General features: G+C 60.6%; 99 protein-coding genes and 2 pseudogenes (1 of these 101 running past the window's edge). 28 read left to right on the top strand and 73 right to left on the bottom strand.

What is annotated here, in order from left to right; genetic code table 11:
• The 4 genes in view from ureC to ureG are tightly spaced (at most 14 nt apart) and all read left to right on the top strand, a layout consistent with a single transcriptional unit that may run on beyond the window.
• Window positions 1-1,408, top strand: the 3' portion of a protein-coding gene (gene ureC / locus U5A52_RS23510; protein WP_321936452.1) for an urease subunit alpha. It extends 311 nt beyond the left edge of the window; 1,408 of the gene's 1,719 nt are visible here — the last part of the coding sequence; its start codon lies off the left edge, out of view; it ends in the stop codon at window positions 1,406-1,408.
• Window positions 1,409-1,418: 10 nt separating this feature from the next.
• Entirely contained in the window at window positions 1,419-2,072 is a 654-nt protein-coding gene (gene ureE, locus U5A52_RS23505) for an urease accessory protein UreE (RefSeq protein ID WP_321912809.1), read from the top strand.
• Complete coding sequence (locus tag U5A52_RS23500) at window positions 2,059-2,739, top strand: urease accessory protein UreF (protein WP_321936451.1); 681 nt, start codon at window positions 2,059-2,061, stop codon at window positions 2,737-2,739. The genes ureE and U5A52_RS23500 overlap by 14 nt, the downstream gene beginning before the upstream one ends.
• A 14-nt stretch (window positions 2,740-2,753) precedes the next feature.
• Window positions 2,754-3,395, top strand: coding sequence for an urease accessory protein UreG (gene ureG / locus U5A52_RS23495; RefSeq protein ID WP_321936450.1), 642 nt, complete (start codon window positions 2,754-2,756; stop codon window positions 3,393-3,395).
• 26 nt (window positions 3,396-3,421) lie between these two features.
• Here the strand turns inward: ureG and U5A52_RS23490 are convergent, their stop codons facing one another.
• The 18 genes from U5A52_RS23490 to U5A52_RS23405 form a co-directional block, all read right to left on the bottom strand.
• Entirely contained in the window at window positions 3,422-5,425 is a 2,004-nt protein-coding gene (locus U5A52_RS23490; RefSeq protein WP_321936449.1) for an acyltransferase family protein, read from the bottom strand.
• 716 nt (window positions 5,426-6,141) lie between these two features.
• On the bottom strand, window positions 6,142-7,233 hold the full coding sequence (locus U5A52_RS23485; RefSeq protein WP_321936448.1) for a glycosyltransferase family protein: 1,092 nt from the start codon (window positions 7,231-7,233) through the stop codon (window positions 6,142-6,144).
• 13 nt (window positions 7,234-7,246) lie between these two features.
• Entirely contained in the window at window positions 7,247-8,554 is a 1,308-nt protein-coding gene (gene waaA / locus U5A52_RS23480) for a lipid IV(A) 3-deoxy-D-manno-octulosonic acid transferase (RefSeq protein WP_321936447.1), read from the bottom strand.
• Window positions 8,555-8,663: 109 nt separating this feature from the next.
• Window positions 8,664-9,548: a Kdo hydroxylase family protein gene (locus tag U5A52_RS23475; protein WP_321936446.1), complete on the bottom strand. Its 885-nt coding sequence runs from the start codon at window positions 9,546-9,548 to the stop codon at window positions 8,664-8,666.
• Window positions 9,549-9,780: 232 nt separating this feature from the next.
• Window positions 9,781-10,782 (bottom strand): lipopolysaccharide heptosyltransferase I, encoded by a 1,002-nt coding sequence (waaC, locus tag U5A52_RS23470; RefSeq protein WP_321936445.1) that lies wholly within the window; start codon window positions 10,780-10,782, stop codon window positions 9,781-9,783.
• Between the two features lie 196 nt (window positions 10,783-10,978).
• Entirely contained in the window at window positions 10,979-12,061 is a 1,083-nt protein-coding gene (locus tag U5A52_RS23465; protein ID WP_321936444.1) for a pilus assembly protein TadG-related protein, read from the bottom strand.
• 47 nt (window positions 12,062-12,108) lie between these two features.
• On the bottom strand, window positions 12,109-12,486 hold the full coding sequence (locus U5A52_RS23460) for a TadE family protein (RefSeq protein ID WP_321912823.1): 378 nt from the start codon (window positions 12,484-12,486) through the stop codon (window positions 12,109-12,111).
• 183 nt (window positions 12,487-12,669) lie between these two features.
• On the bottom strand, window positions 12,670-13,638 hold the full coding sequence (locus tag U5A52_RS23455) for a type II secretion system F family protein (RefSeq protein ID WP_321936443.1): 969 nt from the start codon (window positions 13,636-13,638) through the stop codon (window positions 12,670-12,672).
• Between the two features lie 45 nt (window positions 13,639-13,683).
• On the bottom strand, window positions 13,684-14,661 hold the full coding sequence (locus U5A52_RS23450; RefSeq protein WP_321912827.1) for a type II secretion system F family protein: 978 nt from the start codon (window positions 14,659-14,661) through the stop codon (window positions 13,684-13,686).
• A 31-nt stretch (window positions 14,662-14,692) separates the two neighbouring features.
• Entirely contained in the window at window positions 14,693-16,084 is a 1,392-nt protein-coding gene (locus U5A52_RS23445; protein ID WP_321936442.1) for a CpaF family protein, read from the bottom strand.
• Window positions 16,085-16,096: 12 nt separating this feature from the next.
• Window positions 16,097-17,305: an AAA family ATPase gene (locus tag U5A52_RS23440; protein WP_321912831.1), complete on the bottom strand. Its 1,209-nt coding sequence runs from the start codon at window positions 17,303-17,305 to the stop codon at window positions 16,097-16,099.
• Window positions 17,306-17,353: 48 nt separating this feature from the next.
• Window positions 17,354-17,653, bottom strand: a complete 300-nt coding sequence (locus tag U5A52_RS23435) for a hypothetical protein (RefSeq protein WP_321912833.1) — start codon at window positions 17,651-17,653, stop codon at window positions 17,354-17,356.
• 21 nt (window positions 17,654-17,674) lie between these two features.
• Complete coding sequence (locus U5A52_RS23430) at window positions 17,675-19,534, bottom strand: type II and III secretion system protein family protein (RefSeq protein ID WP_321936441.1); 1,860 nt, start codon at window positions 19,532-19,534, stop codon at window positions 17,675-17,677.
• A 105-nt stretch (window positions 19,535-19,639) separates the two neighbouring features.
• Entirely contained in the window at window positions 19,640-20,476 is an 837-nt protein-coding gene (gene cpaB, locus U5A52_RS23425) for a Flp pilus assembly protein CpaB (RefSeq protein ID WP_321936440.1), read from the bottom strand.
• Between the two features lie 83 nt (window positions 20,477-20,559).
• Complete coding sequence (locus U5A52_RS23420) at window positions 20,560-21,102, bottom strand: prepilin peptidase (RefSeq protein ID WP_321912999.1); 543 nt, start codon at window positions 21,100-21,102, stop codon at window positions 20,560-20,562.
• A gap of 72 nt (window positions 21,103-21,174) precedes the next feature.
• A complete protein-coding gene (locus U5A52_RS23415; RefSeq protein ID WP_321936439.1) occupies window positions 21,175-21,345 on the bottom strand; it encodes a Flp family type IVb pilin in 171 nt (56 codons plus the stop codon).
• Window positions 21,346-21,419: 74 nt separating this feature from the next.
• Window positions 21,420-21,590 (bottom strand): Flp family type IVb pilin, encoded by a 171-nt coding sequence (locus tag U5A52_RS23410; protein ID WP_321912838.1) that lies wholly within the window; start codon window positions 21,588-21,590, stop codon window positions 21,420-21,422.
• Between the two features lie 156 nt (window positions 21,591-21,746).
• Window positions 21,747-21,917 (bottom strand): Flp family type IVb pilin, encoded by a 171-nt coding sequence (locus U5A52_RS23405; RefSeq protein WP_321936438.1) that lies wholly within the window; start codon window positions 21,915-21,917, stop codon window positions 21,747-21,749.
• Between the two features lie 753 nt (window positions 21,918-22,670).
• On the opposite strand from U5A52_RS23405, the gene U5A52_RS23400 reads away from it, so the two are divergent.
• Genes U5A52_RS23400 through U5A52_RS23385 form a run of 4 tightly spaced genes read left to right on the top strand, consistent with a single transcriptional unit; the run spans window position 22,671 to window position 27,589 of the window.
• Window positions 22,671-23,906 carry a glycosyltransferase family 87 protein gene (locus U5A52_RS23400; protein WP_321936437.1) on the top strand — a complete coding sequence of 412 codons (1,236 nt, stop codon included), beginning with the start codon at window positions 22,671-22,673 and terminating at the stop codon, window positions 23,904-23,906.
• 15 nt (window positions 23,907-23,921) lie between these two features.
• Complete coding sequence (locus U5A52_RS23395; protein ID WP_321936436.1) at window positions 23,922-25,193, top strand: glycosyltransferase family 87 protein; 1,272 nt, start codon at window positions 23,922-23,924, stop codon at window positions 25,191-25,193.
• A gap of 21 nt (window positions 25,194-25,214) precedes the next feature.
• On the top strand, window positions 25,215-26,300 hold the full coding sequence (locus tag U5A52_RS23390; protein WP_321936494.1) for a glycosyltransferase family 2 protein: 1,086 nt from the start codon (window positions 25,215-25,217) through the stop codon (window positions 26,298-26,300).
• A 2-nt stretch (window positions 26,301-26,302) separates the two neighbouring features.
• Window positions 26,303-27,589 carry a glycosyltransferase family 87 protein gene (locus tag U5A52_RS23385; protein WP_321936435.1) on the top strand — a complete coding sequence of 429 codons (1,287 nt, stop codon included), beginning with the start codon at window positions 26,303-26,305 and terminating at the stop codon, window positions 27,587-27,589.
• 245 nt (window positions 27,590-27,834) lie between these two features.
• Here U5A52_RS23385 and U5A52_RS23380 read toward each other — a convergent pair whose 3' ends face one another.
• The 3 genes from U5A52_RS23380 to U5A52_RS23370 form a co-directional block, all read right to left on the bottom strand.
• Window positions 27,835-28,128: a superinfection immunity protein gene (locus tag U5A52_RS23380; RefSeq protein WP_321936434.1), complete on the bottom strand. Its 294-nt coding sequence runs from the start codon at window positions 28,126-28,128 to the stop codon at window positions 27,835-27,837.
• Between the two features lie 206 nt (window positions 28,129-28,334).
• Window positions 28,335-29,591, bottom strand: coding sequence for a glycosyltransferase family 87 protein (locus tag U5A52_RS23375; protein WP_321936433.1), 1,257 nt, complete (start codon window positions 29,589-29,591; stop codon window positions 28,335-28,337).
• A 577-nt stretch (window positions 29,592-30,168) separates the two neighbouring features.
• Entirely contained in the window at window positions 30,169-31,563 is a 1,395-nt protein-coding gene (locus U5A52_RS23370; protein ID WP_321936432.1) for a phosphomannomutase/phosphoglucomutase, read from the bottom strand.
• Between the two features lie 248 nt (window positions 31,564-31,811).
• Between U5A52_RS23370 and U5A52_RS23365 the strand changes: the two genes are divergently transcribed.
• The 8 genes from U5A52_RS23365 to U5A52_RS23330 all read left to right on the top strand — a co-directional run bounded on the left by U5A52_RS23365 (window position 31,812) and on the right by U5A52_RS23330 (window position 40,636).
• Window positions 31,812-33,083, top strand: coding sequence for an oligosaccharide flippase family protein (locus U5A52_RS23365; RefSeq protein ID WP_321936431.1), 1,272 nt, complete (start codon window positions 31,812-31,814; stop codon window positions 33,081-33,083).
• Entirely contained in the window at window positions 33,083-33,919 is an 837-nt protein-coding gene (locus U5A52_RS23360; protein WP_321936493.1) for a glycosyltransferase, read from the top strand. Before U5A52_RS23365 ends, U5A52_RS23360 begins: the two co-directional genes overlap by 1 nt.
• A gap of 521 nt (window positions 33,920-34,440) precedes the next feature.
• Window positions 34,441-34,833 (top strand): hypothetical protein, encoded by a 393-nt coding sequence (locus U5A52_RS23355; RefSeq protein ID WP_321936430.1) that lies wholly within the window; start codon window positions 34,441-34,443, stop codon window positions 34,831-34,833.
• 151 nt (window positions 34,834-34,984) lie between these two features.
• On the top strand, window positions 34,985-35,410 hold the full coding sequence (locus U5A52_RS23350) for a hypothetical protein (RefSeq protein WP_321936429.1): 426 nt from the start codon (window positions 34,985-34,987) through the stop codon (window positions 35,408-35,410).
• A 1,895-nt stretch (window positions 35,411-37,305) separates the two neighbouring features.
• On the top strand, window positions 37,306-38,352 hold the full coding sequence (locus U5A52_RS23345) for an integrase domain-containing protein (protein WP_321936428.1): 1,047 nt from the start codon (window positions 37,306-37,308) through the stop codon (window positions 38,350-38,352).
• A 55-nt stretch (window positions 38,353-38,407) separates the two neighbouring features.
• A complete protein-coding gene (locus U5A52_RS23340) occupies window positions 38,408-38,863 on the top strand; it encodes a hypothetical protein (RefSeq protein ID WP_321936427.1) in 456 nt (151 codons plus the stop codon).
• 54 nt (window positions 38,864-38,917) lie between these two features.
• Complete coding sequence (locus tag U5A52_RS23335) at window positions 38,918-39,721, top strand: hypothetical protein (RefSeq protein WP_321936426.1); 804 nt, start codon at window positions 38,918-38,920, stop codon at window positions 39,719-39,721.
• Window positions 39,722-39,946: 225 nt separating this feature from the next.
• Window positions 39,947-40,636 (top strand): hypothetical protein, encoded by a 690-nt coding sequence (locus U5A52_RS23330; RefSeq protein ID WP_321936425.1) that lies wholly within the window; start codon window positions 39,947-39,949, stop codon window positions 40,634-40,636.
• Between the two features lie 308 nt (window positions 40,637-40,944).
• Here the strand turns inward: U5A52_RS23330 and U5A52_RS23325 are convergent, their stop codons facing one another.
• Together U5A52_RS23325 and U5A52_RS23320 are read right to left on the bottom strand one after the other, a co-directional pair.
• On the bottom strand, window positions 40,945-41,409 hold the full coding sequence (locus U5A52_RS23325) for a hypothetical protein (RefSeq protein ID WP_321936424.1): 465 nt from the start codon (window positions 41,407-41,409) through the stop codon (window positions 40,945-40,947).
• 218 nt (window positions 41,410-41,627) lie between these two features.
• Window positions 41,628-41,972 (bottom strand): annotated as a pseudogene (locus U5A52_RS23320) (citrate/2-methylcitrate synthase); the annotation flags it as partial.
• Window positions 41,973-42,212: 240 nt separating this feature from the next.
• On the opposite strand from U5A52_RS23320, the gene U5A52_RS23315 reads away from it, so the two are divergent.
• A complete protein-coding gene (locus U5A52_RS23315) occupies window positions 42,213-43,658 on the top strand; it encodes an acetate kinase (RefSeq protein WP_321936423.1) in 1,446 nt (481 codons plus the stop codon).
• 45 nt (window positions 43,659-43,703) lie between these two features.
• Here U5A52_RS23315 and U5A52_RS23310 read toward each other — a convergent pair whose 3' ends face one another.
• The 10 genes from U5A52_RS23310 to U5A52_RS23265 all read right to left on the bottom strand — a co-directional run bounded on the left by U5A52_RS23310 (window position 43,704) and on the right by U5A52_RS23265 (window position 53,717).
• On the bottom strand, window positions 43,704-44,363 hold the full coding sequence (locus U5A52_RS23310) for a hypothetical protein (protein WP_321936422.1): 660 nt from the start codon (window positions 44,361-44,363) through the stop codon (window positions 43,704-43,706).
• Between the two features lie 62 nt (window positions 44,364-44,425).
• Complete coding sequence (locus tag U5A52_RS23305) at window positions 44,426-45,112, bottom strand: C39 family peptidase (protein WP_321912863.1); 687 nt, start codon at window positions 45,110-45,112, stop codon at window positions 44,426-44,428.
• A 3-nt stretch (window positions 45,113-45,115) separates the two neighbouring features.
• Entirely contained in the window at window positions 45,116-45,613 is a 498-nt protein-coding gene (locus tag U5A52_RS23300) for a hypothetical protein (protein WP_321936421.1), read from the bottom strand.
• A gap of 201 nt (window positions 45,614-45,814) precedes the next feature.
• Window positions 45,815-47,074: a hypothetical protein gene (locus tag U5A52_RS23295; protein ID WP_321912865.1), complete on the bottom strand. Its 1,260-nt coding sequence runs from the start codon at window positions 47,072-47,074 to the stop codon at window positions 45,815-45,817.
• A gap of 1,767 nt (window positions 47,075-48,841) precedes the next feature.
• On the bottom strand, window positions 48,842-48,970 hold the full coding sequence (locus tag U5A52_RS23290) for a hypothetical protein (RefSeq protein ID WP_321936420.1): 129 nt from the start codon (window positions 48,968-48,970) through the stop codon (window positions 48,842-48,844).
• 1,260 nt (window positions 48,971-50,230) lie between these two features.
• Window positions 50,231-50,458, bottom strand: a complete 228-nt coding sequence (locus U5A52_RS23285; RefSeq protein ID WP_321936419.1) for a hypothetical protein — start codon at window positions 50,456-50,458, stop codon at window positions 50,231-50,233.
• 35 nt (window positions 50,459-50,493) lie between these two features.
• Window positions 50,494-50,826 (bottom strand): hypothetical protein, encoded by a 333-nt coding sequence (locus U5A52_RS23280; RefSeq protein WP_321912868.1) that lies wholly within the window; start codon window positions 50,824-50,826, stop codon window positions 50,494-50,496.
• Window positions 50,823-51,326: a hypothetical protein gene (locus U5A52_RS23275; RefSeq protein WP_321936418.1), complete on the bottom strand. Its 504-nt coding sequence runs from the start codon at window positions 51,324-51,326 to the stop codon at window positions 50,823-50,825. The genes U5A52_RS23280 and U5A52_RS23275 overlap by 4 nt, the downstream gene beginning before the upstream one ends.
• A gap of 1,279 nt (window positions 51,327-52,605) precedes the next feature.
• Window positions 52,606-53,349 carry an LrgB family protein gene (locus tag U5A52_RS23270; RefSeq protein ID WP_321936417.1) on the bottom strand — a complete coding sequence of 248 codons (744 nt, stop codon included), beginning with the start codon at window positions 53,347-53,349 and terminating at the stop codon, window positions 52,606-52,608.
• Window positions 53,346-53,717, bottom strand: coding sequence for a CidA/LrgA family protein (locus U5A52_RS23265; protein WP_321936416.1), 372 nt, complete (start codon window positions 53,715-53,717; stop codon window positions 53,346-53,348). The genes U5A52_RS23270 and U5A52_RS23265 overlap by 4 nt, the downstream gene beginning before the upstream one ends.
• Before the next feature lie 334 nt (window positions 53,718-54,051).
• Between U5A52_RS23265 and U5A52_RS23260 the strand changes: the two genes are divergently transcribed.
• The 5 genes from U5A52_RS23260 to U5A52_RS23240 all read left to right on the top strand — a co-directional run bounded on the left by U5A52_RS23260 (window position 54,052) and on the right by U5A52_RS23240 (window position 59,621).
• Window positions 54,052-55,332, top strand: a complete 1,281-nt coding sequence (locus tag U5A52_RS23260) for an O-antigen ligase family protein (RefSeq protein ID WP_321936415.1) — start codon at window positions 54,052-54,054, stop codon at window positions 55,330-55,332.
• A gap of 174 nt (window positions 55,333-55,506) precedes the next feature.
• Window positions 55,507-56,625 (top strand): glycosyltransferase family 4 protein, encoded by a 1,119-nt coding sequence (locus U5A52_RS23255; RefSeq protein WP_321936492.1) that lies wholly within the window; start codon window positions 55,507-55,509, stop codon window positions 56,623-56,625.
• Between the two features lie 32 nt (window positions 56,626-56,657).
• Window positions 56,658-57,689, top strand: a complete 1,032-nt coding sequence (gene galE, locus U5A52_RS23250; RefSeq protein ID WP_321936414.1) for a UDP-glucose 4-epimerase GalE — start codon at window positions 56,658-56,660, stop codon at window positions 57,687-57,689.
• 124 nt (window positions 57,690-57,813) lie between these two features.
• Window positions 57,814-58,431, top strand: a complete 618-nt coding sequence (cysC, locus tag U5A52_RS23245; protein WP_321936413.1) for an adenylyl-sulfate kinase — start codon at window positions 57,814-57,816, stop codon at window positions 58,429-58,431.
• Window positions 58,386-59,621 (top strand): hypothetical protein, encoded by a 1,236-nt coding sequence (locus U5A52_RS23240; RefSeq protein ID WP_321936412.1) that lies wholly within the window; start codon window positions 58,386-58,388, stop codon window positions 59,619-59,621. Before cysC ends, U5A52_RS23240 begins: the two co-directional genes overlap by 46 nt.
• 13 nt (window positions 59,622-59,634) lie before the next feature.
• On the opposite strand, the gene U5A52_RS23235 is transcribed toward U5A52_RS23240, so the two are convergent.
• From U5A52_RS23235 to U5A52_RS23195, 9 genes are all read right to left on the bottom strand, one after another.
• Entirely contained in the window at window positions 59,635-61,518 is a 1,884-nt protein-coding gene (locus U5A52_RS23235; protein ID WP_321936411.1) for a nucleoside-diphosphate sugar epimerase/dehydratase, read from the bottom strand.
• Entirely contained in the window at window positions 61,505-62,548 is a 1,044-nt protein-coding gene (locus U5A52_RS23230) for a glycosyltransferase family 4 protein (protein ID WP_321936491.1), read from the bottom strand. The genes U5A52_RS23235 and U5A52_RS23230 overlap by 14 nt, the downstream gene beginning before the upstream one ends.
• Window positions 62,549-62,568: 20 nt before the next feature.
• A complete protein-coding gene (locus U5A52_RS23225; protein WP_321936410.1) occupies window positions 62,569-63,534 on the bottom strand; it encodes an NAD-dependent epimerase/dehydratase family protein in 966 nt (321 codons plus the stop codon).
• Window positions 63,531-64,376, bottom strand: a complete 846-nt coding sequence (locus tag U5A52_RS23220; RefSeq protein WP_415774045.1) for a glycosyltransferase family 2 protein — start codon at window positions 64,374-64,376, stop codon at window positions 63,531-63,533. The genes U5A52_RS23225 and U5A52_RS23220 overlap by 4 nt, the downstream gene beginning before the upstream one ends.
• Window positions 64,377-65,116: 740 nt before the next feature.
• A complete protein-coding gene (locus U5A52_RS23215) occupies window positions 65,117-65,965 on the bottom strand; it encodes a sulfotransferase (RefSeq protein ID WP_321936408.1) in 849 nt (282 codons plus the stop codon).
• 248 nt (window positions 65,966-66,213) lie between these two features.
• Window positions 66,214-70,731, bottom strand: a complete 4,518-nt coding sequence (locus tag U5A52_RS23210) for a glycosyltransferase (RefSeq protein WP_321936407.1) — start codon at window positions 70,729-70,731, stop codon at window positions 66,214-66,216.
• 24 nt (window positions 70,732-70,755) lie between these two features.
• Window positions 70,756-71,556 (bottom strand): hypothetical protein, encoded by an 801-nt coding sequence (locus tag U5A52_RS23205; protein ID WP_321936406.1) that lies wholly within the window; start codon window positions 71,554-71,556, stop codon window positions 70,756-70,758.
• Window positions 71,549-74,779 (bottom strand): glycosyltransferase, encoded by a 3,231-nt coding sequence (locus tag U5A52_RS23200; RefSeq protein ID WP_321936405.1) that lies wholly within the window; start codon window positions 74,777-74,779, stop codon window positions 71,549-71,551. Before U5A52_RS23200 ends, U5A52_RS23205 begins: the two co-directional genes overlap by 8 nt.
• 24 nt (window positions 74,780-74,803) lie before the next feature.
• On the bottom strand, window positions 74,804-75,547 hold the full coding sequence (locus U5A52_RS23195; RefSeq protein WP_321936404.1) for a hypothetical protein: 744 nt from the start codon (window positions 75,545-75,547) through the stop codon (window positions 74,804-74,806).
• Between the two features lie 316 nt (window positions 75,548-75,863).
• Here U5A52_RS23195 and U5A52_RS23190 point away from each other — a divergent pair, with 316 nt between their 5' ends.
• Complete coding sequence (locus tag U5A52_RS23190; protein ID WP_321936403.1) at window positions 75,864-76,709, top strand: NAD(P)-dependent oxidoreductase; 846 nt, start codon at window positions 75,864-75,866, stop codon at window positions 76,707-76,709.
• A 70-nt stretch (window positions 76,710-76,779) separates the two neighbouring features.
• Here U5A52_RS23190 and U5A52_RS23185 read toward each other — a convergent pair whose 3' ends face one another.
• From U5A52_RS23185 to rfbB, 19 genes are all read right to left on the bottom strand, one after another.
• Complete coding sequence (locus tag U5A52_RS23185) at window positions 76,780-78,003, bottom strand: class I SAM-dependent methyltransferase (protein ID WP_321936402.1); 1,224 nt, start codon at window positions 78,001-78,003, stop codon at window positions 76,780-76,782.
• Window positions 78,000-78,551, bottom strand: a complete 552-nt coding sequence (gene rfbC / locus U5A52_RS23180) for a dTDP-4-dehydrorhamnose 3,5-epimerase (protein ID WP_321936401.1) — start codon at window positions 78,549-78,551, stop codon at window positions 78,000-78,002. Before rfbC (U5A52_RS23180) ends, U5A52_RS23185 begins: the two co-directional genes overlap by 4 nt.
• A complete protein-coding gene (rfbG, locus tag U5A52_RS23175) occupies window positions 78,548-79,627 on the bottom strand; it encodes a CDP-glucose 4,6-dehydratase (RefSeq protein WP_321936400.1) in 1,080 nt (359 codons plus the stop codon). Before rfbG ends, rfbC (U5A52_RS23180) begins: the two co-directional genes overlap by 4 nt.
• Window positions 79,624-80,391 carry a glucose-1-phosphate cytidylyltransferase gene (gene rfbF / locus U5A52_RS23170; protein ID WP_321936399.1) on the bottom strand — a complete coding sequence of 256 codons (768 nt, stop codon included), beginning with the start codon at window positions 80,389-80,391 and terminating at the stop codon, window positions 79,624-79,626. Before rfbF ends, rfbG begins: the two co-directional genes overlap by 4 nt.
• A 758-nt stretch (window positions 80,392-81,149) precedes the next feature.
• Complete coding sequence (locus U5A52_RS23165; protein ID WP_321936398.1) at window positions 81,150-84,335, bottom strand: hypothetical protein; 3,186 nt, start codon at window positions 84,333-84,335, stop codon at window positions 81,150-81,152.
• 83 nt (window positions 84,336-84,418) lie between these two features.
• Window positions 84,419-85,228 (bottom strand): glycosyltransferase family 2 protein, encoded by an 810-nt coding sequence (locus U5A52_RS23160; protein ID WP_321936397.1) that lies wholly within the window; start codon window positions 85,226-85,228, stop codon window positions 84,419-84,421.
• A gap of 24 nt (window positions 85,229-85,252) precedes the next feature.
• On the bottom strand, window positions 85,253-85,609 hold the full coding sequence (locus tag U5A52_RS23155; protein WP_321936396.1) for a multidrug transporter: 357 nt from the start codon (window positions 85,607-85,609) through the stop codon (window positions 85,253-85,255).
• Entirely contained in the window at window positions 85,606-86,439 is an 834-nt protein-coding gene (locus tag U5A52_RS23150) for a sugar phosphate isomerase/epimerase family protein (RefSeq protein WP_321936395.1), read from the bottom strand. The genes U5A52_RS23155 and U5A52_RS23150 overlap by 4 nt, the downstream gene beginning before the upstream one ends.
• Window positions 86,436-87,230: a pyridine nucleotide transhydrogenase gene (locus U5A52_RS23145; RefSeq protein WP_321936394.1), complete on the bottom strand. Its 795-nt coding sequence runs from the start codon at window positions 87,228-87,230 to the stop codon at window positions 86,436-86,438. Before U5A52_RS23145 ends, U5A52_RS23150 begins: the two co-directional genes overlap by 4 nt.
• Complete coding sequence (locus tag U5A52_RS23140; RefSeq protein WP_321936393.1) at window positions 87,227-88,366, bottom strand: FAD-dependent oxidoreductase; 1,140 nt, start codon at window positions 88,364-88,366, stop codon at window positions 87,227-87,229. The genes U5A52_RS23145 and U5A52_RS23140 overlap by 4 nt, the downstream gene beginning before the upstream one ends.
• 19 nt (window positions 88,367-88,385) lie before the next feature.
• Window positions 88,386-89,399, bottom strand: coding sequence for a glycosyltransferase (locus U5A52_RS23135; RefSeq protein ID WP_321936392.1), 1,014 nt, complete (start codon window positions 89,397-89,399; stop codon window positions 88,386-88,388).
• Between the two features lie 580 nt (window positions 89,400-89,979).
• On the bottom strand, window positions 89,980-91,851 hold the full coding sequence (locus U5A52_RS23130; RefSeq protein WP_415774044.1) for a glycosyltransferase family 2 protein: 1,872 nt from the start codon (window positions 91,849-91,851) through the stop codon (window positions 89,980-89,982).
• A gap of 1,332 nt (window positions 91,852-93,183) precedes the next feature.
• Window positions 93,184-93,933, bottom strand: coding sequence for an ABC transporter ATP-binding protein (locus U5A52_RS23125; protein WP_321936391.1), 750 nt, complete (start codon window positions 93,931-93,933; stop codon window positions 93,184-93,186).
• Between the two features lie 10 nt (window positions 93,934-93,943).
• The gene (locus U5A52_RS23120; RefSeq protein WP_321936390.1) at window positions 93,944-94,726 is read right to left on the bottom strand and encodes an ABC transporter permease; all 783 of its coding nucleotides are present in this window, start codon (window positions 94,724-94,726) and stop codon (window positions 93,944-93,946) included.
• A gap of 59 nt (window positions 94,727-94,785) precedes the next feature.
• On the bottom strand, window positions 94,786-95,694 hold the full coding sequence (locus tag U5A52_RS23115; RefSeq protein WP_321936389.1) for a glycosyltransferase family 2 protein: 909 nt from the start codon (window positions 95,692-95,694) through the stop codon (window positions 94,786-94,788).
• Entirely contained in the window at window positions 95,694-96,602 is a 909-nt protein-coding gene (rfbD, locus tag U5A52_RS23110; RefSeq protein ID WP_321936388.1) for a dTDP-4-dehydrorhamnose reductase, read from the bottom strand. Before rfbD ends, U5A52_RS23115 begins: the two co-directional genes overlap by 1 nt.
• On the bottom strand, window positions 96,595-97,146 hold the full coding sequence (rfbC, locus tag U5A52_RS23105) for a dTDP-4-dehydrorhamnose 3,5-epimerase (RefSeq protein WP_321936387.1): 552 nt from the start codon (window positions 97,144-97,146) through the stop codon (window positions 96,595-96,597). The genes rfbD and rfbC (U5A52_RS23105) overlap by 8 nt, the downstream gene beginning before the upstream one ends.
• Complete coding sequence (gene rfbA / locus U5A52_RS23100; protein WP_321936386.1) at window positions 97,131-98,024, bottom strand: glucose-1-phosphate thymidylyltransferase RfbA; 894 nt, start codon at window positions 98,022-98,024, stop codon at window positions 97,131-97,133. The genes rfbC (U5A52_RS23105) and rfbA overlap by 16 nt, the downstream gene beginning before the upstream one ends.
• Before the next feature lie 11 nt (window positions 98,025-98,035).
• Complete coding sequence (gene rfbB, locus U5A52_RS23095) at window positions 98,036-99,097, bottom strand: dTDP-glucose 4,6-dehydratase (protein WP_321936385.1); 1,062 nt, start codon at window positions 99,095-99,097, stop codon at window positions 98,036-98,038.
• A gap of 424 nt (window positions 99,098-99,521) precedes the next feature.
• On the opposite strand from rfbB, the gene U5A52_RS23090 reads away from it, so the two are divergent.
• Window positions 99,522-100,367 (top strand): symmetrical bis(5'-nucleosyl)-tetraphosphatase, encoded by an 846-nt coding sequence (locus U5A52_RS23090; protein WP_321936489.1) that lies wholly within the window; start codon window positions 99,522-99,524, stop codon window positions 100,365-100,367.
• A gap of 21 nt (window positions 100,368-100,388) precedes the next feature.
• On the opposite strand, the gene U5A52_RS23085 is transcribed toward U5A52_RS23090, so the two are convergent.
• The 10 genes and pseudogenes from U5A52_RS23085 to U5A52_RS23040 form a co-directional block, all read right to left on the bottom strand.
• A complete protein-coding gene (locus U5A52_RS23085; RefSeq protein ID WP_321936384.1) occupies window positions 100,389-101,204 on the bottom strand; it encodes a 2OG-Fe(II) oxygenase in 816 nt (271 codons plus the stop codon).
• A gap of 49 nt (window positions 101,205-101,253) precedes the next feature.
• On the bottom strand, window positions 101,254-102,030 hold the full coding sequence (locus U5A52_RS23080) for a lysophospholipid acyltransferase family protein (protein ID WP_321936383.1): 777 nt from the start codon (window positions 102,028-102,030) through the stop codon (window positions 101,254-101,256).
• A gap of 55 nt (window positions 102,031-102,085) precedes the next feature.
• Window positions 102,086-103,363, bottom strand: coding sequence for a dihydroorotase (locus U5A52_RS23075; protein ID WP_321936382.1), 1,278 nt, complete (start codon window positions 103,361-103,363; stop codon window positions 102,086-102,088).
• A 26-nt stretch (window positions 103,364-103,389) separates the two neighbouring features.
• The gene (locus U5A52_RS23070) at window positions 103,390-104,409 is read right to left on the bottom strand and encodes an aspartate carbamoyltransferase catalytic subunit (RefSeq protein WP_321936381.1); all 1,020 of its coding nucleotides are present in this window, start codon (window positions 104,407-104,409) and stop codon (window positions 103,390-103,392) included.
• Window positions 104,410-104,503: 94 nt separating this feature from the next.
• Window positions 104,504-105,025 carry a bifunctional pyr operon transcriptional regulator/uracil phosphoribosyltransferase PyrR gene (gene pyrR / locus U5A52_RS23065; protein WP_321936380.1) on the bottom strand — a complete coding sequence of 174 codons (522 nt, stop codon included), beginning with the start codon at window positions 105,023-105,025 and terminating at the stop codon, window positions 104,504-104,506.
• A gap of 20 nt (window positions 105,026-105,045) precedes the next feature.
• The gene (gene ruvX, locus U5A52_RS23060) at window positions 105,046-105,480 is read right to left on the bottom strand and encodes a Holliday junction resolvase RuvX (protein ID WP_321936379.1); all 435 of its coding nucleotides are present in this window, start codon (window positions 105,478-105,480) and stop codon (window positions 105,046-105,048) included.
• Window positions 105,477-106,055 carry a YqgE/AlgH family protein gene (locus U5A52_RS23055; protein WP_158757151.1) on the bottom strand — a complete coding sequence of 193 codons (579 nt, stop codon included), beginning with the start codon at window positions 106,053-106,055 and terminating at the stop codon, window positions 105,477-105,479. Before U5A52_RS23055 ends, ruvX begins: the two co-directional genes overlap by 4 nt.
• A gap of 237 nt (window positions 106,056-106,292) precedes the next feature.
• Window positions 106,293-107,798 (bottom strand): hypothetical protein, encoded by a 1,506-nt coding sequence (locus U5A52_RS23050; RefSeq protein WP_321936378.1) that lies wholly within the window; start codon window positions 107,796-107,798, stop codon window positions 106,293-106,295.
• Window positions 107,799-108,050: 252 nt separating this feature from the next.
• The gene (locus tag U5A52_RS23045; RefSeq protein WP_008342674.1) at window positions 108,051-108,221 is read right to left on the bottom strand and encodes a rubredoxin; all 171 of its coding nucleotides are present in this window, start codon (window positions 108,219-108,221) and stop codon (window positions 108,051-108,053) included.
• Window positions 108,222-108,372: 151 nt separating this feature from the next.
• Window positions 108,373-109,596: pseudogene (locus U5A52_RS23040) on the bottom strand (RNA-guided endonuclease InsQ/TnpB family protein).
• Window positions 109,597-109,645: 49 nt separating this feature from the next.
• On the opposite strand from U5A52_RS23040, the gene tnpA reads away from it, so the two are divergent.
• Together tnpA and U5A52_RS23030 are read left to right on the top strand one after the other, a co-directional pair.
• Window positions 109,646-110,074, top strand: coding sequence for an IS200/IS605 family transposase (tnpA, locus tag U5A52_RS23035; protein ID WP_321936488.1), 429 nt, complete (start codon window positions 109,646-109,648; stop codon window positions 110,072-110,074).
• Window positions 110,075-110,267: 193 nt separating this feature from the next.
• Entirely contained in the window at window positions 110,268-111,113 is an 846-nt protein-coding gene (locus U5A52_RS23030) for a hydroxymethylpyrimidine/phosphomethylpyrimidine kinase (RefSeq protein ID WP_321912986.1), read from the top strand.
• Window positions 111,114-111,262: 149 nt separating this feature from the next.
• Here U5A52_RS23030 and groL read toward each other — a convergent pair whose 3' ends face one another.
• Both groL and groES read right to left on the bottom strand, forming a co-directional pair.
• Complete coding sequence (gene groL / locus U5A52_RS23025) at window positions 111,263-112,903, bottom strand: chaperonin GroEL (RefSeq protein ID WP_321912987.1); 1,641 nt, start codon at window positions 112,901-112,903, stop codon at window positions 111,263-111,265.
• 44 nt (window positions 112,904-112,947) lie between these two features.
• Window positions 112,948-113,238 (bottom strand): co-chaperone GroES, encoded by a 291-nt coding sequence (gene groES, locus U5A52_RS23020; RefSeq protein WP_028202123.1) that lies wholly within the window; start codon window positions 113,236-113,238, stop codon window positions 112,948-112,950.
• Between the two features lie 877 nt (window positions 113,239-114,115).
• Between groES and U5A52_RS23015 the strand changes: the two genes are divergently transcribed.
• Entirely contained in the window at window positions 114,116-114,979 is an 864-nt protein-coding gene (locus tag U5A52_RS23015; RefSeq protein ID WP_321936377.1) for a hypothetical protein, read from the top strand.
• A 58-nt stretch (window positions 114,980-115,037) separates the two neighbouring features.
• A partial coding sequence (locus U5A52_RS23010) for a TAXI family TRAP transporter solute-binding subunit (RefSeq protein WP_321936376.1) occupies window positions 115,038-115,343 on the top strand: 306 nt, incomplete at its 3' end.

The raw sequence follows: 115,343 nt of genomic DNA, 5'->3' as shown, positions 1-115,343 counted from the left end.
CGTGCAGCCGGGCGTGACGATTCCCATCGGCGCTTCGACTGAAGTGATCGCCGGTGAAGGCCAGATCGTCACCGCGGGCGGCATCGACACGCATATTCACTTCATCAGCCCGCAGCAGATCGACGAAGCGCTCGCCTCGGGCGTGACGACCATGCTCGGCGGCGGCACCGGCCCCGCCACGGGCACCAACGCGACCACCTGCACGCCGGGCCCGTGGCATATGGAGCGCATGCTCCAGGCCGCGGACGGCTGGCCGATCAACCTCGGCTTTCTCGGCAAGGGCAACGTGAGCTTGCCCAAACCCGCCGAAGAGCAGATCGCCGCGGGCGCGATTGGCCTCAAGCTGCACGAGGACTGGGGCTCGACGCCCGCCGCCATCGACAATTGCTTGAGCGTTGCGGACGCAACGGATACGCAGGTGGCCATTCACACCGACACGCTCAACGAGTCGGGCTTCGTGGAAGCGACCGTGGCCGCCTTCAAGGGCCGCACGATCCACACGTACCACACCGAAGGCGCGGGCGGCGGCCACGCGCCCGACATCATCAAGGTGTGCGGAGAAGCGAACGTCCTGCCCTCCTCGACGAACCCCACGCGCCCGTACACGATCAACACGCTCGACGAGCATCTCGACATGCTGATGGTGTGCCATCACCTCGACCCGTCCATTGCCGAAGACATTGCGTTCGCCGAGTCGCGCATCCGCCGCGAGACCATCGCCGCCGAGGACATCCTGCACGATCTCGGCGCACTGTCGATGCTTTCTTCGGATTCCCAGGCAATGGGCCGGGTTGGCGAGGTCATCATCCGCACGTGGCAGACCGCGCACAAGATGAAGGTGCAGCGCGGCACCCTGCCCGGCGACGGGGGTGCCACCAGCGCGCGCCACGACAACTTCCGCGTGAAGCGCTATGTGGCGAAGTACACGATCAACCCTGCGCTCACGCATGGCATTGCGCATGAAGTAGGGTCGCTCGAGCCAGGCAAATGGGCCGACCTCGTGTTCTGGGAGCCGGCGTTCTTCGGCATCAAGCCTTCGCTCATCCTCAAGGGCGGCATGATCGCGCTCGCGCAGATGGGCGACCCGAACGCCTCGATTCCCACGCCGCAGCCCGTGCATTACCGCGAGATGTTCGCCACGCGCGGGCGGGCGCTCGCGCAAACGTCGCTCACCTTCGTATCGCAGCTCTCGCTCGACAAGCGCATTCCCGAGCGCTATGGTCTGCAAAAGCGCGTGGTGGCGGTCCGCAACTGCCGCAGCGTGACGAAGGCCGACATGATTCACAATGCCTGGCAGCCCACGATCAGCGTCGATCCCGAAACGTACCAGGTCGTCGCCGACGGCCAGTTGCTCACCTGCGAGCCCGCCACGGTGCTGCCGATGGCACAGCGTTACTTCCTGTTCTAAAGTTTTAGCCATGCGCACGATCGACAAACGACTCAACGCGAAGCTCGCGCCGGTGCTCAGGCAGCGCGCGCCCACGCTCACGCTGCCTTATGACGCGCGCTGCAAGAGCCGCTTCGCGGCCACGCTCGACACCGGCGAGGAAGTCGGCGTGGTCATGCCGCGCGGCACCGTGCTGCGCGACGGCGACATGCTCGTGGCCGACGACGGCGGCCTCGTGCGCGTGATCGCGGCGGCCGAGAGCGTGCTGCGTGTACGCGCGCCCGATCGCCTCACGCTCACGCGCGCTGCGTATCACCTCGGCAATCGTCATACCCCGGTGGAAGTCGGCGCGGAGGAACTCAAGCTCGAAGCGGACCCCGTGCTCGAAGACATGCTCAAGCGCCTCGGCGCGCAAGTCGAGCGCGTGCAATTGCCGTTCCAGCCCGAATCGGGCGCGTACGGCGGCGGCCACCGCCACGGCCACGACGAAACCTTCGCCGACGACTACGCTCTTGCGCAACGCGTGTACGACGAACATCACGGACACGCGCATTCTCACGACCATTCGCAGGGTCACGCGCACCATCACGCTCATGGCGATGATCACGCGCACGACCACGAATGCGGACACGATCACGGTCATTGCGACGGCCACGCGCACGACCACAGCCATGAACATCGCTGAACTCACTGCCCTGCTGCATCTGGCTTCGCCGGCACTGCCCATTGGCGCGTTCAGCTACTCGCAGGGCCTCGAAGCCGCAATCGATGCGCAACTCGTCAAGGACGGCGACGACGCCGCGCATTGGATAGCGGGTGGCCTCGCGAACGTGCTCGCCTGCGGCGAGCTGCCCTTTTTGGCGCACCAGATGGAACGCTGGCGCACACATGACGCGCACGCGCTCATCGTGGCGAACGACGAATTCGTCGCGAGCCGCGAGTCGGCGGAACTGCGGCGCGAAACCGCGCAGATGGGCTGGTCGCTGCGTCAGCTCTGCGCACAGCTCGAATGGGGCGACGCAGAGCGGCGCGCCACGCTGGAGCGGATGACGCCCATTGCGCAACCCACGGCCTTCGCATTCGCGGCGTGGGCGCACGAGGCCGCGCCCGAAGCCACGCTCGCCGCTTACGCGTTTAGTTGGATCGAAAACCAGACGGCCGCCGCCCTCAAGGCCGTGCCGCTCGGGCAGTTTGCGGGGCAGCGCATTATCGTCGCGCTGCGGCCCGAAATCGAAAAAGCCGTGGCGCGCGCGCTCGCCACGCCGCCCGAGGCGCTCAACACGTTTGCGCCGCAACTCGGCGTGCTCTCCGCGCGCCATGAATCGCAATACTCGCGGCTTTTCCGCTCCTGAACCTGATACCAATCATGAATTCGCACGCATCCAGCAAACGAACGAAGAAACTGCCGCCGCTGCGCGTCGGCGTGGGCGGCCCCGTTGGCTCCGGCAAGACGACCTTGCTCGAAATGCTCTGCAAGGCCATGCGCGAACGCTACGACCTCGTCGCCATTACCAACGACATCTATACAAAGGAGGACCAGCGCCTCCTGACCGTTGCGGGCGCGCTGCCCGCCGAGCGCATCATGGGCGTCGAAACCGGCGGCTGCCCGCACACGGCGATCCGCGAAGACGCGTCGATCAACCTCGAAGCCGTCGACCAGATGCTCACGCGCTTTCCCGATGCGGACATCGTCTTCATCGAATCGGGCGGCGACAATCTCGCGGCGACCTTCAGCCCCGAGCTTTCTGACCTCACGATCTACGTGATCGACGTGGCGGGCGGCGAAAAGATCCCGCGCAAGGGCGGCCCCGGCATCACGAAGTCGGACCTGCTCGTCATCAACAAGACCGACCTCGCGCCGCTCGTGGGCGCAAATCTCGACATCATGGCCTCCGACGCGAAGAAAATGCGCGGCGAGCGGCCCTTCGTGATGTGCAACCTGAAGGCGCTCGACGGACTCGATCAGGTGATCGCGTTTATTGAAAAGCACGGCCTCCTGGTCGCATAAAACGCTAACGCAACACCGCCGGTCTCTCAGAGCGACGGGTCGATGTAGGCGGCGTTCTTTACGATCCAGTCCGGGTTCAGGTGTGACCTGTCCTCATAGAGTGCCGACCATTTTCCCGTCACGCGGATGCACGCCTCATCCACACACAGGTCTGCGTCGGGGTCGATGATCAAGGCGTGATCGCGCTTGGCGAGCGCGATCAGTTCCTTGCGAACGCTCTGTTGCAGACCGTCTATTTTTACCCGTTGCTCAGCCTGGCTTGGGTCGAAACGCCCGATTCTCGCCAGGAATACATGTGGGTCAAACGGGTCACCTATCGGATTGTCGAGCAACACGTAGACCCGCTTGTGCTGCGCCTGCAACTCCCTGATTTCCCGATCAAGCTCGGCGAATGCTGCCGCCCTTCCCTCAGGCGTAGCCAGACTCACTTCCCTCCGGCCGCTCACCACGTAGTAAGCCGCGGTGTTGAAGTAGTAACTCCAATACCCGCCGATCACAACCGTCGTAATCCGGCTATTCGCGGCTTGCTCCAGCGCCTCGCGCCGGACCGACCAGCATTCCGAATCAGCCGGTAAATCGTGATTGAAAACATGCGCAATGGGCGGGCAAGCGGCTGCAACGGCAAAGATGGCGCCGTTTCGCGAAGCGTTGCGCGCTTCATCGTCGTAGATTCGCTCGGCATACTGAGCGACATGCGAATCGCCGAGAAAAAGCGTTGTGGACTTTCGGTCGTCGTGCAACGCATAGATGCCGTCTCGAACCTGTCCATCGGGTGTCCGCGACGCGAGGAAGTCCCAACCCGTGCGCGTTGCAAGGTTGACAGCGTCGATGCGGGGTTGGATGAGCGCGTTCTTGATCGCCACGCCGCTAGCCAGCATCAGCGCGAGGCCGAGGGACAAGAGAAGCGCCACTCGATTCGCAGAGCGATGCCAGCGAATTGTCCTCTCGACATAACGGTGCGTGAGCCAGGCCAGCAAGACTGAAACCAACACCACCGCAATCTTCGTGAGGTGGCCATTATCCGGCCAGACCAGATGCGCAAACGACAACAATGGCCAATGCCACAAATAAAGCGGGTAGCTAATCAGACCGCAAGTCACGAAGGGTCGGCTCGATAGCAGCGTGCGATTGATCCACGCGCCTGAGCCCGCTGCAATGACGAGGAAAGTGCCCATCGTCGGCAGCAATGCCCAAAATCCCGGGAACGGGCGCTCGTGATTGATCAGCAGGAAGCCCGACAGCAAGAGACCCGCTCCGAGCGCACAGAGCACGTTGCCGTGCCGGGCGATCAGTTCCGGGCGACGCAAAGCGATATAGGCAAGCGAGCCCCCGACCATGAGTTCCCAGAAGCGGGAAAGCGGTGAGTAGAAGGCAGCAACCGGATCCCGCGAGGCAAGCCATACGCTAATGCCAAAGGACATTGCAATGATCACGCCATTCACGACCGTGAATCGCCAGCGATGCGTCCATGCGTAACTCAAAAGCAGGGGCCAGAATATGTAGTATTGCTCTTCGACCGCAAGACTCCAGAGGTGCAACAAGGGTTTTGCCTCGTGGCCGCTATCGAAGTAACCGCTCTCGCCCCACAAGACAAAGTTCTGGACGAAGGACGTCCCACCGACAAGGTGTTTCCCGAGTTGCCGGTATTCGTCACGCAAGAGCACAAGCCAACCAGCAGACGCACAGAAGAGCAACACAACAAGCAGTGCCGGGAAAATTCGACGAATTCGTTTCCCGTAAAACTCTGCAATGCTAAATTTTTCTCGCTCGAGATTGGACAGGATGATGGTGGTAATGAGATATCCGGATATGACGAAGAAAATATCAACCCCGATAAAACCGCCTGCCATTCGGCTTGGAAACGCATGAAAGAGAATCACTCCTATCACTGCGATCGCTCGCAATCCGTCGACGTGGGGACGATATTCATGCGCCGCTGCGCTGCGGATCACGGCTCGATCCGGCGATCTGTCGACGATCTCCGTCGCGGACGGAACCGGCAGCACTTGCGGGGTAGTCGTCGGTGACATGAGCTGTCCTTCGATGACTGCATATCGGCGAGTCGAACACCAATGACACCGATATTGAGCAACGCGTTCCTTACGCACACGTGGCTCGAACGCAAATCAACCACGTGAACCCAGTACACCTGCGCTCAGGATTGAGCGTATGTGCGCACGCGTACGCATCGTTTCGTATCAAGCAACGCAAAGGCGCGACCCTTTCATGTGCCCATACATCGCCCTTCATGCGTCTATAAATTGCCCTTCACGCAGGCACGTTTGACTCTTTCAAAAAGCGAACTTTCAGATAACAGACAAACGCCCTACGATGAAAATGAAGGTGATTTTTCCGGTGGCAGGAGCGATCGTCTACGCGGTCAAGCCCCGTATTTAGCGCTGCTGCCCGAAGTTCGCATCGGTGGGGCCTCTGTGGAGTCGTCCCAGCCGCCCGCTCTTTCCCATTGGCACTGCGATGCTCTCCCTCATTCAACGATCACGGTTAAATAGTTAGTTTTCCTACCAGATACGGTGAACGTGAATCGTCGCGACTGCGATCGTTGTCGGTTTGGTCGCAGCCGCGTCTCACACTCGCGAAGTTCGCGCGAGCGAGTCTGGAGGAAAGAAGTCGTATTGAGCGGGGCACCTACGATTCCTGACGACGCCTCAAGAACGACGTCTCAGGTAATGAGTACCCTGCTTCGTGCAATAAACGGCAGCGAGCGTCTTAACAAACGCCCAACCAGTCAACGCAACGCGCTGAACGCTGCGAGCAACGTCTGCACCCGGTGGTCGCAGGTGTGGTGCTGCGTGACTTCCCGAAAACCGTTCGCACTGATCCGCAGACGCTCGTCCTCGTTGTCGAGAAGCCATCGCAGCTTGCGCTGCATGTCCTCGAGATCCTGATAGACGCACAAATGCTCGTTGTCTGTGAAGTACGTGTGTAGATCGAGTGCGTTATCCGTCAGCAGGCACGATCGGCTGGCGAGCACTTCGAAATACCGCATGTTCAGGCCGAGCCTGACTGTGCGGTCGGCGTTGAGGACCACGCGCGCCTTGTTGTGAAGCGCGTTCAGAGGCGCACCGAGTATCAGGTCGCCCTTGTGGATGCGGCGCAGCATATCGCGTGGCAGCCGGCTTTTCTTGAGCCACGAATGCCCATATAGCGCGATGTCCTGGGTCACCTCGAACGCGCTCGCAATGACCTGATCGCGCCACGGACTCCATGCCCCGACAAATACGAGGTCGATTTCCCTGGCACTGCCAGCAATCGGATAATGCTGACGAACGTTTGCGCCGTGCGGCAAGTAGCGGGCTTCTCGCCCGTGCGACTGGATCGCGTCGACGACAGCAGGTGCGAACGCAAAGTAGAGGTCGAAATCGCGCGTGGCCGCTTCCAGGTCAGACCAATTGTTGTTCTGCTCGACCCACCAGCCTGCCTTCACGGCTTTCGATTCCCGCAGCTGGAAAATTTCGGCGCGTTTGCCATGAATGCAAAGCACGGCATCGGGCTGATAGTCGGCCACTTCTTCGCCGAGTCGGGTCGCCAGATGGTTTGCCTCGCCCAGTCGGTGCTTGCGGAACAGATCCGTCCCCCTCGGGACAAGGCGGAGCGTACGGGCGAGCTTGTTGATTCTGCGAAAGACGTAGCGTGATACCCAGTGGACCTGATCCTCGATGATGAAGGCCTTTGCCTCCACCCCTGCCCTCTCGAAAGCGTCGACGTAGTCGTCAGCCAACGGCGGAAAGCGGGGATGCGCGATGAGGATTCGCGAGATCGTCTTCGTCATAAGGCCTTTTCCAGCAGCGTCCATGTTGTCGTTGAGCGGCTTGCCCATGCGCTACGCGAAGTCATACATCCGAGACGAGCGCCTGGATAACGTCCACCGTGCGCGCCGTCGCGCCGCGGTGGCGCGACGCAAACGCGGCCGCAGCCGCGCCCATGGCGACCCGGCGCGGTTTGTCGCTGAAGAGTTCGCGCAAGGCGCGCGCGAGATCGGCGGGGTCCTGAATCTGCAGGGCTGCGCCCGCGGCCGTAGCGTCGGCGGTGGCCTGAGTGAAGTTGAACACGTGCGGCCCGATCAGCACCGGCACGCCCACGGCGCACGCTTCGATCAGGTTCTGCCCGCCGAGCGGCAACAGACTGCCGCCGATAAATGCAAGGTCGGAGGCAGCGTAGTAAGCGCCCATCTCCCCCATCGAGTCGCCGAGCAGCACGCTCACGTCCTGTGGCAACACACGCACGCCCTCATGCGCCGAGGCCGCGGCCGCTGCGGCCGGCGCCCAGCGCGAGCGCCGCTCGAGCTTGAAGTTCTTGCGCTCCACGAGCGCCGCCACTTCGTCGAAACGCTGCGGATGGCGCGGCACGAGGATCAGCAGCGCGTCCGGTACGTTCAGTGCAGCGAAAGCCTGCAGCACGAGTTCCTCTTCGCCTTCACGCGTGCTCGCCGCGACCCACACCGGCCGCTCGCCTATCGCGCGCCGCCATTCGCGGCCGCGCGCGATCAGCGCCGGCGGGCTCGCCATGTCGAACTTGAGGTTGCCGAGCACCGCCACATTGCGCGCGCCAAGTGCGGTGAGGCGCTCCGCGTCGGAAGGGCTTTGCGCAAGCACGCGCGTAAAGCCGCCGAACACCTCGCGCGCGCCCGCACCGAACTTCGCCGCGCGCTTGAACGAGCGCGCCGACATGCGCGCGTTGGTGAGCACGAGCGGCACGTCGGCACGCTTGCATTCGTCGATGAGCGTGGGCCAGACCTCGGTTTCCATCACGAGACCGAGTGACGGCCGCCATGCGCGCAGAAAGCGGCGCACCGCGTGCGGCATGTCGTACGGCAGGTAGCAGCGCAGCACGCGATCACCGAAGAGCTGCTCGCCGGTGGCGCGGCCGCCCGGCGTCATATACGTAAGCAGAACGCGCGCGTCGGGGCGCGCCGCCAGCAGCGCGTCGACGAGCGGCTGCGCCGCGCGGGTCTCGCCCACGGAGACGGCATGCACCCAGATGAGCGGCGCGTCGTCTTCGGGCAAGCGCCCCGCCGAATAGCCGAAACGCTCGCCGATATGCTCGCGATAGCCGCGCTCGCGGCGCGAGCGAATCAATAGCCGCAGCACCGCGAGCGGTGCAATGAGCCACCAGGCCGCGCGATAAATCGCTCTTAGCATCGGGCCTCCGCGACGGCCAGGGTCATGCGAAACGCCGCGGCCGCGCGGCTGGAGGCGTCGGTTGGCACGTTGGTCGGCACGTCGATCTGCAGGCTCATCGCGTGTGGATTCAAACCAGTTCCTTGCCCTTGAGGCGTTCGAGGATGCCGAGCGGCGCCCATTCGGGATGCACCATGTCCTTCACCGGCAGGAAAAAGGTCTGCTCCATCATGAATTGACCGGACATCACGGCATGCGAAGTGTGATCGGAGAAGCACACCCACACGCTGCCCGGCGGAAAGCCGATGGTCTCCTGCGGGCACGCCTTCTGATAGTCGAGATCGGCCTTCATGCCGTCGTGGAGGTTGAGCATCAGATGGTCGTACTCGCTGCGCGGCGATTTCGTGATGTGCAGCAGGTTCTGCAGCCACGCCGAGCCCGGAAACTGCGGCTTGATGTTCGGCAGGAAGCGCTTGGCCATGTCCTCGAACGGCTCGCCCACGCGCCACACGCGCGGCACGCCGTCCGGATTGACGTTGGTGAACACGCGCAGTATGCGCTCGCCGTAGTTCGGGCGCGAGGGAAACGCATCCACGTGCAGGCGCGAATCGTCCTTGCGCCACGAGGTCTCACGCGTTTCCACCTGATGCAGGCGCAGGCTCGTCGGCGCCACGCGCAGCTTGCCGGTGTACTCGGGAAAGAGGCCGTCCACCAGCGTGCGGGCGCAGGTCTGGTAACGCGCGATCAACGCGCGCACCGCCGACTGCGTGACGGCGTCACCGAGCACGCCGTGCAGCGCGCCGCCTTTCGGGTCGAGGCTGATGTTCTTGCGGTTGGGATCGGCGATCGCGGGGTCGAGCAGCGCACGCTCGCCGCCTTCGATCGCAAAGGCCAGGTTCGGGAAATACAGCACCTTGCCCTGCTCGACGGCGTCGAGCAGCGTCTCGCGCGGTTGCGAGAGCTGCTGGCCGTGCCAATCGGCGGAAGTGATTTCGATGATCTGGGATTCGTTCATTGTCGCCCCTGGAAGCGATGGATCTGACTGCCTGCCGGTGTGGCGCGGTGCGGGCGCGGTGTGCCCTCTTGCCCGCTTTATTGCCTTCTCGCGCGGCTCATGCCGGTCAAGCCCTGGCGCGCTTGTGCACATTCGTGCACCCTCGTGCGCGCCGATTCTTATACCCGCAGCATCCGAGGCGCGCCTTGACGCGCCGCAGCCCGTCCCTTGCCCGCGATGCGGCGGCGCGCCGCTACAGCAACCCAAAGGCCGCCAGCGCGCCCTTCACCTGCGCGAGCGTTGGCGGCTGGCCTGCCGTGCCCAGATTGACGACGTTCGGCGACCAGTAGCCGCCCGTGCGCCAGGCGGTCGCGAAATTGTACAACTCGACGGTCGGGCGCTTCAGCGCGGCCGCGATGTGCACGAGACCCGTGTCCACGCCCACCGTGGCCGCCGCGCCGTCGATCAGGCCGACCACGGCAGGCAGCGACAGTTTGGGCGGCACGATCGCCGCTTCGCCGAATTCGCGCGCAAGTCGCTCGCTGGTGGCGCGCTCCGCCTCGCTGCCCCAAGGCAGCACGAGCGACGCACCACGCCGCACGAGCGCCTGTCCCAGCTCGATCCAGTGCTGGTCAGGCCACTGCTTGTCGGCACGCGACGTGGCGTGCACGAACACCACATAGGGCACCGGCAGATTCAGCCCCACTTCCGCGAGCGCCTGGGCGGCGCGGTAGGTGTCGAGGCCGAAGTCGATGTCGTCGGTGCTCGAGGGCGGCGCGAGATCGAGCGCGCCCGCAACCAGTTGGCGCGTGCGCTCGACCACGTGGGTGCGCGGCTCGATGCGGATCGAGCGGTCGTAGAAGAAACGCACGGGCCATTCGTAGCCCGCGCCATCGGTGCGGTTGCCGAGGCCGACTAGCGGCCCGCGCGCCCAGCTCGCGACCCAGGCCGTCTTGATGAGCCCCTGGCAGTCGATCACGAGGTCGTACTTCTCGGCCGCGAGTGCGCGCCGGAACGCGCCGATCTCGCGCCAGTTGGCGCTCGAGAAGAGCCCCTTGCGCCAACGGCGCAGCGAGAACGGAATCGCGCGGCGCACGCCCTCCACGAGCTCGACGAGCGACTGGAAGCTCTCTTCGACGAGCCAGTCGATCTGCGCGTCGGGATACCGCCGCCGGATATCGGCGATGGCGGGCATGTTGTGGACGACGTCGCCAAGCGACGACACGCGCACGATGAGGATCTTTTGCACGCTCAAGGCAATTTGTGCGGACGAATGAAAAAGGTCCGCAATTTTAGCGCGCCGGGCGAAGATAAGCGAAAAAGGGGGGAGAAAGCGCGGGCATGTGCGCCACTCCCCCAAAGGCCTCGGGGCCCATAGAAGCCGCCGCCGCGCAAACCGGTATCGAGGCGCAAGCGGCGCGCCGCTTGCGCTCTGTGGTGGCAGACCTTTCTTACTGGACCAGTCTTGGCGGCGTGTACGCCCCGTAACTTGGCCCAACCCCTCCCGAATTCGCTGTCTCGCAATGGCTCATGTCGTTGGACATCTGTGCCAGCACATAGGGCGTAGAGCCGTTACTCGCATCAAGAATGTGGAGACAGGCAAATGCCAGAACCGGCTGAAAGCCGCTCGTCTGCGGATCGTTCACGACAACCACCGTCGCCCACGCGCATTGCCCATTGCCCGCAGCGCTGCAAGCGGCTGTGTCCTTGAAGATCGAGTTTTTCTCGCCGGTCTGAATCCACGTTCCCGGCGACCCACCCACAGAGAACGTCGTGCTGTTGCCATTCGTCAACAGGCTACTGGCATAGCTGGCACTGTTGTCGTTGACGTTAAACGTCGTCCACTGGCCGGATTGACAGGTTCCGTATTGATAGCTGGATCCGATCTGAAAAATGTACGGCTGTCCTGCAACCTGAGGCGTCGAGAAGCCGGACACGGTGCCAGTGGTCGGCGAGAGCTTCGGCGAATTGGTCGACGAATTCCAGTAGTTGTTGTACAGGCACTGCGACATCGCCATGGGAAAGAGCCCGCCAGGCCCCACGTTGCCGGGTGAGGACAGCACGGCCGTCGCCACCGCACTGGCTTTGAGGATAGTGACGCCGAACACGCTGCTCAGAAAGCCCCTGACCGAGCCGTTCGTGTTTGAGCCGTCTTTGCGGATGGTCACCTGTACGGCAGCCAGGTCGTTCGCTCCCGGTGTGAACGGCAGTGCCTCGAGACCATACGGCGTTCCCGTAGCGTTCCAGTATCCGGTCGCCACGGTACTCGCCTGCACATACGCGCCCTGGACCCGGTTGGTCGCGTTTGACGTCGAGAACGTCGACGCTGTCGCTGACGCCGTCGTGAAATCGGGCTGGGTAGCGGAGCTGTTGCCGCACTCGGTGCGCGGTTTCAGACAACCCGCACCGGCCAGCGCGGCCGCATCAGCCGCATTCTGGAGTTCGCTTCGAGCGACCATCAGATTGCCGATGTCGATGGCCAGCGCCGCGGTTCCCAACAGAAAGACCATGAACACCGCAACCGTGATGGCCACCGCCCCTTTCTGCTTCCGTCTGCTCCCCGTGCGCATGATTGTCCCCTTTATTCGTTGTTCATGACGGTCGTGGCGGACAGCGTAAGTGCACCCGTGATGGGGGCCACCATTCGTCCGAGCGCCAATCCGTTGTACGTATAGGAGACGGTCACCGAAAGCGGTTGACCGAAATTGCCGCCGGCGCCAGTCGTCACGACCGTAGGCGTATTCTGCGTTCCGAACGTCAGCAGGTAGCTCGACGTGTAATTCGTCACGACCGTCTGGACGTCGCTGGCCGTTGGCTTCGGACTCTTCAGCACGACTCCGGCGCGGGCGCCTTCCCGGCTGGCGTTGGTAATCACCGCCTTGTCGTAAAGGAACAAGCCCATTTCGATGATGCCGAACAGCAAGATCAGCAGCACCGGCAGCACGAGAGCAAATTCCACTGCAGCCACGCCGCGCTGGCCGCGCCTGCCGCGCCTGCGCCGCGGGCTCGCTGGGCCCCTATTTCCCCGTCCCGGGCCTAACGGAAGTGACAGCGCGCCGGTCTTTGCAGTTTTCATAACATCCCCCGATTGAATCGCCCCTGCAGGGCTTGCTCTATTCATGTCGCGCGTTCCAGCCCACTACTAGCCACCGTTCATGGTCGGCAGCATCGTCCGATAGATATGCAGCATCGCCGGCCCCATCAGCACCACCATCAGCGCCGGAAAGATGCAGAACATCAGCGGAAACAGCAGCTTGAGCGCGATTTTTGCGGCCTTTTCTTCTGCAAGCATGCGACGGCGCGTGCGCAGCGTATCCGAGAGCACGCGCAGCGAGTCGCCGATGCTGGTGCCGAAACGCTCGGCCTGGATCAGCATCGTGCTGAAGGAGTCGACGTCTTCCACACCCGTGCGCATGGCGAGGTTGCGCAACGCCTTTTCCTTCGAATAGCCCGAGCGCATCTCCAGAAGCGTGAGGTCCAGTTCGTCGGCGACCACTGCGCTGCGCAACCTGATCTCCTCCGCTACGCGCATCATTGCGGCATCGAGACCGAGGCCTGCTTCGACGCAGACCGTCAGCAGATCGATGGCGTCGGGGAAGTCCTCGAAGATCGCGCGCTTGCGTTGCGCGACGAAGCGCGCGAGCGCAAGCCCCGGCAAGTAGTAGCCGAACACCACAAGCGACACGAGAACGACTGCGAAGCGCGTAACCGAACTGGCCGCCCCGCCGCCGCTAATCATCCACATGGCCGCAAGCGTGGGCAACAACAGTGCCAACACGGTGCGAGTGCCGAAAAAAATCGCCACGGCACCCGGCGAGCGCCAGCCCGCGTTCATCAGGCGTACGCGCAGCGCCGAAACTTCCCAGCCCTCCTTGGGCGTCGAGAGCCGGGAAAGCGGCTCGGAAATCTGCACGAGCTTTTCGTACCAGGCCTCGTTGGTGGCATCCGGCTGCATACCAGGAACAGGTGAGCCGCGAGCGCCGCCCACTTGTTCAATGCGCCGCCTCATGGTCCTCGGTGCAAGGACATACATGCCGGCCAGAGACAGGCCGAATACGCAGGCAAACAGACAGATCAGCAACAACAACCGCGTCGAATCGATCGCTAACATGACTCCCCCCTTCGAATTTTGTGGATGGCGCGAAACGCGGCGTCTTCAGACGCGTATGCGTACGATGCGCCGCCCCCAGAACATGCCGGCCAGCAGCAGCGCGGTGCCGGCTTCGAGCATCATCACGCCCGCCGGGTCCTGCCATAGCACTTCTAGAAAGTCAGGATTCACGAAGGAAATGGCGCCGCCCGTGACCACCGGCAGCAAACCCAGCACCCGCGCCGAGAGGACCCCTTCCGCGGAAAGCACGCGCACCTTGTCGAACAGTTTGAAGCGCTCCCGCACGAGGCTCGCAATGCCGTCCAGCAGCTCGGCCAGGTTGCCGCCCGTCTCGCGCTGGATCAGCACGGCGATGACGAGGTAACGCAGATCCCCCACCGGCATGCGCTGCGCGAGCGCCGTCAATGCCTCGTTGAGCGACACGCCATAGTTGATCTCGTCGAACGTGGTGCGAAACTCGGCGCCCATCGGGTCGGCGAACTCGGTGCCGACGAGGTCGATCGCACCCGTGAGCGCATGCCCAGAGCGCAATGCGCGCGCCAGCATGTCGCAGGCATCCGGCAACTGCTTCTGGAAGCGCTGCATCCGCTTCGTGCGCCGATAACGCACGTACATCAACGGCAGCAGCGTAGAGACCGCCGCACCCGACGCCAGCATGACGAGCGGTACATGGATGAACATCGCCGCTACGGTCGCGAGAACCGGCATGAGCGCGCACATTGCGATAACGCGTGAAGCCGTCCAGCTGATGCCCGACTGCTGCACCCACGCCTCGAACGAGCGAATGCCCGGCGTGAGCAGCAGCATGCGATCGACCAACTTCGACCCATCGAGCTTGCGCGCCTTGAGGATCGACATCGCCTCTTTGCGCCCGAGTCCGCCCGTCGCCACGGCCTCGATGCGCGACTCGAGGCGGCGCGCAACGGCGCCGTGCCGGCTGTTCCACCATTCCCACGCGCCCTGGCTGGCAAGCACCACGGCTACGAAGAGCAGCAGAATTGCCAGAATGAAGGTTGTACTCATGCCATGCTCCCCCGGATGAACGTCGTGAATATCAGACCGTGTCGTAGCGCCGGCCCGGATCGAAAATCTGCTCCGGCAGGTTCACGCCAAACGCCGCGAACCGCTCGCAGAATTTCGGCCGCACACCGGTCGCACAAAAATGGCCACGCACGTTGCCGTTCGAATCCATGCCGGTGCGCTTGAACGTAAAGATTTCCTGCATGTTGATGATGTCGCCTTCCATGCCGGTCAGCTCCGAAATGCTCACGATCTTGCGGCGGCCATCGGTCAGGCGTGCGGCCTGCACGACCACCGAGATCGCAGACGAGATCTGATGGCGCATCGTGCGCGGCGGCAACGCGAGGCCGCCGAGGCTGATCATGTTTTCGAGACGCGTGAGCGCATCGCGCGGCGTGTTGGCGTGGATCGTCGCGAGCGAGCCTTCGTGGCCGGTGTTCATCGCGTTGAGCATGTCGAGCGCTTCCGCGCCGCGCACTTCGCCGAGGATGATGCGGTCCGGGCGCATACGCAGCGCGTTGCGAACGAGCGCGCGCTGAGTGATCTCGCCTTTGCCTTCGATGTTCGGCGGACGCGTCTCCAGGCGCAGCACGTGATCCTGGCGCAGTTGAAGTTCGGCCGCGTCCTCGATCGTCACGATGCGTTCGTCGTTCGGAATGAAGCCCGAGAGCACGTTGAGCATGGTCGTCTTGCCGCTGCCGGTGCCGCCCGAAACGAGAATATTGACCTTGGCGCGCGCGAGACCCTCGAGCACCTGGGCCATCGGCGGCGTGAGCGTTTGCAGTTCGATCAGATCCGAGACCAGCAGCGGCTTGACTGCAAAGCGCCGGATCGACACGAGCGGCCCGTCGACAGCCGAAGGCGGGATGATGGCGTTCACGCGCGAGCCATCGGGCAGGCGCGCGTCCACCATCGGGCTCGATTCATCGATACGCCGCCCCACCCGCGAGACGATCTTCTCGATCACCTTCATGAGATGGGCGTCGTCGTAGAAGTTGACGTCGGTGAGTTCGAGCTTGCCGCGGCGCTCCACGTAAGTCTGGCACCACGTGTTCACGAGAATGTCCGAGACAGTGGGGTCGCGCAGCAACGGCTCGAGCGGACCGAAGCCGAACATCTCGTCGTACACGTCGACGGCCAGCTGCTTGCGCTCGAGGTCGTTCGCAAGCGCCTTCTGCTCTTCGAGGATGCGGCCCACGAGCGCGTTGATTTCGCTACGGATCTGCTCCTGGGGCATGCGTGAGAGACGCTCGAGTTCCACGCGTTCGAGCACCGCATGATGCGTGTCGTACTTCAGCTTCTGGTACGCCTCGGTCTTCGCCCGGGACGGCGGCGCGGAGGCTACGGCGGCCGCGCCGCCCGTATCGGTGCGCTCGACGATCGTCGGCTCGAGGCGCTGTGCAAAGATCTGCTCGCGAAGGGACATGACCTTTCTCCTTTACATCAAACCGAGTTTGGCTGGCGCCTGGCGGCCGAGCATGCGCGCGAACAGGGATTCGCCCTTGCCTCGCGTGCTCGCGCCTGTCGCGTTCGGGAGCGCAACGCTGGACGCCAGCGTACGCAGGCTGCGCGTCACGGCGCTGCCGGGCGCTGCCACGGCAATCGGCACCCCCTGATTGACCGCTTCGGCAACGGCGCGCGTATCGTCGGGAATGACGAGGAACGGCTTCATGGCGAGCACGGCGTCGGCGGCCTCGCGCACGCGCTCGCCGTGACGCGTCTGCCGGTTCAGAAGCAGTCGCATGCGCTCCGGCCCGTAACCGAGCGACTGCAATATCTCCTGTAGCCGGCGTCCCGCCTGAAGATGCGGCATGCTCGCCTGCAAGACGATGTGGATCTCGTCACTGCGATCGAGCGCGAGCATGGAAAGCGGATTGATCGTCTGGCCGAGATCGAGGATCACGCAGTCGTAACGGGGCGCGGCAACGCCGAGCACCCATTCGAGCCTGTCCTGGCGCATCTCGCCCGCCTTGATCGGATCGCCCGCGCCCGCCAGGATGTCGAAGTTCCCGGCGGCGTGCATCACACTCGCTTCAAAAAGCGCCACGTCCATGCGGTCGACTTCGGCGCACAACTGCGGAAGCGTCGAGGGCGGCGTCTCCGCTGTCACGAGAAACGCCGCGTCCGCGTAGAGCTGGTTCAGGTCGATCAGCAGCACGCGACGGTCGTGCGACTGGGAGACGATATGCGCGACGTTCGCCGCGATGAAGCTCGTTCCCACGCCGCCCTTGCACGACATGAACGAGACGATGCGCGACGTACGCGCGCTCCCGTGCGCACGCTGGCCGATTGCGCGCTGCAGCGCCTCGCCTATCGTGCGGCCGTCAGGCTGCCCAGTGACGACGTCGCGAAAGCCCGCGCGCATTGCCGCGATGAGTTCGTCTGGCGACGCATCGGGAGTCAGCAGAATGCACGTGAGCCGTTCGCAACGACGGCACAGCTCGCTCACGGAAGGCAACTGTGCCTCCTGCAGCCCTCGCGCGTCGACGATCAGGACATCGAACGCGTCGAGCGTGTCGCCGCGCTCGACGAGATCGAACGGTGTGCCTACGCTACGCGTCGTGCGGTACGGGCCGCATCCCGCGATCGTGCGCATGATCTGCGCAAGCCGCTCCGCGTCCGTCGAGGTAATGAGTATGTCGATCATGATCGTATGTCCCCGCTGTTGTTCCGTTCTCTGGCCGAAGCACACCGCTTACTGGCTACCGCCGCCACCGCTCACGCCTATCGTGTAGGGGTTCGCAGATGCCGTCGGATGCTGGAACGACTTGTCGTAGTTGTCCATCGCCGATGCCGCCGACTTGCCGTCCACACCCGGCTGCGATGCGTGCTGGCCCGCGTCCGGGTCGATGATTTGCGCCTGCATCGAGTGGCGCACGGCTTGCCCGAAGTGCGCGTCCCAGATCGGCGTGCTGGTCATGCAGCCGCCGAGCGCTGCGCCGAGCGGCGCGATCAGCAGGAACCGGCGAACAAATGCAAAGTTTTCGAGTTTCATTTTGGCCTCCTGATCGCCTGGTCAATGAGCGGTAGTTTCGTTCGAGGCGATGCGTGCCGCCTCGCGCTCGATTCGCTGCGCACGTGCCGCGCTGTCGTCGCCTGGCGAAGGCACGAGGGCCTGTGCAGCGACCTGCTGCGTGGGTACGGATTGCGCCAGCGCTTCAGCGGGCGGCGCTGCCGGCAGCGGCGATTCCTCGCGTCTGGAAGAGACCTGCGGCGCGGGCAGCGCGGCCGGCGTTTGCGGTGCGGCCGGGACCGGCGGCGTCGAGCCAGGTGCGGGCTCACCCGGTGCGGCCTGCGTGCCAGCGGGCGCGGGCGGCGCAAAACGACCCTGGTTGCGATGGGCGCGGCCTTCCATGTTGCCCGTTGCGTACACGTCGGCTTCGTGGACCGGCGAGAAGCTGTCCGTGGGCATCTGGAGTTGCGCGATATCCGCCACCGGCTTCACGAGGTGCGGCGTGACGATGAAGATCAGCTCCGAGCGGTCCTGCTGGAACGACGTGCTCCTGAGCAACGCGCCCAGTACCGGCACCTCACCGAGGCCCGGCACGGCCTTCAGTGAGCCGGTAATGTTGTTGCTGATGAGCCCACCGATCGCGAACGACTCGCCATCGTGCATCTGGACCGTGGTGGAAGCGCGGCGCGTCGTGATGAGCGGCAGGATGCTCACGCCGCTGACGTTCGACGCGCTGAGCGTGACGCCCGTGGGCGACAGTTCCGAGACCTCCGGCGCCACCTTCAGGTTGATGCGCCCGCCGTTGAGCACCGTAGGCGTGAACTTGAGCCCCACGCCGAACTCCTCTTCCTGCAGCGTGATCGCTGTGGCGGACGTGCCGCCGCCGCTTTGCGGCACAGGGATGAAGATTTTGCCGCCGGCGAGGAAGGTGGCTTCCTGACCGCTGATGGTGACGAGGTTAGGCTCGGCCAGGATCTTCACGAGGTTGTCGGTTTTCTGCGCGTCGATGGCGAACTTGAGCGGATTGTTGTTCGCCTTCGAGAAGCCGAATGCGCTTGACACGCCAGCGAGCAGATTGCTCACCAGCGCCCCCGTCCAGGAGCCGAAGCCGCCCTGGATATTGACGGCTGAGCCGAGCTGGTCGATCAGCGTCTTGTCGACTTCGGCGACCTTCACTTCGAGCATGACCTGCTGCGGCGAGTCGACGCTCAACATGTTGATCACGCCGCCCGTGTGCGCGCCGTTGTTGCTCTGACCGCTCACGCCGAACACCTGGGCGATTTCCGCGGCCTGCTGGGCGGCCTGCGCGCTCGATACATGGCCGGCGAGCACGATGTTGTCGGCCGCCGTCGAAACGCGGATGTCGCGCTCTTGCGGCATCAGTTGCGCAAGTGCCGCCTGAAGGCCGCCGGAGTCGGCGCTCACGATCACATCGATCACCTGGCATGCGCCGCTCTTGCCCTGGACGATCATGTTGGTCGTCCCGACCGCCTGGCCTACGATGTAGAGGGTTTGCGGCGACACCATGGTCGCCTGGGCGACCTCCGGATTGCCGAGCGTGCGGTTGCGCACGGGTTCGTCGATCGGTACGAGCGTCGACTTGCCAAGTGGCACGACTACGTTGCTTTCGTTGCGAATGGCCCCGACGCAGTTCGGTCCGCGCAGCGGTCCGGCCACGGCTTTGGGCGGCGCGCTGCTGCCTTGCTGCGGCCCCATGCTGATGGTCATCTGCATGGGACCCTTGCCCATGGGAACCGCAGCGCTTGCGGCCGGCTTCTCCTGCCCTGCGTTGCCGTTCGACTGCTGTGCCCAGCCCGGAGTCGAAGTCATCAACCCGGCGCAAACCCAGGCAAGCGTTGCGACACGCCACGGACGAACGCCGTTGCGGGCCCCCGTGGACCCCACGTTTACTTTGGTATCCATATCGTTATACCCCGTACTTACCTGCGTTTTAATGGCGGCTTTACCGCTCACTCGCCCTCTACCCGGATGGTCATCGCCGGAATCAGGCAGCCGTCCTGCTTTCTTTCAGAAACACTCCTGACTGCCGGTCACGCCCGAAAGCACGCCGATACAGTTACGCTTGACTGGCGCACGCTCGGCGTACTTCACACGCACCGGGTGTGCCGGTTCCGGCAGCGGCGCGGGCGGCGGCAGCGGGCCACCCAGCAAAGTCTGTTTGGTCGCGCCGTCGGTCATGAGCTTGTTGTCGTCCACCTGGTTGCGCAGGACGAGCGAGAGCGTGCCCACGCTGCGCGCCAGATCGAGCTTCTCCGCCTGCTCGGGCGTCACCTCCAGGGTCACCGCGTTCACAACCTTGGGTGCGGTATCGTCGCGATTGACCTGCTGCGCAACCGCCAGCACCAGAATTTTTTCGAGCACGATCTTCGAGATGCTCTGCTGCTGCGTATCGGCTTTTTTCTCCGGCTCCTGCGTGTTGACGATTACGTCGACGTAGTTGCCCGGCAACGCGAAGCCCGCGACGCCAACGACGTCGTTCACGCGGACCGTGATCGCGCGATGTCCGTCGCCAATCACCGCCGATAGTCCGCCTTTCGTGCCCACGGGCGCGAGCTTCGACTCGAGCACCGGCTCACCGCGCGTGAGGCTTGCGCGCACCACCCGCCCGTCGAGATCCTTCGGTAGTGCGAAGGTTCCAGGCGGGAGACTGTCCTTTGGCCAGCTGACCGTTCGGATCATCGTTTCATTGATCGGCTGACCGAGATTGATGTCGTCCGATGCGACGGCAACCGGCACCGTGGCCCCCGACGACGTTTGAAGCAACCATTTGGAAGCGAACACCACTGCGGCCAGTCCGGCCAGCAGAGCAATCGCGAGCATGACAAACGCGCGGCTGTTTTTCATGACATCCCCCGTAAGCATTCCATAACATTAGTAACCAACGAACCGACAATTCGGCCCTTGTCCCGCGGGCACCGGCCAGCGCTTTAGCTCACCATCGTGAATAGCGCTGCAACGGTTCCCCCGGCGATCGCGACACCATACGGAATCGATCCGACCGATTCGCGTACCGTACCTGGCGATACGCCCGCCATGCGCGCGGCGCGGCCCGCTCCCGCAAGCAACGCTGCAACATTTCCCGTCAGGCGGCCCAGTTGTCCCCGCATCAGGGCAATCCCTAACGACCATACCCCGCCGATGATGAAAGTGTTCACTGCGATATCGACGGTCGCCGCCGCTCCGAGCCACGCACCCAGCATCATCAGCAACTTGACGTCGCCGGCCGCCATGCCGCGAAGCACATAGAACGGCAGCAGAAGTGCGAATCCGGTCGCCGCGCCACCCAGCCAGATCGCGCAGCCCGGAACGACTCCGCGCAGCGCGATCTGCACCGCGAGCGCCGAGACAAGACCGACCACGATCAGCAGGTTCGGAATCCGGCGGCTAACGATGTCCGTGCTGGCCGCAAGAATCGCCAACGCGATCACACACAGCGGAACCGGCTGCGGCGGCAAGGAGACAGAAAGCATCGTGAATTCCATTTGTGCGCTCCCGGGTTAGACCTGCTTTGCCATGACCAACCTCGCTCGCCAGCGCTCGGGTTAGAGCGTATTGACGATGTCGGAAAAGACGTTTTGAAGCGTCGATCCGATTGAAGCGATGCTGGCCATGATCAGCACCGTGATCAGGGCCGCGAGCATCCCGTACTCGAGCGCTGTTATGCCGTTTTCGTCACGAACGAAGTGCTTGGCCTGAGCGATGATCTTTTGCATGTCTGGTCTCCAGTGAGAAGTGAGGTATGGGGCGAATGCGGTTTTCGTTGCCTATGCACTCGCCCGCATAGCGGTCAGATCGCGTTAGCGACGTCGGAGAAGACGTTCTTCAGCGTCGAGCCGATCGATGCCACGCTTGCGATGATCAGCACCGTGATCAGACCGGCGAGCATCCCGTATTCGAGTGCCGTGATGCCGTTTTCGTCACGTGCGAAGGTCTTTGCTTGAGCGATGAACTTTTGCATTTTGGTCTCCGGTTACAAAGGATTCTGGTTGGCCCCGATCCGGGTGAAGTCTGAGTCTGGTTTCAGCCCCACCTCTTCCAACCCATAAACTTGGCATGACTGACTATCAGCGGGCGAGTGTGGCTCGTGTTGCAGACCCACTCGCCCACGCAACGGTCAGATCGCGTTAGCAACGTCGGAAAACACGTTTTTCAGCGTCGACCCGATCGATGCCACGCTTGCGATGATCAGCACCGTGATCAAACCAGCGAGCATTCCGTACTCGAGCGCCGTGATGCCGTTTTCGTCACGAACGAAGCCCTTTGCCTGAGCGATGATCTTTTGCATTTTTGATCTCCAGATGGATGTGTACATGGTTAACCCCCGTTCCATGTGGTTTTGAGGGTGCGTGGACTACGTCACTGGGTCAGTGCAGCAGTCACAGGACGCAGTTCTACGCGCCACGAATCGATAACTACGTACGGTTGGTCACATCCGCAATAATTTCCTACAGCGGACTACACGAAATCGGCAAAATTGACACGCCACATGTGGCCCATCCCGCGTAATTCGACGATGAAGCATCGGCTGTAAACATGCTTTATCCACTACTTTCCGACCACCTCCGAACGTCATCACTTGCTCGATGTCTCACTTGCTTTTCACTTTATGGCTTTATTTTCGCCTCTTTTCCTGACACATGGAAACGCTTCCATCTTTATCGCATGAGATGAATTCTCATTTGCAGTTGATATGTCAACTACTTTTTTCGCCTTGATGACGATCGTTAAGGATGTGCTTATACCAAAACCGGCGACGCACACCGCTGCGAAAATTTAGTAGTTACTCAATACGAACAACGTATTCGGCGCTCTTCTACGCGCATTTACTTCAGAAGTGTTTCACCGAGGCTGGACTCGAGCACAAGAGTGTTCGTTTGCGAACGCCGCGGACTCACTCGCCATTGCTCCCGACACGCTCGCCTCACAATAATCGGAGCAACACACAGGGACTGCCACGCATCGCAGCTCCTGTGCGTACGGGGAACGAGAAATAGGCGGCAGCGCCGCCAACAGAAAATATTCAACGGGGACGACAAAAATGGGACCACTTGAGCGCAATCGCTCGCGCTTACATTCGGCGGCGTTCGCCTGGCTCTCGCGCGAGAGGCTCATTGCCTACAGCACCGCCATGCTCGTCATCGGTGTCGGCTTCGTAGCACTCTGGGCAATCGTGACTCACGGCTTTTCGGAGACTCGCGGTTGGCGCCCGGGGTCAGATCTGATCGTGTTCTGGTCGGCCAGTCACGCAGTCCTGCACGGGCAAGCCTCCACGGTCTTCGATTACTCGGCGTTTTCCCGGATCGTGGCCGCGGCAACCGGCGGCTTGCCCAAAAGCGCGTTTATTCCCTGGCTTTATCCCCCCACCTTCCTGTTGTTCGTCGCACCGCTCGCGTTGTTGCCGCTTCCGATTGCCTACGGCTTCTTCCTGGTCGCGAGTGTGTCCGCTTTCGTCTGCGCGACGGTTCGCGTTTCCGGACTCGCGCACGGCCCGCTTGGCATTGCGGCGGCGCGCTACGTCGTGCTCGCCATGCCATGTGTGATGGTATGCGCGATCTTCGGGCAGAACGCGCTGATTACCGCGGCACTCGCCGCGTTTGCCATTGCGTCGATCGAACGGCGCCCCGTTATCGCCGGAATATGTATCGGCCTGCTGGTGATCAAACCGCAACTGGGCATCCTGTTCCCCGTTGTTCTGATCGCGGCACGGGCATGGAAAGTGTTCGGATGTGCTGCCGTGACGGCCGCGCTCTTTTCCCTGGCCAGCGTGGCGCTCTGCGGGACCGCTTCGCTTCGGCAGTTCGCCGGGAACATCGCGATGGCGCGTGAGCTGATCCTCGAGCACGACGTCCGCTTCTGGCTCGCTTCGCCATCCGTGTTCGCTTCGCTGCGGCTGCTTGGCGCGTCGCTGATCGCAGCAGGCCTAATGCATGCAGCGATTGGAATCATCGCCGCGTGCGGTGCGTGGAAAATCTGGCGCACGACGCGCGATTGCGCCCTGCGCGCCGCCGCGCTCGCGACCGCCACGCTGATTGTCACGCCCTATGTCTGGCACTACGAACTAACGTGGGTCGGACTCTCTTGTGCGGGCCTGCTCGCGAGCGGATTGCGTCGCGGATGGCTGGCCGGTGAGCAGCCCGTGCTACTCCTCGTCTGGCTCCTGCCGATCTTCGAATTCATCAATCAGATCCTGAGACTGCCGCAAACCGGACCCGTGATCCTGTTGCTCATGTTGCTCGCGCTGCTGCGCCGCGCTCGCATCGAGCCCATCCTTTAAGCAAGGCACCACGCCATGAGCCAGAGAACGTACCGCGATTACATGGATACCGCCAAGCTCGAGCCAGCCCAGCCCCTCGGCACTCGACAGCACGTCTCTCACTGGTTGAGCGGCCAACGCCTGTGGATCTATCCGCTCGCCGCGCTTGCTTACTATCTCGGCGTGGCGCTCGCTTACGTGTATCACCTGGTCTGGCTCAAGGATCCCCAGCTGAGCGTGCTTGCCGTAGACTGCCTGCCGTTCTGGAGCGCCTCGCATCTTGCCCTGCAAGGACATGCGGTGGACGCCTATAACTTTGGCATCCTGAAGCCCATCGAGGAATATGCTGCCGGCCGGCCCGTCGGTACCCTTCCGTGGCTCTACCCGCCAACGTTTCTGCTATTCCTTTATCCGCTGGCATTGCTGCCGTTCACGCTTTCCGCACCCATCTTCCTGTTCGGTACCCTCGCCTTGTTCGTCGCGGTGGTCAAGACGATCGCTCCCCACCCGCGCACGGCGCTCCTCGCCATCGCCTTCCCGGGTTCAGCGCTCGTGCTGACCGCCGGCCAGAACGGATTGCTCACGGCTTCGCTGGTGGGGCTCGGACTGGTCCTGCTGCGCCGCCGTCCGATACTCGCAGGGCTATGTTTTTCGCTCGTCGCCATGAAGCCACAGTTGTGCGTGCTGATTCCCCTCGCGCTGCTCGCTTCGCGCTCGTGGCGTGCACTGGGCGCGATGATCGCGGGCATGGCGATATCGCTGGTACTTGCTGTACTGGCGTTCGGTGGCGCAACGCTCGTCGCGTTCGTTCATAACATGGGCCTCGCCAACAGCTTTGTCGAGAGCGGACGAGCGCTGCTGTTTCGTGTGCCCACCCTGTTCGCGGCCCTCAAGCTGCTTCACGCGCCAACCGTCGTCGCCGGCGCGGTGCAAGCGCTATCGGCTCTTTGCGCCGCGGCGGCCGTGTGCTACGCATGGAGGCGCCCCAGCGCTTTCGGGCTGCGCGCCGCCGTGCTCGTATGCGCCAGCATGCTCGTGAGTCCGTATCTCTACGACTACGATCTGACATGGTATGGAATCCTGATCGCATGGGTGGTCTATCACGCGAGAGAGCACGGCTTTCAGCGCGGACAGCGCGAATGGCTGGCCGTACTCTGGCTCGCTCCCGTCGCCGGGCTCACGCTCGTTTCGCATCTGCACATTCCGTTCACGCCGCTCATCTCGATTGCCACGCTCTGGATGCTCATTGCGCAGATCGCGCGCGAGCGGAAAGCGCGGGCAATGACCAACAGCGCTGCCTCGTTGTAGAAGGGAGAAGACATCATGAATATGCCTGTCGGTGTGGAAGCGCGCCGCGTTGCAGCCGCGTTCGAGCCTCCCCTTATCTCTATCGTTGCGCCGTTCTATAACGAGGAGGACAGTGTTGGCGCGTTCTTCTCGCAGATCGTCGCGACCATGGAGGCGATCGAGTCAATCCGCTTCGAGATCGTCTGCGTCAACGACGGCAGCAGCGACGCCACGCTTGAGAGGCTGATCTTCGCGAGCCAGCGCGAACCGCGCATCAAGGTCATCGACCTTACGCGCAATTTCGGCAAGGAGGCAGCGCTGACAGCGGGTCTCGACGAAGCGCGCGGCGACGCGGTCGTCGTTATCGATGCGGACCTGCAGGATCCCCCCTCGCTGATTCCCGAGATGATCCAGCGTTGGCGCGACGGCGCCGAAGTCGTGCTCGCCCGGCGCGCCAGCCGTGCCTGCGACTCCTTCCTCAAGCGCACGACTGCTGCGCTGTTCTATCGCGTGCACAACGCACTTTCGCCGTTGAAGATCCCTGAGAACGTGGGTGACTTCAGACTCATGGATCGCAAGGTGGTTAGCGCGCTAAGCCGCCTTCCGGAACGGCATCGGTTCATGAAGGGACTCTTTGCGTGGGTCGGATTCAAGTCAGTGACGATCGATTATGAGCGCACGCCACGCAGCGCGGGCACCACCAAGTTTTCGGGCTGGCGCTTGTGGAATTTCGCTCTTGAAGGCATCACGAGCTTCAGTACCGTGCCCTTGCGCAGCTGGACGTACATTGGCGGCGCGATAGCCGCGCTGGCGTTTTGTCACGGGGGCATCATTGTCTGCCGCACGTTGCTGTTCGGCAATCCGGTGCCCGGATACGCTTCGCTGATTGCCGTCTTGCTGTTCTTGAGCGGTATCCAGCTGGCCGGTATCGGTGTCATCGGCGAATACGTCGGGCGCATTTATGACGAATCGAAAGAGCGGCCCATTTATCTCGTCCGCCGCCGTTACGAGTCGCGCTCCCGGACCGGCGCGCTGCCAGTTGAACATGAGGACGCCCACAGCCATCACGAGGCCCTGGAGCGGGTTCACAGGTGCGATCCGCCATGGTTGCGCGCGAGCGGACACTGACCATGCGCCATCCGAAAGCCGCTGTCGAGGCAAACGCCCCGGCAGCGTGCACGGCTGGCTACGCCAACCGTGAGAGAGGCACCGCTGGACGCAAGACGTGGCTGACCCGGGAGCGGCTTGCGCTGTATAGCGCGTCGTTATTGATTGTTCAGGCCGTGTTCATCGGAATCTGGGCGGTCGCATATTGGGGAGTGCACCAAGCGGGCATCCCACTGCCCGGCTCGGATTTCCGGGTGTTCTGGTGTGCCTCCGACGTCTCGCTGCACAGCGGCGCAGCAGCGGCGTTCGATCAACAGCGGCTGCTCGCCTGCGAGGCGTCCCTGCAAGCCGGCGCGCCTTTGGCAAACATGTTCGGTCCGTGGATCTATCCACCGACTTTTCATCTGCTCGTCTATCCGCTGGCGTTGCTGCCCTACGCGGCATCGTATGCACTCTTCATGGGTATCGGCATTGCGGCCTGCCTGATTGGCTGCCTGCCGGCGATGAGAAAGCGCGCTTTGCCATGGATAACGGTCGCCGCGTTTCCCGGGATATGGGTCACGATGGTCTACGGCCAGAATTCCTTGCTGACGCTCGGATTGGCCGCCGCTGCGCTCGGCATGCTGGAGTCGGCGCCTGTATGGGCAGGTATCTGCGCGGGCATGCTCGTCATCAAGCCTCAACTGGGCACGCTGTTGCCGCTGCTCTTCCTGTGCGGCCGCCACTATCGAGCGTGTATCGCAGCGATTTCAACAGCCGCCCTGTTCTGCGCCGCAAGCGCAGCCCTGTTTGGCTGGACGCTGTGGGTCCAATTCTTCCAAACCGCAGCCTGGTTTCAGCACGCCGCGCTGGAGCACGATGCAGGCGGACTCTGGCATGCCATGCCGACTGTCTTCGCGTTCCTGCGTAGTGCGGGCGTTGGCGCAGGCATGGCGTACAGCGTGCACACGGGAGTCGCGCTTTCGGCGGTGGCGGCCACCGCGATGGTCTGGGCGCGCCGGGCGAACCGGAACCTGTTGGCGGCATCCGCCATCGTCACCACGTTGCTGGTTCCGCCCTATCTCGTGTACTACGACCTCGCGTGGCTGCTTCTCGCTGTTATCTACGCTTGTGCACGCGCTAACGCTCGGCACCCGTCTACGTCTCTTGCAGCTATCGAGCGCGCCATCGTGACGCTCGCATGGTTCACGCCCCTGCTGTCGTTTCTCATGATCTGCAACACGACATCCATGCACCCGTGGGCTGCGTTTCTGCCGCCAGCGTGGCTCATTCTGATACTCATGCAATCGTCACGCGACTACGCGAAATAGATCACAATCGCCGCAGCGTAAGACGTGGAACTCAAGCGAAATCCGCCGCAAACGCGGTGCATGGCCTGCCGCGATCGTTTCGGGGTGGCAACGAATATCGGCATTCTCGTTTCGTACCTGACGTGGCCACGAAAATCCCCTATCGCTCTAGTTCGAGAGGCGTTCCGCGCCATTTGAGGCACCCTGGGTGCGCGAAACCCGAGACGTACCTGCGTCCGGTCGCGAAATTCAGCTCGAACATTCAATTAGTGAAACACGGTTTGCACGTCCTTGCCGACTTGCGCCGTTTCACGTGCGCATTCGCTCATTGCAGAGCCGCCCTTCTTTACTGAAGTCAGCGCCCACAGGAAAGCGACAATCCAGCCGAACACCGTCCATCCGAGCAGCATGTTAAGCCTCTTGATGGCGTGTCGCTTACGGTGCATACCATGGAAGGCAATGATAGAAGGCGCGCAATACAGCAACACCAACATGACGAGAGGTCCGCCCGAATCGCTCGGCGTGTCCGCGGCATCGGTGCTCGATTGATAGTGACTCATGTTGTCCCCCGTAACTCACAGCGCAAGCGTGAAATCACGCGATGCGCCTCTGACGCCTCATGGCTGTGCACCAGCTCTAAATGAAGTCATTTTGAGGCTAACTCGGTACCTACACATATATCTGCCAGCCGTAATTCGGTCCATGCGCTGGCAGACAAAACCAGACCCAAAACGAGATCTCAAGACAATCCCTGAACGGGCGTCGTCTATCGACCGCATACGTTCGATCCGCTCCGTTCACACGCCAAGGCCATACTGGCGCACTCACTAGCGTGCGCTGCCTGTTGCGCCACGCAGCGCCGCACGACAACCATCAACAATGCGAATACGATGACCGGTACATAAACGCCGGCCGCCCAATTCCCCGGGGTATAGAAGATAAGCGGCGAAAGCCATGCGCTCACCATCGCGACCCCATCGCCCCGAATCCAGCCGTTGCGGGCAGCATCGCGTATGAGCCACAGCAACGGCAAGCCGAGTAAAAGCAAGTCGTAGGGCATGAGATAAGTCGGCACCAGCAGCGTGGCGAGCACGAGCGCGGACGCGCGCAACTCGAAAGCCGCGCGCGTGGCCCAAAGCCAGGCAACGGCGCTCGCGGCCAGCGCCGCCACGACCGCGTGCAAGGCGTAAGCGGTAGGCACGGCCACGCCGAAATGGCGCGCGGCGCCGAATACCGTCGAAATGCCGCGCGGCCACCGGTCCGAATACTCGACTACGAATTGGTTAAAGGCGGGCAACGCCTGCGCAAAGCGGACAAACGTGTCGAAGCCGAGCACGAGTCCAGTGAGCGCGCAGAACACGCCGACAGTCAGCGCCGCCGACGCGAAGGCGCGCCAATGCCTGCCGAACAGCAACACAAGGGGAATGACGAGCCCCAGTTGCGGCTTGATGGCCAGCAGTCCAAAGAGAATGCCTGCGAGCCACGGTCGCCTCTCAAGGGCAATGAGTCCAAGCCCCATGAGCCCAAAAGTCAAAAATGAGTTCTGCCCGGCGCCCGCCGCGACCCAGATTGCAGGAAAGGCGACAACCGGCAGCCACCATCCCGGGTGCCGTACGGTTGGCAGGATCCGCGCACACACGTGGTATGCAAAGGCAATCCCTGCCGAAACGTACACGAAACACGAGACAGGAAAAGGCAACAACGCAGCCGGAAGCATGACCAGCAAAAAAGTGGGCGGATAGGTCCACGGCGTGACAAACGGCGTCGGCAGCATGTTCTGCAGCGGTAGCGCAATCCGCTCGATGAGGGCCGTGTCGAACACGCTGGCTGCCGGCCCGTGCAGCGCGAGCCAGGAGGCGCTCCAGAATACGGCGAAATCCCATCCGGGCGGGCTGACGTTGGGAATCCGGTCGATGCATCCAAACCATATCCGCAGCGCAAAGTAGCCAATATTCACAAGCAGCACGAAGGCTGCGTAGACACGGATACGCTGCGCGTCGAGCCAGCCAGGTGGGACGTGCAATGGCCGGGAACCGCAATGGACGGAGTCGTCGTGCCTCATCATGCCGCCTGATACGCCCATCGGGCGGGCAAAGCGCAAGACAGAACAACGCTACGGACGACAGCCGCAAGGGTTAGCGGCCAGTTAGTCCGCCGTCGGCAAAGCACAGGAGTGAGCGCCGCGGCCAGAAACCCGCCGATCGAGACTATGGCAACGCGCAGGAAGTGCGCAACGGCCGGAAGTGAGGAAACGCAGCACTGGTGCCCGAGCCCGCTGCATTCGACCCGGGCAATCGAAGCGCGATCGCCGATCGCAACGATTCCAGCGACTCCGAATTTGACGACACGCGGCATCCCCCGGCCCTCCTTGACATGCGCGACGCTCGGGCCGGAAGACCGCGACGCCCCACCCTTAGGTCTGGCGGCGCATCTCGTACTGGTCGTGCCTCGCGATAGCTTGTATCGCCAAGTATGGAGGAACAGCTTGCCGCGCGACAGGATCAATGAGCACGTAAACGTTAGCGAGCCCGCACACGGCCGTTGAAACGATCGTGTGCGGGCTCGCTGTGTACGTGCCGGCGGCTGCGCGGCCGGCTTCGTCAGAACGGCAGCTTCGCGTCCGGCTTCTCGGCGAGAATCACGCGCTTGAAGTCAGCCTGGATGCGCGCAAGCGCCGCATCGTTGTCGGCCTCGAAGCGCATCACGACCACAGGCGTGGTGTTCGACGAGCGCGCGAGACCAAAGCCGTCCGGATATTCCACACGCAGGCCGTCGATGGTAATGACCTCGTCGGCGCCCGTGAACTTCGCGTTCTTCTGCAGCTTCGCGATCAGCTCGAAGTTCTCGCCTTCCTCGAGCTTCAGTTGCAGCTCGGGCGTGGCGTGCGAGTTCGGCAGCTCGTTGAGCAGCTTGCTCGGATCGGCCACGCGCGAGAGGATTTCGAGCAGACGCGCGCCCGTGTACAGGCCGTCGTCGAAACCGTACCAGCGGTCCTTGAAGAACACGTGGCCGCTCATTTCACCCGCGAGCGGCGCGCCAGTCTCGCGCAGCTTCGCCTTTACGAGCGAGTGGCCCGTTTTCCACATGAGCGGCTCGCCGCCCTTGGCCTTCACCCACTTCGCGAGATTGCGCGTGCACTTCACGTCGTAGATGATCTGCTTGCCCGGATTGCGCGAGAGCACTTCCTCGGCGAACAGCATGAGCTGGCGATCGGGGTAGATGATCTGGCCGTCCTTGGTCACGACGCCCAGGCGGTCGCCGTCGCCGTCGAACGCGAAGCCGATTTCCGCATCCGTTTCCTTGAGCGCGCGGATCACGTCCTGCAGATTCTCGGGGTGCGCCGGGTCCGGATGGTGGTTCGGGAAGTTGCCGTCGATTTGCGTGAACAGCTCGACCAGCTCACAGCCCATTGCCTTGAACAGACGCGGTGCGAGCTCCCCTGCCACGCCGTTGCCGGTATCGACGACGATCTTCAGCGGACGCGCCAGCTTGACGTCGCTCACAATGCGCGCCACATATTCGTCGGCGATGTCGTACTTCGTGTAGCTGCCCTCGCCCGCGTCGAAACGGCTCGCGACGATGCGATCGTGAAGCGCGAGGATCTGGTCGCCGTAGATCGCCTTGCCGCGCAGGACCATCTTGAAGCCGTTGTAGTCGGGCGGATTGTGGCTGCCCGTCACGACGATGCAGGAGTCGACGTTGCGCTCGCCGCCCACCAGCTTGAGTGGCACGCTCGCGGCGAAGTAGCCCACGGGCGTGGGCACCATGCCGACGTCGACCACGTCCACGCCGGCTTCACACAGGCCGTCGGCCAGCGCACGCGAAAGATCGGGACCCGAGAGCCGGCCGTCACGCGCGATCACCACGGCGTCGCCGCCCTGCGCACGCACTTCGCTGCCGAAGGCGCGGCCGATGGCGCGCGCGGTGTCGGTGTCGAGCGTCTTGCCGATCACGCCGCGAATGTCATATGCCTTGAAAATCGATTTCGAAATCATGTTAGGGCTCACGTCCAGATGGGGATTCGGGTCTATTCGTAACATGGATAGGCAGATGTAAGCCTCCGGCGTTACGAAAAGTGGGATCCGTTACAAACTATAATTGCCGTTTTTCGGCAGTGGTATGCACCCATTTTAATGCTTCGCCGTTTCCTTTTATCGCCAAAATATTCGTCAAAAAAGGCGGAGAGATCGCGCATGCCGCGTGCCTGCCCCTTTTTTAGCACCTCCCGCCGTGGCGAGGCGCGATGCTGAGCCTCAAGCGCTTTGGCCGATTTGGCAACCCCGACGTCGCTCGCGCGTTCGCAAACATCGTGTGGCTCGGCCTCGAGCGCGTCACGCAGATCGCGGTGGCCATTGTCATCAGCGGCGTGCTCGCGCGCTATTTCGGCCCTGACGTATTCGGCAAGTGGCAGTACGCCAACACGCTCCTGCTCGTGCTTGCGCCCATCACCTGGGTCTGCGGCGCCGAAATCCTCGTGCCCACCATCGTCAACCGGCCGCCGGAGCAACTCGGCACCGTGCTCGGGAGCGCGTTCGCGCTGCGCATCGGTGTGTCAGCGGCGGCGCTCCTCGTCACGTGGGCGGGGACTGCGCTCGGCCTGACCGACCCGCTCGTCGGCGCCATGCTCGCCGGCCTCGCGGTGACGATGCTCTTTCGCGAGCCGTTCGTGGGTGTGATCAACGCCTGGCTGCAGAGCATGACGTATAGCAAGCCGCAATTGCTCGCGAGCATGACGACGGCCGTGATCAAGGCGCTGCTCGTGTACCTGCTCGCTCGCGCGACGTTCGCGCCCGCCACGTTCGGCTGGCTCTGGGCGCTCGAATCGGCGGCGATTGGTGCTGCGCTCGTGCTCTACTTCCGGCGCCGCCACGGCGGCAAGCTCGGCTGGCACGTGGACCGCTCGCTCTTCAAGCATTTTGCGAGCGCGGGCACGGTGTTCTGGCTTGGCCTCATCTGCATGTACCTGTTCTTGAAGCTCGACCGTTTGATGCTCGAGCGCACGATCTCGTTCGCCGATCTCGGCCGCTACTCCGCCGCCCAGCAGCTCAACGAGAACTGGATCACGCTCGCGCTCATGCTCTCGCAAACCATCGCGCCGGCCTTCGTGTACCGCGTGCAGCAGACCGCGCAGCTGCGGCGCAACCTCGTGCGTCTCCTGGCGATGACGGCGGTGCTGATGGTGGCGGGCGCGCTCGTGCTCGACGCGCTCGCGGGCTTCATTATCGGCCGCGTGTTCGGGCCTGACTACGAAGGTGCGATCGGCATCTTCCGCTGGGCCGTGTGGCTTTCGGTGCCGGCGGGGCTCGAAGCCATCGGCAACCTCGTCGTGCTCAAATATCAGGCGAAGTTCGTGCTGCTCGCGAAATGGCTGCTCGCGCTCGCCGTGGCGTTCGCCGTGAATATCGTCGCGATCCCGCGACTCGGCTCGTACGGCGCGCTGTGCGGCCTCGCGGCCGGCTATCTCGCGGCTGCCTGCGTGAACCTCTATTACATCCGCTTCAAGCTCGTTTCATGATGAATTCCGCCGCGCTCCCAGCGAGCGACGCACGCGAAGGTGCGCTCGCCGACGTCGCTGTACTTATGCCCGCTTACAACGGCCAGGACGACGTTGCGCGCACGCTTGCGTCGTTCAAGGAAGACGCAACGATCTACGCGCTCGTTGTCGACGATGGCAGCACGCCGCCGATCGTCGCGCCTGGTGTACCTGGCATGCGCGTGGAAATCTTGCGCATGGCGAAGAACGGCGGCATCGAGCGCGCGTTGCAGGCGGGCATCGAGGCACTTGCGGCGCGCGGTTTTCGCTACGCGGCGCGTATCGACGCGGGCGATCTCGCCGCGCCCCAGCGCCTGGCAAAGCAGCGCGCGCGCATGCAAGCCGAACCGACGCTCGCGGCGCTCGGCACGTGGACCCAAGTGGTCAATCGCGCGGGCGAGCCGCTTTTCATGCTGCGCCCGAGCGCCGACGCGCGCGCCCTGCGCCGTACGCGCCTGTTGCGCTCGCCGCTCGTGCACCCTTCGGTGATGCTTCGCGTTGATGCTGTGCTTGCTGTTGGCAACTATCGTGTGCAATATCCGGCCGCTGAGGACCTCGACCTGTTTCTGCGACTGATGGAGCGCTATGAGTGCGCGAATCTGCCGGAACTCGGGCTCTACTACGAACTGAACGAAGGCGGCATTAGCGCGACCAAGCGGCGCCGGCAGATCGTCTCCACACTGCGCCTGCAGTTGCGCTATCTGAACGTGCTGAATTGGCGCGACTGGGCGGGCGTTGCGAAGAGCCTGCTGCACTTCGTGACGCCGTATCGAACTCTGCACAAAATGAAGCGGGCGCTCTTCACGCGCGGTGCTTAGCAACGCAAACCGTTCTTTCCTCCGCTGCCCGTCGTGTTCCCGGCACGGTCTATTGGGCTTTTTCGTTCCGGCGTGCTCCCCGCCGCCGGACCGAATAAGTACGTGCGAGAACCACGCCAACCACGGCAAGTTAAGCCAACAGAGACGTGAACTCATTCGCGGCTGATCCCGCTTTGTCGCGAGATGCGCAATGAAGGGCCCGCGTGTCGGCACTCCGGGCAAACAGCCAACTTGCTCCAGTCAACCTATTCGCCTTCGCCCTCTTAGTTGATATGTATATCATTCGACTACGAGAACAAAATTGGACGACATGTCTTTTTCGACGTCCACGAATGATGTGTCGTACGTAGATGTCCAATCAAGCAGGGGAAACGCCAATAAGCAAGCGCGTGTGCGGTGCGGTATATCACGTCATAAGTTGGATCCAGGATGGTTGTCAATGAAGCACACACGTTGCTATATCAACCAAATTGTTTTAAACAACACCTTACACACATCCCGGACGCCCCGGAATGAATGACATGCCACTTCTGGTTCTGATCAAGACACTGATGCGGGAAAGGGGGCTGCGCTTGACGCTCATGGCCGAACGACTCGGCATAGCGCGTCAGAACCAGGGCGCACCGCAGTCGGAGCGGCACGATGTGCGAAGTTGGACGCCGGATGGCGCGGCCAACATCCTCGACGCTGGATGGGTATTGGTGCTAGGTGAGAACCTTGTTGAGATTCATGGGGTCCTGACAATGAAAGGCGTAGACCCGTTCGTGCGTAAACAAGCACCCGTTGTCACTCGTTCGAGCCGATCCGCACTTTATGACCCGCAAGTCGCCATGGACCTGCAGGTGCGCTCATCGCCTGCGCTCGGGCCTGACCCAATCACATTAACGACCGCTGAGCGTCACGAGCTTGTGTGAGCAGCGCTACCGAGCCAGACAGCAACGGCAACGTGCAAGCCAGACTCAGCCGGGACGCACGAACATATAAACAATACGCAGGGCTAACGGTCTGATCCTCGTTTCGAGGAATGGTCACTAGCTCGATCAAAACAAACGGGGAGAGCACATCGTGAGCATCCAGCGACGTGAGACCATGACCTCAGGCGGTGAGCGGCACGAAGCTGAGTGGTCACCGCAGGCTCCCGAGCAATCCCAGCGAGAACTCGAGAGAGTCGTTCCTCAATACATGGACGCGCATCAGGACAATTCCAGCAAGACCAGATGCGGACATATTCTGCGTCTGCTCGGAATCCCGACAGGTTTTGGAGGCGCTGCCTTGGTGTTGTCGGCTTTCGACGTCTCAATGACCACGCAATCGCAGCCAGTCCTTCTTGTTGGCTTGCTGTGCGGCATTGGCGCGACATGCTACGGGATCGCAGTCAAGTGGCGCATCTTTCAACGGCTTTGGTCGGTTGCGCTTTTTTGGTTCACGCTGACGCTTCTCGTGGAAGCCCTTCTCTATGTGGCCATGCCGGCTTCCACCCTACAGTGGTAGAGAACGGATACGACGCCACCCCGAGTTCAACCGCGATCGCCAAAGACAGTGCAATGTCTACCCGCCGCTGCTGATTGGGGTGATCAAACGAAAGACGCATGTTTTTAGGCATCTTTCGATGTCTCGCGTGAAGAAATCAGACGCATTTTCACAACTCTAAAGAAATCGGGCGATCGCCATTTGCAATCGCAAAATGCTGTGGTAATGTTGCTCCACTTTCCGCGTCTCTGACGCATCGAATCGGCATGATAGCCGTGCCGATTGTTTGACTCAGACGTTGCAACAGTAACGACTTCCGTCGAGCTCCCTTGCACTGCCTGAAGAGTTTTTTAAAACGCCCAGGCCGACTCTCGTAGTCTGCGTAGCGATAATTGCTTCACCGCGTCTCTGACGCATCGGTTCGGTATGGTCTCCATGCCCATTGCTTGACTCGCACGTTGCAACAGTAACGACTTCGGTCGAACTCCCTTGCACTGCTGCAGGAGTTTTTTAAAACGCCCAGGCCGACTCTCGTAGTCTGCGTAGCGATAATTGCTTCACCGCGTCTCTGACGCATCGGTTCGGCATGGTCTCCATGCCCATTGCTTGACTCGCACGTTGCAACAGTAACGACTTCGGTCGAACTCCCTTGCACTGCTGGAAGATTTTTTTAGACCGCCCAGGCCGGCTCTCGTAGCCTGTCTAGCGATAATCGCTTCAGCGCGTCTCTGACGCATCGATCCGGCATGGTATCCATGCCCATTGCTTGACTCGTACGTTGCAACAGTAACGACTTCGGTCGAACTGCCTTGCACTGCTGGAAGATTTTTTAAAACGCCCAGGCCGACTCTCGTAGTCTGCGTAGCGATAATTGCTTCACCGCGTCTGTGACGCATTGATTCGGCGTGGTATCCATGCCCATTGGTTAACCACACTGCGACAGCGACGACTTCGGTCGAGTTCCCTTGTAGCGCTGGATGAGCCTTTTTGAGAACGCCTCCGGCACGGCGCTAGTAGTCCGTCCGGCGGAGACGTCTTCTTGGCTGCAGTTCGCTGCACGCCACCATGAAAACGCACGCGGCTTCATCTGCGCGTGGTCTCCCTGCTTGCGTTCGCAATGAGCGCGTATCCATGAAGTGCATTCGGCGCACCGCCCCCCCTGTCCGTCTGGACGACTCAGGGCTGAGGCGAAATGCCAATATGCGCGCGATCATATGCATCCTCTGATGCAGCGACCGTCCCGAGTGACTCGCCACCTAGCCGTGGCACAGCCCGGTTTTGCACGGCATATCTAAAGGAATGAGCTGGGTCCCGGTATGACCGGAGTCATCAGCATGCCTCGATCGTCCGATTTCGGATAACTGTAGGCTTCCTTTGCGTCTTTGAATTGCTCGAGCCACACGAGCCCGTCGATCGTTTCGGTCTGCGACGCGCCGCTCTGGCGCACATCAATCCTTTCACACGCCCTCAAGCGCGATTTCGGTGCGACGTTTCTCGTCCGAATTCCGCCCACATCGTGCTCGCTCTCACGCGAGCCGTCATCGCCCACGTGCTGCATGCACACGAATGCGGTTGAACATCGATTGCGCCGCGACGCGGCGCGCGATCTTCATCCCGCCCCGGGCTCTCACTTCCAAGCGCGCAGACCTTTCCACCGGTGCCATCCGGGGACCCTCAGCTAAACCGCCTCTGCCCATCTTTTTGCACTTCCGAATCACAGCAGGTCAACGACGCACCCTCGTTGGCTCAGCTCAATCACGTGTCCTTTGCGGACACGTCGCCACCGTAACCGGTGGCAACAGGGTGCCCTCATGCGCGTCCCGCCCGCGCATGAGGCTCAGATACAGGCGGAAAAGCCAACACGGGAAAGGAGCCCTATGGGACGAAGATCAAGAGGCGTCAACAACGCCGCACAGATGAGCCGCGAAGCAGGTGGAAGCAAGGACTCACAGAAGCATCGTCGCTTGCACTGGAGCGAGTTCTCGCGTTTCGCGGCGCGCATCGGCCACACACTGGAAGCGGTAGACCAGGCGGAAGACTGGATGCTCGAATTCTTTGTCTGGTTCCTCGTCGCCGGGGCGATGAAGCCTGGCACGCTCGCGAACTATCGAGCGTCGCTCTCAGTGATTCAAGGTACGGCCGGACAGGATGTGTCCCGTTCAACCCGCAGCCAAGAACTCCAGCTCGAGCGTCGAGACCGGCATGGCAGGCATCGCGCGCGTACGCCGCAGGAATTTAGCGACCTGCTCGCCGCGGCCCAGGCGTTCGATAACGGCGTTGTACACGTGATTCGCCTGATGCGCTGGCTTGGACTACGCATGCGCGAGGCGCTCATGTGCGGCAAGTCACTGGAAATGTGGCGAGATCTGATCTTGCAGGGAGACCGGCGCTTGCCCATTGAGCGCGGCGCCAAGAACGGTCGCCCGCGTCGAACCGAAGTACTTGCGGATCACGTCGGCGAAACGCTCGACGCAATCAACGCGGCGCTGGCGTTCTGCCGCGATCGCGACTTTGAACTGGTGACCGGCTGCAATGACGATCTAAAGAGTGCCAAGTCTCGCTTGAAGTCGCGCTTTGAGCAACTGCCAATGCGTGGGCAGCTCGCGAGCCACAGCCTGAGATTCACTTATGCAGTCGACTTCGCCAACGCCGCGCTCGATCGCGGGGTACCGCCCGTCGATGTACTGACCCAACTCTCGGACCGGCTTGGCCACGGACCATCGCGGGTGAAGATGATCCTCGAGGTCTACTGCTGGCAGATCCGCCATCGGTTCCCCGAAAAAATCCAGTTGCCGAGCGACTTCGTTCCCCGCAAACAAACGAAGAGCCCCTCAGTGTCCGAAAGGACCGGCCCCGACAATCGATTCGCGGGTAACGGCGCAGCCCTCCGGCGGCGAAGGTCGGCACGCGGACGCCGATTTCAAACAAACCATGGAGGCAAACCCAGACGCGAACCACATTGATTCGCAGTACAAATAAACCATCACCACATCTAGACGCTACGAAGGAGAAAGACAAATGCTGGAAACACCACTCACCGCGCAAGCGCGCCTCGCGCTTAACCGATACAGCAGCGACAACCCCATCAGAACGCTGCTACCACTGTGGCGGCAGTTTGAAGACTTCCTGCAATCGCACAGCAGGATGCCCGCTTCCATCCTCGAAATTCCAGAGGACACGCTACGTGCGTACGCGAGCTATCTCGACTACCGGGACTGCCATGTCGATGACGCGCTAGTCGCGCTGAGCGCTGTGCTCCTCGTGTGCCTAAACGCAGGCTATAGCGGCAAGGTGCTGCGCACCGTCGTGATCCCACGCATTCGTCGTCCCGTCGAGAACCGCCAGTGGGACGCGTTTCGCTTGCGAACCTACCAGCCGCTCGAATCCTCACAACTCGCCCGCAGTCGCAGACGCCGGGCTAAGCGCGAAGTATGCGCGCAGGATGCGGCTCGCCCCGACAACGCACTCATGTAAAGACCGTTCTTAACGCTTTTCACAACTCCACCTACAACCATCGAAGGAACAAAAATGACTCATCTGATTGTGGCTCACTTTCAAAGCTCGAACGGTGCCGCGCAAACCTTGGCAGCACAAATTCTTCACGCACAGACGGGAGGATTGCTCATGAACCCGAGTCTGCTCGGTGGGTCCAGCGAGCATGCAGGCAGCGCTCAACTGACGGACAGAGAGGATGCGCTTCAGGACCATTACTGCACCTTGATGACTTCCCGGCGCGGGGGAATTATCGACGTGTCACCTGAAGACCGGAAAGCGATGATCGCATTCATCCAGGCAAGGCGCGCTGTTCTTACCGAACTGAAAACGATCATTGTCTCAACGTCTGCGGACACCGCATCACAGCAGGCTGCCGTAGAAACGCTCGCGGAAATAGGTGCGGCGGGTGTGGCTCCGTCCTGCATCCGGATCCTCTTTACCGACGTGCCAGCGAACGCCGCCTTCGAGGACGTCTACCCCATCGTCGCCGAATATGCGCGTGAGACTGAGATCACGCTAGTGCCCGAGGCGACGCTTCCGGTATCGACATCTTTTGCGAAGGCTCAGCAATTCAAGATGCCGATCGCCGCTGTCTTGAACCGCGCGGTCGATTTCGAAACCGAACTGACCGCGGCGCGACTCAATGGTGCGCCCGAGAAAATCATGCACGGTCTCGCTCACAAAGTGATCGCGCAGCGCGAGCTTCTCGACACGGCGGGTGCGTTCAAACGCGTCGCTGAGGCACTCGGACTACCGTGCATTTCGCAAGAGGAATGGCGTGCGGAGTTCGCTCCAACGACAAACCGCAAGCGCGCGAGGACGCCGGCACTCGACTAAAGGTCATCCATGAAGACGGATCAACGGTGCACTTCGCACTCAAGGCCCGTTGAGCCGCGCAGCCAGTTGTTTTGAGGCCCACGAGAGCTCCGTAACTACGCCACTCGAGCGTGCATGAGAGCACTGGCTGCGCATCCCGTATTGACACTGCAGCGCCGAAACGGCGCCGGTGCAATTGGATAAGCTGGTTCCCACATCGTTTCGTTGAAATATAGGGATATCGCAATGAACAAGTTCCGACAAATGACGTCTGAGATTGACCGCAAGGCCCTTGTAGAAGCTATCGCTCGCGCTCTCGGTCTTCGCTGCGAGCCTCTACCACCGCTCCTCACCGATGCCATCGCTCTGAACAGCACACTCGCGCGCGTGGCCAGGCGCATTAGCTTCGAAACGCATATGTACGAATGGGCGACCAAGGCCAAATCCCTGCGCATGTCGTCCGTATACATGCGTCAACACGCGAAGCTGAAGAGTGCCGTGGTCTGGCACCGGTCGGCCTCATGGGGAAGCTTGGCTTTGAAGTTGCTGCGGCCCCTCGCCCCAGACGAAATTGATGATGGGAACTGCGACGCACTGCAGCTCGAGTTCTTGCTCAATGCCCTTGCTGAAGATCCCCTGATGCTAAGTAGTCGCCGCGATGGAACATTCCAGCACCTGCCAGTCGACATTCTGCTGACCCAACGAATCAATGAATATTTTCACGAATACTTCGGTCCTGGCATGGTGCATCCGTTTGAGGGTCACCACTTCGTGCAGGGTTGCGTTCTCTATATATTTTGCGACGCAGGCAACGCAGCAGTGCGCGCAGGCGTTGCGACTGCGCTCTCCCGGGTCATGAGCGCGGAGCTTGATGCGGAAATCGTATCGCTGGTACAGGAGGCCCGGCGCACTCATGAAATAACGCGACCGCATTGAGCATTTCAACGGGGACTCCGCTGTCGGGCCTGGTACCAGAAAGTAGGACGGCGTTGAAGAACGCGCTTCCGGTAAACGCTACCCGCTGTGTTTCGGCGGAGTTCCCCGCTCTGGATTCATGACAAGGTTCATCTGCCGCCTTACCACTACACCAGCTTTACAGTGCGGACTTCATAGGGGGAAGATCAGTTCCACAGCGAGTTCACGCGTGTTGCGCTGTGCGCCGATCCGGGATCCGACCGCAACGCCCCCCCATGGGAGACCGGCCAACGTTTCTCGCCTGCACCGCTCGCCGGACGGCGAGTGGGTCATCGCTGCGGAAACTCAACAGAGCGCAAGGCAACAGTGACGTCCTCCAACGTAACGGTACTTGAACCGTCACGCAGATACCGCAGAGCAGCGAGATCAAGGATTCGTTTCAGGACGGCATCGGTATCCGAGAGAAAACGATCCTGCAACACGCGCGCTGCGACTTCGGTGGTATGGCGGGAGATTGGGAAGGCGGCGTCGACCGCCATCGTTCTGAGTCTTGTACGGACATATGAAGCGATCCAGCTGTCCCGTTGATCAATGCATCCGATCGCCCAACGGCGGCAATCGACACCAACCGCTACCTCCTTGATCTCTTCCGCATCTGGGGAGTCGACATTCGTGTGTTTGGGGGGCCATTGATCTCCGTGTCGTGCGTGCATGGGTCTCTCTTGACTGCATCCGCAATCGGTACAAACGAGATCCTGGCCATGCTCGCCTCGAAGCGCTTCGTCAAACTTCATCTCAACTCTCCAGATTAACGAGGTTAGCGATCGCCTCTTTACTGAGGACATTCGCCAACCCAGTATTTCCCGAATATCGCAAAGTCAAGTCTGCGCAGTAGAACATCCTCAGGATGCCTGGAAGATTCAATCCGGAAGACCATGAGCGAGCGTGGCGCCAATCGCGATGCCCAATGCATGAGCGATAGATAGCGGCCCCGGCTATCTCATGGAGTCGCAACGTTCAGTGCAGCCTCGTTCGCATCGCAACGCGCGAAGCCGCTCAGAGACATGTTAGCCGCGACAAGCAGGAGCGGATGCGCACCCGACCGACAGGTCAAGCGCATCGTCGAATTTGACGCGTTCTGTTCGTATTCGGCGTGCGGGATTTTGGATGCGGTCAAGCGCACGGACAAGCACATCATTGAAGTTGTATTCTTCGCATGGGTTCGAAAACATCATGAGCATGAAGTTCGCGCCATACGAGAACTCGTGCGCGCATACAAGAGCAACTGGCCGAAGCGGTACCTGGACACCATGGCGACTAGTGAAGGTGGCTTCGCAATCGCGCGAATCGCAGACACTAACGCTGATGCTGGAAATTGAATCGCTCCTGCACTAGTCTGTATGGATCTGTCATAGCAATGAATAGCACGACCGCAACCTGGTGCTGATAGCATCCAGGGTATTTGCCGATGCATCCGCGCGCAATGTCAAGCGCTCATCGAACGCGCTGCATTGCGACATAGGGTGACGGGTCGTCGACGTCGGTCTTTTGTCGAAGTTCATAGAAGTAGAACTGCAAGCCTGACATGGAGAAACCCATGAAGTGCATGCGATTTCGACACATACGCGCTATCAGTTACGCGGCGCTGCTGGCATTCAGCGTCGAAACGCACGGGCAGTCGCTTGAAACACAGGCCGCAGAGGCTGACCAGGCGAACATAAAAGCACTACGCACCGAAGTCGATCAGCGCCTCAAGGAACTCGAAGCGCTCAAGCGCAAACTCGCGGACGAAGAGGCAAACTTTCAGCAACTCAGCCGTAGACTGAATGCTAGCCAGCTTGACACGAGGCGCGCCACAGGCGGCACAGACGTCAACGGCATGCCAGTGGGAGCCGCGGCAACCGGTGGCGCGACTGCCGCCGTTCAGGCAGTTCAGGCCGATCAGGCTGCGCAAGCCGGCGCACCCGCGAACGCGCAATCCGGCGGCGCCACTCAAGCAGACCAGAACGCAGGCGCCAATGCCAGCAACTCGGCCCAGCAAGGTACGCCATCCACGCCGGTCGGCCAGGCCCCCGTCGCGGACACCCGCCCACCCGCCGTCGCGCCGATCTTCGACCAGCCCGGTGTACTCACGCCACGCCATACGTTCGTCGTCGAGCCGTACTTCCAGTTCGGCTACGCGTCGGAAAACCAGATCTCGCTCGTTGGCTACACGATCATTCCGGCGCTTCTGATCGGGCTCATTAACGTGAACGAGGTCAAGACGACAACGCTGACCGGCGGCGTCGCATTCCGCTATGGGATTACAAACCGGATGGAGTTCGAAGTCCGCGTCCCGTACGTGTACCAGTGGAACGATGTTGTCGCACGCGAGCCCTTCGCTGGCACGGCCGCAAACACCACAATCAGCAGTAGCGGCCACGACATCGGCGACGTCGAAATGACGCTGCGCTATCAGTTTAATCAAGGCGGTCCGGACAAGTTCTACTATGTTGGCTGGCTGCGCTTCAAGACAGCGACGGGCAAGAGCCCGTTCGACGTCGTGACCGATTGCGTGGTGTCGTGTGTTGCAAGTACGACCGCCAACACGGGCCTGCCGCTGCAGCAACCGACCGGCTCAGGTTTCCTCGCGATCCAGCCAGGCCTCACGTGGCTGTTCCCGACGGACCCGGTCGTGTTCTTCGGCAACTTCAGCTATCTGCACAGCTTCGGGAAGGACGAAAGTCTCACGCTGCTGAACGGCGTGACGGAAGCGCTTGGCAAGATTCAGCCGGGCGATATCTGGGGATTCAATATCGGCATGGGCCTCTCGTTGAACGAGAAGGCGTCGGTCAGTATCGGCTACGATCAGAGCATCGTATTGCCGACCTCGCAGAATGGCCAAACCGTGCCCGGCTCAGTGCGCGTCGTCCTAGCCACGCTGCTGATCGGCTACTCGTACCGCCTGTCGCCGACGACCACGCTCAACTTCTCGATCGGCGCCGGCCTCACGCGCGACACCCCGGACTTGACGCTCACGTTGCGGGTGCCGATGTCCTTCTGACCACGCCGAGACTTGCGTGGCCGCGACGACGATGCACTACCGCGACTAGCGAGGACGTACCACGCCGGCGAGTGCGCTATTTATCGTGGACAGGAAGTTCGTCGCCTTGAACGCGCCAAGCGAGTTCACACCCGCGTTGATCGTCGTAAGCGCCTGTATCTGCTGATTGTTCAACGAGTTCTGGATCACCGCGCCGGTCAGTCCGGGCAGCGCCCCTTGTTGCACGGAGTTGTGTGGTCCGACCTGTACCAGCGCCGCGGTGTTCGCGCTCGCGAGCATCTGCGCCTGCTGTGCCGTCATGTTGGCGATATCCGGAATGTTGAAGCTCGTCTGCGCAACAAGATTGCCGTTCACGAACGCAGCACGCGATATGCCGAACGACACCACCAGACCGGATGGCAAGTCGAACCCGCCGCGCATGTCGTCCAGCCGGCTCTCGCTCACCGCTACGAGATCGGCGGACGCCCACGCTGGGTCGGCATCGTTCGCACCGGCTTCAGCCGCGGGCATCGCGACGTACGCGGCGTCCGCCTGCACCGTGTCGGGTGCGTCTTGTCGCTGCGTTGCCGCGACGTGTTGCGGGGGCACGACCTCGTCATCCATTGCATCCGCAGCGTCTTGCGGCGCGCTCCGCATCGTCATGACCAGACCGGTCGCGATTGCCGGCGAATCGCCCATGGCCGCGCCTGTATCGAACGAAGACATGCTGCTACATAACACTGTGACAACGCCGGCCAGTTTCAGGTGTCCGGATTTCATCGCTAGCCTCAGAATTGACCTGGACCGAGTTTCGGTACGACCACGTTGAACAGGCTGTCATGCGGAATGCCGGTATAAAGCGGCGCGTCCGGTGCGACATGCCAATCTCGTGCATCGTTGAAGCTCGCCATTTGACGCCTGTTGTGAATGACGAACACTATGTGGTCCTGCCACTTTTCGTCAAAACTCTCCCGCGACATCGCGCGCGTGCCGGTGGCCGGATCGCCGACCAGCACACGGCCGTTGCGCACCCCCTTGATAACGACGAAGTGGTGGTAGCCGTGTTCGACGATCAGAACGATCGCGGGCGTGTTCGTTTCGCTGAGCTTTTCAAGCGGCACTTCATAGCCGTCGGCTTCAAAGCCGCGCGACATCAGGAAGTTTCGGATATCGAGCAGCGAGAAACCTTCCCGGCGAATCTTGTCCTGATTGCCGTTCTGGAACATTTCGACGAACGCCTGCTGTTCGGTCACCGGAAAATCGTATTGATACGTCAGCAGTGTTGCCACTGCCGCCGAACCGCAACTGAAGTCGTATTGCTGCTTGATGGTCCGCTTGAAGCGGGCTTCCTTTAGGCTCGTCACATGCAGCGAGTAATACCCGCCCGACGGGTCAGTGACGTCGATGGGGTCGGCGTGAGCGGCCGGCAAGCAGCAGCTGAACGCGAACGCGAGATACGCTGCAACGTGTTTCATCGCCTAGTTCCCGAAGCGCACGTTCAACACCGTCGCGTTCTGGATCAGCACATTCGAACCGGTGTTCTGGATGACGGTCGGCAAGCCGCTCGAATTCGAGAACGATCCTTCGCTGATCGCGTTCGAGCCCGTCACCACACGGTTCGCAACGTTATCCGCAACCGAGCCGTTCAAAAAATTCTGACCGACCAGCGCATCGCCGCCTCGCAGGCCGTCCAACTGATCGGAATTCAACGCAACCCCAAAGCTCACATCGTGAGCAGGTTGCGTGTCCGTCGCGGACGTTGCCGGCGCCGTTTGCGCAACCGGTGATGAACTATCCGCAACGGCTTGCGTTGCGGCGGTCGCACCGACAGGTGCGGCACTCGTACCACCGGCATTGACGGCGACAGGTAGTGATTGCGATTCGAGCGACTCGGCGGCGGCCGCCTGAGCGATCAGGCCAGACAGCACAACCGCAAAAGGCATGACCAGCTGCGCAAACCGCTTTTGCGCTTGCATGGTTGTCTCCTTGCCCTCTGTGCGACGCAATGCAACCGGCACAAAAGGCTCGATAGCTGCGTGTTTTGTCATGCGGCTTGCAGCGCGGGTTGCAACGAAAGCGCGCCAGCCTCGTCCGCATGACACGGAACGACTGCCGTGAGGCGCAACTGCGCACCCCACGGCAGATCGCACGACCTACTTCAACAAGCGCCGTTGCGCCTAATGGCCGACGTTCAGGTTGGCTTGGACGGTCACTGCCTGCTGGATCAGCGAGGCCATACCGGTGTTCTGGCTCATGACCGTGATGCCTGCTGCGCCTGATGCCGCACTGCCCATGGTGTTCGACATGTCGAACGAGCCCGCATCGACTGTAACGGTTCCGCCTGCGCCGCCTGCACCGCCAACTGCGCCGTTGCCCGTGCCACCGTTGCCGGTGCCACCCGCGCCGCCCGTGCCCATTGCACCGACCGCGCCACTGCCTGCGGTTGCGCTGCCGTTGCTGGCCATCGTCGACGAACCGCCATTCGAAGCGCTGCCGCCAACTGCCGAGCCGCCCGCGCCGCCGTTGCCAGCGGTGGCGGTTGCTGTGCCGCCCGCACCGCCGGTGGACGAGCTTGCTCCGCCGGTCCCCGAGCCTGCTCCGCCCGAAGCCGTCGCCGCGCCGCCCGAGCCAGCGCCGCCAGTGCCGCTGCCGCTGCCGGTGCCGCTTCCGACTGCGGTGCCGGAGCCGGAGCCGGCGCCGCCGGAGCCTGCCCCGGTGTTCGAAGCCGTGCTCGCGCCAAGGGTAGCCGAGCCAGAACTCGCTGACGAGCTACCCGAACCGCCAGTACCCGTACCCGAACCCGACCCCGAACCGCCACCCCAACCGCGACCGCTGGCGCTGCCACCTACACCGACCGATGCAGCCAGTGCGCCGCCGCCTGAGCCTCTTGCGTTGCCACCAGAAGAGTCGGCCGAGCCAGCCTTGGTATGAGCGTAGGCATCGCCGCCATTGGCGCCCGTCGCGGCGTAGCCGTCGCCAGCCGTGGAGCCCCCGTTCGACGCAGCACCTGCGGTCGCGCTGCCGTTCCTCGCGTTGCCACCGCTGCCGCCATCACCGCCGGAGCCGGAGCCGCCGGCGCCGCCCGTGCCGCCTAAGCCGTAGCCGCTACCGCCACGGCCGCCTTTGCCACCGCTGGCGTTGCCCCAATTCTGGGCGACGTTGCCGATGTTGGAGACCGTGACGCCGGACACTGCACCGTCAAGCTTGCTGAGCGCAACAGCCTTGCTGGTGTTGTATGCGTCCGCGTAACTACCTTCGTTCGCGTTACTGCCTGTGGTGCTCTGCTGCGCTGACGACGCGCTAATGCTCGACGAGTTCGATCCGATTTCGGTTTTCTGGTTACAGGACGTACTGCCGTCCTGGCATGGGTTTGCCATTGCGTAGCCGCTGAAGCCAAAGGCGAGGATCGCAGCGGACGCTAGTATTGTCTTGCGCATAAGAACCTCCTGTTGAGCCGGGGGGTGGGTTGGCAAAGTGCACCAATCCGCCGCCCCAGTTGCATAGGCGGTGCCACGCGCGTAAGACTTTGAATTAAAAGGGGAAATTTCAGATATTGGGATGCGGCACTTTGTGTAAGTGCTTCCACTCGCGCCGTATGTTTCTCAAATGCAACATTGAAACGGGCATTGCACCGGTTTCAGCGGACCAGCAGGTCAGGAAAGTTCTTTAGATTCAGTTTGATATGTGGCTTTTCTAAAGTCGATTAGAGGACCTGAAAAACGTATCTATTTTGATGCATCCAAAAATCGCTTCGGGGTCTATTCCTTCGGCAGCGGACTCGGCTTGTCGGCCTCAAGGCCTTGTCGGTGCTATCTCTAGCTCTTTTCCGCCACTGCGCTAGAGGTAAAAATGGACTGCCTGAACATCTGCGAAAACGTATCTTTTACGCGTCCCCACATCGCAAATACCAAATACCATCTCAACCAATGTCCAATTATATGAAGTTTTCTTGTCGATGAAGTATACGTTTCGCACATGCGAATTTTAACAAGAGCGCGCATGCATTCTGTTGGGTTCCACACATTTCAGAACATCTTGGCCTCGAGTTTCTGCACTGCACGAAAGAATGGATTGAGGTTGAGTTGTGCCGCTGCGCGGGTGGCTGAAAACAAGTGCCACTGGACACACTGTTGATTGCTTCGGGATCCTTTCTTTATCTACATTGACGGCGGCATACCACGAGTTGTCACATAGCGCTGGAGAATTCCATCTGTTGGCAGCGTGCAGCGCAGCACCGAAAGTCGTGCGCCGTGGCGGAGGGAAAACTTGGTCGGCGGCCCTATAGCGGAGGAGCCCAAACGCCGGGTTGGAGATTCGCAACAGCGATAAAACGCGGAGGTTGGCTGCAAACATCTTGCCACCACATCGTTGCTCTCCAATACAACGACATTCTCTCTACGCCACGAGTCGTGGAGGTAGTCATCGTGACATTTACGTGACATCAGTAACCCGGTGATCGCGAGCGTAGATTGCGGAATTCGCCCTCCCGAAGGAGGCATCGCGCCCGGAACACTCGAGTTCAACAACTACGCCATGGGCCAACAATATCGACAACGTCTGACCGTTGCTCAACTCAGCGCAGTTCCAACGTACTCGAGTCGACCATGCGCCGGCCAACCGAGCACCTGCCCACGGTCTTGCGGGTGACGTCGAGCTTGGCCCCCGATCTGGGGGCGCATCCAGGCAGCCAAAGATCCAACGCACGAAAGGTACCGAAAATGCACAAGGCCGCGCTCGAAGACGCGGCCTTGATTGAATTCGATAGCCTAAGCTGGCACATCAGTCGTTCGTTTAGTCCCAACGCGAGCGGCGCTCACGATCTGCCTCACGGCCCTTTTTCACCATATAGCCACCGTAGAAGTAGACGACCAACGCGACACACAGCGTAAAAAGTCCAATACCCATGCTCATTCTCCGTGGAGTGGAGGCACTCCGTTCGCACGTTCATGGTCTGCCTTGCGACCGCTCCGGTCCAAAACCGAGGCAAACGCAGCTACGTATGAAGGCGACGGTCTAGGCAGCAATACTCCGGCCCATCATCGTTTTCCGTCAGTAGACGATAACACGGTATAGAGTAGCACTGTCCACTTACCGCGGCCGCAAGCGGCTCGCACGTTCCACCTCACGGCCCTTCTTCACCATACGGCTACCGTAAAATGAGAAGGTCAACGCAATAGCCAGAGCAAAGAGTCCAAAATACATGATTATTCTCCGCGGACTAGATGTCCTCTTTTGGCACGTTTGCTGTCAGCCTTGCGACCATTTCGGTCGATGATCATGCCAATACCGCACAGACCCAACGCAACGATCATCGCAACAATGCCGAAACCCATATTCAGTCTCCGTTGTATCGGCGGGTTCGACGTTCACGATCAGCCCTGCGACCGTTTCGGTTCATCATTAAGCCCAACGCGGCAAGTAAGATAGCGACTCCCAGTGCACCAAAGCTCCAGCCCATCGTTGCTCTCCAGCCGTAGGCAGTACCAGTTTTAGGTTAGCACGGCAGCGGCGCGCATCCACGGCCATTATTAGCCACCCTAACCTGTTCTTCGATCAGTGCGCGAATCCGGTCGCAACCGCCGCGATGCGTCCAGTGTAAAGCGCTCGCCAGCTTTTACCTTTGACAGTCACTGAAGCCGCACGTGCGTGCCCCGGTGCCAAGCATCGAACTCACGAACGAACCGCCAAGAACGGACAGTTGAGGCTCACACTGCCGTCGTCCGTTCAGTCCGAATGCGAACGTCGTTCACGATCCGCCTCCCGTCCCTTCCTCGTCATATAGCCACCGTACCAGCAGATGGCCAACCCAACAATCAAAGAAAAAATGGCGAAGCCCATAGTCATTCCCCGTGTAGTGGACACCTTCTGTTTGCACGGTCGCACTCAGCGTTGCTGACGAACGCGATCCGTGATCATGCCAAGACCGCACAAGCCCAATGCAACGTAGATCGCGGCGAGGCCGCAGCCCACGTTCAATCCCCGCCGTCGGGGCGCCGTGTATTTGCACGTTCGCTGTCGGCTTTCCGACCGTTGTGGTTCATGACCAAGGCTAGTGCGCTGAACGCAGCGCGACAGCCACTGCGAAGAAACTCCAACCCATCGTCATTCTCCTTTCGCAGATGACGCCGAGATATAGAGTATCACGGCGACGGTGATGCCCTACCTCGGCGAAAACTTCGGCCCTATTCTGTTTGGCGACGCGTACCGAAATCCGGGGGTGCCGGCTGCCGCGAGTGTGGTGCATTGCTCCCGGCGCGATGTGAGGAGCTCGCTAGATCAAAGCCGGCGACGGTGTTTCCTTCTGCTTCGAGCCACGTCTTCGTGGTCCGCCCGCATCGTCCGGACTTACATAAACATGCGCCGACACCGGAAAACCAGGGAAAATGCGACTCGTATCAGATACAGGAATCCGATCGCCCAGCTAAATCCAACACTGCCAACGGTAAATAGAAACTTGCCGCTCTGTTGCATTCCTTCCGCGTAGAACCACACTCCGAGGAACGCGAGCAGATAGCAGGCCACTGCGATCGCTGCACGACGCACAAGCCAGTGCAAGCTCATGAAACCTCTCGCAGCCCTCTCGAATCTTTCCATCATTCGTCCTCCGAGCGGTGGCGTGCGTCGAAAAGAATGCCACCGAGTTTCCAGCCGGCGATCGCAACCGCGGCCAGGGCCGCGAGGTAGACCCAGGAAAGGAGTTCGCCGAGACGTTGTCCGTGCAGGATGGCAAAGAGGCGTTCATATTCCATGTGGATCATTTCCTTGACGTAGATGCCCGGGTGCACAGCACGGCGTGCTGCGTCACCCGGGTCTGAACTCATCCTTTCACGCTCGTGGCAAAGTCAAGATCGCGCATCTAGTCGAAGTAGGCCGCCAGTTGCTTGACCAGTTCTTCGCTGAACTCCGGCGGCAGGTGCGCCGTATCATCTACGCTCAGAGTCTGGAAACCTTCGGTCGCGATCGCGTCGTTCGCTGACAAGCTCGACGGCGTGGGGTGCACCGACGTGGGCAACCCGGATCCCAGGCGTAATGCTCGCGTACGCTGCATCAACTCTTCACGAAGGTGCGCCTCGGCGAGCGACCTGAATACCGTTGCTCGCTCGCGCGCCGAAGTACAGCGATTCAGTCGTTCGTACAGCAGCGGCGACACAAGCGGGTTGATCGTGATCTCCATCTTGATGTTGTTCATGCCGCCCCCCGTTCACGCGCAAGTCCAGCTTCGCCAACGAGCAGGAATCCGTGCGCGTTTGCGAGGCAGGCTGAGTCGATCAGTTCGATGACAGCACGCGGGAACTCCTTTAGCTGTGCAGAATAGGTTTCCATGTTGTGAAGCGACAGGCCCAACACAAGACGCTCGATGTGGGTGACACCGGCGAAATGAAGCGCGCCAAAAAGCAACACCGCATAGTTGTCGGCCGACACATAGTCGTCCGCGAGCGCGCGGCCTGTCCTGCCGTAAGCTGCGGTGATCGGCACATCGGGACCAACTTCGTATTCGATGCCCTCGATTGAGATCATTGCGACCTTGCGTGTGAAAAGCACGCTCACACCGTAATCTGAAAGTGCGCGGCTCGCAGCCAGCGGAGCGAGCGAAGGAAATATGCCGGTGGTAACTGCGCCACTCGTAGCGCGGTATGCGTACTTCGTATTGCCGTAGCCGACGTCAACGGCGAAGACGGGAGTTTTCAAGTTCAGTGTCCTTGAGCGTGGTGTTGACAGGGTTGCGCGAAAGTCGGAGACGAGCTTTATCTTCGCTTCGATTTCCTATCGAACTCCGACTTTGCTGCATCCAGTCTATCGAGCACGACGAGAGAGAAAGTCGGTGAATGGTCACAAGAACAGGGGGGCTTTTGCTCGCTGTCGCCGGCCTTTCGCGCGATAGTTGGCACTACCTGCCGCGCCACTGGAGCACGGTGACCGCGCTTCACACTCGCGCAGGTTCATTTCAATCGAATCAATCCCAAAGATTCATGGGGCGGCTCTACCCATACCGCAGCAGCATCAAATCATGGGCAACCCGATATCCGCGAGACGATCGGTCGCAGTCAGAGAAAATCAAGGCAGCACGGCAACCCGCTGGTACGAGACGGGCACGCGGCCGGTCTCCGGATCTGTTGAAAGGTCGAAAGCGGCACAACTGGCGAGCTAGCCGATTGTTTTTTGGTCTTCTATCGACGGAGCAATAGCCGAAAGCTCCACAAAAACTGCATCATTCCGGGTTTAGGCGTTTAGGCGCCTAAACAGGCACGCCGCCGAATGGCGCGCGTCGTGCCGATGCGCGCCCATCTCCTCGCTCACCTAAAGCGCTCGCGAAATGCTAATAGCCTGTAACGCAACGCCAACCGCCAAGCCTCGCACGCACGCACGCACGATATTGAGATCCAATATGCTCTTCGGGCTAACCGGGCACGGCGGTAAGCGAGGAAACGCTCCCCGCCTGCTCGGCGATGGTTTATTTGCGCTGCCGAGAGACACGGTACGCGCTGCAGGCGCGGTAGTCGGCCGATACCCGCACGGATGAGCAAACTCGTACATTGCTGGTTGGCAAATTGACGCTTTCGTCTCCGCGTAGTGGCTCGGTAGCCGACATAGACTTAGTTGGTTCGTATCAGATCGCGCGTATCATCTCGAAAGTTAGTTTTTGGGGCGAATTACCTGCTCTAGATTGGATAATGAAGACAAAACTTCCTCACCTCTAGATAATTAAATTAAATATCGCAACGATTACGTTTAGGCGCCTAAACGAAAACACTCCTTCCGGCTAGTTTTTTCTTTTAAAAACAATAACTTATCCAGAACTGTAAGGTGTGAACCATTCGAACCAACGGTGGTGCCGTCTACGAGCCGAAATTCCCCGTCAAAAGCTTCACGGAAGCAGCGCCATTCCGGCTTTAACCGTTTAGGCGCCTAAACCATCGGACCGCTGAAGTTCGTAGTGGCGAATCACGTCGACAGCGCCAGAACTTCTCTATAGCCACCGCAGAAGGACTGGCAGCAATATTGGCACGACGAACGCCGTGAACACGCCGTTGAGCCCCATGCCGAGGCCCGAGAACGCGCCCATTTCCTCGCTCACCTGAAACGCCCTTGCAGTCCCGATTCCATGTGAAGCCACGCCGATTGCAAACCCACGCACCTCTGCCTCACGCACGCGAATCACGTTGAGAATCCAGCGCGCGGTCACCGCGCCAAACACGCCCGTCGAGATCACGAGCACAGCTGTGAGCGACGGGATGCCGCCGATCTTGTCGGCAACGGCCATGGCGATGGGTGTGGTGACAGACTTCGGCGCAAGCGACGCAATGGTCTGATGCGACGCGCCGAAGAGCTTCGCGACGCCGACCGCAGACACGATCGCCGTGAGCGAGCCCGCAACAAGCCCGCCAAGCAGTGGCAGTGCACCGCGCTTGAGCTTATCCCAATGACGATAAAGAGGGAGGGCGAGCGCGACCGTTGCCGGGCCGAGCAGGAAGTGCACGAATTGGGCGCCCTCGAAATACGTGCGGTACGGCGTATCCGTGATCTTGAGCGCCGCGACAACGAGCGCCACGGCGATGAGCACCGGGTTTGCGAGCGGATTGTGCCTCGCACGCGCGTAGATATTGATGGCGATGAGATAGGCGACGAGTGTCACCGTCAAACCGAGCAGCGGCGTGGCGGCGAGATAGACCCAGATCGCGTCGAGCTTCGTGATGGGCAGGTGGCTGTTCACGATGCACCCTCCCCGGACGTCGTGCTGCGCCGCTGACGACGCAGCAGTGCGCGCGTGACGAGCGCCGTCACCGCGATACCGAGCGTCGTGCTCACGACGAGGCTCGCGATCACGGCGAGCGCCTCGCCGCGCACCGCCTGCGCTGACACCATGATGCCCACGCCCGCCGGAATGAATAGCAACGAGAGATGGCGCAGCAATTCGAGCGCCGTCGGCTCAATGGCCTCGGCGGCGGCGGGCCGCATCAACGCGAAGGCGAACAGGAGGAGCATGCCGATCACAGGACCGGGCACCGGAAGCGAGAACACGTAGGACACGCTCTCGCCGAGACATTGGAATATCAGGAGGGCGGCAAGGGAACGAAGCATGGCTGAGGGTCGGGCGAGGCTGGAAACATGCGCGGCGCGCGAAGTGTAGCCCAACGGCGAGCGAGGCGCAGCGATTCGTCATACCAGTGGATGATTCGCCCCCTTCTCGTGCGCACTGTAGACTACGCACGTTACGTTCGGTCCCGATTTTTATCGGGCCGTTGGTGATCACCTAAGTGCTCCCGGAGCATCGGAGAAGTATCGAGCGAGGAACATCTATGCGTACAATAGTCGGTTCCGCCTCACGCTCAGCCCCCACAAAGCTGCGGAGTGAGGACGCAATACGGGGACGACGTGCAAACAACCCGCCCTTACATACAACAGCAGTGTAGCGATGCCCACAGCAGTTACGATTGATTCCCGACGCACAGTGCCCGGCGACTGGCTGACCGCAGCTTTCCTGCTCGCCTTTCCCTCTATCGCCATGCTCGTGCAAGGCGCTTCGAGTGCCGTATCGATTGGCGCGGGCGTCATTGCACTGGCGGCGCTGATCCGGCGGCCAACTGGCGCTCCCTATGGTTATGCGCCGCTTGAGCGTCACTCACTCGCGTTTTGCATCGCACTGTGTGGCCCTGTTGCCGCGGTGGCCCTCAGTACGCTCTCGCATGGGCATCCTTTGCTCCGGACCTGGGATTCGCCGTCGCGGTTCCTGCTCGCGATCCCAATTTTTCTGGCGCTGCGACGTGCGCCGCAGCGCATCTTCGTCTGGGCGGACCTCTCCTTTACATTGGGCGCCCTGTCCGCGCTGGCGCTGGCCCTCTTCATGCCGCGCGATTGGGGCGACGGCCGCATCGGCAGTGCGTTCCTGAACCCGATCCATTTTGGAGATCTCGCGCTCGCGCTTGGCGTGCTGTCGGCGATTGCACTCAACTGGTGGCGTAAGGATTCGGCGCTCTGGCGCGCACTCAAGATCGCGGGACTGTTTGCAGGCCTCGCTGCCTCCCTGCTGTCCGGCGCGCGCGGCGGCTGGGCGGCAATTCCGCTCGTCGCCTTGCTGATCGTATGGGAGCTCGGCCGCAACAAACCGCTCCACTGGAAGTTGCTGATGCCGCTGGCTGTCGCGCTCTTGCTCGGGCTCGTGTACGGGCTTTCGGGGACAGTGCGCGACCGCGTCAACGATGTGTCATCGAACCTGACGCAGTACACGCAAGGCCATCGCGACACGTCGGTCGGCATCCGTCTTCAACTCTATGAGGCAGCATCCACACTGATCGCCGAACATCCGGTGCTGGGCCTCGGCGGTGACGGTTTTCGGGACAAAATGGCCTCAATGGCGAAGCAAGGTGCAATCACCCCCACCGCGGCGGCGTTCGGCGAGGGCGAAGTGCATAACCAGCTGCTCGCCTACATGGCCAACTACGGGATTGTCGGCGGTCTCGCACTGCTCGCGACCTATATCGTGCCTGCCGTCTTTTTCGCGGCAAAGCTCAAATCCGCATCGAGGATAACGCGGCGTACGGCGCTCATGGGGCTGTCCTTCGTCCTGATGTTTTTCGTCTTCGGGTTGACGGTTGAGACCTTCGACCTGAAGAGCACGGTGTCTTTCTACGCGACCGTGCTGGCCGTTCTCGCGGCGATCGCGCACCGTATGGATGACAAAGCCGAGCTTTTCTAGCGCGGCTTCTTGCATCGTTGTAGCACGGCGTCTCGCCATGCCCGTCGGCTAAAATGTGCGCCCCGGCCGCCGCGGCCATTGCCTGTCAACGACGCCCCCGCTTTCGTGAACTCCTCGCCTGCCCGAACCGCTGCCGCCGCCAGCGCGCCTCAGTCCGCCACGCATCCGCGTCCGCTGCACGTCGCCCTCGTCTGCAACACGGCCTGGGCGATCTATACGTATCGGCGCGGGCTGTTGCGCGCGCTCACCGATGCGGGCGCGCAAGTCACCGTGATCGCGCCGCGCGACCGCACCTTCGAGCCGCTCGCCGCCATGGGCTGCCGCTGCGTCGAACTGCGAGTGGCCTCGAAGGGCACAAACCCGCTCGACGACCTGCGCACGCTCCTCGCGCTCTATCGCCACTATCGCGCGCTCAAACCGGACGTCGTGTTCCACTACACGATCAAGCCGAATATCTATGGATCGATTGCCGCGTGGCTCGCACGCACGCCCTCAGTGGCGGTCACGACAGGCCTCGGTTACGTATTCATCCAGAAGAGCCGCGCCGCGCAGGTCGCCAAGCGTTTGTATCGTTTTGCGTTCCGCTTTCCGCGCGAAGTGTGGTTCCTCAATCGCGACGATGAAGCCGCCTTCAAGGAGGGCAATCTCCTCGCGCATCCTGAGCGCGCGAAGCTGCTGCACGGCGAAGGCGTCGATCTCGAAGATTTCCCCTTCACGCCGCTGCCCGAGCGCGCAGAGTTTGCCTTCGTACTGATAGGCAGGCTGCTTTGGGACAAAGGTGTGGGCGAGTACGTCGACGCAGCGCGCACGCTGCGCGGGCGCTACCCTCACGCGCGCTTCAGGCTGCTCGGCCCCGTGGGTGTGGACAATCCGAGCGCAATCTCGCGCGAAGAAGTGGCGGCCTGGGAACGCGAAGGCGTGATCGAGTATCTGGGCGAAACGGCCGATGTGCGCCCCTTTATCGCCGATGCGGACTGCGTCGTGCTGCCCTCGTACCGTGAAGGCGTACCGCGCACGCTGATGGAAGCGAGCGCGATGGGCCGCCCTATCGTGGCCACCAACGTGCCCGGTTGCCGCGAAGTGGTCGCCGATGGTGTAAATGGACTGCTGTGCGAAGCGCGCGACGCGAACTCGCTGGAGCAGGCGCTCGCGCGCATGCTCGACCTTGGTGATGCAGCTCGCGCCGCCATGGCCGCGCGTGGCCGGAAAAAAATCGAGAAAGAATTCGATGAGCGCGTTGTGGTACAACGCTACCGGGAACTGATCCGGGAAATTACCGGGTCGACGTTTTGATCGAAAATTGATTTTTCAGGAATGGACACGGCATGACTGCGACGATATCAAAGGGCACCATCCTCGTCACCGGCGGCGCGGGCTACATCGGCTCGCACACCTGCGTCGAACTGCTCAATGACGGCTATGACGTGGTCGCCGTCGACAATCTCGTGAACAGCCGCAGCGAATCACTTAAGCGCGTCGAGCAGATCACGGGCAAACCGGTCGCGTTTTATGAAGCAGACGTGCGTGACGCGGCCGCCCTTTCGCGCATCTTCGTGGCGCACAGCGTCACCGGCGTGATCCATTTCGCGGCGCTCAAGGCGGTGGGCGAGTCGGTCGCGACACCCATCGAGTATTACCGCAACAACGTGGACGGCCTGCTGGTCGTGCTCGATGTGATGCGCCAGCACGGCGTCAAGCAGTTCGTGTTCAGTTCATCGGCAACGGTGTATGGTGTGCCCGAGCGCTCGCCCATCGACGAATCGTTTCCGCTTTCCGCGACGAATCCGTACGGGCAGTCGAAACTCATCGCGGAGCAGATCCTGCGCGATGTCGAGACATCGGACCCGTCGTGGCGAGTTGCAGTGCTGCGCTATTTCAATCCGGTGGGCGCGCATGAAAGCGGATTGATTGGGGAAGATCCGGCCGGCATTCCGAACAACCTCATGCCGTATGTCGCACAAGTGGCGGTCGGTAAGCTCGAGAAGTTACGCGTTTTCGGGGGCGATTACCCGACGCCGGACGGTACGGGTGTGCGTGACTACATTCACGTGGTCGATCTGGCCAAGGGCCATCTCAAGGCAATCGATGCGCTCGCTTCGCGCGGCGAAGGCTTTGTCGTGAATCTCGGTACTGGGCGCGGCTATAGCGTGCTGGAAATCGTGAAGGCGTTCGAGCGGGCTTCGGGGCGGCCCGTGCCTTATGAGATCGTCGCGCGGCGGCCCGGAGATATTGCCGAGTGTTATGCGAATCCGTTCGCTGCGGAAAGACTCATCGGGTGGAAGGCCGACTTCGGGATCGAGCGCATGTGCGTCGACCACTGGCGGTGGCAGGAGAAGAATCCGCGAGGGTTTGCGTGAGGGTGCGCGTCGCCCGCATTACAGGAATTTACAAGCCTGCGAATTTGTAGCGTTTTATTACATCGCTGTTACAACAGCATTTCTAAAGTAAAATGTCCGTTCAGATAAATCTGCATATGTATCAATGGAACATAAAGCAGTGGCAACGGAAACGTCGGCTGGCTTGGTTGTTTGGTTCACTGGCATGTCCGGAGCGGGCAAGTCGACTATCGCGCGAGCGCTAGTCGCGAGATTGCAGGCGTTCGACATCCTTTCTACTGTGCTGGACGGCGACATTCTGCGTACCGGTCTGAATTCCGACCTTGGCTTCGACGACGCCGACCGTACCGAAAACCTGCGGCGTGTCGCCCACGTCGCTGCCTTATTCTGCCAATCTGGGTTTGTCGCCGTCACCGCGACAATATCACCCGAATCCAAACATCGCAAAAAGGCGCGGGAGATTGCTGGCGACCAGTCCTTCGTCGAAGTCTTTGTGGACACTCCCCTGGAAATATGTGAAAAGCGCGACCCCAAGGGGCTCTACAAGCGCGCCCGCCGTGGGGAAATTAAGCAATTCACTGGTCTCGGGGCTCCCTATCAGCCACCGACCGCGCCTGACATCGTCATTCGCACACACGACTCGAGCATCAGCCAATGCGTCGATCAAATCATCGCCTATCTAGTCAGCTCGCACCGTATTAATCCGAACTACGCCTCATGCAATCCGCTCCCTCCCTGCCCTCTCCCCAACTCCGCACATTGATCGTCGTTTTGGGCATGCATCGCAGCGGCACCAGTGTCACGACGCGGGCCATGGAAACGATGGGCGCCAGTTTTGGCGACAATCTAATGCCACCGGCAGCAGGGAATAACCCCAAGGGATTCTTTGAAGACCTAGACGTCAGCAGACTGAACATCGAATTGATGCAAGCTGCGGGCGTCGACTGGCACGCCCCCCCTGCTCCAGATCTTGATCGCCTGACTAGCACACAACGTCGAGATTTCAAGGATCGCGCGCTTGCGCTGCTTCGCGAGAAGTGTCAAACGGGAATCTTCGCGCTCAAAGATCCGCGCATTGCGCGCCTACTCCCGTTCTGGCAGCCCGTGTTCGAGGCGCTCGACGTACGAGTCCTCTATGTGGTGGCGTTCCGGCACCCGATCAGCGTTGTTCGCTCGCTCGAAGCTCGCGACTCGCTTCCGGTGGAAAAATCCTATTTGTTGTGGCTCACACACGTTGTCCCGGCATTGCGTTACACCGCTAACCGCCAACGCGCAATTGTCAACTATGACTGCATGATGGAGGCGCCGCGCGCCTCTCTGCAACGTCTAGCGGCCGAACTGAATCTTTCGTTGGATCCTGGCAGGCTCGACGCGTTCGAAAGCGACTTTCTTGACGACGGCCTTAGGCATACGCGCTTTACCGGCGCAGATCTCGCCGGTGTTGACCGTGCGCCCACGGCGCTGAAGTCATTGTTCAATAGCCTTGAAATATTTGCGAGCGAGCCCTCGGCGTCAAACAAACATCGCCTCGACGAAACGCTCAAGTGTGCTGAAACATTTCTCGCAGATATCGCACCGCTACTGGCGCGCGACTGGCAGTTCGAATTACAGTCGAATCAGTCGAGTCTGCGCATCAACGAACTCGAGCGAGAACTCACTCTCGCACCGACACGCGCCGCCGACGATATTGCTGTGCTTGAGCAGAAACAGCAATCATCGCAGGCGCTCATCGAGGCGCTCGAACGGCGCTGCACCGAGCTTGAGGGAGCGCGCATCGACATGCAAGCAACTATCAAATCGCTGGAGCATGCCCAAAGCGTCATAAAAGCCGCTGCTAGCGAGCAACGGGGCGAGTTGAGTCACCTGGCTGCGACGCTGAACGCCGTGCTCGGGTCAACTTCGTGGCGCGTGACTGCACCGCTACGCGCGGTTCGCAGGAGTCTATCCCGCTAGACCCCATGCAGTCTTATCGTGCCGCCTGCATCCCCGCCGAATTCACGCTTTGCAATTTCGGCGCAACCGACGGCTGATATTCAGGCACCCAGCGCCGCAGATCTCGGCGCACTTCATCGTCGCCGGGAACGCGATGCTGCATCAGCCACGGCAGAAGTTCATCGATCAGATTATTCGGCACCTCGCGCGCCTGCGCGATGCGCAACTTGGGATGCGGCGTTCGCGTCGTAGTCTCGTCGTCGGCGAGAAGCTCTTCGTAGAGCTTTTCACCGGGTCGCAATCCGGTGAACACAACGCGAATTTGCTCTTCTGAGAAGCCGTAGAGGCGGATCAGATCACGCGCGAGATCGACAATCTTTACGGGCTTGCCCATGTCGAGAATGAAGATCTCGCCCCCACGTCCCATGCTCGACGCCTGCAGCACGAGCTGCGACGCCTCGGGAATCGTCATGAAAAAGCGAGTGATCTCCGGATGCGTCACGGTTACGGGTCCACCCTTCGCGATCTGCTGCTGGAACTTAGGGATCACGCTGCCCGCGCTGCCCAGCACATTGCCGAAGCGCACCGTCTCAAATTGCGTGCGTTCGCAAGTCTGCTGGAGCGCCTGGCACGCCATTTCCGCGAGGCGCTTGCTCGCCCCCATCACGTTGGTTGGGTTGACGGCCTTGTCGGTGGAGATGAGCACGAAGTGCCGCACCTGATACTTGATCGCCGCGCGTGCGACACGATACGTGCCCAGCACGTTATTGCGGATCGCCTGCCACGCATTGAGCTCTTCCATGAGCGGCACGTGCTTGTACGCCGCGGCATGGAACACGATGTGAGGTGTGTAGCGCGCCATGACCTGGTCGAGCAGCAGCGCATCCTTGGCGTCGCCGACGATCGGCACGACGGATAGCCCGGGGAAGCGTTCACGGATTTCCTCCGTGAGGCGATACATCGCATATTCGGAGAGATCGAGTGCCACGAGCTGCGCGGGCGCGAAACGCAGGATCTGCCGGCACAACTCTGAACCGATCGATCCGCCCGCTCCAGTCACCATCACCACGCGCCTGCTAAGCAGCGCCTCGACGTGCGGCGTGTCGATCTTGACGGCGTCACGGCCAAGGAGGTCTTCGAGATCGATATTGCGGACCTGCGAGAGGAAGCCCTGCCCCGGCGTGAGTTCCGTCAGCGACGGCAGCATCAGCGCCTTCACGCCCGCGCGCACGCACTGCGTCGCCGCGCGGCGCTGCACGTCGGCAGACGCTGACGGAATGGCGATGATGGCGTATTCGCAACGCAGCGATTCCGCCCAGCGTGCGATGTCGCCGATCGGACCCAGCACCTTGTAGCCGTATATTTCGCGCCCCTGTTTGGCTGGGTCGTCGTCGAGCAGGCCGACGAGGCGCCAAGTGGCGGAACGCGACAATTCGCGAGCGAGGCTCGCACCGGCGCCGCCCGCACCAACGACGATCACGGGCTTGCCTTGCGCGACGAGGCCGCCATACAGGTAAAACTCCTTCGTGGCTCGATACAGTGCGCGTGCACCGCCCATGACGAAAAAGAGCAGCAGCGGTGAGACAATCAGCACTGAGCGCGGAATGATCGGCGCGGGCTGGATCATGACCGAGACGATCATCACGATCAGGGCGGCCGATAGAATCGACTTCGAAATGCGCAGCAGATCCGGCAGGCTCGCGAACACCCACATGCCGCGATACAGCCCAAAAATCCGGAACATCACCGCGTAGACGGGCAACACCCAGACCATCGCACTTAGGGCGCCGCGCCAGAACTCAGCCGGCACAGATGCGTTAAAGCGCAGGAGATAAGCAGTAAGCCATGCGGCGGCCACCGCGCCGATATCAAACAAAAAGGCGCTGAATGAGAGCCAAGAGGCTTTATTGCGGAGCATCAGCGTCTACCTCAGGTTGTCTGGTAAGGGTCTGGAAACTGCGCCAGCGCGCATCGATTGCCACGCCAATCAAAAGAAGGACGACAACCCAACCTGCAACGATCCCCCACTGTTGAGCCACGGAGCATGCCAAGGCCAAGAGAGCAATTATTATGCCGGTAAACATTACCAGATACCACGTCAGCGCCGTCGCAGCGTGGCCGGCGCCAAGGCGAACCATGCGTTGATAATAATGTTCGCGGTGTGCTTGCCAAATTTTTTCGCCGCGCGCAAGGCGGCGGATCAACGTCACCGAAGCGTCGCCAATAAACGGCGAAAACACCAGCGCCGGAAACCAGATGGGCCACGTGCCGGTACGCCAACCCCAATAGCCGAGCGCCCCCGCAAGAAAACCCGCGGGGATCGAGCCGGCGTCGCCGAGAAAGATCTTGGCGGGGTGAAAATTGAAGAGCAGAAAACCCGCCGCAGCGCCTGCGACGGCCGCCGCTGCCCAGCCAAGTTCGCTCGACGCATGCGGACCGGCCAGCGCCGCGACAGCATAGCCGCCGAAGCCAAACAGCGCCATGCCGCCTGCGAGCCCGTCCGAGCCGTCCATAAAATTGTAGAGATTGACCAGCCACAGCATCAAAAATGCGAGCACGGCTGTACACCACCAAGGGGCCGGCGCCGGATAGACCACCACTAGCGCCAGTACGGCCAGAAAGTGGGCGGCAAAGCGTACACTCGCGCGCAGGCCTCGCCGGTCGTCAATCTGCGAGACGGCCGCGAGGAATGCCGCCCCTACGGCGGTCAGCCAGAGAGGCGGCGCAAGCAACAGCATCGCCAGCACTGCGACCGGGATGACGCCCCAGCCGCCCACGCGCGGCGTCGGCCGTACGTGCAACGAACGCTCGTTAGGTAGGTCGGTGGCGAGGCGCCAGGCGAGACCGCTTTTCAGCAAAAACGCGAGAATGGCCGCGCACAGTGCACCGCTCGCCAGCGCGATCACCACTGCGGCCCATGGCCCCGATAAGGTTGCATGCAAATTCAACGTCAACGATCTCCGTGCGTTCAGTGTGTCGCACGATACCAGCGTGCAGTCGCTTCCAACCCTGCCTCCACCGAAAAAGGCGGCCGCCAGCCGAGCTGCTCGCCAATCAGCGAAGCATCGACCTGTAAGCTCGTCGTTAGGCGGTCTATCTGGTCAGTGCGCCCGGTAAGCACACCTGCCGCGCGCAGCAGAACTGGTGAAACGGGAATCAGACGCGCAGGCTTTGACAGATGGCGTCCGAGCGCGCGCAACAGCTGGGCAACCGAAAAGTCCTCGGCGTCCGCCACGTGGAAGCACGCGTTGGCGGCGCGCGAATCGAGGGCGCAATGCATCAGCGCGTCAGCGAGATTTTCCGTGTACACGAGGCTGCGCCGCGCATCGATCGAGCCGAGCGGCAACGGCACGCCGCGCCATAGCGCATTCATCATCTGCAGGAAATTGGCGCCGACGCCCGGCCCGTAGACGAGCGGCGGCCTCACGACCACAATATCCAGGCCTGTTTCCTCGCCGAACCGCCAAAGCGCTTCCTCGGCCGCACGTTTCGAGCGGCCGTAGGGATCGAGCGGTGCCGGGCGCGCAGACTCGTCGAGCGCCACGCCCCCGTCGGATTCCGCGACGGCCTTGATGCTGCTCACGAATACCACTCGCCGCGCACCTCGCGCCTGCGCGGTACGGGCGACTCGCAGTGCGCCCTCGACGTTCGTTGCGTGGAACGCCGCGACTGGATCAGGCGCCTCGTCGCGCATCACGTGGACGCGCGCGGCCAGATGCACGACGCAAGCCACGGAAAGATTGTCCGGCCATGCCTCCTGGAGCCCCACGAAATCCGCCGCATCGTGACGCCACTCGCTTACGCCCCTCAAGCGGTCCAGCCCGGCATCGCCGCGCCGAACGAGCGCGGTCACGTTGTGGCCATGCGCGCTCAACGTACGACACAACGCACGACCGACAAGACCATTCGCACCGGTCACCAATACGCTACTCAAAGCCACTTCCACCCGAACCGGTTGTAGAACTTAAACGCCGACGCCACGAACATGCGAATGTGTGCCATCCCCTTTCGCGATGCGCCGCCACCATGGTGCATCACGCGCACCGAGGGTGCATAGACGACCCTGGCGACGTCGTGCGCACGCAGGCTGAGATCGTAGTCCTCGAAATAGAGGAAGTAGCGCGCGTCGAAACCCGCAAGTTTTTTGAGCACGATCGTGCGGAAGAGCATGAAGCAACCGCTCACCATTGGTGGATCCCAGATCGTGTCGCGCTCGTTGATCTGCGCACGCATCTCGTAGCGCGCGAGACGCGCCTCGAAGGGCCGGCGCACCGCTTGTGGCAGGAAGCCGCGCACAAACAGGTCGACGAGAGTCGGGAACTGGCGGCACAGGTACTGGAGCTGACCGGCATCGTCCACGATGGCTGGCGCAAGCAGGCCCGCTTCAGGGTGGGACTCGAGAAACGCAACGGCCTCGAGCAATGCGCCGGGTTCGATGTCCACGTCGGGATTGAGCACGAGGTGATACCGGCTCGTCGCCCGTCTGATCGCGAGGTTGTGCCCCTGCCCATAGCCAATGTTGCCGTGACCGCCGAGTCGCGTGACACCGATACCTGCCCGCGATAGCACGTCAAGGCTCTCACTCACATCGGACAGGCCGCCGTTGTCGACCAGATAGAGATGGACCGACATCCCTGGCCTAATCTGCGCCAGTTCCGCTCCGGACCGGGCCAAGCTCGCGAAGGTTCGTGTGAGCAATTGCCGATCGGGATGATAAACAACCACCGATACGGACACCACGCCGTGATCCATGTTGGATACCGTAGTCACTTTCATCTGGAGAATCGACGATTCAACGCGGCGCGCGCCTCGCCTGAAAAATCGGGGCCGGTAAAAAACGACTAGTTTGCTGAAAATACCGGGTTCCGGCAACCCGCTTTTCCTTTTGTTACGGGGGTCGGATTTTGCAAGCGGCCCAGAACTTGCTTATTACGGTTGTCCGCCGACGCGAACAGCTAGTTCACTAGCGTGGAGTGATCCGCGCCCGGAGGGGGGCGTCCACGTGCCAATTGCTTGGACTCGGACACCCACAACAATAAGCGCGCCGCGTCAACGCAGAAAACGAAGCGCCGTTTCCATTGGCGATGGGTTGTCCTTCTGCTAGGCATCGTGACGTCCTTCGCGACGTGCCTCGTGCTGTTTTCCGCTTTTCGCATGTGCCGTACGGCGAATAACAGGACGGTACGCTCGGCGTTTACATGGGCGCGCTCAAGCACCCTCTGCCTGCATTTTTTAGGCTTCACAACGAACATCGGCTGTTCTTTTCGAGGTTCATTTACTTCGCCGATGTCCACTATCTCGGTCGGCGCAACGTCCTCGTTACCAGCGCGGCGCGGTCACATCGGTAATTGTCGTGCGGACGCTACAAATGATCCACCGCGATGCACACGAGTTTGCGGGCAAAAGAAGAGGCTATTCATCTAGGGCATATTGTTGACTCTTGGTTAAATTACGTCATTTACTAGGCGGAGCGGTTTTGTAGCCCGCGCAAACGCTTCTGTAATGGCTAAAAATACTCACGCCCGTAGGATGTAGCCGATGCTCTCCATCGTGGGCCCGGCAACGTCGAGGATCGTCTCAGCGATTTCGGGCTCCAGTTTTGAGCGCCACTCGTCCACGGTGCCGGTCCGGTAGATTTCCGGCTGCTTGGGTCGGAGCTTGCTGACGCTGTAGACGGCGTTTTCGGCGGCCACGAGGTCGTCGGCGGTGTGATCGAGACCGAGCCGGGTCAGCGCGTCATCGAGGGTCGCCCTGAAGTCTCCCTTTAGGTTTTCGTAAAGAACGACGACTTCCGGCTCGTCGCGCACCCATTGCAGGTTCTGCTGCGCCCAGTTGTGCGCGAACTCACGGGGGTCCAGTTCGCGCGACCAGCCCTCACGGAAATGATCGACATAGTGGCGCAGCGAGTTGAACACGGCGCGCGGATCGCGAATGAGCACCGCGATGCGCGCGTCCGGGAAGTATTCGCGAATCAGCGAAACGGCGGCGCCGTGAACGTCGGGCAAGATCGTTCCGAGCTGCGGCGCGCACGGGAACGCGCTCTTCTGCCCCGGGAACTCTCCGTTGAGCGCGTGAAACGTGGCGGCTGCAATCTCCCGCGCTGCGGCCTTGCGCGCCTCTGGCGTGAGCGTCTGGCCAAGACGCTCGATATGCTGGGCCGTATGGGCAAGCAGTTCCGGGAAATACCATTCCGGCTTGCAGAACGGGACGAACTCATTGAGGCAATCGCGCAGCCAAGTCGTACCTGACTTCTGCGAGCCGATGATGAAGAAGCGGGCCGAGCCGCCGCTGTATTCGCAAATAGGCTTCAATGTCGTGCGTAGCGCGGGCGACACGCTCTGCGTGGCCCCCGTTTGCATCTCCATCGTCGTTCTCCTTTGCCATGACTGCCATGACCAGATCCACTTCCGCATGCGCTGTATCTCCCCTGCAAAGACAGTCGTCGAACGCCGTCACGGCCACGCCCAAATTTCTCAACGGATCAGGTTCGAGTGCATTGGGGGAATTTGTGAACGTTGAGTTCCGAACCTGAATTGTCTCAACCCCACAGGACACCCACGCAACTAGCACCGTCTAAAGAGACCTTCCGAATTTGCGGCTTCATTGCTTTCGGTCACGCGCACCCCGGCATGTGATACGGACGCTCAACCTCTAGGCGGCCGTTGTACCAGCGACTGCCATCCGTCAGTGAGGGATGGTTCAGTACGAGACCTCGGCGGTCCGCACAGGTAGACGGTAGCCCGGACGGCACAATGGCTCTGACGTGAGGCGTGACAGAGATGAGCTCGCCCCGCTCGGCTGCGTCTAATCCCAGCGCAACCATCAGGTCGTCCGCATCGACAATCGGGAAGCGATGTAGCGCTCGTGCAAGGGCGTCAAGGCGGATCATCACATTGACGGGTGCGGCCACGTCGATGCAGCGCTGGCTGTCTACCATCTTCGGATAGACACAGCTCTGCAGGGTTCGGACTATATTGGGATCGAAAATACGGCCGCCAGGCAAAAAGACTCCACCTGCCCAGCAAAGCGCACCCGAATCGTTCATCAAAACGCCGCAGACCGCATTGACGCGATTGTCAAACTGCGGCACAGCGGATAACTCGCAAAGTGTGCGCTCCCGGTCTCCATCCAGGAGTACGGCAACCCATTCAGTGTCCGGTTCGTTGACGACGGCCAGTAGCGCATCGATACCGCTTCCATTTGCCCAGATTTGAGCGTCGAGAACCTTTACTCGCGAGACCCGCGCTACGCTACGCAGGCGAAGCTGACCAATCGTCGGATCCGGCTCAACATTGAGCGCGCCACCGGAGCGCGCCTTGATGAGCCGCTGGACAGCGCGTCGATGCGAATCGGCCTCGCGCACCTCGCGCGCGAAATTGTCCGCGACATCCCTCTGCGCGCAGGCCAGCTCACGAACATGTGTAGGCATACGGCCTTCAAGCATATCGTAAGCGACAAGTAGATAGGGCAAGCTTGAGACTGGAGCATCGGACTCGGCTCGACCGACTCGCTCAAGCAGATCGCGTCTGGCGGCGATCAGCGGGCCGAGATACCAGAAATTTGTAAGAAGGACGGGATCGAAATCTGGTTTGAAGACTGGATTTGTCCGGGTCGATTGGGCCGTTGCCTGATAATGGTCGGTATAGAAAACGCAGGCGTCCGGGACGCGCGTGACGGCATTCGCGATGAGTTGCAGTGCGTCGACGCTGAGGAAGTCCGACGCTTGTAGAAAGATGATGAATTCACCAGTCGCGCGGGCAAGGAGATCGTCCACAAACGTGCCAAGGTTGTCCGCCTTCGGCAATGCACTGGCGCCGAGATTCGACCGTTTGGCGAACCATTGGCGCGCCTCCATCTCCACGACCCCGCTATCCGCGAGCAAGAGCTGATTGTTATGGGTCTGCACCGAGGCCGACCGCGCGGCCTCATCCAGTTCCCGCAGAGGCTGATCGGAAACGAACAGGCAGACCGTAAGCTCGAGTTGCGAATGACTATCGAGTTGCGCTGCCCGACGGGCGATGTACCGGTCGAACCATGGGCCAAAGGGGAGGCGCCGATCTGGCGCGTGGATATCGAGGCGATACAGAGGGCTCAGCGGATCGAACCACTTGCTGAAATAGGGATCACGCATGTCGGCTCGGCCCAGGAACAGACGCTCCTGCTCTGCCATGGCAGTCCCGATCTTCGTCGCGCTTTCGAAATGATAGACCTCGACTTCAGGATCGACGACACATCGATAGCCGCGATCGCGAATGCGCAGGCCGAAGTCGACGTCGTTGTAGTTGAGCGGTAGACCTTCTGCGAAACCGCCGACTTCGTCGAATGCCGTCTTTCGCGCGATCAGCATCGCCGCACCCACACAATAGACCTCTCGACGGCATTGCAGATTTCCCCGGTGCCCCAAAAAATTACGCGGAGCACCAGTGGCTGCATGCGCCGGACCGGCGTGGGAAAGAAGCGCAACTCCGCATTGCTGAATGTCGCCGTTCTCGAACAGGCACTTCGGCCCTATCATCGCCACGTCGGGATTAACGACGAGATAGCTGACCATTTCCTCGCCGCCCCTCACCGTGATTGCCTCTACGTCGTCGTTGAGCAAGCAGACATACTCACCCCGGGCAGCAGCGACGCCGGCGTTGATGGTGCGCGAAAAGTTGAACGACGGGTCGGAATGGACTATCAGACGGACGTTGGGAAAGGCGGTCAGCGCCGCGACCTGCTCAGGTTGGAGGCTGCCGTTGTGCACGACCACATATTCGCAGTTTGGATAGAACGCCTTCTCCTGAAAGCTGCGAACACAATTGACGACCAGTTCGATCGGCTTGCCCCGAATCGTGCGCACACCGCCGCCAGCCGGAATGACATATGACAGAAGCGGGGGCGGCGACGGAAGGGGATAGCGGATACGCCAAAAGCCGTTGGAGTGGGCAACCGTGACGTCCGCGTCGGGATGACGCTGGCGCGCGTAGCCGAGCACGGCCTTGCGCTGCCGCTCCATGGCATAGGGCTTCTGGTCGAGACCAGCCGCGGCTGAACCCGGTATCGCGCGCCACAGATAACCGAAAACGGGGATGTGAACGACGGCAGGATTGCGGAGAAGCGCGCGTAGTGCGAGATCGAAATCCTGCGTTCCGTCGAATTCGGAGCGAAAGCCGCCCAGTGCATCGAGAAAGTCACGACGGTACACGGATAGATGGCCTATACACATCGTATATTCGAGGTAAGCAGGCGACCAATCCGGCTTGGCCCAAAGATCGGTGACAATCCCGTCGGCCTGGAGCATGGCCTCGTCGGTATAGAAGAGCTGGGTCTCCGGCGCTGCCTTCCAAGCTTCGTAAACAGCTGCGAAGGAGTAACGCGCAAGAAGGTCGTCATGATCGACCAACGCAACATAGGTGCCGCGCGCTTGTGACAATCCCAGATTCGATGCGCCCGAAATTCCGAGGTTGATCGGGCTGCACAGGAGTTTCACGCGCGAGTCCCGTTCCGAGATCGTGCGGAGGACCGCGATCGCTGATGCGTGCGTCGAGCCGTCGTCGACCACCAGCCATTCCCAGTTACTGTATGTCTGGTTGACCAGCGTCTGGTAAAGCTCTCGAATGTACCGGGGCTCAATATTGTATGTTGGCGTTAACACGGAGATCCGGAACGCCTCGTCACTGATCTTGGGCCCGAATTCGTCGCGCTCTGGATCGCAAATGTCGCGAAGATTCAAATCGGTAGAGGTCTTCGAGTCATTGCGGACTTTCTCCAGAAAGACTTGAGAGTGAACTCGACCCTCGGCTATTCCGTAGTCCAGATAATGCTGTAACGGGTCAATGCCTGCGTGAGCGACGTCTGGATATTGCCTCAAGTAGAATTCACGGTCGAAAGCCAACGAGCTCTTCGGTTCATCGTGAACTTCCCCCAGAAAGGCTGGAGTAGGCGCTCGCCCCTCGGCTCTTCCGTGATCGAGATAGTGCCGCAACGGATCGATGCCTAGATGGGCGACGTCCGGATACTGCGCCAGGTAGAATTCCCGGTCGAAACCCAGCAAGCGCCCTTCTTGGGCGATCCCCAGAAGCCTACCAACCAGCTCTCCAGAACCCTGGGCAAGGTGAAAGCGGTGCAGGATGCGCAGAATCTTCCGGTACGCGCGCCAACTCCTCGAATACTGGATCTGATTCACAAGCTCGAGGTAATGCACATTGACATCGATCTGCCTCCGCATGCCGGAGACCATGGCATCCCGTTCGGCCGTTACAGCCGCAAGCGCCGCTTCAGTGGCAACCCGATCCTGCTCGGCGCGCTCGCATTGTGCTTTCAAGTTCGTCAGCTCACGCTCCGCAGCCCTCCAGTTCCGGACGACTTCCTGTTCGCCGCGCGCGCTTTGCTCCCTCAATTCCGCCAGCGCACGCTCCGCAGCCTCCCGGTTGCGGGCGACCTCCGCTGTCCGCTCATTGAGTGCAACGCACAGCTCATGGATCCGTGTCGCCTCCTCGCCCTGTTTAATGCGAAATCGCACAACCTCGGCACAGGCGCAGAGATAGTCATCAGTCGGTGCCTCATCCCGACGCTGGAATGCAAGCGCATAGGGCGTGATCGAGTACAGCGTCGTCTCGATCAGGGGTACGAAGCCGTGCTTCGCGAAAGCGCGCATCCAGTAAATCGTCGGCCGCACATTGACATGCGTAGGCTCGTCGAAATCGGATGGAGAGGACGAAAAGACGACGATGTCCGCGGCAGACGTCATGTTGGCGATTGCGATGAGTGCCTCGTCCTCGGGCATGTGCTCGAGCACCTCGATGCAGGTGATCAGATCGTAGGAGTCCTTGATCGCCTCGGTGAGACTGCCAACGGAGCAGAATTTCCGTACATCTGCACGGATCTCGGAAATCGCATAGCGAGAAACGTCCCGCCCGAAGGCGGTCACACCCCTCTCCCACAGCGCCTCGACAAGAAACCCCTTGGCGCATCCCGCATCGAACACGCGGCGCATGCGGAAAGTCCGGATCAGCTCGTCAGCGATCTTGCCGAAGAATTCGCCCCAGTGCGCGACCGACCGATCATAAGGGATCGGCCCGCAACCACGCTTGTAATAGGCTTCGTCGTAAAGTTCTGACTCCGCAACGGGGCTGTTGCTCTCGCTCATGAAGGGCTTCAATCTTTAAGGGGTTCAGGACAGAGGATCACAGAACGGCCGACCGGGTGTTCTGGCGCTTCCCCAGGTCGCGTCATAGGATGCCTTACGTTCGGGCCAGGTCATCCCGTCCCAACGGCGGGTCTGGTTATCGGCAACCAGAAGATTGGCCTGCCCGCCCTGGCGAAAGGTACGGCTGCCACCCCACCACTCGGGCGCGTAGGCGCGGCCATTCGCGCCGACAATCACCGCCGCGAGCCCTCGCTGGACGACCTTCCGGGTCAGACCGTTCAAGCCATGCTCGGCCACATGCGCGTCCCGCTTGTTGGCGATCTTCAACTCCCCGAGGAGTTCTCGCGCGAGCGGCGCAGGCATCATGAAAGCATTGGTGCGCACATGCACGTTGGGAAATTCGCATCCGCCGACACCAGCCTCAAACGAACCCGTCGCACCGGCGATGCCAATTGCAGGCAAGCTCAGCGCCGCATCGAGCTTGGCAAGCCAACTGGGGGAAAGCGGTTCGCTACTCGCGTTCAAGAAAGCGGCCCGGCCGCAATCCACACGACTCACTGCGTCTCGATAGGCGCCGAGGTCAAAGGCATCGTCAGACGTATGCACTTCTTCAAAGGGCAGGTCTGCGAATACATCCCTGACCACATTCATCGCTTCGCTCGAAGCGAAACCCTTGAAGATGATGACCAGACGATGCGCCACCCCCGCGGGGAACTTCCGGTAGGCGCCAACAAAGCGCTGCGCCATTTCCAGGTGACCCTCGTCCATACCGCGAATCAGGTAAAAAAGCGCGATATGCGACGCGTCGCTACTTTTGCTATCCAATGGGAGCACGACTTCCGACGACTTCGTAGTTTGGGGGGAGTGTCTTTAGCGAGGCCTCATTATAGTATGGGTCTGTTACAAATCCCCGCCATTGATCTTCGAAAAAGGAGACTTCAAACTGCTTGACCTCCCGAACACGTGACATCGATTCATAATGGATAAGCTCGGCCCTGGGCGTATAGACCGTCACATATCCCGCGCGCGAGGCTTTGAGGCAATAGTCGACGTCGTTGAAATTAATCGGAAGCTCCTCGGTGTAACCGCCGATCTCCTTGTAGAGGGTGGCACGGGTCATCATCACCGCACCCGTTACCGCACTGACATCCCGCACGGCGCATGTACTGAAAAAATAGCCAGAATCATCGCGAGGATACTTGAACCGCAGATGGTCGGGCTTCGCTTTCACCATGACGACGCCGGCGTGCTGGATCAGCATGCTGGGGAACAGCAGCTTTGCTCCGACTACGCCGACCCAGGGCTTTTCGAACTGCTCGATCATGCGCTCGAGCCAGTCCGGCGTAAGCGGCTCGATATCGTCGTTCAGTAACAGCAAAAGTTCGCCCCGCGATTCAGCAACACCCAAATTTAGCTTCCGGGCAACATTGAAATCGCCTTGATACGCAACCAATCTCACACCACGAGCACTCAGTTCCGAAAGACGGCTCTCGTCAAGATCGCAGTTGTGAATGACAATGATTTCGATATTCTTGTAGGTGCTAACGCTGGCGACGTGGTCAAGGCAGTTACGCAGAAGATCAACCTTCCGTCCGTCAATATCCACAATCTTCCCAGCCGTGGGAATGATGATCGACACGAGCGGCGCGCCGGAGAGTTGTACGCGTACGTCATAACAAGCCATTTCCGGCTTCAACTGCGAAACGACACCCTTGCGGCCAGTTCGTTCGAGGTGACCCTGGAGCGCCGCGATGTCCTCAGCCACGCGACCGGCGGGCGGCGGGGAATCCAGGCTTGCCGACCGGTGCACAAGAACACGGCGAATATGCTCATGCTGCGCCCCGTTTTCCGTCACGCGTAGCAGGAAGTCATATGCGTTGCGCGCTTCACGCAAAGCGGCCAAGGCCGTGCGGCCCGCCACAAAGGCACCCGAGCCGATGAAATTGAACGATTCAAAATAGTCAGGACTCCAGTCCGGTTTGACGAAGGGTCGCCTCCGCCCCCCGCGCTCGTCCATTTCGTCTTCGTCGGCATAAATGACATCGACACAGGGCCGCTCGTTGAGTCGGCTCGCATAGGCATAAAGCGCGCTCGAATGGAGTGAGTCGCCAGTTTCCAGCCAGACCAGCCCCCAATCCTCCGCTGGAACTCCAGCGATCTCCTTTTCGATCTGCCGGCGATCGGTGCAGAGCGTCCATCGTTTGTAGATTTGAGAGCCGAGCAAGCGCTGAACGCGGTTCTTTTCGGCAGGATCATCACCCGTCAAATAGACGACGATCAAAGGTTGCAGATTCATCAACCCAATGTGGCGCGTCAATTCCCCCAATTCCAGACTGTAACTTTGTTCCTGTGCTTCTATCAGTCGCTGGTACAGAACCGCACTGGAGGGATTGGCGTCGTGACCAAGACTGTGGCCATATTCTACGTAATACCTAAGCGGCGACGCTGTCGCAGGCTCCCCCTGCATATAAGCCTCGCGATAGAGCCGTGCCGAAAACGCTGGATTCGGATCGCGGCCCTCGGCTTCACCAAAGGCGATGTAGTGCTCGAGGGGGTCTATTCCGGCCGCAGCGACGTCCTTGTTCGTTTGTAGGTACCATTTCGCGTCAAACAGATCGCGAAAGGTGGGATTCTCCGTGACAGTTGTTTTCCCCGAGATCAATTCGGGATCACTAGCCGGTGTTTCGAGCTTATATTCCGGCGCCGGAACGGATAGCCGGAACGCCTCGTCAGTTATCCTGGAACCAGTATCATCGTGTGACAGGTCACAGAGATCACCGAGACTCAAATCGGTCGAGCTCTTCGGTTCATCGTGAACTTCCCCCAGAAAGGCTGGAGTAGGCGCTCGCCCCTCGGCTCTTCCGTGATCGAGATAGTGCCGCAACGGATCGATGCCTAGATGGGCGACGTCCGGATACTGCGCCAGGTAGAATTCCCGGTCGAAACCCAGCAAGCGCCCTTCTTGGGCGATCCCCAGAAGCCTACCAACCAGCTCTCCAGAACCCTGGGCAAGGTGAAAGCGGTGCAGGATGCGCAGAATCTTCCGGTACGCGCGCCAACTCCTCGAATACTGGATCTGATTCACAAGCTCGAGGTAATGCACATTGACATCGATCTGCCTCCGCATGCCGGAGACCATGGCATCCCGTTCGGCCGTTACAGCCGCAAGCGCCGCTTCAGTGGCAACCCGATCCTGCTCGGCGCGCTCGCATTGTGCTTTCAAGTTCGTCAGCTCACGCTCCGCAGCCCTCCAGTTCCGGACGACTTCCTGTTCGCCGCGCGCGCTTTGCTCCCTCAATTCCGCCAGCGCACGCTCCGCAGCCTCCCGGTTGCGGGCGACCTCCGCTGTCCGCTCATTGAGTGCAACGCACAGCTCATGGATCCGTGTCGCCTCCTCGCCCTGTTTAATGCGAAATCGCACAACCTCGGCACAGGCGCAGAGATAGTCATCAGTCGGTGCCTCATCCCGACGCTGGAATGCAAGCGCATAGGGCGTGATCGAGTACAGCGTCGTCTCGATCAGGGGTACGAAGCCGTGCTTCGCGAAAGCGCGCATCCAGTAAATCGTCGGCCGCACATTGACATGCGTAGGCTCGTCGAAATCGGATGGAGAGGACGAAAAGACGACGATGTCCGCGGCAGACGTCATGTTGGCGATTGCGATGAGTGCCTCGTCCTCGGGCATGTGCTCGAGCACCTCGATGCAGGTGATCAGATCGTAGGAGTCCTTGATCGCCTCGGTGAGACTGCCAACGGAGCAGAATTTCCGTACATCTGCACGGATCTCGGAAATCGCATAGCGAGAAACGTCCCGCCCGAAGGCGGTCACACCCCTCTCCCACAGCGCCTCGACAAGAAACCCCTTGGCGCATCCCGCATCGAACACGCGGCGCATGCGGAAAGTCCGGATCAGCTCGTCAGCGATCTTGCCGAAGAATTCGCCCCAGTGCGCGACCGACCGATCATAAGGGATCGGCCCGCAACCACGCTTGTAATAGGCTTCGTCGTAAAGTTCTGACTCCGCAACGGGGCTGTTGCTCTCGCTCATGAAGGGCTTCAATCTTTAAGGGGTTCAGGACAGAGGATCACAGAACGGCCGACCGGGTGTTCTGGCGCTTCCCCAGGTCGCGTCATAGGATGCCTTACGTTCGGGCCAGGTCATCCCGTCCCAACGGCGGGTCTGGTTATCGGCAACCAGAAGATTGGCCTGCCCGCCCTGGCGAAAGGTACGGCTGCCACCCCACCACTCGGGCGCGTAGGCGCGGCCATTCGCGCCGACAATCACCGCCGCGAGCCCTCGCTGGACGACCTTCCGGGTCAGACCGTTCAAGCCATGCTCGGCCACATGCGCGTCCCGCTTGTTGGCGATCTTCAACTCCCCGAGGAGTTCTCGCGCGAGCGGCGCAGGCATCATGAAAGCATTGGTGCGCACATGCACGTTGGGAAATTCGCATCCGCCGACACCAGCCTCAAACGAACCCGTCGCACCGGCGATGCCAATTGCAGGCAAGCTCAGCGCCGCATCGAGCTTGGCAAGCCAACTGGGGGAAAGCGGTTCGCTACTCGCGTTCAAGAAAGCGGCCCGGCCGCAATCCACACGACTCACTGCGTCTCGATAGGCGCCGAGGTCAAAGGCATCGTCAGACGTATGCACTTCTTCAAAGGGCAGGTCTGCGAATACATCCCTGACCACATTCATCGCTTCGCTCGAAGCGAAACCCTTGAAGATGATGACCAGACGATGCGCCACCCCCGCGGGGAACTTCCGGTAGGCGCCAACAAAGCGCTGCGCCATTTCCAGGTGACCCTCGTCCATACCGCGAATCAGGTAAAAAAGCGCGATATGCGACGCGTCGCTACTTTTGCTATCCAATGGGAGAAGTGGAGCAATAGGTCTGAACACCGTTTCGCTTTCAAACTCTGAATAAGTGGAAGCTCTGCGAGGCTAGTTGATCGTAACCGGTATCTGGACCTCGCGCAAGGCAAACCACTGTCACTCCAGCAAGGATCGCAATGCTCAAGCACGGTATGATGGCAAGAATGGGACCACTGTCAGCCATGCATAAAGAAGACGCACGGGTTCAAATAATTGGAATTCGACATCGGTTTGAATTGCTGAGGAGCACCATTCAATGAAGATTGCATTGACAGGCGCCACGGGCTTTATTGGTCGCCACCTGCTAGCTGAACTCGTAAAACGCGGCCACGAAATTAGCGTGCTCGTACGTAACCCGGCAAAGGTAGAAGAATCGCATTGGCCTAGCATTCGTACGATTCACTTCGACCTCGATGCCCCCAACAATGCAGCTACCGAAGTCGGTAAGCACGATGCGCTAATCCATTTAGCATGGCCACGATTACCCAATTACAAGGAGCTTTTCCATTTCGAAGAAAACCTGCCAGCTTCGTATCGCTTTCTCAAGGCGAGCATCGAAGCGGGTGTACCGCAGGTTCTAGTCGCTGGCACATGTTTCGAATATGGCATGCAGGATGGTTGCCTAGGAGAGAATCTGGCTGCGCGTCCAGCAAATTCCTACTCTCTCGCCAAGGATACACTACGCAAGTTTCTGGAGCGTTTGCGCGAGAAACAACCATTCACACTGCAATGGATTCGACTCTTCTATATGTACGGACCGGGTCAAAACTCCAACAGTCTGCTCGCACAGCTCGACCGCGCGATAGACAATGGCGATGCCATTTTCAATATGTCCGGTGGCGAACAGTTGCGCGACTATTTGCCTGTTGAGCAAGTAGCTAGCGGGCTGGCGCGGGTTGCCGAACATTCTAAATGTGACGGCATAACGAATGTGTGCAGCGGTGTCCCTATCTCGGTCCGCAAGCTGGTAGAACAGCAAATTCAAAGCAGGAATGCGCGAATAGAACTGAACTTCGGCTACTACCCGTACCCCAGCCACGAGCCCATGGCCTTCTGGGGCGACGCCCGCAAGTTTCAGGCGATCATTAGTTCGACCTCTTAGGCCCGGAACATTCTGGCTCGCGTTTCGTTGCCGACCGGGTCAGCCCCACGCCCCCCGTCGGCACCATCACTTACAATATGCGCATGGAGGGGACCGCCACTGCGAACTTCCCGCCCCATTCAGATATCTGGGCATGTTGACGCGTAACTTCGTGCGCTATATTCCAGGGCAAGATAAGTACGATATCTGGTCGATCATCTTTCAGCACATCTGGATGGAGCACGGGGATGTGGCTCCCCGGAAGAAATTTATTCTGCTTCGACGAAGCCGCGTCGCATACGTAGGGTAATAGATCAGGCTTTACACCCGCATAGTTCAGCAACGTGTTGCCCTTTGCGGCTGCGCCGTAGGCAACGACCTTCCTTCCCAGCCGCCGCTGTTCGAGCAAAAAATTCAGCAATCCATTCTTGACTTCGTCTGCACGCACTTGAAAACCGTGATATGTATGTACCTGCGTCAGCCCTAACCGCTCCTCTGCGCCAATCACTTCGCTCACCGATGCCTCTTCGGGTCTTAGATCATTAGCGTGGCATCCATAGACGCGAAGACTTCCACCGTGCGTCGACAATTCATCCACCCGCCACACTCTTAGCCCAGCGCGCTCGAAGATGCGCCTGACCGTATTCAAGGAGAGGTAGGAAAAGTGCTCGTGATAGACCGTATCGAACTGTGCATGTTCGATCAGGCGCATCAAGTGCGGAAACTCCAACGTAATCGTTCCGTTCGGCTTGAGCGCCGCTTTTAGTCCACCCGTGAAGTCGTTGATGAAAGGCACATGCGCGAACACGTTGTTGCCGATGATCAAATCCGCCTGCCTATTTTCGGCTGCCAGTCGCCGCGCGAGCGCCTCACCAAAGAACTCACGCAGCACGGGGACACCTAGTTTTTCTGCTGCGTCAGCAGTACTCGCCGTCGGCTCGATGCCGAGGCAAGGAATCTCAGCTTTGACGAAATTTCGAAGAAGGTAGCCATCATTGGAGGCTATTTCGATGACCGAACTGCCGCGATCAAGGTTTAGCAGCGCAGTGATTGATTCGACATACTTCTTCGCATGCTCGAGCCAACTTTGAGAAACGGAAGAAAAATAAGCGTAGTCGGAACTGAACAGTTCGTCTGCACAGACGTAGTCCTCCGTCTGCACCAGCCAGCACTGATCACAGACAAAAAGTTTCAGCGGAAAATACTTCTCCGGAGCACGAAGATCTGCTTCAGCAAGATACGCATTCGAGGGCGGAGCAAAGGCCAGATCGAGAAATACATGTTGGAGCTGCGCGTTACAGTGACGGCACTTCATACACTGATCCCGTGAAAATTTGATGTTAGTAGCGGATACGACTGATCTCGTTGCGATAACTGCCTGATTTCGAGCGGCCATTCGATCCCAACAAGCGGGTCATCGTGACGCACACCACCCTCGGCAGAGGGCTCGTAATGCGCGGTATGCAGATAGAGTAGCTCGCTGTCGGGTTCGAGAACTTGGAACCCGTGCGCGCACCCTTCAGGGACTACCAACATGTGCGCATTTTCGGGAGATAGAATCTCGGCATGCCAGCGCAGAAATGTTGGCGAATCCTCTCGCAGATCCACAGCCACGTCCCATACGCGGCCTCGCAAGCATCTTATTAATTTCACCTCTGCATGTGGCGACCGCTGGAAATGCATTCCGCGAACGGCACCGACTTGCTTTGTTCTCGACTGGTTGATCTGAACCACTTTCCGCTGATCGACGATCGCTTGCAGTTCGTTATCACAGAACAAACGCCGAAATGCACCGCGCTCATCCTCGATTTGCTTGGTTTGGACTATCACCACGCCGCTGAGAGGTGTCGGAACGATATTCACTTGTTGCACCATGAAGCACCAGCGTGCGCGGCGTCATCGATGTAACGCTCCAGTTGCCTAGCGCTGATGACTTCCTTTGACGCAATCCATGTGTGATACCAGTCTGCAGTGTGGCGTAGCGCGTCGTCGAGTTGCCACACAGGGCGCCAGTCGAGCAAAGTCGATGCCTTCGTGCTGTCAAGAGAAAGCAGGTTTGCTTCATGTGGTTGAACTTGAGAGGTCAAATGCCATTTCGCCTGCGGCCAGTACTGACTCAGCTTGGTCAGCACATCAGATACGCGGCGATTGCCAAGCGGATCGGGACCGAAGTTCCACGCATCGGCATATAGCCTCTCGCCGGCGAGTAAACGCTGTCCGAGTATCAGATAACCGGCCAGCGACTCGAGGACGTGCTGCCAGGGGCGTGTGGCGTTGGGCGAGCGAATCTCGAGTGAAGCGCCTCTTTCAACAGCCCTGACCAGGTCCGGAAGCAGCCGGTCTTGCGACCAGTCGCCTCCGCCAATCACATTCCCGGCACGTGCAGTCGCGAGCAACGGCGCTCCCGGTTCGGAGAAAAAAGAGGCTCGGTAGCTTGCCGCGACCATTTCCGTACCAGCCTTTGACGCGCTATACGGATCGCGTCCACCGAGTGGGTCGTTTTCTCGATACCCCCAAATCCACTCCCGATTCTCATAGCACTTATCCGTCGTAACGACAACGATCGCACGTACGCTAGCTGTCTGCCTGCAAGCTTCGAGCACGTGGCAAGTGCCCATGACGTTGGATGCCCATGTCTCGACAGGCGCGGAATACGAGTGCCGAACCAACGATTGCGCTGCTAGGTGAAAAACGAACTCAGGTTCGATTTCCGTCACCAGGCGGGACATTCCCTTCTCGTCACGGATGTCTATACGTCGATCTTCAATATCGGGTTTCAGCAGATCCCAGTGGCTAGGCGTCGTGGCAGGAGCGAGAGAGGCACCGGTGACATTCGCTCCAAGGCGGGACAGCCACAGCGCCAACCAACTGCCTTTAAACCCGGTGTGCCCTGTCAACAGCACCCGACGGCCTCGATACGTGTTATCGAACAAGTTCACGACCACACCCGCCAAGGCGGTGTCGTGCGCCAGAGTTCCTCGAGATAGTTTTTGTCGCGCAGCGTATCCATTGGTTGCCAAAAGCCGCGATGGTGGTACGCTCCAAGTTGCCGGTCGCGAGCAAGCTGCTGAAGTGGCTCAGTTTCCCAACTGGTATGATCGCCTTCGATGTAATCGAAAACATTAGGCTCAAGCACGAAGAAACCGCCATTGATCCAGGCATTGTCGCCGGCGGGTTTTTCCTGAAACATCGAGACCGTATTGCCTTCGATCTCAAGCGCACCATAGCGGCCTGGCGGCTGAACCGCCATAACGGTCGCCAACTTGCCATTCTCTCTATGAAACGCCAGCAACCGCTCCAGGTCGACATTAGCCACGCCATCACCGTAGGTAAAACAAAATGCTTCCCCGTTGATGTAATTGCGCACCCGCTTTAGCCGACCGCCGGTAGATGTATCCGGGCCCGTATCCACCAATGTGACGCGCCACGGCTCTGCATAACGATGGTGTACCTCCATCGAGTTCGTCGCAATATCAAAGGTCACATCCGACGTGTGCAGAAAATAATTCGCAAAATATTCCTTGATTACGTAACCTTTGTATCCGAGACAAATCACAAAATCACGGATTCCATAGTGCGAATAGATTTTCATGATGTGCCAGAGAATCGGCTTGCCCCCGATTTCGATCATCGGTTTTGGCTTCAAATGCGACTCTTCACTGATCCGAGTTCCGAGCCCACCTGCGAGGATGATAGCTTTCATGTATTGAGTTACCGTCAACTCTTTGATAGGTTGGCAAACCGAAAAGCGCTGCTTACCTAGTCTAACGCACGACATTTCTCTTGGAAAGTAGTGACCGGGTCATTGCGAGGGGCAACATCAAAAATCGGGGCATCGTAAGCAATGGGACAACATCGGCAATCTCGTGTTTGGCCTGCGCCATCATGAGGCGCGCTGCAGGCCAGCCTTCCGTGTCGGAACGCTCCACAAAGCTTGTCCAGATTTGCTTGATGGCGGGAGGCGTCGAAATCGTGACTCATGTTGCCCCCCCGTTTCCATGTCAAGCAGGGCCTCGTAGCGCTCAGCGGAGCCAACTGGGCGCTCACCTTCTGCATGTGTCGCTGATCGGCGCTATGGAGTAAGCGGCCAGCGATCCCAAGCTGAGTTGCTTGGCCACTTACCTATGGAGCCATTCCGGGATCAGCGAATATGCACCAGCGCAGGATCGGCGTTATGGCGCGACTCCGCGACCGGCGTGAAGAAGCCAGTCGATGATCGGCGTTTATCTGCGTCCGCAAACCACGACGCGTAGGCCGATCCTGCCTCAAATCACAGACACGATGGTGGGCGTGAAGGACGTCCACGCCCGCTGCCCCATCAATCGCGATCATTGATGTTCATCCGCCTTCTGCTATCGCCGCGAAGTAGCAGCCATGCAGTGCTGTCCTGCGACCCTTCCTTTTGCCGGGCCCTCCTGAGCCCTATGATCAGCGGCGTCATTGGGCATCGACAGATGCATACTATCGAAAGATATTACGCTGGAACAGCGCTACGTTCCCAATGGTGAACGAGCCGCACGCATTCGGATCGACAAGATCCACTTTCAGGCCGTTCACCCGCTCGAGCATGAGCCACCGAGGATAGGCATCCAGTGGGACGATCAGCACGCCATCTTCAGCAGTAAAGGTCAGGTTCGCCGCTGGCCCCGGAGCCGACTGCTGATCACCCCACCATGACAATCTGAAGCGCGGCGTGACGCGGCGGTCCGCGCACGAAAACTCGAAACGAAGCAGACCGGCGTTGTGACCAGAGACCCCGAGTGTGGACAAATCGAAACTCAATTGCGGATTGCCACCCGTCGCCTTGTAGGTACCCGATTCGTGGCTCAGATCGCGCAACGTGGGAGTCAGGTTATCGAGCATTGCGACGCGGGTCATTTTCTTCGCCAGCGATCGGTCTGAGCGTCCCCACGCCACAGGAATCTGGCTCAATTCATGCGTCGAGAACGCCATATCCTGTAACTCCAATCGATACTCTGCCTGTTGCGCCGGCTCGAGACGCACGTCGACCACGCCGGGATACCCCGCCAGAACGGCTTGAATCGTGCCGCCGTCGACCCAGATGACATGTTTGTCCACGGACAACTTCACGACTTTGCGTAACTCGCCGTTGGGCAAACGAAGTTGTGTGCCCGGCGAGAAGGCGGACATCGGCGTGCTCGGGTCAAGTAACAAAGCCGCTTCGCTTCGGCTTACGCCGCGGTCCCAATTGGCATCAGTCAGGTTCATCAGCCCAACGGTAAGGTGCTCGCCCTGTCCGTCAGCGAGTGCCTGCTCGCTGAACCCAAGAATGACCCCGTCCGACCATACCGGCGTGTAGTGATTCATCACGAATCGGTAAAGCACCGGATCTCTCAACGCGAGGCCGCCGCCGTCATACGTGATGTTGTCCGCCGCCAGCAAAGCAACCTTGGGTAAATTACGCGCCAGGCTTTCGGTCGCGCGCTGTTGTTGTTGAGCAGGCACAAGGTTGTATGCCGCGGTCACCTGCATCGTAACCGGCCGGCCGAAATAGAAAGTCTGCGCGTTATGCGACGTCAGATCGAGGTAGCCGACACCTTGGGGCAATTTGCTATCGAGTAACGTATTGAGTTTGACGAGCCGAGCCCATTGTTCGTCCAGCACCATCGCCCGGCCGATGTTGGGCATCCCCGCGTCCGCGCCGACTTTTAGCGGTGCGATTGGAATCGACGACGAAACCGCCGACACGACAGCGGAAAATTTTAGCGTTGAGTAGTTCAATGCCGCACACACCCCGGCGATAAGCACAGTCAACGCTACGCGATTGATCTTGAGATTCGAGTGCCACGCAACGACGGGTATGAGCACCGACCAGCCGAATATTGCCGCGAAACCCGCGCGAGACATATCGCCTGGATCGATGCGCCCCATCGAATAAGGCGTCAGCAACAGTGCAAACAACATCACAACAAGCGCCGGCAGAAACATCGCATCTCGGGTCGCACGATTCTTAACGCCCGAATACACCATCATCAAGCCGAGTGCCGGCGCACTGAGCCACAACATCCTCATCGTTTCGAAGACGAGCCCCGACTTCGGAATACCCGCTCCCCAACTACTCGACCAAGGAATGCCGTAGGCCACCTGATTGATCGGGCCATTTTCGAGCACATACTGGATTGCGCCAAACAGCATTGCAGCCAACGGGGTGGTAAACGCAAGCACCGCCAATGCCACAGACACTGAAGCGAGCAACTTCCAGCCTTCGCGTTCGCCGTTTTTCCGCATGCACCATACGGCTTCCAGGACCAATACTCCCGATGCGGCAGCAAGCAACAGCCCCGCCGGCGGCACGCCCAGCACGACAATTGGCGCAGTTACGAGCCATACCGAGAGCCACCGTGCGGGCCTTCCCCGCAACCTCGCGCTGAACCACAGGCATATGAAGGGGGTGAAAAACAGAAAAGCCGTTCTACCGCCAATGAAGAATATGGAAATCAGCGCAAGTCCAAGGCTTCCCGAAAACTCGAAGAGGGCCAGAAAAGCGATCAAGGCCAGCATTGTCGAGCCCAAGCGATTTGCCTCGAAAATGCTGGATGCCGTACCATCATAGAACATCACGGACAGCAGACCCGGTAAATCGTCCTCCATAAAGCCGTGAGGAGAGAGATACCCCACGTACGGTATCACACCGTGAAGGTACGACCACCAACCGACCAAATTCTGCCCAAACTCGTAATCGTTCGGCGAAATGGACGGCCCATTCGTGCTGCCACTCTTGAATGCGATCAGCAATGCAAACAAAGCGAGCGGAGAGAACAGGACCTTGTAGCCCTGCTCGGGGTGCCGACGATATTCCGCATAGCGCCGCAAGACATCGACCATCGCAACGACGACCAGCAGCAGCACAAGAGCCTTTAAAGCCCACGTCGTCGAGTACTTGTCCAGCGATCCGTCCGGAAGCGTAAATCGCGCGGGATACAACGTCAGGAAAAACAACGCTAACCCCAATTGGCCGATAGAAAGACTTCCCGGCAAAAGGCTCGACGCTCGGCGGGGCGCAAAGGCCGAGGTCAATACCGCCAGCGACAGCACGCCCATGATTAGCTTCGATACCCTCTCGTAACGCGCGACATCAACGTGCCCGACAAGGCCCACTGGTCCGCGCCCCAGCACGAGTGCGATTTCGAGCGGCACCAGAGCGAGCAGGAACACCGAGAAAAGGCTCAGCCCCGTCACCCATGGCGACACGCGAGCGGTCCTGTCCGCCTGTATCCAGGCAGTTAGCCCGAGAATTAGCACCCCAGTTGCGGAAATGAACAGTACGGTCGAGTCTATCGACGGGCCGGTCAGCAGTGCCGCAATCGCCACGACGGACGGAATCGACCACCATAGCAACTGTTCAGCGAGATTCCGCCCATACGAGGAATGCGTCCTATCACTCTTCAGCCTCTTGATTTGCGCAGACAGGAATGCCCCGCTCGCCAGCAGCACGCCAAGAAAAAACAGCGGCGAGAAAATATCCTGGAACTTTGATTCAGCTCCCCACGTGATGTTGCCGACAATAAAATCCGAATATGTCGGCGCAAACGCCATGCGCAGACCGATTGCGAGCGCAGCCGCGGCCAGACAGACCGACGCCACCACCACGCCCGCTCTTTCTGTATTTGTTAGTTGGTTTGGCATTGAACGTATCTATTCACTGTGAAGATTCTGGCTTGCGCGATGGCTACCGTCGCGGCAAACGCATTGACGCGTGCACCTTCACGTCACACCGGGTTATATGCCCCGAAGCATGCCTTGAAAAGCACCTGCAACACCGACAGATTGCCCTTTACGCTACTGATTTTCGTCGGCACTTCGCCCTTGGGATAGCGGCGGGCCGTCGCAAGTTCCAGGCAGCGATAACCGAGCTTCGGCGCGCGATACGACAGGTACGCAAGCAACTCGTATGTCGAGAACACATCGCGAAACGGCGCAACTTTCGGATCGAGCAGCATCCTGCGGCTATAAGCGCGGAACCCTTGCGTCGTATCAGTCCAGTGAAAGCCAGAAAACAGGCTTAACATCGGTGCATGAATCAGCCGGATAGCCAGATCGCGAGACTTCGGCGTGTTCTCTGCAATGCCCCCCTTCAGATAGCGGGACGCCTGCACGAAATCTACACCGCGCTTCAGCTCTTCGATAAAACGCGAAATAGCATTGGGATCGTCCTTGTCGTTTCCGTCGATCGTGACGATGCCTTCATATCCCTGATCAAGCGCAAACGCATACGCACAGCGCAACTGCGCGCTCAGCTTCCCGGGGCCCGTCTTTAGTACCAGAGTATGGACGCCCTTGCTCTTCAGGAACTCGAGATCGAGAGAACCGTCGACGCTGCCACCGTCGACGATAATTACATCTGCCATGCTGGCAATGTCAAGCGCCACCATCCGTTCGAGCAGTTTGCGTATGCGCGCACCCTCGTTGATGACCGGAATCACAACGCACCACGGGCCGCGCGGCTCCGATGTCATCTGAATCTTGAAAGCGGGAACCTGCCACGTTGCGCGAACGAGCTGCGGGATTTCGAGTCTCATTGAGGTTTGTAATCCTTTTCTATTTCACCCTACTCGGGCGGTAATAAGTGCTACACCTGCGATGATGAACAGGATCCCCGCACCGACGGTCCACGGAAAAGGTTCGCGAAAAATAACCACCGATAGCACCGCCACGCTCGCAATTGCGCCGGCGGTCAGCACGGGTTGTGCGACGTTCAGCGGCAGCCGGCTGAGCGCCGCCGCATAAAGCAGAAAGGCGGCGCCGTACAGCGCGAGGCCAAGCCAGAACGGTCCGTTCCTCAGCGCACCGATCGGATCGGCGAGACTCGGAAAGCGGCGCGGCGGCATCATCGCGATCTTGACCAGCACGCTCGCGGACGCGTTCGACGCAATGCCCAGCACGAGAATCAGCCACTTCATACGCATATTCCATCGTCGACGCGATAGTTGCGAATCGCCTCGGAAACGGCTCGGCGAATCGCGTCTATCGGCGAGCCGATTTTTGGCGCAAGCATTTCGATCGATACGACCTGCTCGGGAATCAGAGCCGCCAGCACCTCGGCCACCGCGCGATGATTCGTGCCGCCCTCCCCGAGCGTGACAAGATTAGGTTCGCTTGCGTGCACATGACCGATTAAGTGCGCATATTTCGTGATGACTTCACGTGGAGTTTCTCCGTTGATCGTGAGCGCGCCCGTATCGAGTTGCATGCGGATCGCCGGATGCGCGACAGCTGACACGACCGTAGCGGTATCGCAACTGTTGGTCATGAAGTTGGCACCGTAGCACAGCGGATTAGGCTCTAGGCAGATGATTACACCCTGCTCCGCGGCAATGTCCCCGAGACGACGGAAGAACACCACCGCGATCTCGTGCGCGGCCTCGTCGCCGAAACCGGCGCGGTCGCGATTGCGGGGCGAGCCGAATACAAGCCGCGTCGCGCCAAGACCCGCACCAACGCGGCACACTGCGCGCAAATGATCCAGCATTGCCTGCTGCGACTCGGCCGTGCCGAACACATTCAACCCGGTTGTGCCGAATAGCAGCGACTGCATTCCGATAATCGAGATGTCCCGCTCCGCCCAATATGCGCGCACGCGCGCGATGTCGTCGCTGCCTGCGGTCTTCGGGAACGGGAAGTACTTCCCCGGTGCCACGTCGATAGCATCGACGCCATACTGACTGAGAATGTCTGCGACCTGCTGATCGTCGGCAATTTCCCAAGCAATATTCGAAATCGCGATTCTCATACGATCTCCGGCGATTCGGCTTTGTCCTTCACCGGCTCGGACTGTGCATACGTGCGCACTGCCTGAATGGTTTCGCGCTTGCTGTACTGATATGAACCCACGACCCCAAAATGTCCGGCATGCAATGTGCGAAAGTCGTAGCTCGCAGGGTGCGCGACCGTATGCTGCTCGAACGGCCTGCCGAAACCCGCTTCGGAAACTTCGGCCACGGTGACTGGCTCGGCGGTCAGATGGACTAACTTCAGACCCGCCGCAAGTGCGGTCTTGATGTCATACCACAGATTGACCATTGGATAAAACTGGAACGACCCGCGGCTATCGATTGCTCTGACATTGTTGTCGTTCAGGAAATCGAAGATCACATTCTTGCGCAGTCCTGGCCCGACGAGGCCCGGCAGACGCACGATCAGGTGATCCGGGAAACGCGATTCGACGAATTTTTCCAGCAGCCGTCGGTTCAGCCCATATGCGTGCAGGCCCTCCTCGTGCACCGGCGTGTTCTCGTCGATGCCGATCGGATTACGAAAAACGTCCACTGTGCTAACCAGAACGAATCGCTCGCACCGTATCGTGGACAGGTGATCGATCAGTCCTTCGATCTTCTCGCGGTCCGCTTCCGGTTGCGCATTCGCGATCCACTTCTGCGCCGGCGCGCCCGCCCCGACCACAAGATCAAATGACCTGCCGCGGATCTCCCCAATATCGGTGGAGCGAAATTGCGCATCGAAATGCCTTTGCTTCAACAGGGTCGAGCCGACAAAGCCAGAATATCCAATCAGTGCATCGTTCATTTGCCTGTTCCCAATACGGAATGCGCATGCGAAGCGGAAACAAAGGTCTCTGCATCCAGCTTTTCAAGCACGTCGTAGATGTTGTCAATCTTACCGCCGAGTATCGAGTAGAGTCCGCTTGAAGCGGGTTGCTGCTCAAACAATATCGGCCTGCCATCGTCGCCTTCATTTTTCACCAGGACCGTCTTGACTTCGAACAGCGAATCAGCGTACCGGGTATCGTAAACTGCGGGAAAATAGCGCCCCACGTCCCTTACCATGCGCTCAACGCGGCTGTCACGTTCGTAGCCACTCAGTCTTTTGTATGGGTCATCGCCCGGCACGTCCATCCAGCTCGAATGCGGCGTATAACGCACGTGCGATAGCGTATGAAGGCCGCGTGCGGGAAATGGCATCATCGAAAAAAACGGACCGTCCATCACAGTGACACCAAGACCGCGCAGTTGCGGCGAAGTCTCAACGAGCGCCATTTCCGTAATCTCATGCTTGAGCTTCGTCTGCGTGCCGCGAAAGTCTCCGTCGAACTGATTCAGCCCACTATAGGTGCAATTAAAAACGTACTTTGCGTGCAAGGTCGTGGAATTCTCAACGCCGCATTCGAGCGCAAAGCCTTCGCGCTGCCGATAGATGCGCTCGACGCGTGTATCGAGACGCACATCAACGTCGAACTCGGCGAGTTCCCGCCGCGCCCAGTCAGCAAGCTTCGTGGAATCGAAAGCATACTCTTCGACTAGAAACACCTGTTCGATCAGACGTGGTTCGAACAGTTCACGAATCTCGCGCGAGGCCGGCTGCAAGTCCGCGCCGATCACATGGCAAAAGCGCTCGAACTGCCGCGCCGTCACCTTGGAATTACGCCGCGCGATCGCATAAACTTTCGTAAAATCGCGCTTCACCGCATCCGGAAAATCGCGGACAAAACGAGGCAGATTTACGCGACTGCGAAAAGCAGTTGTGAAGCTGCGCGGATAGTGATAACCGTTGTGGACGCGCGCCTGATTGTTGTACGAAGCTCGGTGCAACAACGCGGATTCGCGCTCGATCAACGTCACCGTTTTCAGGCCGCGCTGTTTTTTCAAGTAGATTGCAATCGCCGTTCCGTAGAAGCCTCCGCCGATGACCACAGCATCTTGCATGTCCGATCCTCCCGTTCGCTCAGGAGAAATGCTGCGAGTCGCCCACATCCGCACGTTGGGCCTTTGACAATCTGACGTCTTCGATATTGAGCTTCTGGCGGCGCGTCATAACGCTGCTCGTGAACTCCTGCGCAACGTGGTACAGCGGACCTTCGTTGCTGAGCCGCGCCATTTGCAATATGTATTCGCCAAGGACCAGCAGCACGAGCGAGACCAGAAAGAACATACCGGATTGCTGCAGAGACAGCGTCACCCAGCCTGGCGCAACATTAGACTTCAGCAGCCCAATTGCGATCACATAGATCGAGTAGATCAAGTTCGACACCGCGCCGAACAGTGATAACGCGGTGACGAGACGCATTGGCGCCTTCGTCGTCGATACGAGCAGGCGAATCCCGCGGTCGATGCTGTGCGACAGACGCTTCGCATGCACAGTCTTCGGCGGCGTGCTGTAGGTGAGGTTCACGCGCGCAAAACCGCCCGTGGCCGGCAGATAGCGATACGTCAACGAGGGCATCGGATGCTGCAGCATGAAGTTGATCACACGCTTGCTGAGCACGCGATATTGCGGCGCGTCCTTCGCCAGATGCACGCCATTGGACCATTTGTACAAGGCATTGAACGCGCTGAGGCAGCCGCGATACGCCCAGCTTTGCGCGGGCTTCTGTTCATTGGCCGCGAACACGACGTCCGCGCCGCCGGCCGCCTTGTCAAGCATCGTCGGCAGGAAGCAGATGTCGTCGACGAGCGGGTCAACCACCGCAACGAAATCGCCGAGGGCGTTCTCGAGCCCCACCCATGAGCCCGTGTCTGAGTCGACCTCCTTGGTCAACGCGTACACCTGAAGATTCGGCATCCCGCGCTCGCCCGCGAGTTCCTTGAGCACGGCGATACTATCGTCATCGGACGCGTTGTCAACGACGATAATTTCGTAGTCGCTTACGAGCGTCCCCGTGAGCAAGGCCGCGTCCTTTAGGATGGCTTCCAGACCGCGCGCCTGATTGCGTACGACAAATACGACGGACAAAAACACCGGGAAAAACACCACCTACCCCCTTTGGCAATAACTCTGGTGAAACCGCCCCGTCCCGAATGGCTTCGCGCGAACTGCACCAAAACTGGCCCCCAAGCCTTGGTGCGCCGGTTAAATTGTGTCTAACTAAGCCGGCACCGGCTGTTTACCGCAAATTCTTCCAAATTGCAAGAACTGCATCTTGCCACCATGACTTCTTCATGCCGAGCGCATACCTAGTCCCAACGCGTGCCCGGAAACCGCCATTTCGTCACTCATGTCACTAGTGCGACGTTGCGCTCGTCCTGTACACGTCCACCTCCCTCGGCTCCAACCGACTGATCGGCGGCCCAGGCAACGGCAGCGACTGGCTGGGACCACTCAGCCGGTTACATTGCGCTCGTTCTGGCGCCTCCTGTGTCCGGTCAGGCGAATATCTGAAGCACTGGACGCATGGGCGATTAGCGGCATTCAGACGTGAATTGCGGCTAAAACACGCGCTGTACTAGTGCAAGAAACCACGACACGTGTACAGACCGATTTCCTCCCGCAAAGCAGTCGCTTACAGAAGTGCTTAGCTCGGCAAGTCACGACGCCACCGTCAAGCAACCGCCTTCACTCTTGGGGGCCAAGCCAAGCCAAAATCCTCCTGATCAAGCGTCAGGTTCGGGCTATAGGCGGGATCGTCCTTCAACAAATTCCCCCAGCGCTTCAGCATGTATTCGATCTCGCCGTTGAAGCGCGCTAGTTTCACCGGATTGTCTTCGAACCCTCGTGTCGCCGATTCGTGGTGATACAACTCCGCATACGGCGTCCATACATTGCGGTAGCCCGCCTCAAGAATACGAATGCAGAAATCGACGTCATTGAAGGCGACCGTCAGGTCGGTTTCGTTCAAACCGGACACTTCGTTGTATATCGACTTGCGCACGATCAGACATGCTGCAGTGACGGCCGAGAAGGAACTTATCAAGCTGGCGCGGCAAAAATAGCCGGGATAGCCTCGCACCGCGTTTTTGTGCGCGTGCCCGGCGACACCTAGGAGACCCAGGACGACGCCACCATGCTGCAACGTGTCGTTCGGGTACCACAGCTTCGCCCCTACCGCGCCGACTCCCGGCTGAAGTGCGATCCCGACCATTTCTGCGAGCCAATCCGGAGAAATTACTTCGATATCGTTGTTGACGAGCCCGATCAACTCTCCATTCGCTATCTCGACCGCCGCGTTGTTCAGTGCCGAATAGTTGAATGGCCTGTCGTCACGCAGAATGCGAACTCGAGGATCATCCTTGAGAGAATCGAAATAGCTCAGCGTTGCAGGGTCGTCGGAACCATTGTCAACTACGATGATTTCGTAGTTATCGTATGACGTTTTCTCAACGATGCTTTCGATGCATTGGCGGATCAAATGGATCCCGTTTCGCGTCGGAATGATCAGACTCACCAGAGGCACCTTGTCGGGCAGCTTGTATCGAGCACGATAGCCGACACCCGTATATTCGACCACGCCGGCCACGTTCGTCCTTTCAAAATGCTCGTTGAGTGCGCGTTCCCCCGCTATAGCAGCGTATGGTTTTGCGTCCACGCCGGAAGCCGTACTTTCCGCATGAACCCGCCAGTGATATAGAACGCGAGGAATATGATGAATTGCCTGGACATCCACGCGTTCGATACAACGCAATGCCAGATCATAATCTTGAGACCCCTCGAGCCCGACACGGAAGCCGCCCACGTCCTCCAGCAGGGTCTTTCTATAAACACCCAGATGACTGAACATGTTGTGGGAATAGAAGAGATCAGGATTCCATGCACACTTGAAGTACGGATCGCGACGTCTCCCGGACTCGTCTATCTTGTCCTCGTCCGAGTAGATCAGTTGCGCGGCCGGATTGTCATGAATCGCATCAGCAACGCAGTAGAGCGCATGTTCGGGCAGCAAATCATCGTGATCGAGCAGCGCAACCCACTCGCCCGTCGCCAGCCCTAGTGCACTGTTCGAAGCGGCGGAGATATGACCGTTTTCCTCGCGGAATACCACCTTGATCCGCTGGTCGTCGCGAGCATACCGCTCCAGCAGCGAGCGAATGGCAGGATTAGGCGAGACGTCGTCGGCAATGCATAGCTCCCAGTTCGGGTAGAGTTGATTGCGCACAGATTCGATCGCTTCCGACAGCCATTCGGGCTTCGGGTTATAGACCGGCATGACCACTGAAATGAGTGGCGACTTCTCCAATTGTGCAATACGCTGGCGAATCGATTTTCTCATTTCATCATCGACCTGGTCATAGCGCCGGATCCACTCCGCGTAGTCACCTTGAGCACCCGCCCCAGGAGCCCCACTACGGAGCCAGTTGATCCGCTGCCGCACCCCGGAGAGGCCCTCACGACGATACACGGCGTACGCCTTGCGCAACGCCACGCCGACACCGGCTCCTGCGGTTGCCCGACGTACAACAGTTCGCGTTTTGTTCATCGCCATCTTCGGCCAGCGTAGAGGCGCTGTGAGACGCCAGCAGGTCGAATGGACGAGCAAATTAATATCTCGACGCAGACCGTCGATCTGCTCCTCACGCGCGGAGACCTGGAGTTTCAGATCCTCCACGCATGCCGCCATTTCCTCTCTTTCATCGTGCAGCTTAGACAGTTGGCTACTCTGCCGCTGCGACTCTTTCTGGAGGTCCAAAATTCTCCGCTCATATCGCTCGTTCGCATGCCGCAATTCTGTTAGTCGACCGTCAAAATGCGTGGTCTGGTACTGTGCGGCGGCAAGTTGTGCTTCACGAGACGCAACCGCATTCCGCAGCGAGTCGATTTGTGCGAGTTGCTCATCGACGCGCTGGCTCAGGCGAATTGCCTCGTCGGCGGTCTGCTGCCACGATTCCGCCGGCGATCGCTCGAGAGCCGACCATTTATTGTCCGTTTGTGGTGGAACTATAGACGCCCCTGATTGCGCATTGAGCGCCGTCAGCGATGCGGCGACGGCCTCATCCTCACCAACGATGACGCGCCGGCCGAGAACATTCTCCCTCGCAGTCGCCTTACGGACTATACAAATCGAATCAACGAACTCCACCGAATGAATCATTCCGAGCACGTCATCGGACAGGCCAACCCTATACTCGTCGGCGAACCCTTCAAGCAGCTTCGTCGCGCGCGTATCGATCCCCCAATGTTCGTGATTGATCACATCGGTAAGCTGCTTGAAAAACGCTATCGATGAATAGGGGTGATGCAGCCCGCCGTCGTACTCCTTCCAATAGCTACAATGTAAATCCTCGGCTATGTACACGCCGCCGTCTTCGACTCGCTCAAAATAGCGCAGGAACGACTTAACAATATCGCCAGACTTGTGGGAGCCGTCATCAATGACGATATCGAAGCGCTCTGCTTTCCTCGCAATCAAGAGTTCAGTTTCGTCCAGACCCGCGTCTCCGATCACAACAGAAATGCGAGGATCCGCATACTTGAGAACAGCGCACGCCGGATTGATGTCGCAACCGACCACATTACGCGCGTTCGCGAAGAACTGCGCCCAGATTTCAAGCGATCCACCGTTCTGAATCCCGATCTCCAGGATGTTCACCGATCGACTGCGATATGGAGAAAGAACACGATCGTACTCAGTCAGATAAAGCGACCATTTATCCGACAACTTCCCGTGGTGCTCGTCGTATAGCTGTTCCAGTGTCTTCATTCCGAACGACCCTCGTTACTCTACCTGTTTCTTACTATCTGGTCGGCCGGCAAACCACTTCAAGGTGTGACGCACCGTGCGGCTCGGCATATGCACCGACCGTCGACACCGTCAAGTCGTCGACGCCTCATACGCCGCTACAACGTCTTCGGTCGGTCCATACGCGCGCACGCTTCCGCGCTCCATCCACAACACCTTATTGCACACCTTGCGGATCTCCGCATTCGAATGCATCGCAAGTACGACGATCTCAGCGCGACCGTGCAGATCCGCGAGCCGGGCCTCGGCCTTGTGCATGAACGATGCGTCGCCGACGCCCATCACTTCGTCGAGCAACAGAATTTCTGCTTCGACCGCGGTTGATACCGCAAACGCGAGTCGCACCCGCATCCCGCTTGAGTACGTGCGAATCGGCAGATCCAGATAGTCGCCGAGCTCGCAGAATTCCGCGATTTCCTGCTGTTTCGCGCGCACCTCAGCATCCGACATCCCGAGCAGCAGCCCGCGCAATCGAATGTTTTGCATGCCGGTCGAGTTCTCGTCCATGCCGAGGCTAATGTCGAGCAAAGGCACGACCTTACCTTCTCTCGTCACCACACCTGCCGTCGGAGGATAAATACCGGCCATCGCACGAAGGAGCGTTGATTTACCCGCGCCGTTGTGGCCGATCAGACCAATCCGGTCACCGCGCTCGAAACGCACGCTCACGTCGTCAAGCGCACGCACAACGATCACGCCATCGTTGTCCTCGGCAATCCGGTTACGCCGTCCTACGCGCAGTACCTGCTTTTTCAGCGAACGTCCTTGAACGTCGAAAATCGGCAAGTCGAGGGTCACGCTCTTCAATTCGATATATGCCACGTCGTGCTCCTCACACCCAGTATGGAATGCGCTTCAGATAACGGCCAGTCATCAGTAGCGCCAGCGGCCAGCCAAGCACGAGCATCCCAACCGTAACTTCCCACGTCAACACGCTCGGCATTTGACCGATCAACGGCTCGCGCACGACACCGATCAGATACGCAAGTGGATTCCATTCAACGATAAACGCAAAGCGATTTAACGCATTCGGACGGAAAATAATCGGTGTTACGTAGAACGCAACCTGGAGCAGTGCACTGATGATCTGCGGCAAATCGCGGAATCGCGCCGAAAGCAGCGCTGCCAACATCGCCATCCACATCGCATTCAGCACGAACACCAAGAACCCCACGATAAAGACCGGCAACGTCGCCCAGTTCTTCACACCGAAGATGGCAAGCAGCAGAATGATGATCATGAAATTATGTGCCGTAACGATTAAATTCCGCCACACGACCTGCAGGATATAGATCAACTTCGGTGTCGCCATCTGCCGGATATAGGACGCGCTACTGATGTAGGCGAGCGCCCCCTCCTGAATCGTCTGCGAAAACAGCCCCCACAACACGAGGCTCGACGCCAGAAACGGCAGATAGTCCCTCATCGACTGGCCGAATAGTGTGCCGTACACCACGCCAAGTGACCCAATCATCACGCCCATGCTAATCGTCAGCCAGAACGGGCCGACGCGTGAGCGTGCATAGCGCTGCCGCACTTCGAGCCATCCGAGCAGCGTCCATAGGCGCCAGGAGGCAATACTATTTCTTAGATCGAGCAATGCAAGGGAGAACATGCGTTCGGTCTGATTTCTCAGAAAGATGTGTTAGAAGCGACATTGTCGCGCAAGGGCTCCTAGCCACGCGATAACGCCCCCAATCGGCCTGTCAGGCCATGCCAGATACCGAGCAGCGCCATCTTCAAATGCTCGGTACGAGGCGACATGAACAAACTATAAATAACGAGCCGCCCCGGCAGCTTCACGAGCTCAGTCGACTTCCAACTCCAGGGCATGTAGCTGCGCTTAATCAGCGCAATTGCGTTGCGAAACTGATAGTAGTGACGCAGCGCGCCGTGTCCGGGATAAGGACGGCCGAACACCCGCACCGGCTCGCCGCCGAGCGAATGCGTCAGCTTCAGTTCGGGTGCACCCAACACCGAATAGCCGCGCTTACGCGCACGCACGCACCACTCGAGATCAACGAAATCGATGAAGAGTGCATCGTCCATCGGACCGATATCCGGCCATGCCCCGAGATTGATGCACGACCCCGACGTTATCAGGAAATCGACCTCCACCGGACCAGTCCCGACTGGCGCGATCCGATGCAGCCGCAACATCCCGAATCGCACGAATGGCGCGATGCCGCCCAGCCTGCCGTCTTCGTAAGCAGGCCCAACGAGTGCTACCTTCACGCCCCGCGCAAGCTCGCGTTCCATGGTGCGCGGCAGCGCCTGCAGCAATTCGTCCGATGGCTCGCTATCCTGGTCGAAAAGAATCGCACTACTGCAGCCACGTGCGATCAATGTCTCGACGCCCTGGTTGATTGCGGTGGCAATGCCAAGATTCGCCCCGTTAGGCAGATAGACGATGTGCGGCTCAAGTCCGAGTGCGGCGGCGTCCCGCACCTGCTCGGTGTTGTCGACCACCACGCAGGTGCCAAAATACCCTAGCCGGTTCGCTCGCTTGACGCATGCTGCGTCTGGACGGTAGAACACAACGACCATGCCGGTCCCGGCAGCGCCACCCACGCCTGCATCCATCAATCTTCGAGGCAAAGACGCAGTGCCTCGTCCCACATAGGCAGTCGCAGTCCGAACGTTTGCGCGAGCTTGTCACCCAAGAGACGCGAATTCGCCGGCCGCTTTGCTGGCACCGGATAGTCAGAAGCCGGGATCGGCAGTACGTTCGGCGTCTTGTCGCCCATAGCGATGCCGAGTATAGCCTGCGTGAAGCCGTGCCACGACGTGGCGCCGCCCGCTGTCAGGTTGTACACGCCCGATCGTTCGCTCCACCACGCCGCATCCCCGCCGCCCTGCGCCGCAAACCCTTGTGCGACGATGTGCGCGCTCGCCGCGGCGATCGTGCGCGACCAAGTTGGCGCACCGATCTGGTCGGCCACCACGTGCAACTCGGAACGCTCCGCGCCGAGTTTGAGCATCGTTAACAGGAAATTCTTGCCGCGGCGCCCATAAACCCAGCTCGTCCGAAGAACGAAATGTGCGCAGCCGCTCGCTGCGATTGCCTGTTCGCCCTCAAGCTTGGTGCGGCCATATACATTCTGCGGATTCGTGGCGTCGTCTTCCGCATACGGCGCGTCCTTCGTGCCGTCGAACACGTAGTCAGTTGAATAGTGGATCAAAGCTGCTCCACTCCGCGCCGCCTCTTCGGCAAGCACGCGCGGCGCTTCGGCATTCAGCCGCCGCGCAATGACTTCGTCCGACTCGGCCTTGTCCACGGCCGTATACGCTGCCGGATTCACGATCAGCGTCGGCTGCGCCTCGCGCACCACCTTACGCACTTGGTCGAGATCTGCCAGATCCATCGCCGCACGGTTGAGCCCCACCACGCGCCCAAGCCCCTGCAAGCTGCGCAGCAGCTCATAGCCCACCTGACCGTTCACACCCGTGACGAGAATCGTCGGCTGCTTGTCCATCACACCCTCACGCATACACTTCGGCTTCGACAAGCCGCTTGCCCGCCGCATCCTTCGCCGCCAGCAGCGGTTCGAAGTCGATAGGCCATTCGATGCCGATCTCCGCATCGTTCCACACAATGCTGCGTTCGTGCTCCGGGAACCAGTAGTCAGTCGTCTTGTAAAGAAACTGAGCCGACTCTGACAGCACGACGAATCCATGCGCAAAGCCGGGCGGCACCCACAACTGACGATGATTTTCAGCTGAAAGGTTCACGCCCACCCATTTGCCGAAATTCGCCGATCTGCGGCGAATGTCTACTGCGACGTCGAACACTTCCCCCTCGACAACTCGCACGAGCTTCCCCTGCGCATGCTCGACCTGGTAGTGCAGTCCACGCAGCACGCCCTTCGCAGAACGCGAATGATTGTCCTGGACGAACTCGACGCCCGCCTCGACCTGCTCTGCGAACTCGCGGCCGTTGAAACTTTCGTAAAAGAAGCCGCGCGAGTCGCCGAAAACCTTGGGCTCGATGATCTTGACTTCGGGAAGAGCAGTAGCCGTTACCGTGATGGCCATGCGACTTGATCCGTAATAATGTTTAACAGGTACTTCCCGTATCCGTTCTTCGCGAGGGGCGCAGCGAGCTTTTCCAGTTGCCCTACGTCAATCCAATGGCGACGATAAGCGATCTCTTCAGGACACGCCACGACAAGCCCCTGACGCTTCTGCAGCGTCGCGATAAACGTCGCCGCCTCGATCAGCGAGTCGTGCGTGCCGGTGTCGAGCCACGCATAACCGCGGCCCATGATCTCGACATTGAGCGCGCCATCGTTCAGATAGCGCGAATTGACGTCGGTGATTTCGAGTTCGCCGCGCGCAGACGGCTTGATATCTGCAGCGACATCGCACACGCGGTTGTCGTAGAAATAGAGCCCGGTAACCGCGTAGTTCGAGCGCGGCTTCGCCGGCTTCTCTTCGATCGACAGCGCACGAAAGCCTTTGTCGAACTCCACTACACCGTAACGCTCCGGATCCTGGACGTGGTAAGCAAACACCGTCGCGCCCGAAGCCTGCTCATCCGCGCGTTCGAGCTGCTTCGCGAGATCGTGGCCGTAAAAGATATTGTCGCCGAGAATGAGCGCCGACGGATCGTTGCCCACGAACTCCTTGCCGATGATGAACGCCTGCGCAAGACCATCCGGCGACGGCTGCACCGCGTACTGGAGGTTCATGCCCCACTGGCTGCCGTCTCCCAGCATCGATTCGAAGCGCGGCGTATCCTCCGGCGTCGAGATGATGAGCACGTCGCGAATACCTGCGATCATCAGAGTCGACAGCGGGTAGTAAATCATCGGCTTGTCGTACACCGGCAACAGTTGCTTCGAGACCGCATGGGTAATCGGATAAAGCCGCGTGCCGGAACCGCCGGCGAGAATTATGCCTTTGCGCGCCATGTCTACCACCTTTACGCGCGCTGCGCGTAGTTCGTTTCGACCCACTTGCGATAGTCGCCCGAAGCGACTTCGTCAGCCCACGCCTGGTTCTCGAGATACCAGCGCACCGTCTTCGCGAGACCGGTTTCGAAGGTTTCGGCGGGCTTCCAGCCGAGTTCACGCTCGAGTTTGCGCGCGTCGATCGCGTAGCGGCGGTCATGGCCGGGCCGATCGGTTACATAGGCGATCTGGTCGCGATATGAACCGGCAGCCTTCGGACGCAGTTCGTCGAGCAACTCGCACAGGGTATGCACGACTTCGAGATTCTTCTTTTCGTTCCAGCCGCCAACGTTATACGTCTCGCCGTTCTTGCCACGCGCGAGTACTTCACGAATCGCGCTGCAGTGGTCGCCCACGTACAGCCAGTCGCGCACGTTCTGGCCGTCCCCATACACGGGCAGCGGCCTGCCGGTGAGCGCATTCGCAATCATCAGCGGAATGAGCTTTTCGGGGAACTGGTACGGCCCGTAGTTGTTCGAGCAGTTCGTGGTGAGCGTGGGCAGACCGTACGTGTGGTGGTACGCACGCACAAGATGATCCGAGCCGGCCTTCGTCGCCGAGTACGGGCTGTTGGGCGCGTACGGCGTGGATTCCGAGAACTGCGGATCGGTTGCGGAGAGCGAGCCGAACACCTCGTCGGTGGACACATGCAGGAAACGGAATGCAGCCTTTTCGGCTTCGGGCAGACCGCTCCAGTACTGGCGAGTCGCTTCGAGCAGCGTAAAGGTGCCGACTACATTCGTCTGAACAAAATCGGCCGGACCATGAATCGAACGATCGACGTGACTTTCCGCGGCGAAATGCAGCACCGCACGCGGCTTGTGCTCAGCGAAAAGCGCGTCGAGCGCCGCACGGTCGCAGATGTCCACGCGCGCGAAGACGTGCTTCGGATTGCCTTGCAGCGATTGCAATGTTCCAAGATTGCCCGCATAGGTCAACTTGTCTACGTTCAGAACGGCTTCATCCGATTGACGCAGCCAATCAAGCACAAAGTTGGCGCCGATAAAGCCGGCGCCGCCCGTTACGAGAATCATGGAACTCCTTTATAGCGCGAGTTTGATAGCAAATCTGCCCTGCAGACCCCGACAGCAGAATGCTCGAAAGAAAGTTGCAAGAATGGCTGCTTGACGAGCAAATACTCGCCCTCAGTCACCTGGCATACTTCTGGCTCTGATTTTATGCCCACAATTATAAGGCCAGCCTGAGCGAATGCCATACCGCTAACATCTTGAAACAGCTTGACAAAATGAAATTTGACACTTATTCAACCATACGACTGCGGCCAACGCTCGCGCTACCGCGCGATAACAATGAAGTTGCCCGTTTTCTGGGTCATATCGTCGGGTCACATTGAGCACTCATGTGCGTAGCCCTTCACACTACGCGGCAAAACTATTCCTGTGATACCGTCACCCTCTTGTCCCGCGCCTTTCCGCGACTGATTCCGATTTAATGACCATGCACGTGCCGTACACAGCCCCGCTCGCCTTCGGCGATCTCCAAGGCTGCCTCACACCGTTTCGCGACCTGCTCGCCAAGGCAGCGCCCTCTGCGCATACGCCGCTGTGGTTCGCGGGCGACCTGATCAATCGCGGACCCGAGTCGCTGGAGACTCTGCGCGAAGTCATCGCGCTTGGTGAGCGCGGCGTTGCCGTGCTGGGCAATCACGATCTGCATCTGCTTTCAGTGTCGGCGGGCATCCGCAAGTCGAAAAAGGGCGACACCATCGACGACATCCTGAATGCGCCCGACGCTGAAGACCTGTTGGATTGGGTACGCCACCGCCCGATCGTGCACTACGAAAACGGCATGTTGATGGTACACGCGGGCGTGCTGCCGCAATGGGATCTCGATCTCACAATGGAGCTCGCGCACGAGCTCGAGCAAGCCTTGCGGCGCGACAACTGGAAGGAGACGCTCGCGGGTCTCTACGGGAACGAGCCGAACCGCTGGTCGAAGGACTTGAAGGGTATCGACCGGCTGCGCGTGACCTGCAGCGCGCTCACGCGCATGCGCTTTTGCGATCGCGACGGCGTGATGGATTTCACGTCGAGCGGAGGTCTAGCGTCCGCGCCGCCGGGTTTTATGCCGTGGTTCGACGTCCCCGGTCGCAAGACCGAAGACATCACCGTGGTCTTTGGCCATTGGGCGGCGCTTGGCCTGACCTTGCGCAAGAACGTGGTCGGGCTCGACTCGGGCTGCGTTTGGGGTGAACAGCTCTCGGCAGTTCACCTCGATGCCGATCCGGCCCATCGCATCCTCACCCAAGTGCCGTGCGAGAGTTGCCGCGCGGCGAGCAGTTGAACCTCACGCCGCCGCTCGCGTTCAGCGCTTCTTGTTGTACACGTGCGTGGTGCTCTTCACCCCTTTGGGGAATACACGACGTACAAGTCCGCGCGCCGCGGCGTCCGCCTGCAGCACGACATCGCGCACGGGCTCGTCAGGCCGCCCGCGAAACGAGGTGGGATGAAAGTATTCGGTGTCGCCCACCGGGTGATCCGAAAAGTAGTAATTCGACACACAGCAGCGCTGCTCCGTGCTCGCGTTCTTCGACACCGAATGCCACGAGTACTGGTTCGTCACCATCACGGCGAGGCGGTTGAAGCGGCTCACGATCGTCGTGGGCTCGGCTTTCGTGCCCTGCGGCCAGACTTCGAGGTTGCCACCCTTCTCTAGCGACCAGTCCGGCGAAACGTAATAGAGCAAATTCAGCACGCGATAGCGTTCGCGATCCTTGTCGTGCGAATTGTCGAGATGCGGGTTGAGGAAGTGACCCGGCCCCATCATCGAGATGCCGCCAGCGTAGAGATGCTCGTCTGGATAAAGCGAGCGCAGGCCGGTGATCTCTTTGACGAGTTCGACCACGCGCGGCATCTGGAACGCGAAGATGATCTCTTCGAGCAGCGGCGCGTGCGCATCCATTTGCGCCGACACGTATTTGAGTTCGCGCAAACTTTTGCGCAACATCATCTTCGACGTGTCAGGGAAGGCTGCGCGAATCGCTCGCGCGACGTCCTCCGGCAGTACATCGTCGATATGGAAGTGGTTGACGGGCGCCGTTTGCGACCATTGTTCGCGCAATCGAGCGCGTTCTGCTTCAAGGCGCTCCGCGATGCGCGCGCCGAGTTCCGTGCGATCCATGATCACTTGCCTGCTTTGATTGTTTTGCTTTCGATGACGCGCTTAAGTGTCACGATACCTGAATGGCCCCGGCTGCTGGCATAGGCACCGGCTCACCCCGCATCGTCTCCAACGCCTGCCCCACCGCCTCCTGCGCACGCGCCGCCAGCTTGCGTCGGTCATCCCCCGCTTCGATCGCCTCACCCACATAAACATGAGCGGTCAGCGGCCCAGCCTTGAGCATCGCGTCGAGCGAGTCTTTCAGCGAGAGATCATCGATATACGCCGGCGCCACCGACTGCCGCCCCTGCGCATCCTCATACAGAATACAAAGCGGCTGCACTGGCCGCCCAGCCGACACCGCTGCCTGGAACATGTTCGAGTGAAACGGCTTGAGCGCAAGACCATCCGTTGTCGTGCCTTCAGGAAACACACACATCAGCTCGCCGCGCGTAAGACGCTCGGCGAGTTCGTGCATGATGCGCTTCGCGTCGCTGCGCTTCTCGCGCTCGATGAATACGGTGTCGAGGTTATGCGCGAACCAGCCAATGAGCGGCCAATGACGGATCTCAGCCTTCGAGACAAACGGCGTCGGACGCCACGCGTTGATCACGTAGATGTCGATCCACGAAATGTGGTTGCTCACAACAAGCGCGCCCGCGTCGAGCCGCGCCGCGTCGTTGTGCACGACCAGCTTCAAGCCGCACAGCTCGAGCATCTTGAGGGACCATGCCCGGTTCATGGCGTGCCGCTGATCGGCGCTTGCACGCGGAAAGCGGATCGCGACAGTCAAAGCGCCGCGCAGCAAATGCGCGAGCAGGCGGGTCTTGCGAATGAAGAGGCTCATGGTCTACGAATGGCTGAATCGCGTGATCCTAGCAGACACACATGACATAAATCTGTCATGCGCGCTCGAAGCCCACACGGCCCGCCACGAGCGTCGCGCGCACCACCGCGGGCAGTTCGTAGCCGAGGAACGGCGTGTTGTGCCCCTGGCTCCTGAGCGCGCGCGGCTCGACACGCCAGTGCGCATGGGGATCGAACACGCAGACATCCGCGCTCGCGCCCACGGCAAGCCGTCCCGCGTCGCGCTGCATCACGGCAGCCGGCGCCGACGTCACATGGCCGAGCGCCCTCGCAAGCGGCACACGCGCTTCCTGCGCCCATTTCACGGTGAGCGAGAGGAACAGCTCGAGGCCCGTCGCGCCCGGCGTCGCTTCGGCGAAAGGCAGCAGCTTCTCGTCGTCATCCACGGGCGTGTGCTGCGAGCAGATCGCGTCGATCGTGCCATCGGCCAGGCCCGCGCGAATCGCCTCGCGATCGCGCTGCTGCCGCAGCGGCGGATCGAGCCGGAACTGCGCGTCGAAATAGCCGATGTCCATGTCGATCAAATGCAGATGATTGGCCGTGACGTCGCAAGTCACAGGCAAGCCCTCGGCTTTCGCGGCGCGCACGAGCCCCACGCCCGCCGCCGACGAAAGATGCTGGACATGCACACGCGCTCCTGTCACGCGCATCAGTTCGAAGAGCGTATGCAGCGCGATCGTCTCCGCGCTCACCGGCACGCCGGAGAGGCCCAGGCGTGAAGCCACCGCGCCGCTCGCGGCCACGCCACCCTTCGAGAGATATGCGTCCTGCGGCCGCAGCCACACGGCGTAGCCATAGGTGCTTGCATACTGCAGCGCGCGCAGCAGCACCTGAGTATCGGCAATCGGCGCATCGACCTGCGTGAAGCCGATGCAGCCTGCCTCGGTCAGCGACACCATCTCGGTGATCACCTGCCCTTTCAGCCCCACGGTAAGCGCGCCGAGCGGATGCATATGTGCACGCGCAAGCTTGCCCGCCCGGTGCTTGAGCATCTCGACGAGGCCTGCCTCGTCGAGCACGGGGTCCGTGTCGGGCGGGCACACGAGGCTCGTCACGCCGCCCGCGAGCGCCGCGTTCATCTCCGAGTCGAGCGTGGCCTTGTGTTCGTAGCCCGGCTCGCGCAGGCGCGCGCTCAGATCGACGAGACCGGGCGCGACAATGAGGCCGCGCGCGTCGATCGTTCTGTCCGCCTGAAAGCCCGCGGGCGCCGCACCAAGCGCGGCGATCTTGCCCGCTTCGATGTACACGTCCTGCTGTTGTTCGGTGCCCGCCGCCGGATCGATCAGCGTGCCGCCTTGAATATGGATCTTCATGTGCTGCCCTTACTGTTCTCGCCGCTTCAATCGTTGTTACTGGCGACGATGCCCATCACCGCCATGCGCACCGCAATGCCAAAGCTCACCTGGTCGAGGATCGCCGACTGCGGGCCGTCGGCGACCTGCGAGTCGATTTCCACGCCGCGATTCATCGGCCCCGGATGCATGACGATCGCATCGGGCGCGGCGAGCGCGAGGCGCTCGGGCGTCAAGCCCCAGCTCTTGAAGTACTCCTGCGCAGAAGGCAGCAGCGCGCCGCTCATGCGTTCGTTCTGCAGGCGCAGCATGATGACGACGTCGACGTCCTTCAGGCCTTCATCGAGGTTATGAAACACGCGCACGCCCATCTGTTCGAGCCCGCCCGGCAGCAGCGTACGCGGGCCGATGGCGCGTACCTCGGGCACGCCGAGCGTGGTCAGCGCGTGAATGTCCGAGCGCGCCACGCGCGAATGCAGGATGTCGCCCACGATCGCCACACGCAGATTCGTGAAATCGCGCTTGTAGTGGCGGATCGTGTACATGTCGAGCAGGCCTTGCGTCGGGTGCGCGTGGCGGCCGTCGCCGGCGTTGATCACGTGCACGTGCGGCGCGCAATGTTCAGCGATCAGATACGGCGCGCCGCTCGAGGCGTGGCGCACGACGAACATGTCGGCGTGCATCGCCGAAAGGTTGCCGATGGTGTCGAGCAGCGACTCGCCCTTGCTCGTCGACGAGGCGTTGATGTTCAGGTTGAGCACATCCGCCGAAAGACGCTTGGCCGCGATCTCGAACGTGGTGCGCGTGCGCGTGGAGTTCTCGAAGAACAGGTTGAATACCGACTTGCCGCGCAGCAGCGGCACCTTCTTCACGTCGCGGTCGGTCACGCTCACGAACTGCGTGGCGGTGTCGAGAACGTGTGTGAGAATTGCGCGCGACAAGCCCTCGATCGACAGCAGATGCTTGAGCTCGCCATTCTTGGTGAGCTGCGGATTGCCCTTGAGAAAGCCATAGCGAAACCGCTTGTCGTCCGCTTTGGACGCCGCGGGCGTGGGCTGTGTATTCATCGCGTGATTCCTGGGGATGTGATGGGCGGCGCGTGGCCAGCCTGCGCGCCTGTGCGTCTGCCACCGAGTGTGTTCGATGCGCCCGACGTGCGCCTCAGGCGCCGCTGCCCGGCTCGACGTGAAACGCGAAGAGACCGTCGGCGCTGTGTGCGAGCACAAGCGTCTCGCGCGCACCGATGCTCACCGCACCGCCGGTGAAGCGCGCGGACACCGGCAGTTCGCGCCCGCCACGTTCGGCGAGCACCGCGAGTTCGACCGAAGCCGGCCGACCGTAGTCGTAGAGTTCGTTGAGCGCGGCGCGCACGGTGCGGCCCGTGAACAGCACGTCGTCGACGAGCAGGATGTGGCGGCCTTCCACCGCGAAGGGCAGCGCCGTCGGGCTCGCCTTGCTGTGCAGGCCCTTCTTCGCATAGTCGTCGCGGTGCAGCGCAACGTTGAGCACGCCCCATTCGAGCGCGCCGACGTCATGTGCGAGCCGCTCGGCAATCCACGCGCCGCCGCTATGAATGCCGACGATCGCCACGCCGCCGGGCGCGCCGAACGCGTCGGCGGGATACGCCGCGCGGATCTCGTCGAGCAGGGCGAAATACAGCGCTTCAGCGTCGGGGATGATCATCGGGCAACTCGCGGGCCTGGTCAGTGCGGGAGTTCGTCGAGGTACTGCTGGAGAATCACGGAGGCCGCTTCGGCGTCGACATGTTCGACGCGTTCGCCGCGCTCACGCAGCCGCGCTTCGGCGTCGACAGACGAATAGCGCTCGTCCACCCACACCACCCGCAGGCCGAAGCGGCCATTGAGCTGGTTGCCAAAGCGCTTCGCGTGCTGCGTCATGATGTGCGGCGTGCCGTCCGGATGGCACGGCAGGCCGACCACGAGCAGATCGGGCTGCCATTCGCGCAGCAACGCGGCTATCGCTTCGAAGCGGTAGTCTCGACTCTTGTTGGGAATGACGGTGAGCGCCCGGGCGCTGCGCGTGAGCGCATTGCCGAGCGCGACGCCGATGCGCTTTTCGCCATAGTCGAACGCAAGCAAGGTGGCCTCGCCAGCCCCTCGCCCAGCGGCCACGCTCATGCGTGACCCGCCTCGCCCGAGAGCATCGACGAGGAAATGCCGAGCAGCGCGAGCGCCGCTTCAAAGCGCTCTTCGGCGGGCACGTCGAACACGATCTTCGGGTCGGCTTCGACCGTGAGCCAGCCATTCTTCGAGATTTCGTCCTCGAGCTGGCCGGCGCCCCAGCCGGCGTGGCCGAGCGTGAGCAGGAAGCGTTCGGGGCCGCTGCCGTTGGCAACGGCTTCGAGCACGTCCTTCGACGTGGTCATTTCAAGGCCGCCCGGCACCGACATCGACGACGTGTAGCTTGTGCCCTCGGCTCTCGCGTGCAGCACGAAGCCGCGCTCGGTCTGCACCGGGCCGCCGAAATAAACGGGCACGTGCAGGAGCGGCTCGATTTCGAGCTTCAGGTCGATGCGGGAAAAGAGCGCCTCGAGATCGATGTCGGTGGGCCGATTGATGACGAGACCGAGCGCGCCGCGCTCCGAATGATCGCAAAGGTAGACCACCGTTCCTGAAAACGTGGGATCCGCCATGTTCGGCATGGCGATCAGGAACTGGTTGGTCAGATTGATGCGATCGTTACTCTTGGACATGATTTGAATTCTAGCAAAGACGATGCGCAATGGCGGCGCGCTGCCAGGCCGGAGGTCGGGCGCCCGATGATGGCTGCCTTGCACCTTGCCAGCCGCGGCGCGTTGCGCATTGCAGGGAATGGCTCACTCTAACACGCGCGCGCTGTGCCCTTGCAAGGCAATCGGCCGATGGCGCAAGGCCGATGCCTGACCGCTGCAAGGTACGGCCAGCACCGCGAATCCACAGGCTCGACGGAGTCAGTGCGCAATATTTTGCACCGCATGTTGCGCCACGCCGTTGACGATTGCCACGCCAAGCGCACGCACCGCGGGCGTGGCGTCGGGCTGCGCGATACCCGCCGCGACCTTGTGCAGCATGGCGCGCAGCACCTCGCTGGCGTGCTCGATTGCCTCCGCGCCGGGCGGCTGAATTGACGGCGCGCCCCGCGCTTCGAGCGCCGCAAGCGTTGCCGCATGCGCGGTGCGCCGCCACGCGAGGCCCAGCGCGTCCGCGAGCTGGCCAATATGGCCGAGCCCGAGCGCCCAGGCGGCAGCGCCGATGCGGTACGCCGCTTCGGCGGCCACGAGCGCGTCTGCGGGCTCCGGGCTCGCGCCTGCGCCGCGCAACGTCAGCGTGCGCGAGTGCGTGCCGAGCGCGATCATCGCCGCATCGGCGGTCTGCAGAAAATCTTCATACGCATTGCCATTCACGACCAGCGCGCCCAGCTCGCGCGTGGGCGCCACGCGCGCCGCGAGCGCGCCGGCCTGCACGCTGCCGGCTTCCCACAGCGCCTCCGAGGCTTGCGTGCCGGCAATGTGCCACTCCACGGTCAAGCCGTAGTCATGCAGCAGATCGACGTCGGCAGTGTCTTCCGCGGCGGCCCCGAAGAGCGCGTAATCGCGCCACAGCAACGCGAGCGTGGAGCGCACGAGCGTTTGTGGCGCGAAGCGCAGGCCGCGCGCGTGCTCCCCGATCAGCAGATTGCAGCGTGCGTAAAGACGCCGCACACCTTCCTCTCCCCACGACGCCACGCCCCGCCGCAGCGCGCGTGCGCACGCAGCAGCAAGACGCCAGAAGTCGTACGGATCGGCGCTCGAGAGCTCGGCCATGCAGGCGTCCATCTCGTCGAACGCCGCGAGCGCGAGCGCATCGGCCGCGCGGCTGCCGTTGCCGGGCTGCGACTTCAGCGCAAGCAGGAGCGCCTGCTCGAAGCGCGCGCGCACCTGGCCAAATCGCTGCGCCGGCTGCGGATGCAGCGAAGCGGGCGCGAGCGGCCGGCCCAGCAGCGCGATGTCCTCGTAGGCGAGCGCAACACCCGGCATGTGCTCCGCGAGCGCAGCCACGAGCGCGTGCTGCCGCGCGAAAAGCGCGGGCGAGCACGCCAGTTCGCGCAGATTGCGACGCTCGAGCGCAGCGACGAGATCTTGCAGTGCCTCGCTGAACAAGGCGCGCATTTCAGCGTCCTTCGCTTCCTCGGGCGCATGGAGCGGCCGCGCGGGCAGGCCCGGAGGCGGCGCTACGGGCACCGGCGCGGCAAGCGCGAGCGGGGAAGCGAGGAGCAGCGTGTCGGCGAAGCGCGCGGCGGCGAGCCAGCCGGCGTCGTGCAGCGTGCGGGAAGCCTGGCGCAGCGGCCGGGCAACGTCACGCTGCGCTTCAAGCGCGGCGAGCGCCTGGGCGAGCGCGCCGTGCGCGAACGGCACCGTGCCGCCGCGCGGATTCGGCAACGCTTCGAACCGCACATCAGAGCTTGAAGGATGACTCATAGGGCAGCGCCGAAAACGTTAGCGGGCCGACCAGGCGGGCGATCTCGACCAAAACGTCGACACAAGCATCGACAACCGTGGCGGCAAGCGCAAATACGGTGCCAGCCGTCGCGACATCGCGAGCCGCACCGCACTCGACACACTTCTGGAATCTGCAGCCAGACTGCGCACCGGCCCTCGCCCGTTACCTGCGAAACGCGTGAGAAACACGTCGGTAGCGCGCGAGAACCACGCGCAGCCGCGAGCGTGGTCTCAGATCTGGACCATCTCGAAGTCTTCCTTGCGCGCGCCGCACTCAGGGCAGGTCCAGTTGATCGGGACATCCTCCCAGCGCGTGCCGGGGGCAATGCCTTCGTCTGGCAAACCGGCTTCTTCGTCGTAAATCCAGCCGCAGATCAGGCACATCCAGCTTCTATATTCCATTCTTATGCCGCGTCGAAAAGTCCGAAACCAGTCGGAAAAAAATCGGGGAAACGAGAGCCATGATGGTACCTTGTTGCCGTTTCCATGCCTAGCAAGAGGAAATCTGGCCTGCACGGGTTGACATCCTTCCCGGCCCGAAGGCAGAGAATTCCTACGGTGCTTCGGCCGCGATAGCCTGAGTCACTTCGGCGGGTTCCTGCTTCGACGGGCGGCCCGACTGCGCCATCCCTCCACAGGCAATAACGGCATGGCCTGCCGCTAAAACATTGATAGCACCGACGTGATCGGCGTTTGCTTCGTGTCCGCACTTGATACAGGCGAACAGCGCCTGAGCCTTGCGGTTTTCGGCCGAAATATGGCCGCAGCAGGGGCAAGTCCTGCTGGTGTTCTTCGGATTGACGGCGATGAAATAGCCGCCGCGCCATGCCGTTTTGTACTCTAGCTAGCGACGGAATTCGCCCCAGCCTTGATCCATGATGGACTTGTTGAGTCCAGACTTGGTGCGGACATTGCGTCCCGGCGCTTCTGCGCTGCCCGATGCTGACTTGGACATATTGCGCACCTGCAAATCCTCTACTGCGACCATCGCGTGGTTTTTGCTGATCGTGTTCGATGCTTTGTGCAGGAAGTCGTTTCGCGCGTTTGCGATGCGCGCGTGAATCTTCTGGACGCGGGCTTTCGCCTTCTTCCAGTTGCTGCTGCCTTTGACCTTGCGCGCCATGCGGCGCTGATACTTCGCGAGACGTTGCTCGTGTTTCTTGAAACTGTTGAGCGGCACGATATACGTGCCGTCGCTCATTGTTGCAAAGCGCGCGATACCCACGTCAATACCGATGGCGGGGCCATGCGGAACTGGCACTTCTACTTCGCGCGCCGTGAGGATAGACACGTACCACTTGCTAGCGCGCAGCAGCACCGTTGCACTGCGGACTTCGCCGACCACGTCGCGGCTGTTGCGGTAGCGAATCCAGCCGAGCTTTGGAACCTTGATGCGCCCGTTCTCGGAATCAACGGAAATCTGCTTCTTGTCAGGGTACAGGAAACCATCGCCCATCTCCTTGCGCTTGAAGCGCGGGAAGGCGGCGCGGCCTTCGAAGAAGTTTTTATATGCGCGCTCGAGATTCTTGAGCGCATGCTGCTGCGCATGGACCGGGGTTTCTGAGAGCCACGGCGTATCCGCACTGTTGCGCCATTCGGTGAGGTGCTTCGCCATCCGCACGTAGCCGATGAACTTCTCGCCAGCCTTGTGGTTTTCCTGCTGCAACGCCAGCGCCTTGTTATAGACGAAGCGACACGCGCCCGCGAACTGGCGCAGCTTGCGCGCTTGCTCGCCGGTCGGCATGAGTTCGAATTTGAAGGCTTGGACTCGTTGCATGGCGCGCATTATAGTAGTTTGGCCTTCCAAACCAACGCAAGAGGAATTTATGGGGCGTCCACGCAGTACATACGCGGAATTGAGGCATGGAAGACATTGCGTATTTTCGATGCATGTTCACTTGGTCTTCGTAACCAAATACCGGCGCGACGTATTCACTAAGGCGATCCTTGATGACATGCGGATCGTGTTCGCCAACGTGTGCCGCGACTTCGAAGCCAAGCTAGTGGAATTTGACGGCGAAGACGATCATGTACATTTATTGGTGAATTACCCGCCGAAGGTGGCTGTGTCCGCGCTCGTGAACAGCCTGAAAGGCGTTTCCAGCCGCATGATTCGCCAGAAGAACTATCCGAGTATCCAGCACAAGCTGTGCGGCGGAGCGCTTTGGTCGCCGTCATACTTCGCCGGTAGTTGCGGCGGCGCCCCGATCGCGGTCGTGCGTCAGTACATAGAACAGCAGCGGACGCAGCACTAAGGCCCACTAGAAGGACGCCGTTGGCGTCCTCGCTATTCTTTCCCACCGCGGGCGGCTCGTGCGACGCGAAATAATCCTCGCGCGCGCCGTGGTCATCCGTCCCCCGGATTCATCGATAAGCCGCATAATTGCAGCATTCTCTTATGACGGCGCGGTACACCGCGCCCGAAGTCCAATCCATCTCGCCACGTTCATGCCCAGCGACACCCCTCCCATCGTCCTCACCTTCGGCCTTTCCGACCCGACAGGCGGCGGCGGACTCCAGGCTGACCTGCTCACGCTCGCCAGCATGGGTTGCCACGGCGTCACCGCGTTGACCGGCTACACGGTGCGCGACTCCGCGGGCTGCGACGAAGTGACCGGCCTCGATCCGGAAACCGTCGCCACCCAGGCGCGCATGCTGCTCGAAGACATGCCCATCGCGGCGTTCAAGGTTGGAGCGGGCGCGCGCGCCGAAGTCGTGAGCGCGATCGCCGAAGTGGTCGCCGACTACGACGACGTGCCGCTCATCCTCGCTCCCGACTTCACGCTCGACGACGAACACGTGCTCGCCGCCGACGAACTGCGCGAAGCCATGGCTGACCTGCTCGTGCCGCAAACCACGCTGCTTGTTGCCGATTCCGCAACGCTCATCGCGCTCGCGCAGCCGGACGGCGACGCGGAAGCGCCCAGCGTCGACGCGGCTATCGCGCACCTGCTCGCCACGGGCTGCGAGTACATCCTGGCAATGGAAACGGGCACGCATCGCGTGGTCAACACGCTGTATTGCGAAGACGGCCAGCTGCGCCAGGATCTGTGGGACCGCTCCACGCAGCCGATGATGGGCGTGACCGACACGCTCGGCGCCGCCATTGCCGCACTGCTCGCGAACGGCCAGGAACCGCCCGAGGCCGTGCGTGAGGCGCAGGAATATGTGTATCAGGCCGTGCAGAGTGCGTTCAGGCCGGGCATGGGGGCGTGGCTGCCCGACCGCTTCTTCTGGGCGCGCAGTAACGACTCGGACGCGGACGAAGCCTCGCCCGGCGAAGCGAAGCAATAACGCTCGCGGCGCGGCGGCGCGTGCACCACGCGCAAACCGTACAGACGAAAAAAAACCCGCATCGCTGCGGGTTTTTTCTTTCCGGGCTGGGGAAACACACCTCGCGGCGTGTCCCCCGCACTTCGATGTAATTTCGGCGCAAGCCGTAATTACATGTCCATGCCCATGCCACCCATGCCGCCGGGCATGCCGCCAGCCATCGGAGCATCTTCCTTCGGCACTTCAGCAACAGCTGCGTCCGTCGTCAGGAGCAGGCCAGCAACCGAAGCTGCGTTTTGCAGCGCGGTGCGCGTGACCTTCGTCGGGTCGACCACGCCGGCTTCAACCATGTCGACGTATTCGCCGGTCGCTGCGTTGTAGCCGTAGTTGCCCGAACCAGCGGCAACCGCTGCCACGACCACCGACGCTTCTTCGCCACCGTTCGTGACGATCTGGCGCAGCGGCTCTTCCATGGCGCGCAGGACGATCTTGATACCGGCGTCCTGGTCAGCGTTGGCGCCCTTCACGTTGGCGATTGCCGTACGTGCACGGATCAGCGCAACGCCGCCGCCCGGGACGATGCCTTCTTCAACGGCAGCGCGGGTTGCGTGCAGCGCGTCTTCCACGCGTGCCTTCTTTTCCTTCATTTCGACTTCGGTCGCAGCGCCGACCTTGATCACTGCCACGCCGCCTGCCAGCTTGGCAACGCGCTCTTGCAGCTTTTCACGGTCGTAGTCCGACGTCGCTTCTTCGATTTGCGTGCGGATTTGCTTCACGCGCGCTTCGATGTTCACGGCTTCGCCAGCGCCGTCGATGATCGTCGTGTTTTCCTTGCCCACTTCGATGCGCTTCGCTTGACCGAGTTCGTTCAGCGTTGCCTTTTCGAGCGTGAGGCCGGTTTCTTCCGCGATGACTTGACCGCCGGTCAGGATCGCGATGTCTTCCAGCATGGCCTTGCGACGGTCGCCGAAGCCCGGAGCCTTGACAGCAACGGTCTTCAGGATGCCGCGGATGTTGTTGACGACCAGCGTGGCCAGTGCCTCGCCTTCGACGTCTTCAGCGATGATCAGCAGCGGACGGCCAGCCTTCGCGACTTGTTCCAGAACCGGCAGCAGATCGCGGATGTTCGAGATCTTCTTGTCGAACAGCAGGACGAACGGGCTTTCCAGCACGGCGACTTGCTTGTCCGGGTTGTTGATGAAGTACGGCGAGAGGTAGCCGCGGTCGAACTGCATACCTTCGACGACTTCCAGCTCGTCTTGCAGCGACTTGCCGTCTTCGACGGTGATGACGCCTTCCTTGCCGACCTTGTCCATCGCTTCAGCGATACGGTCGCCGATCGACGTGTCGCTGTTTGCCGAGATCGAGCCGACTTGAGCGATTTCCTTGTTGGTCGTGCAGGGCTTGCTGACCTTGCGCAGCTCTTCGATTGCTGCTGCGACGGCCTTGTCGATGCCGCGCTTCAGGTCCATCGGGTTCATGCCCGATGCGACGTACTTCATGCCTTCGCGGACGATCGACTGGGCCAGAACCGTAGCCGTCGTCGTGCCGTCACCGGCGTTGTCGCTGGTCTTGGACGCGACTTCCTTGACCATTTGCGCGCCCATGTTCTGGAGCTTGTCCTTGAGCTCGATTTCCTTTGCGACCGAGACACCGTCCTTGGTGACCGTCGGGCCGCCGAACGAGCGCTCGAGCACCACGTTGCGGCCCTTCGGACCCAGCGTGACCTTCACTGCGTTGGCGAGAATGTTCACGCCTTCAACCATCTTGGAACGGGCGGAATCGCCGAACACGACGTCTTTAGCTGCCATCTTCTAACTCCTTGAATTCTTGAATAGTGAGCGGTGGAATGAACTTACTTGTTCACCACGGCCATGATGTCTTCTTCGCGCATCACGAGCAGTTCGTTGCCATCGACCTTGACGGTCTGGCCAGCGTACTTGCCGAACAGGACGCGATCGCCGACCTTCACGTCGAGCGCGATCAGGGCGCCCTTGTCGTCGCGCTTGCCCGGGCCGATGGCCAGGACTTCGCCTTGATCCGGCTTTTCTGCCGCTGCGTCCGGGATCACGATGCCCGAAGCGGTCTTGGTTTCTTGATCCAGGCGCTTGACGATCACGCGATCATGCAAAGGACGAAGGTTCATGGATGTTCCTCTGTTGATTGGGACTTGAAGAGACTCAAGAAAACCTGGCTGCCGACAACCGCCAGCCAGAGATGTTTATGCACCGAGCGTTGTTAGCACTCTCATGCGGTGAGTGCTAATTATATGGACGGGTGGTGACAAATTCAAGAAGGGGCGGAATGGGGAATCATCGCTGCCATCCATTCGACCCTAAAGACACTCTTGCTCATTCCAGTTGCGGCTATCGGCTGGCGGCTTTGCGTGCCATATCAGAATATTTTTCAATTAAAACAATTAGATAGACAGACACGACGCTCGGCTCGACACGTAACCGCATCGATCTGAACGCAACTGCGTCGAGTAACCGGGCCCCGGTCCGCCGGGTCATCCGGGACGCCTCTCGGGGAAATCCCCAACCTTGTGCAACCCACAAAGTCGGTCGATTCGAGGGCCAGAGTGCTGCATGCACAGAACGCCAAGCCGCGTCGGATCTGACGTAAGTCCGATTGTTCGGCGCACAACGGATATGTGCGGTAGCCAACACCGGCAAATAACGGATGAATGGAAAATCACTCATATGATCTTTCGAGCGGCTGCGCCGGTTCAGGCACCGCCGCTCTCCTGCGCATGCAGATCGTGGGTTCCGCGAGGCTTCGCCGATCGCTTCAACGACGATCCTGAACATGCCGAAATGGCGTCGCCATGACGGTGGAACGACAGCATGTCCGCTCAGACGACTGGTAACCAGAGTATCCCCACACCGTGCAAGCACTGTGGCGGAGTGCTCTACCTGCACGTCGATCTCTGCCCTTACTGCGGCACGGATCGCCCGCTCGACGCGGCTGCACCCGCGCGCCCGAAAGCCACGTTAGCAGTCGTTGGTTCCGCAGCCGCCCCTATGCGTGCCGTCGCACAGGTATCGCTTGCCGGCGCGGCCGCATCCAATCGCCCATCGGTGCAGGCCGACTATCTGCATAACTACCAACTCGAGGAACAGCGGCCGTTCTGGCACACGGGTAAAGGGCGCTTCGCGAAGGGCGTATTGCTCGCCTGGCTCATTGTCGCAATCGCATACGCTGCGTTTCTGCTGTACAGCGCCAGGCATCGGCAGGAAAGAGAAGTACGCGCCACGCGTGCAAGCTTCGCGGAGCAAAGCTTGCCAAACGCAAATGCTGCACTTGCGCGTGACGCGAACAATGAAGAAGCGCACGAGATACCGCGCGGCGGCGCGCTGGCGCAGCAACGCCGCGATAACGCGCTGCAAAACGCGGACCGATGTGCCGAGCAACGCGCATGGGATTGCGTGCGAGAACAGGCCTCAGAGGCGCTCGCGATTGACCCGGGCAGCCAGCACGCGCGATCGCTGATGGAGCGCGCCATCCGGGCGACGGGCTGGTCGCCGCTGAGTTCGCCGAAAAGCACCACCGCACAAGCCGACGCGAGCGTGCCACTGCCGCGCGGCGCAGCTACCGTACCGCTGCCTTCGTCGCATGATCGGGGCGCGGCCAGGCCGGCCGTACCGAACGAGCCGACCGCAATCGCGTCCCCTCCCCCGCTGCCGGACGCGACCAGCACAACAACGAACGAGAACCCACCGGAACTCGGCAGTGCGAGTGCAAGCGTTGCGACAACCGCCGCGAGCCACTCCGCAACCGCCGATGCCGTCGATGAGGACAGCAGCGATAGCGGCGTCGATGAACAGCAACGCGCGATTCTCGAGCTTGGGTGGAAGCACGCTTCATCCTCCGAAGCTGCGCATTGAGAACGACTACAGAACAGATCGTCTGCCGTACAACCCAGACAGAGGCGGGAGAGAGACCATGTTGAAAACGACTCTAGCGGGAGTGGCGACGCTGATCGCCCTGCTTTTCTCGGCGCTCGCCGTCGCAGCAGACGCGAACTACAAGATCGTGACCGGCCCAGAGCGCGGTACGTACATTCAGATCGGCCAGGATCTGTCGAAATGGGTGGCGCCGCAGGCGGGCATCGACCTCGAGGTGATTCCATCGAAAGGCTCGGCGGAAAACGTGCAACGCATGCGTTTCGAGCCCGGTGTGAAGCTCGCACTCGTGCAGTCCGACGTCTATCAGGCCTACGTCGATATGGCCAACTCCGGCAACGAAGAA

The organism is Paraburkholderia sp. J8-2, from assembly GCF_905220195.1.
In the GTDB taxonomy this organism is placed as follows: domain Bacteria; phylum Pseudomonadota; class Gammaproteobacteria; order Burkholderiales; family Burkholderiaceae; genus Paraburkholderia.
The sequence above is the reverse complement of the archived record's forward strand: the minus strand, read 5'-3'. Positions and strand labels throughout refer to the sequence as shown.

What these genes read in the sequence shown, in the direction of transcription:
- U5A52_RS23485 (WP_321936448.1), bottom strand. Translation starts at nt 7,233, where the DNA reads ATGGGCAAGCCGCTCAACGACAACATGGACGCTGCTGGAAAAGGCCTT.
- U5A52_RS23400 (WP_321936437.1), top strand. Translation starts at nt 22,671, where the DNA reads ATGGGACCACTTGAGCGCAATCGCTCGCGCTTACATTCGGCGGCGTTC.
- rfbB (WP_321936385.1), bottom strand. Translation starts at nt 99,097, where the DNA reads ATGATTCTCGTAACGGGCGGCGCCGGCTTTATCGGCGCCAACTTTGTG.
- U5A52_RS23185 (WP_321936402.1), bottom strand. Translation starts at nt 78,003, where the DNA reads ATGAAGTGCCGTCACTGTAACGCGCAGCTCCAACATGTATTTCTCGAT.
- U5A52_RS23405 (WP_321936438.1), bottom strand. Translation starts at nt 21,917, where the DNA reads ATGCAAAAGATCATCGCTCAGGCAAAGGGCTTCGTTCGTGACGAAAAC.
- U5A52_RS23305 (WP_321912863.1), bottom strand. Translation starts at nt 45,112, where the DNA reads ATGAAACACGTTGCAGCGTATCTCGCGTTCGCGTTCAGCTGCTGCTTG.
- U5A52_RS23370 (WP_321936432.1), bottom strand. Translation starts at nt 31,563, where the DNA reads ATGATTTCGAAATCGATTTTCAAGGCATATGACATTCGCGGCGTGATC.
- galE (WP_321936414.1), top strand. Translation starts at nt 56,658, where the DNA reads ATGACTGCGACGATATCAAAGGGCACCATCCTCGTCACCGGCGGCGCG.
- U5A52_RS23080 (WP_321936383.1), bottom strand. Translation starts at nt 102,030, where the DNA reads ATGAGCCTCTTCATTCGCAAGACCCGCCTGCTCGCGCATTTGCTGCGC.
- U5A52_RS23140 (WP_321936393.1), bottom strand. Translation starts at nt 88,366, where the DNA reads ATGCAAGATGCTGTGGTCATCGGCGGAGGCTTCTACGGAACGGCGATT.
- rfbD (WP_321936388.1), bottom strand. Translation starts at nt 96,602, where the DNA reads ATGCGTGAGGGTGTGATGGACAAGCAGCCGACGATTCTCGTCACGGGT.
- U5A52_RS23165 (WP_321936398.1), bottom strand. Translation starts at nt 84,335, where the DNA reads ATGCCAAACCAACTAACAAATACAGAAAGAGCGGGCGTGGTGGTGGCG.
- ureG (WP_321936450.1), top strand. Translation starts at nt 2,754, where the DNA reads ATGAATTCGCACGCATCCAGCAAACGAACGAAGAAACTGCCGCCGCTG.
- groES (WP_028202123.1), bottom strand. Translation starts at nt 113,238, where the DNA reads ATGAACCTTCGTCCTTTGCATGATCGCGTGATCGTCAAGCGCCTGGAT.
- U5A52_RS23445 (WP_321936442.1), bottom strand. Translation starts at nt 16,084, where the DNA reads ATGTCCCTTCGCGAGCAGATCTTTGCACAGCGCCTCGAGCCGACGATC.
- U5A52_RS23030 (WP_321912986.1), top strand. Translation starts at nt 110,268, where the DNA reads ATGCCCAGCGACACCCCTCCCATCGTCCTCACCTTCGGCCTTTCCGAC.
- U5A52_RS23235 (WP_321936411.1), bottom strand. Translation starts at nt 61,518, where the DNA reads ATGCTCCGCAATAAAGCCTCTTGGCTCTCATTCAGCGCCTTTTTGTTT.
- U5A52_RS23410 (WP_321912838.1), bottom strand. Translation starts at nt 21,590, where the DNA reads ATGCAAAAGTTCATCGCTCAAGCAAAGACCTTCGCACGTGACGAAAAC.
- U5A52_RS23295 (WP_321912865.1), bottom strand. Translation starts at nt 47,074, where the DNA reads ATGCGCAAGACAATACTAGCGTCCGCTGCGATCCTCGCCTTTGGCTTC.
- U5A52_RS23210 (WP_321936407.1), bottom strand. Translation starts at nt 70,731, where the DNA reads ATGAGCGAGAGCAACAGCCCCGTTGCGGAGTCAGAACTTTACGACGAA.
- U5A52_RS23420 (WP_321912999.1), bottom strand. Translation starts at nt 21,102, where the DNA reads ATGCTTTCTGTCTCCTTGCCGCCGCAGCCGGTTCCGCTGTGTGTGATC.
- waaA (WP_321936447.1), bottom strand. Translation starts at nt 8,554, where the DNA reads ATGCTAAGAGCGATTTATCGCGCGGCCTGGTGGCTCATTGCACCGCTC.
- U5A52_RS23355 (WP_321936430.1), top strand. Translation starts at nt 34,441, where the DNA reads ATGCCACTTCTGGTTCTGATCAAGACACTGATGCGGGAAAGGGGGCTG.
- U5A52_RS23130 (WP_415774044.1), bottom strand. Translation starts at nt 91,851, where the DNA reads ATGAACAAAACGCGAACTGTTGTACGTCGGGCAACCGCAGGAGCCGGT.
- U5A52_RS23090 (WP_321936489.1), top strand. Translation starts at nt 99,522, where the DNA reads ATGCACGTGCCGTACACAGCCCCGCTCGCCTTCGGCGATCTCCAAGGC.
- U5A52_RS23330 (WP_321936425.1), top strand. Translation starts at nt 39,947, where the DNA reads ATGAACAAGTTCCGACAAATGACGTCTGAGATTGACCGCAAGGCCCTT.
- rfbF (WP_321936399.1), bottom strand. Translation starts at nt 80,391, where the DNA reads ATGAAAGCTATCATCCTCGCAGGTGGGCTCGGAACTCGGATCAGTGAA.
- U5A52_RS23325 (WP_321936424.1), bottom strand. Translation starts at nt 41,409, where the DNA reads ATGAAGTTTGACGAAGCGCTTCGAGGCGAGCATGGCCAGGATCTCGTT.
- U5A52_RS23440 (WP_321912831.1), bottom strand. Translation starts at nt 17,305, where the DNA reads ATGATCGACATACTCATTACCTCGACGGACGCGGAGCGGCTTGCGCAG.
- pyrR (WP_321936380.1), bottom strand. Translation starts at nt 105,025, where the DNA reads ATGATCATCCCCGACGCTGAAGCGCTGTATTTCGCCCTGCTCGACGAG.
- U5A52_RS23335 (WP_321936426.1), top strand. Translation starts at nt 38,918, where the DNA reads ATGACTCATCTGATTGTGGCTCACTTTCAAAGCTCGAACGGTGCCGCG.
- U5A52_RS23300 (WP_321936421.1), bottom strand. Translation starts at nt 45,613, where the DNA reads ATGCAAGCGCAAAAGCGGTTTGCGCAGCTGGTCATGCCTTTTGCGGTT.
- U5A52_RS23365 (WP_321936431.1), top strand. Translation starts at nt 31,812, where the DNA reads ATGCTGAGCCTCAAGCGCTTTGGCCGATTTGGCAACCCCGACGTCGCT.
- U5A52_RS23385 (WP_321936435.1), top strand. Translation starts at nt 26,303, where the DNA reads ATGCGCCATCCGAAAGCCGCTGTCGAGGCAAACGCCCCGGCAGCGTGC.
- U5A52_RS23345 (WP_321936428.1), top strand. Translation starts at nt 37,306, where the DNA reads ATGAGCCGCGAAGCAGGTGGAAGCAAGGACTCACAGAAGCATCGTCGC.
- U5A52_RS23050 (WP_321936378.1), bottom strand. Translation starts at nt 107,798, where the DNA reads ATGAGTCATCCTTCAAGCTCTGATGTGCGGTTCGAAGCGTTGCCGAAT.
- U5A52_RS23200 (WP_321936405.1), bottom strand. Translation starts at nt 74,779, where the DNA reads ATGAGCGAGAGCAACAGCCCCGTTGCGGAGTCAGAACTTTACGACGAA.
- U5A52_RS23280 (WP_321912868.1), bottom strand. Translation starts at nt 50,826, where the DNA reads ATGAACAACATCAAGATGGAGATCACGATCAACCCGCTTGTGTCGCCG.
- U5A52_RS23390 (WP_321936494.1), top strand. Translation starts at nt 25,215, where the DNA reads ATGCCTGTCGGTGTGGAAGCGCGCCGCGTTGCAGCCGCGTTCGAGCCT.
- U5A52_RS23360 (WP_321936493.1), top strand. Translation starts at nt 33,083, where the DNA reads ATGAATTCCGCCGCGCTCCCAGCGAGCGACGCACGCGAAGGTGCGCTC.
- U5A52_RS23395 (WP_321936436.1), top strand. Translation starts at nt 23,922, where the DNA reads ATGAGCCAGAGAACGTACCGCGATTACATGGATACCGCCAAGCTCGAG.
- U5A52_RS23260 (WP_321936415.1), top strand. Translation starts at nt 54,052, where the DNA reads ATGCCCACAGCAGTTACGATTGATTCCCGACGCACAGTGCCCGGCGAC.
- U5A52_RS23115 (WP_321936389.1), bottom strand. Translation starts at nt 95,694, where the DNA reads ATGGATGCAGGCGTGGGTGGCGCTGCCGGGACCGGCATGGTCGTTGTG.
- groL (WP_321912987.1), bottom strand. Translation starts at nt 112,903, where the DNA reads ATGGCAGCTAAAGACGTCGTGTTCGGCGATTCCGCCCGTTCCAAGATG.
- U5A52_RS23475 (WP_321936446.1), bottom strand. Translation starts at nt 9,548, where the DNA reads ATGAACGAATCCCAGATCATCGAAATCACTTCCGCCGATTGGCACGGC.
- U5A52_RS23265 (WP_321936416.1), bottom strand. Translation starts at nt 53,717, where the DNA reads ATGCTTCGTTCCCTTGCCGCCCTCCTGATATTCCAATGTCTCGGCGAG.
- U5A52_RS23310 (WP_321936422.1), bottom strand. Translation starts at nt 44,363, where the DNA reads ATGTCTTCGTTCGATACAGGCGCGGCCATGGGCGATTCGCCGGCAATC.
- U5A52_RS23160 (WP_321936397.1), bottom strand. Translation starts at nt 85,228, where the DNA reads ATGAGACTCGAAATCCCGCAGCTCGTTCGCGCAACGTGGCAGGTTCCC.
- ureE (WP_321912809.1), top strand. Translation starts at nt 1,419, where the DNA reads ATGCGCACGATCGACAAACGACTCAACGCGAAGCTCGCGCCGGTGCTC.
- U5A52_RS23450 (WP_321912827.1), bottom strand. Translation starts at nt 14,661, where the DNA reads ATGAGTACAACCTTCATTCTGGCAATTCTGCTGCTCTTCGTAGCCGTG.
- U5A52_RS23430 (WP_321936441.1), bottom strand. Translation starts at nt 19,534, where the DNA reads ATGGATACCAAAGTAAACGTGGGGTCCACGGGGGCCCGCAACGGCGTT.
- U5A52_RS23490 (WP_321936449.1), bottom strand. Translation starts at nt 5,425, where the DNA reads ATGTCACCGACGACTACCCCGCAAGTGCTGCCGGTTCCGTCCGCGACG.
- U5A52_RS23055 (WP_158757151.1), bottom strand. Translation starts at nt 106,055, where the DNA reads ATGTCCAAGAGTAACGATCGCATCAATCTGACCAACCAGTTCCTGATC.
- U5A52_RS23290 (WP_321936420.1), bottom strand. Translation starts at nt 48,970, where the DNA reads ATGGGTTTCGGCATTGTTGCGATGATCGTTGCGTTGGGTCTGTGCGGT.
- U5A52_RS23155 (WP_321936396.1), bottom strand. Translation starts at nt 85,609, where the DNA reads ATGAAGTGGCTGATTCTCGTGCTGGGCATTGCGTCGAACGCGTCCGCG.
- U5A52_RS23145 (WP_321936394.1), bottom strand. Translation starts at nt 87,230, where the DNA reads ATGAACGATGCACTGATTGGATATTCTGGCTTTGTCGGCTCGACCCTG.
- U5A52_RS23190 (WP_321936403.1), top strand. Translation starts at nt 75,864, where the DNA reads ATGAAGATTGCATTGACAGGCGCCACGGGCTTTATTGGTCGCCACCTG.
- U5A52_RS23150 (WP_321936395.1), bottom strand. Translation starts at nt 86,439, where the DNA reads ATGAGAATCGCGATTTCGAATATTGCTTGGGAAATTGCCGACGATCAG.
- U5A52_RS23015 (WP_321936377.1), top strand. Translation starts at nt 114,116, where the DNA reads ATGCGTGCCGTCGCACAGGTATCGCTTGCCGGCGCGGCCGCATCCAAT.
- U5A52_RS23315 (WP_321936423.1), top strand. Translation starts at nt 42,213, where the DNA reads ATGAAGTGCATGCGATTTCGACACATACGCGCTATCAGTTACGCGGCG.
- U5A52_RS23120 (WP_321936390.1), bottom strand. Translation starts at nt 94,726, where the DNA reads ATGTTCTCCCTTGCATTGCTCGATCTAAGAAATAGTATTGCCTCCTGG.
- cysC (WP_321936413.1), top strand. Translation starts at nt 57,814, where the DNA reads ATGGAACATAAAGCAGTGGCAACGGAAACGTCGGCTGGCTTGGTTGTT.
- U5A52_RS23075 (WP_321936382.1), bottom strand. Translation starts at nt 103,363, where the DNA reads ATGAAGATCCATATTCAAGGCGGCACGCTGATCGATCCGGCGGCGGGC.
- cpaB (WP_321936440.1), bottom strand. Translation starts at nt 20,476, where the DNA reads ATGAAAAACAGCCGCGCGTTTGTCATGCTCGCGATTGCTCTGCTGGCC.
- U5A52_RS23380 (WP_321936434.1), bottom strand. Translation starts at nt 28,128, where the DNA reads ATGAGTCACTATCAATCGAGCACCGATGCCGCGGACACGCCGAGCGAT.
- U5A52_RS23240 (WP_321936412.1), top strand. Translation starts at nt 58,386, where the DNA reads ATGCAATCCGCTCCCTCCCTGCCCTCTCCCCAACTCCGCACATTGATC.
- ruvX (WP_321936379.1), bottom strand. Translation starts at nt 105,480, where the DNA reads ATGAGCGTGGCCGCTGGGCGAGGGGCTGGCGAGGCCACCTTGCTTGCG.
- U5A52_RS23340 (WP_321936427.1), top strand. Translation starts at nt 38,408, where the DNA reads ATGCTGGAAACACCACTCACCGCGCAAGCGCGCCTCGCGCTTAACCGA.
- U5A52_RS23085 (WP_321936384.1), bottom strand. Translation starts at nt 101,204, where the DNA reads ATGGATCGCACGGAACTCGGCGCGCGCATCGCGGAGCGCCTTGAAGCA.
- U5A52_RS23455 (WP_321936443.1), bottom strand. Translation starts at nt 13,638, where the DNA reads ATGTTAGCGATCGATTCGACGCGGTTGTTGTTGCTGATCTGTCTGTTT.
- U5A52_RS23435 (WP_321912833.1), bottom strand. Translation starts at nt 17,653, where the DNA reads ATGAAACTCGAAAACTTTGCATTTGTTCGCCGGTTCCTGCTGATCGCG.
- U5A52_RS23070 (WP_321936381.1), bottom strand. Translation starts at nt 104,409, where the DNA reads ATGAATACACAGCCCACGCCCGCGGCGTCCAAAGCGGACGACAAGCGG.
- rfbC (WP_321936387.1), bottom strand. Translation starts at nt 97,146, where the DNA reads ATGGCCATCACGGTAACGGCTACTGCTCTTCCCGAAGTCAAGATCATC.
- U5A52_RS23195 (WP_321936404.1), bottom strand. Translation starts at nt 75,547, where the DNA reads ATGGACGAGGGTCACCTGGAAATGGCGCAGCGCTTTGTTGGCGCCTAC.
- U5A52_RS23415 (WP_321936439.1), bottom strand. Translation starts at nt 21,345, where the DNA reads ATGCAAAAGATCATCGCTCAGGCCAAGCACTTCGTTCGTGACGAAAAC.
- U5A52_RS23285 (WP_321936419.1), bottom strand. Translation starts at nt 50,458, where the DNA reads ATGAGTTCAGACCCGGGTGACGCAGCACGCCGTGCTGTGCACCCGGGC.
- tnpA (WP_321936488.1), top strand. Translation starts at nt 109,646, where the DNA reads ATGGGGCGTCCACGCAGTACATACGCGGAATTGAGGCATGGAAGACAT.
- U5A52_RS23045 (WP_008342674.1), bottom strand. Translation starts at nt 108,221, where the DNA reads ATGGAATATAGAAGCTGGATGTGCCTGATCTGCGGCTGGATTTACGAC.
- U5A52_RS23215 (WP_321936408.1), bottom strand. Translation starts at nt 65,965, where the DNA reads ATGGAGATGCAAACGGGGGCCACGCAGAGCGTGTCGCCCGCGCTACGC.
- rfbA (WP_321936386.1), bottom strand. Translation starts at nt 98,024, where the DNA reads ATGGCGCGCAAAGGCATAATTCTCGCCGGCGGTTCCGGCACGCGGCTT.
- U5A52_RS23220 (WP_415774045.1), bottom strand. Translation starts at nt 64,376, where the DNA reads ATGAAAGTGACTACGGTATCCAACATGGATCACGGCGTGGTGTCCGTA.
- U5A52_RS23500 (WP_321936451.1), top strand. Translation starts at nt 2,059, where the DNA reads ATGAACATCGCTGAACTCACTGCCCTGCTGCATCTGGCTTCGCCGGCA.